Consider the following 115343-nt stretch of genomic DNA (forward strand, 5'->3'; position numbering starts at 1 on the left):
AGATGATCCCGTAGTCGTAGGCGTGGCGGCGGTAGACGACGCTCGGACGGCCGGACTCCTTGTCCTGGAACAGGTAGAAGTCGTGGCCGACGAGTTCCATCTCGAACAGCGCGTCGTCGATGGTCATCGGTTCCGCCGGGTGCACCTTCTCCCGGGCGATGTGCCACGGCTGCTGGTCGTACTCATCCTCCTCGACCCGCTCCGCGACGGCCGTGCCGGCGCGGGCGCCGTCACCGGGCGCGGTCAGCGGGGCGGCGACCAGATCCGCGACCGGCAGGCCGGCGGTGGCTTCGGCGACGGAGATCGGCGCGTGCCGACCACGGTGTACGCGGCGACGGTCGGCCGCACGGCGCAGCCGGGTGTCGAGCTTCGCGATCGCCGCGTCGAGCGCGCTGTAGAAGTCGTTCGTGCAGGCCTCGGCCCGGATCACCGGGCCCCGGGAAACGCAGGTGATCTCCACCCGCTGGCAGTGGTCGGCTTGGCGCGGATTGCGCTCGTGAAACAGCTCGACATCGACACGAATGAGTTTGTGGTCGTAGCGTTCGATCTTTGCGAGTTTCTCGGCTACGTGCACCCGGTAATGGTCCGGCACTTCGACGTTACGGCCCTTGACCACGATGTCCACGTGACCTCCCTTGTTCGGACGGTCTTCGATCCGGTTACCCGGTCGCGCGCCCTGGGGAGCCCCGCTGGCGTCGACCGGTCAGTGCGGCTACGCCTCCTTTCACCGCCGGAGGCGGGTGGAACGACCTCCTACCCCCGACAGCGAAACGCTAACTCCTGTTCGCCCGGCAGTCACCCCATGTTGCCGAGACCGCCCATAATTTTCCGCAGCTCGTACACCAACGGGTGAAACGGAAACACGGTCGGTTACAAATGGAGTCGTTTCTCGGTTGCCGCGAGCACCACGGCGACAGTCGGTGCCCGCCCGGTCGCCGCCAGCACCCGCGACGCCGCGGCCAGGGTGACCCCGGTGGTGACGATGTCGTCCAGCAGCACCACGACCGGTGCGCCGCCCCTGCCGGAGGCACCGGAGCGGGGCTGGAAAGCCGCCTCGGCCGCCGCCGCCCGACCGGCGCTGTCCAGCGTCACCGAGTCGGGTCGGGGCAGCGCGCGCAGCGGCCGGTCCACCCGGACCGGCCAGCCGCCCCGGCTCAGACGGGCCGCGCAGTGCCGGGCCAGCCGGTCGAGGTGGTCGCCGTAGCGGGCGCGGGCCGCCGCCGCGGTGTCCGGCACCGGCACCAGCGCCACCGGACGTGCCCGGCCGACCGCCGCCGCGACGGCCTCGGCCAGGAGCGCCCCGAGCGGTCGGGCCAGCCCGTGCCGACCGTGCTCCTTGTACGCCAGCAGAGCCTCCCGCAGCGGGCCCGCGTACGGGCCGAGGGCGACGCAGGGCGGCAGGCCCGGCGGGGCGGGGGTGGGACGGACGGGCCGGGGGCGCAGCGCGTCCAGAGCTGTCACGCAGGTCGGGCAGACCCCGTGCCGGAGGCCCGGCCGGCGCTGCCGGCAGCCCGCGCAGTCGGCGGGCAGTACCAGATCGGCGAGATCCGCCCAGAGCCCGCGCACGACGTCAGTAGAGGAAGAACGGGGCCGACGGGTTGCTCGGTCGGACTCCGGCCGGCGGCGGGGTGATGTCCCGCACCCGCTCGGGTCCGATCCGTTCGAACGGGCCGCTGCGGTAGGCAACCCCGTTCGCCTCGTACATGTACGCCCCGCTGGACAGCGGCAGAGTGCGGTTCGTCGGATACGCCGTCAGGTGGTTGACCTTGGCGCCCACGTCGGTCCTCAGCGGCGTCTCCAGGGCACCGTCCACGCTGATCTCGTAGATCGCCGGCTGACCGGCCGACCCGGCCACCACCAGCCGGTCCTCACTGCCCCAGTCGACCGCGGTGAGGCCGGTCAGCGAGGTGACCAGTGGCCGGGGCGGGCCGATGGAGACGCCACCGCCGTCCAGGTTGACCGCCGCGACGTAGAGCCGGCCGTCGGCGATCAACGCGACCCGCTGGCCGTCCAGAGCGGCGGCCACCGCGGTGACCCCGGCGGAGGGCAGGTTGAGGGGCAGTTGGTACATCCGGGCGGTCTCGTCGAAGCGGTAGAGCCGACCGTCGGCTACCACCAGACCCTGGGCGGGACGGGAGTCGACGGTGCGCAGCCAGACCGGGCGGCTGATCGAGGCGTACTCGGGCGCGTTCCGGTTGAGCGCGGAGATCGGAACGGAACCGGCGCCCACGGCGAGTCGCTGCCGGTTCTTGCCGCCGCTCACCACCGTCGCGGCGAGGATCCTGCCGTGGTCCCGCGCGAGGGCGGCCGAGACGATGTTGCGGTTGACCTCGGGCGCCAACGGCACGGCGCCGCTGGGCTCGCCGGCGAAGTCGAGCGGGCGGATCGCGCCCTCGTACACGCCGAACCGCTGCGGACCCTCGGTGATCGGGTAGAGCGAATGGGACACCCGGCGCTCGTGCAGATCCTGCACCGGCTGCGAGTTGTTGCGGATCTTCAGCTCCAGTTCGCCCTTCAGGTCACCGAGGGACCAGGCGAGCTGCGTGATCAGTTGGTCGATCCGGCTCTTGTCGTCACCGGACATGTCCAGGTTGACTTCCCACCGGTCGTTCGCACCGGTAGCATTGTTGATCAGCTCGGTCTGGTCGGGCAGCCCGACGACGCCGGGTCGCAACCACTCGGACGGCCCGCCGACCAGCCACTTCACCACCTCGTTGACCCGGCGTTCGTCCGGCACCGCGAACGGCAGGTAGCGCTGGTCGGGCACCAGCCGGGTGCGGTCGGAGTTCCAGAAGTAGATCGACTCGTCCTGGTAGTACAGCTGGAGTGCGACGTCGCTGAGCAGCAGCGCGTTCGGCGGGTCCAGGACGTACAGGCCGGCGCGCTCGTCGTTGCCCGTGCCGCCGAGCGCCCCGCTGCGCAGCCGGAACTCGTACGCCGTCTCGGTCGCCACCGGCGGGGCCAGCGTGCCGTTGGTCCGCAGCACGCCGATCTGCTGGACCGTGATCTTCACGGTGGTGGTCGAGTCGCTGTTGAGGGTGAAGATCGTCTCCCGCAGCCGGACCACGGTCAGCGCGACCTCGCTGCCCTTCTTCTCCTGCAACCGGGACCGGTGCTCCGGCGCCACGAAGTTCTTGACCCGCTCGTAGGCCCGGTCCGGCTCACCGGCGGCAGCGGACAGGAAGTTACGCACGAACGCGTCGTTGGCGCTGCCGCTGGCCGTACGCGACGGCGGCTCGCTGCGCCGACCGTTGACCGCGCCGGCCTCCGCCGCGGTGCCGCCCTTGCCGTCGACCCGGACGTCGGACGCCTCCGGGATCCCGCACCCGGCACTCAGCAGGAACACCACACCCAGTGCCCCCAGCGCGCGGCGACTCCTCATGAGCGCACCTCCGCCCGCTGCCCGTCCCCGGCCGGTGCCGGGCTGATCGCCAGCGCCCCGCCGGTGCCGGGGCCGATGGCCAGCGGACCGCCGTCCCGGGGGCCGCCGAACGGCAGCGCGGCGTCGGCGGGCACCAGCCGCAGCGGCGACGTGGTCAGCCGGTCACCGGCGCGGGCCGGCAGGGTGAGCCGGAACTGTGCGCCCTGCCCGGGCGCACCCCACGCCTCCAGCCAGCCGCCGTGCAGCCGGGCGTCCTCCAGGCTGATCGACAGGCCCAGGCCGGTGCCGCCGGTCTGCCGGGCCCGGGACGGGTCCGCCCGCCAGAACCGGTTGAACACCAACTTCTCCTCGCCCACCTTGAGCCCCACCCCGTGATCCCGGACGGTGATCGCCACGGCGGTCTCGTCGATGCCGAGGGTGATCAGCACCGGCCGGGCCTCACCGTGCTCGACGGCGTTGCCGACCAGGTTGCGCAGCACGCGCTCGACCCGGCGCGGGTCCACCTCGGCGATCACCGGCGTGCTCGGCAGGTCCAGCTCGATCGGGACGCCCACCCGCTCGGCCAGGCCGGACAACCGGTCGACCACCCGGTGCACCACCGGCACCAGGTCCGTGGGCTCGGCGTCCAGCATGGCGAAGCCCGCGTCGAACCGGCTGATCTCCAACAGGTCGGTGAGCAGTTCCTCGAACCTGTCCAGCTCGGCCTGGAGCAGCTCGGCGCTGCGGGCCACCGCCGGGTCGAACTCGTCACGCTCGGCGAAGATCAGGTCGGCGGCCATCCGGACCGTGGTCAGCGGGGTCCGCAGCTCGTGCGAGACGTCGGAGGTGAACCGGCGCTGCAACCGGGACATCTCCTCCAGGCGCAGGATCTGCCGTTGCAGGTTGGTGGCCATCTGGTTGAACGAGGCGGCGAGCAGCGCCAGGTCGTCCTCGCCGTTGACCACCATCCGCTGGTCGAGCAGACCGGCGGAGAGCCTCTGGGCGGTGCGCGCGGCGACCCGGACCGGGTTGACCACCAGCCGGGTGACCAGGGCCGCCAGCAGCCCGAGCAGGATCACCAGGGCCACGCCGGTGGCCACCACGGTTGCTCGGGCGTCGGCGGCGGTGACGTCCTGCCGGGTCAGCGGCACCAGGTAGTAGAGCTCGATCTGGCCGAAGCGGGTGGGCACCGGCGAGCCGTAGACGAGGTACTTCGTCGACTCCCCGGTGAGCCGTCCGGTGCGGATCTGGCTGGCCACCTTGCCGCCGGCGACCGCGGCCCGCAGCTCCGGGCTGATCAGCGGCCGGACGTTCGCCGCGGGCGCGGTGCGGGTCTGGATGACGTTGGGGTAGCCGTCGGCGGTGATCGCGACCACCACACCACTGGTCTGCTGGGGGTCACCACCGGCCAGGTAGTTGACCGTGCCCTCGATGGTCTCCTGGAGCTGCGCCTCCTGCGGCTGGCCGTAGAGGGAGACCTGCTTGGCCGCGTAGTCGGCGCCGCTGTTCACGCGCATCCGGACGTCGGTGCGGGCGTTGTCCAGCAGGATCGTCGTGATCTTGTCAGCGATCAGGAACGCGAAGCCGCCGACCAGCAGGCTGGAGGCGACCAGCGTGATGGTCACCACCCGCACCTGGAGCGAGCGACGCCAGGTCTGGTGCACCCGGGCCACCACCCGGGCGGCCCGCCCACTCAGCGCGCGCCAGAGCTCCCAGCCGGCGCGGGACCGGCGGGCAGCAGCGGCGGCCGAGGGGTGCGGCGGCGGGGAGGTCGACACAGTGCGACCAGGCTATCCGGTCCCCGCCTTGTAGCCCACGCCCCGCACGGTGAGGATGATTTCGGGGCGCTCCGGGTCCGGCTCGATCTTGGCGCGCAGCCGCTGCACGTGCACGTTGACCAGCCGGGTGTCGGCCGCGTGCCGATAGCCCCAGACCTGCTCCAGCAGCACCTCACGGGTGAAGACCTGACGCGGCTTGCGGGCGAGCGCGACCAACAGGTCGAACTCCAGCGGAGTCAGCTTCACCTCCTCGTCGTTGCGGCTGACCGTGTGCGCCGGGACGTCGATGGTGATCTGGTTGTCGGGCGGCCCGATGGTCAGCATCTCCGGAGCCACGTCCTCGCCCCGGCGCAGCCGGGCCCGCATCCGGGCCACCAGCTCCTTGGGCTTGAACGGCTTGACCACGTAGTCGTCGGCACCGGACTCCAGGCCGAGGACCACGTCGACGGTGTCGCTCTTGGCGGTCAGCATGACGATCGGCACGCCGGACTCGGCCCGGATCGACCGGGCCACGTCGATACCGCTCATCCCGGGCAGCATCAGGTCGAGGAGGACGATATCGGGACGACTGTCGCGAAACGCCGCCAGGGCTCGCTCACCGTCGGCCACGAACGACGGCAGGAAGCCTTCGCTGCGCAGCACGATGCCGAGCATCTCGGCGAGGGCGGGGTCGTCGTCGACCACCAGTACCCGGGCTCTCATGGGATTAATATTGCATCCCCATTCAGTTCGGTGGGACCGGCGTCACCGGCACGGTTGGTGCCGCCGGCAAGTGTCATCTCCCGGCCCGTGGCGGCGGCGCCACGTGGTGCGGGGCCCGGCGCGCGGATGGATCCCCCGGCCGGGCTACCACCATGATCCCCCTTCGGCGCCACCGCGCGCCACCGCCACTCGGGCCGGTCGCGCTGTCGCGATGCGGACGGGGTCAGCCGAAGAGCGTCCGCCCCCAGTGGTCACCGCCGTCGCGCACCCCGGGCGGGCAGGCGAACAGACCGCTGGAGACATGCCGCAGGTATTCGTTCATCACGTCGTGCCGGGCCAACTGGGTCTGGATCGGCACGAACTGCCGGCGCGGATCCCGCTGGTAGGCGATGAAGAAGAGGCCCGCGTCGAGCCGGCCGAGGCCGTCCGAGCCGTCGACGAAGTTGTAGCCGCGGCGCAGCAGGTGGGCGCCGTTGTTCCGGCTGGGGTGGGCGAGCGTGACGTGGGCGTGCTCGGCGATCACCGGCTGCCCGTCGGCACCACGCGCGGCGAAGTCCGGCTCGTCGAACTCGTCCGTTCTGCCCAGCGGCGCACCGCTGCCCTTGGTCCGACCGACGATCTCCTCCTGCTCGACGAGCGAGGTCCGGTCCCAGGTCTCCACGAGCATCCGGATCTTGCGGGTGACCAGGTACGAGCCGCCGGCCATCCAGTCCGGCCCGTCGCCCGGCTGCACCCACAACTGGTCGCGGAGCAGGTCGGTGTCCTCGGCCTTCAGGTTGGCCGTGCCGTCCTTGAAGCCGAACAGGTTGCGCGCCGTGGCCTGGTCCCGGGAGGTCGACGAGGTACGGCCGAAGCCGAGCTGCGACCAGCGGACGCTCACCACGCCCATGCCGAGCCGGGCCAGGTTGCGGATCGCGTGCACCGCCACCTGCGGGTCGTTGGCACACGCCTGCACGCAGAGGTCGCCGCCGGAGAGCTGTGGCTGCAACGCGTCACCGGGGAACTTCGGCAGCTCGGCCAGGGCCGCGGGGCGCCGGTCGGCGATGCCGAACCGGTCCCGGCCGTCGGCGTCGCGGAACAGCGTCGGCCCGAAGCCGATGGTCAGGGTGAGCTGCGACGGGGGCAGGCCGAGGGCCTCGCCGGTGTCGTCCGGCGGAGCCTCGGGCATCCCGCCGACCGCGCCGAGCACGCCGGCGTCGCGCCCGGCGGTCATCCGCGCGGCGGCGGCCGTCCACTCCTGGAGCAGCTCGACCAGCCGGGCCCGGTCCTTGGTGATCACGTCGAAGGCGACGAAGTGCAGCCGATCCTGGGCCGGGGTGACGATGCCGGCCTGGTGCTCGCCGTGGAACGGCACGGCCCCAGCCGGGTGGTCGCTGGCCGCGGCCGGGTCACGGGACCCGCTGATCAGCGCGCCCGCACCGGCGGCCACCCCGGCGACTCCGGCCACCCCGGCGCCGGCGAGCGTGATCGCTCGCCGGCGGGTCAACCTGCTCCCGCTCATCGACTCGACTCTCCCTGACGTCCGGTCACCGGGCGACGACCGCGGCGACCTTACTGATCGGCTCGGCGAGGGCGTTGATGCCGTCGGACAGCTCCTTGAGCTCGGCCTTGCTCAGGGCGGTGTGCAGCTTCCACCCGTCGCCGTCGCGGTGCTTGCCGAGCAGCGCCTCGACGTTGGTGAACTCGGTGTCCAGTTGCTTCACCAGCTCCGGCGAGCGCTGCTCCAGCGCCGGCCGGAGGGCGGACACGGCGGCCTTGGACCCTTCCAGGTTGGCGGCGAAGTCCCACAGGTCGGTGTGCGAGTAGCGGTCCTCCTCGCCGGTGATCTTGCCGCTGGCGACCTCGTCGAGCAGTTCCTTGGCGCCGTTGGCGAGCTGGAGCGGCGAGAGCTTCTCGGCGTTGGCCTTGGCCACGATCTCCTTCACGTCGACCAGCAGCCGGTCGGCGATCGGGCCGTCCTTGCTGATGTCGCCGGACTGCCAGAGGTCCTTCTCGATCCGGTGGAAGCCGGTGAACTCCATCCCCTCCTCGATGACCTCCTCGCGGCCGTCGATCTTGGGGTCGAGGTCGCCGAAGATCTCGGCCACCGGCTCGATCCGCTCCCAGTAGGTCCGGGCCACCGGGAAGAGCGCCTTGGCCTTCGCCACGTCGCCGGCCTTGACCGCGGCCACGAACTCCTCGGTCTTCTCCAGCAGCGCGCCGGTCTGGCTCTTGACGTAACGCTGGTAGTTGTCCGTGGCCCCGGCCAGCGCGGCGTCGGCGGTCAGCGGCTCGGCCGACCCGCTGACCTTGAGCGCGCCGCGGATGCCCTTGCCGCTCATTCCCGGCTTGCAGGCCGTCTCGTACGTGCCGGCCGGCAGCTCCACGTGCAGCTCACGGCTCAGCCCGGGGGCGATGTTCTCCACCTCGCCCATCACGCGGTCGCCGGAGGCGTACACGTAGAACTCGGTCACCTTCGCGCCCGAGTTGGTGATCTTGAAGGTGGCGGTTCCCGCACCGAGGTCGGTGGTGCCGACGTCGCAGGCGGTGTCACTGGCCTTGACCACGATCGGGCCGCCGGCGGTGGCCGAATCACCCTTCTCGGAGTCGGAGCAGGCGGCGACACCGGTCGTGGCCAGCACGCCGGCAGCGGCCAGCGCGAAGAATCGGGTGGTACGCATCTGAGCTGTCTCTCCTCGTGGGGTCAGGCACGCTGCGGCGTGGTCGCCGCCTCGGCCTCGGCGCCGGTGTCGGCCCCGCGCTCGGTGACGGTGGTGGGGGTGGTCGCGGTGTCGGTCGCGCCGGTCGTCGGGGCCGCCTCGCTCGCGGGCGCGGCCGCCGTCGCGACGGGTGCCGGCTTACGCCGGGCCGGGCGCAGGAAGAGCAGGAGAACCGGCACGGCGTACCCGACCCAGGCGATCGTCTCCAGCACGGTGGGTGCGGGGGTCACGTTGAACATGCCGGCGAGCAGTGCGGCGTACCAGGTGCTCGGGTCCAGCGTCGTGGTGATGTCGAAGGCCAGGTCGTTCAGGCCGGGCAGGACGCCGGCCTCCTGGAAGTCGTGCACGCCGTACTTGAGGATGCCGGCGGCGACCAGGATCAGCAGCGCGCCGGTCCAGGTGAAGAACTTGCTGAGGTTGATCCGCAGGGCGCTGGCGTAGAGCAGGCCGCCGATCACCACGGCGGTGGCGATGCCGCCGATCAGCGCGAGCAACGGCCCGCTGTCGCCGGCCGCGCCCTGGGCGGCGGAGTAGAAGATCAGCGTGGTCTCCAGGCCCTCCCGGATCACGGCGAGGAAGGCCATCCCGGCGACCGCGAGGGACCCGACGGCCAGCGCCTCGGTGAGCTTGCCGCGCAGCTCGCCGGCGATGGTGCGGGCCGCCCGGCGCATCCAGAAGATCATCCAGGTGACGAAGACAACGGCGGCGACCGAGGTGATCGCCTCGAACAGCTCGCGGTCCTCGGAGCGGGCCAGCAGCGAGGTCGAGGTGTACTCGATCAGCCAGCCGAAGAGCACCGACAGCGCGACGGCCAGGCCGACCCCCGCCCAGACCTGAGGCAACCGGTCCCGGCGCTGCGACTTCACCAGGAAGGCGACGAGGATGCTGACCACCAGGGTCGCTTCCAGGCCCTCCCGCAGACCGATCAGGTAGGTGGCGAACATCCGGGCTCCGAGATCAATAGGTACGCCTCAGCTTACTTAGGGCAGCCATACCTTCCTCCTGTTCAGAGGGCCCGTCAAGTTGTTCACGACAAGCTCACCTCGCCCGCGAGCGACCGCGACCGCCCGACGATCAGCGGGCTGCCGTCCGACTGTGGAAGGATCCCCGCCGTGAGGGGATTCCTGCCGTGGCTGACGGTGCTGGCCGTGGTGCTGCTGCTCAGCGCGCTGCGCCTGCGGGCACTGGCCACCGTCGTGTCGCTCGGCTGGCTGGTCTGGTGCCTGTGGACGTGGTTCCGCCCCGCCCGCCGCCGTTCCCGTCCGGACTGACCGGGCTCGGAGCGGTCCGGAAACGACGAACCGGGCCGGCTGCGAACAGCCGACCCGGTGCGTGAAGCGTCGATCAGTAGCGGTAGTGGTCCGGCTTGAACGGACCCTCGGTGGAGACGCCCAGGTAGGCCGCCTGCTCCTTGGTCAGCGTGCTCAGCTTCGCGCCGAGCGCGCCCAGGTGCAGCCGGGCGACCTTCTCGTCCAGGTGCTTGGGCAGCACGTAGACGCCGATCGGGTACTCCTCGGTCTTGGTGAACAGCTCGATCTGGGCGATCGTCTGGTTGGCGAACGAGTTCGACATCACGAAGCTCGGGTGCCCGGTCGCGTTGCCCAGGTTCAGCAGGCGGCCCTCGGAGAGCACGATGATGGCGTGCCCGTCGGCGAAGCGCCACAGGTCGACCTGCGGCTTGATGTTGACCCGCTCGACGTCCGAGCGCTTGGCCAGACCGGCCATGTCGATCTCGTTGTCGAAGTGGCCGATGTTGCCGACGATGGCCTGGTGCTTCATCCGGGCCATGTGCTCGTTGGTGATGACGTTGAAGCAGCCGGTGGCGGTGATGAAGATGTCCGCCTGCTCGACCACGTCGTCCAGGGTGGCCACCTGGTAGCCGTCCATCGCGGCCTGCAGCGCGCAGATCGGGTCCACCTCGGTCACCACGACCCGGGCGCCCTGGCCGCGCAGCGACTCGGCGCAGCCCTTGCCCACGTCGCCGTAGCCCATCACGACGGCCATCTTGCCGCCGATCAGCACGTCGGTGGCCCGGTTGATGCCGTCGATCAGCGAGTGCCGGCAGCCGTACTTGTTGTCGAACTTGCTCTTGGTCACCGAGTCGTTGACGTTGATGGCCGGGAAGAGCAGCGTGCCGGCGCGGTGCATCTCGTAGAGCCGGTGCACGCCGGTGGTGGTCTCCTCGGTGACGCCCTTGATGCCGGAGGAGATCCGCGTCCAGCGCTGACCGTCCTCGGCGAGCGAGCGGTGCAGCAGTTCGAGGATGACCGCGTACTCCTCGGAGTCGGCGGACTCGACCGGCGGCACGGCCCCGGCCTTCTCGAACTCGGCACCCTTGTGCACCAGCAGGGTGGCGTCGCCGCCGTCGTCGAGGATCATGTTCGGGCCCTGCCCGTCCGGCCAGGTGAGCACCTGCTCGGTGCACCACCAGTACTCCGGCAGGGTCTCGCCCTTCCAGGCGTAGACGGGGACGCCGGCCGGGGCCTCGGGGGTGCCGTCCGGGCCGACGACGATCGCCGCGGCGGCGTGGTCCTGGGTGGAGAAGATGTTGCAGGACGCCCAGCGGACCTGAGCGCCGAGGGCGACCAGCGTCTCGATCAGGACGGCGGTCTGGATGGTCATGTGCAGCGAGCCGGTGATCCGCGCGCCGGCGAGCGGCTGTGCCTCGGCGAACTCCCGGCGGATCGACATCAGGCCGGGCATCTCGTGCTCGGCGAGCTGGATCTCCTTGCGCCCGAACTCGGCGAGCGACAGATCCGCCACCTTGAAGTCGCCCTCGGCGAGGGTGCTCGGCCGAGCCTCGGACGGCGTACCGCTGGGAGACGCCGGGAGGGTGCTGGTCATGAAAGCTCCTGTCGAACGATGTCTGCGCCGACTCTCCACCTTACGCGCGCCAGGGACGGCCGGCCGGGGACGGTCGGCGGACAGCGCACGGGGCGGTCGGTGGTGGACGGAAAATCCGCCCACGTCCCGCCCGCCCCGTGCATCCCCCCGGTTTGGTTCCCCGCACGTTGTCGGACCGTCGTCGCGATAACGCTGCGTACTCATAGAGTCACACTCAGCCAGAGGCGAGTCAAGCTATTCCGGGAAAGTCGGACTTGTGTCGTCGGGGCGAGCGACCGTCAGCGCAGCCCAGCGGTTGCCACGTACGCCTCACCGTTGCCGCTGACCCGCAGCGACTCGCCCGCCGCGGTCCCGATCGCCGCCTGGCCGGAGGCCAGCGTCAGCGCCCCGGCCCCGTCGTCCACGGCGATCGGGCCCACGGCACAGAGCACGACGCGAGGTCCCGGGAGCGACAGCGTGACCGAGGGCACCGCCGAACCGACCCGCACCCGGTGCAGCGCGAAGTCGTCCACCGGCACCGGCCAACACTCCACCCCCGGCGCAACCTGCTCCGCGGCCCGCACCGGATCGGCGAGCACCTCGAAGCGCAGCACCCGCATCAACTCGTCGACGTCCACCCGCTTCGGGGTCAGCCCGCCACGCAGCACGTTGTCACTGGCCGCCATGATCTCCACGCCGCAACCGCTCAGATAGGCGTGCAGGTTGCCGGCCGGCATCCAGATGGCCTCCCCGGGCGCCAGCCGCAGGTGGTGCAGCAGCAGCGCGACCAGCACGCCCGGGTCGCCCGGGTACGCGAGGGCCAGCCGGCGGGCCAACTCCGCGTCCGGGCCGTCCGTCGACGCCGCGACCACGGAACTCAGCAGATCGTCGCGCTCCGCGAACGGCCAGCCGAGCAGCGTCCGCACCGCCGTACGCAGCCCCGCCGGCCCCGTCCGCAACGCGGCGACCACCGGCGCCAACGCCGGTACGCCGAACGCGTCGAGCGCCTCGGCCGACACCACCGGGTCCCGGAAGCCGCACAGCGCCTCGAACGGCGTGAGCGCCACCAGCAACTCCGGCTTGTGGTACGGATCAGAGTAGTTGCGCTCCCCCGGCGGCCGTCCGGTGTCCGCCTCGTAGCCCGCCCGGGCCTGCTCGGCGTCCGGGTGGGCCTGGAGGCTCAGCGGAGCCTCTGCGGCGAGCACCTTCAGCAGGAACGGCAGCCGGCTGCCGAACCGATCCGAGACCCGCTGGCCGAGCCACTGCCCCGGCTCGTCGCGCACCAGGTCACAGAGGCTGACCCGGAGGCCGGCCCGCTCGACGCTGGCCGGTGCGCCCGGGTGGGCACCCAACCACAGCTCCGCCTCGGGGCCGGCGCTGGGCACCGGTCGCCCCTGCAACATGGCGATCGCCGAGCGGGACCCCCAGGCGTAGTCCCGGATCGGTCCGTACAGCAGTTCCACCGGTCAGCCCCCGGGCCGCCCGGCCGCCTCACCCGACGCGTCCTGCGGTTGCGGTACGGCGGTGCCGGCGACGGCGCCGGTGCCGGCCTCGGCGGCGGCGGCGCTGTAGATGTCGGGCTCCAGGTAGATCACCCGGGCGGTCGGCACCGCCGCGCGGATCCGCGCCTCCGCGGCGTTGATGCCCCGGGCCAGGTCCTCGGCGCTCTCGCAGGCCGGCACCGCGATCTTCGCGGCCACCATCAGCTCCTCCGGCCCCAGGTAGAGCGTCTTCATGTGGATGATCCGCTCGACCTCCGGGCCGTCGGTGATGGCCCGCTCGATGGCGTCCACGTCGTGCTGCTCAGCACCCTCACCGAGCAGCAGGCTCTTCGTCTCGATGGCCAGCACGATCGCGATGGTCACCAGCAGGATGCCGATCATGGCGGTGCCGGCGGCGTCCCACTCGCCGTTGCCGGTGATCAGCGTCATGGTGACGCCGAACAGCGCGAACACCAGACCGACCAGCGCGCCGAAGTCCTCCAGCAGCACCACCGGCAGCTCCGGTGCCTTGGCCCGGCGGATGAAGTGCACCCAGGACTGGTTGCCGCGGATGTGGTTGGACTCCTTGATGGCCGTCCGGAAGGAGAACGACTCCATGATGATCGCCGACACCAGCACGACCACCGGCACCCAGTGCCATTCGGTGATCCCGTGTGGATGCGCCCACTTGTGGTACGCCTCGTACAGGGCGAACAGGCCACCGACGCTGAACAGCACGATCGACACGATGAACGCGTAGATGTAGCGCTCCCGGCCGTACCCGAACGGGTGTTGCGGGGTCGCCTCGCGCTTCGCCCGCTTGCCACCGAGCAGCAGCAGACCCTGGTTGCCGGAGTCGGCGACCGAGTGGATCGCCTCGGCCAGCATCGACGACGAGCCGGTCAGGATGAACGCGACGAACTTGGTGACGGCGATGCCGATGTTGGCCAGCAGTGCCGCGACGATCGCCTTGGTTCCACCGTTGGCGCTCACGCCGTCGCTCCGCTCCGCCGCGCGGCACCGCCCGGCTTGACGGTGTTCCGCCGCGCACTAGGTCCGTTCACTGGTTCGACAGCTCCTTCATCTCGGTGATGGCTGGTACCGCCATCGGGTCCAGCCCATGAGCCAGGGCAAGGTAGATCGAGGCGAAATCGGGTACGGCGATCAGCGAGGCCAGCCGCTCCAGCGCGGAGCCACCCTCGGCGGTCACCACGTCGCATCGCACGCCGCGGCGCTCGGCGAGGGTCTGCACGGCGTCCGCGCGGCGCTCCTCGACCGCCAGCGGCTCGTCCGTGTCGTCCTCGGCGTTGAGCCCACCGTCGCGCAGCAGCACGAGCCGCAGCCGGGTGCCCTCACCGTCGTCCTCCGCCGGGTCGGCGAAGATGTCCCGCTCCCCCTCGGCCAACCCACCGAAGACGCCGTCGAGCAGGCCGACCCGGCCCCGGCCGGCCTCCCCGAGCGCACCGGTGACCACCGGGTAGCGGGCGTTGGCCGACAGGGTGTCGCCGAAACGGCGGGCCGCCACGGTCGCCAGCGGGGACGAGCCCCAGACGATCGGGATCGACCCGGCCAGGCCCAGGGCCAGTGACTTCGCCGGGTTCACGAAGGACTCCGCGGCGGACCGGCAGCGGTCGGCGTCCGCGTCGAGCCGGGCCGCGGTCTCCGCGAGGTCCGCCTCGTTGACCTTCACCAGCCCGAGAGAACGGGCGGCGAGCAGCACCGGCACGGTCAGCGCCCAGAGGCTCGCCCGCGCCGGTGCGCGCCGGGGCACCGGGATGAACGGCGCCCGGGCCCGCTCGGCGACCGACTGCAACTGCGAGTCGGGGGCACCCACCGCGACCAGCCGGGCGCCCCGCCGGTGCGCCGCCTCGGCGGCGCCGAGCGCCTCCGGGCTGCGACCGGACGCGCTCACCGCGATCACCACGTCGGCCGCGCCCACCCAACCGGGTACGCCCGCGCTGCGGTGCGCGATGACCGGGACCGGGCAGCGTGGCCCGGCCACCGTGGCCAGCACGTCGCCGGTACGCCCGGCGGTGCCGATGCCGGCGATCACGACGGCCCGGGGCCGCCCGTCGTCGGCGAGCACGGCGAGGTTCGCCTCGGCGGCCAGGGCGGCCGTCTCGCGGACCTGCGCGCCGGCCGAGGCGGTGTGCCGGAGCATGCCGCCCGGGTCGTGCTCGGCCAGGGCGTCCGGGTTGTCGAGCAGGGCTTCGTCGGCGTCACGACGTCCGCTGACACCGGCCGTACCGTCGATCATGAGGACTGCCCGGGGCCGCCGCGTGCCTCGTCGAGGAGCAGCACCGGCACGTCGTCACGGACCTCGAAGATCCGGCCGCACTGCGTGCAGGTGAGCGTCTGCCCCTCGGCGTCGTAGCTGAGCGGGGCGTGGTGCGTGTCCGGACAGGCGAGAATCTCGAGCAACTGCGGATCCAGGGCCATGGCACGGCTCCTTCCACGTGTGCGGCTTCACCGGCGGCGGTGCCGACCGGCGCAGGCGATCTTATCGGCGAACCCGGCCGAGCACCTCGTCACGGAGCGAGATCATCCGCTCGCGGGTGGGCGCCTCGACGTTGAGCCGCAGCAGCGGCTCGGTGTTGGAGGCGCGCAGGTTGAACCACGCGCCGTCGGGGAAACGCAGGGTGAGACCGTCCATCTCGTCGGCCGTCGCGTCGGGGTACGCGGCCCGCACCTCGGCGACCGCCGCCGCCTGGTCGACGACCGTCGAGTTGATCTCACCGGAGGCGACGTAGCGCTCGTACTCGCCGGCCAGGACGGACAGTGGCAGCGACTGCTCCCCGAGCGCGGCGAGCGTGTGCATCGCGGCCAGCATTCCGGTGTCGGCGAACCAGAAGTCCCGGAAGTAGTAGTGCGCGGAGTGCTCGCCGCCGAAGACGGCGTTGGTGCGCGCCATCTCCGCCTTGATGAAGGAGTGCCCGACCCGGGCGACCACCGGCTCCCCACCGTGCTCGCGGATGATCTCCGGCACGGCGCTGGAGGTGATCAGGCCGTGGATCACCGTGGAGCCGGGGTGCTTGGCCAGCTCACGCGCGGCGACCAGGGCGGTGATCGCCGACGGTGACACCGGCTCACCGCGCTCGTCCACCACGAAGCACCGGTCGGCGTCGCCGTCGAAGGCCAGCCCGATGTCGGCCCCGTGCTCGACCACGGCACGCTGCAGGTCGACCAGGTTCGCAGGATCCAGCGGGTTGGCCTCGTGGTTGGGGAAGGTGCCGTCCAGTTCGAAGTAGAGCGGGACGATCTCCAGCGGCAGCGCCGACAGGGCGGCGTCACCCAGCACGGTGGGAACGGTGAAGCCACCCATTCCGTTGCCGGCGTCGACCACCACCTTCAGCGGCCGGATGCCGGAGAGGTCGACCAGCTTGCGCAGGTAGGCGGCATAGTCGGGCAGCAGGTCCCGTCGCTGTGCCGGGCGGGTCGGCTCACCGGCCGGACGGGACGCGCCCGAATCCAGCAGCGCCTGAGCCCGCTTCCGGATCTCGGCCAGCCCGCTGTCCTGGCCGATCGGCCGCGCACCGGAGCGGCACATCTTGATGCCGTTGTACTGGGCCGGGTTGTGACTGGCCGTGAACATGGCACCGGGCAGGTCGAGTGAACCGGAGGCGAAGTAGAGCAGATCGGTGGAGGCGAGCCCGATCTCGATCACCGAGCGCCCCTCGGCCCGTACGCCGGTGGCGAAGGCGGCGGCCAACCCGGGCGAAGTGGCCCGCATGTCGTACCCGACGACGACCGCGTCGCCCGGCTCGTCGGTGGTGTTGAGCAGCTGGGTGAATGCGGCTCCGAGCGCCTCGGCGACCCGCTCGTCCCACTGGTCCGGCACCGTCCCTCGGACGTCGTACGCCTTCACGATCTGGGACAGATCAGACACTGGTTCCGCTCCTTGGCCGCAGGTTCCACCGAACCTGAGCGTATCGGAGGGCCGAGGTCCCTCCCCGCTCAGCCGGGGAGCCGGGGCATGAACACAGTGTGGTCGCCGCCGTCGGCGGGCGGGTCCTTGGGCAGCGGCCCGGCCCCCGGACCGCCCGGCATCGGCTGCGTCGCGTCGGGCGTCGGGGCGGCACCGGCCGGCCGCGCCCCGTAGACCCCGCCCGTCGCCGGCCGGGGAGCGGGCACGGTGCCGTAGAGGTCGGGTTGCGGCTGCTGGCCGTACACGCCGCCGGTCTGGCCGGGCACGGCCGGCGACCCACCGCCGGAGCGGTAGGTGGTGCCACCGGGGTTACCCGGCAGCGGCCCCGGGGTGCCGTCGGTCGGCGTCCGGTCCTGCCGCGAGCGACGGAACAGCAGCACGATGAGCAGCAGCCCGACGGCCACCATCGCGATGCCGAAGAACATCACCGGTGAGCCGCCACCGGACTCGGCAGCGGCGGCCGTGGTGTCGGGCGCGCCGGAGACGCCCAGCGCGGCCGGGTTCACCGCCTCGACGGGCGCGGCCTCGCTCGGCGTGGGCGACGGCTTCTTCGACGGCGTCGGGGTGGGTGACGCGGAGACCCGGCCGCCCACCACCCTCGCCGCGTCGGAACCCCGACCCAACTCCTGGCCGGCCGCGCTGGCGGCCGCCCCGACCACCGCGAGCCGACCGCCCGGAGCACCCGCGGCGAAGGACACCCGGTACCGCACGGTGATGCCCTTGCCCTTGCACAACGTCGGCTTCGCCGGTGAGGTCTGCGCGGTCGCCACGCTGCCGTCACCGCCGGTAACGGGCACCGGGAACCACGTTCCACCAGCGTTGACCTGCACCGTCACCTGATCCGGCTGCAGGCCCTCAAGCCGCAGACCCAGGGCGGTACGCAGCAGGACGCACCCGTCGGAGCGCTTGCGCACCGCGACGTTCACCCCCTGCGCCGAGCCACCCGCGGTGAAGCTGCTGGCCGAACCCACCCGGACCGAGTCGTCGTCGGCCAGTGCCGGTGACGCACCGAGCAGCACCAGGCCGCCCACCAGACCGCAGACCGCCGCGAGTCGCGCCGCGCGCCGACGTACCGTCATGATCACCTCGCCGTTCCTCCCCGGGTGGGGTCCGCGGGTCAGGCTACTACCGGCCCACCCCCACCCCTGGTCATAGAGCGGCCCGGATGTGTGCGCCGTTACGGTTTGCGGCCCAGCTCGCGGACCTGCCGGGGGTGCCCGGCACCGGGCTGGCATGCACCGGCCAGGGCGTCCCGACAGAGCCGGTCGGCGGTACGGGTGGTCTCCGGCAGGCGGTAGCGCGGGGTCAGCGCGAGCACCTGCGCCGTGGCGTTCTCCAGGCTCATCCGGTGCCCGACGCTCACGAACACCGGCTTGACTCCGTCCCGGGTCCGCAGCACCCGGCCGACGACCTCGCCGCCGTCACGCAGCGGTGACCAGGCGCCCCGACCGGCGGGCGGCGGCACCCACTCGCCGACCAGCGGCGTCTTCCCCACCCCGATCGCGGGCAGCCCGGTGACCACGCCGAGGTGACAGGCGAGCCCGTACCGACGCGGATGGGCCAGCCCGTGCCCGTCGCAGACCAGCAGGTCCGGGCGGGTCGTGAGACGGTCCAGCGCGGCGAGCAACGCGGGCAGCTCCCGGAAGGCGAACAGCCCCGGAACGTAGCCAAATGCGGGCCGGCCCACGCTGACCGCGGAATCCACCACGGCCAACGTCCGGGCGTCCAACACGGTCACGGCCGCCGCGAGGAGGTCACCGCCCTGCGCGTACGCGACGTCCAGGCCAGCCACCGTCGTGGGCGCCGTCGGCCCCGGCCCGACAAGGTCCACCAGCGGCCGCAACTCCTCCTGTACGGCCACCGCCTCCGCCACCGTGCCGGGCCCTGCTCCTGCCACGGGCGCGGGCCCGGGCGGCGGCCATGATCGACTCGGCATCGGCGATATCGGGCTATCAGACGGCCCTGGATGCCCCGATGTCACCGACCTCGAGTCGATCACCCTCGGCGCTCGCTGTCGGCGCCCCTATTGTCTGGTCCGTCCTGCGTAGACGGCACGACCGGCCCAGTGTCGGTGGAGTGGGCGTCGCCATCCGGACCGCCGTCGGCGCCGTCAGCACCCGGGCCGCCGGCCCGGTTCCCGGTCGCGCCGAAGGCGAGCGCGAACACCAGACCGAGGGCGATGCCGAAGGCGACTCCACCCGAGGAGCCGAACAAAGGGATGCCGATCGCCAGGCCGACCAGGATCCCGACCGGCCACGCCCAGGCCGTAGACCTGCTGCTGCCCGTCTCGGATCGCGCCATGCCCCCGATGTTATTCGGACCCTGCCGGCAACCGCCCGTGTCCGAAGGCTCTCGCCCTCCGGCCTGTACTTACGGCGAGCAGCTGGTAGGCGTTTAGCCCGCGGCCAGGCCAGGATCCGCACCTGGATCCCCGGCGGCCCGTAGTTGTTCCTCGAACATCACGAACGTCCGCCGGCGGATCCCCCGGACAAGAGCCCGCTCTTTCGTCGTCAGGTGGCGACCTTCGGCGTCTGCCAGGTCCTGGAGCGACCGCACTGTCTCGTAGAGAGCAAAGATCGGCCCATCCCCAGTGAGGTAGTGGGCGCGGAATGCCTCAACCTCCTGCACGAAGTCTTCGGCGGTACGGCGAAATATTTCACCTCCGACGCCCAGCGTGATTTCCACGAAGAGGTCGTTCTTCTCCTGCCACCCGCCGGTGTCAATGAGCACCCGCCATACGCGGGCGCCACCGTCGGGAGTCTCCACGATCTTTACTGGCGACTGGTAGTAGAGGTAGTAAGAGGGCAGCACAAGCCCCGGCATTTCGACCATCAGGACTGCTCCTCGTACGTCGACTGCAATGCCTGCCAGAACAGGCGTTGCTCCCGGAGGCGGATGCCGTTCGTGATCGCTCGCTCACGTGCCGTCAAGGCTCGGTGCTCCGCTTGGGCAACGGCATCCACATCGCGTCGCACCTCATAGAGCACATGTTCCCAAACTGCGACGGCGTCGAGCGCAGCCAGATGCAGGCGGAACTCAGCCAGGTGGCCATTTCGCATCCGCAACACGAGCTGAACGTCCCGGTAGCCACTGCTCATCGGGGATACGAAGCGGTCCTCAAACCTCACAATCACGACGCCTGGATGATCGCGTAGCCGGGCGAGGGCAGCATAGAGATCATCAAGACGACGAAATTCGACCTTCGCCCCGGCAATGTCGAGCAACTTGGACGCATCACCCTGATGCTTGCTCATCTTGTCCTCGGCCCGGCCGCGGTCCTTTGGCTTGGACCGCCAGCCGGGCTCGCCCACACGAAGATCACCGACCTGCGCAAGGGAGACTGCTAGCTGGTTCAGTTCGGCCTGTGCCACAACCGCCGCCGAGTAGAGATCATCAAGGTAGCGCCGCTGATAAGCCCCGTCAGCAAGGCGGCGACCGTCGAACCCGGCCTGGGCGACGGGGCCCCGGCGCACCTGAATACTGGCGCTGATGCGTCGCTGATCCTCGGTGAGGGGTGTCGGATCCGGCTGAGGCACGGGCCGAGCATCCGCCGCATCCAGCCCTGCGGCCTCCTGCTGGGCGACGTCGTTGAGCACCTCGCCAAGGACGTCGATTGCCTGCTGATGACTCGCCAGGTGGTGCAAGGTGAGTGGACGGGCGGTCAGCGAGTTAAAAAGCTCCGGCGTGGTCAGGATCATCCGCGCCAGTTCCGGCTGCTGTACCAATTGCCGTACCAGGGTTGCGGCGAGGTCCGGCTCAGCCGGCGGCGGCTCCCGCTCGGCGCGGTCCAGCATGTCGCGAACCCGGGCGTCGGCGAACAGTCGCGCCACATCCCGGGCCGCCGCCTCGTCGAGGTCGGGCACGAGACGGCGGAGGGTCGGCGCATCCACCGTCGACGCGAACTCGCCGGGGCTGACCCCGGCGGCGAAGACCTCATCCAACCCGGCACTACTCAGGAGGACCGCCCGGGTCGGGTCGGTTTCCGTCGGCGCCTGGTTCCCATCCGCCCGGCGAGGGGATGGCACCACTCCGGTAGGTGTGTCCGCCTCCGCTGCGCCAGGGCCGTCCAGGAGCAGGTACATCCGGTTGATGTACGGTTCGCCGTGGCCGCCGTCGTCGAGTGCCGGCGGGTGCTCCGGCAGGTCGGGACGCTCGCTGAACCGCCCTCGCGGTAGCCCGCCGAGCGGCATCGGCCGGCCGTTCCCATCGAGCACCAGCGCGTCGATGCCGACCACGTGGGGATACAGCGGGCGGTCCCGGACGAGGCCGGTCTGCGGGTCGACGTAGAGCACGGTGCCGTTCTGGTTGAGTGCCACCCAGGCGTGCGAGCCGCCGTTGGGCCATTCGGTGATCAGGAACGCGTAGCTGCCGTGGCCTCCCAGCAGCAGTTGGTCGCGCAGGTTGGCGTAACCCCGGTCGGCGGTCCGCCGTGTCTGCGCGGGGTCCGACGGTTGGCCGGTGGGCGGTGCGAGGAGTTGTTGGAAGCGGCCGCCGGTCGCGTCCTCCACCCGGCCCGGGCCGCCCGCCTCGCCTCGGATCGGGCGCCGGATGTCACCGTCCAGGTAGCCGTCGAAGGTGCGCGGCGCGGACACCCGTGGTCGCCCGTGCACCCACGTCTCGAACAACGACAGGGTGCAGTCCAGGCAGTTGATGCCCCGGGTGGCGTCGGCCTCGGGACCACCGTCGTTCAGGAGCCGGAACCAGTCGCCTCGGCGAGGGTCGGCGGTGCGGACGATGCTGCCGTCGGGCTCGCGGGGCATCTGCCGTTCGACGTCCACCTGGTGCAGGGCCAGCGGCGGGCGCAGCCCACCGGGCTGCCCGTACGGCCGGGAGTCGTCGATGGGCGGGGGCACGTCGTCGCCGGTGAGTCGGGACCGGCCGACGGACTCCACCGCGCCGAGGGCGAGGGCGCCCACGTCCTTGTTGGCCTGCCGGAACGCCGCGTCGCCGATGTCCACGACCGAAGGCGCCCTGGCGCCGGCCAGCACCGCGTCGGCCAGGTCACGGAATTCGGCGTACGCCCGCATCTCGTCGTTCGCGGTCCGCTGCCAGCCGTCGGCCCACCGCGGGTGACCGGTGTGGCGGAGTTGCCAGGCGTAGTTGGCGTACTCGGCGGCCCTGCGGTCGTGCTCGGCGGCCAGGGCACGCAGTCGGCTGGCCTCCGCCTGTCGGCGGCTGGCCTCGAACTCGGTCCGTCGCGACTCGTAGTAGCCCTGGTAGAGCCGCCGCTCGGCGGCTTCCGCCTCGGCCCTCCACAGGGCCGCGTACCAGTCACTGCTCTCGATGTCGAGCTCTGCGGGTGCTGCTACGTCGGCCGGGACCGATGCCCGGCCGCGAGCGGGATGGGCGGGTACGCGCGCCAGGGCAGGTGCCTCCCGTATCGGGAGGTGCGATGCCGCCAGCGGGCCGGTCGACATGACCGGCGGTGCTGCACCGGCGGTGGCCGTCGGGGTGGCACCGGTGGACGTGATCGGGGTGCTCGTGGTGCCAGCCGACGGGTACCACGCGGAGGGACCGTTGCCACCGGAGGCGAGCGCACCCGCGGTGGAGGCGTGTGACGGAGGCGCGACGCTGGTGGCTGTCCCGCCGGTCTGATCGAGGGTGCCGGCGACGGGCGCGGCCACCGAGGAGAGTGTGGGGTCGGCGGCGATCAGGGGCGCTGCGACCGACCGGTCCGCAGTGGGCTGCCCAAGTCGGTCCGGAGAGGCCACAGCGGTCTCGGCCGGGGTCGCGGAACGGCTCGGCCCGTCGTCGACGCTCGGCGATCCGGCGATGGTGGACGCCGATGACCCGTTCAGGTCCGACACGGCGGGCGCTGTCAGGCCGGCCTCGTACGACCCGATGGCTCCCACCTCACCGCGCGGCACCCGACCGTCCGGCGAGGACGTACTGACATCGGCCTCGCCGACCGCCGCCTGCGACGCAGCCACCGTGGCAATGTCCTCAGGTGAGGCCAACGCGGGCGCGAGTGAGGCAGACGAGGCCGCAGCCACGGGTGCTGCGGGAGCCGGCGCGGAGAAGTCGACCGGTGCCAGGGATGGGCCGGCGAGGGAGGCTCCGGCGAGGGCGTTGGCCTGCGCGTCGAGCCGGGCGTGCAACGCGTGGTCGGCCTGCCCGGTCGCCGAGCCGGTGGCACCGGACGCGGCGGCCCGCGCCGCGTCCTCCACCGAGGTCAGGCCACGGCCGGTGGCGAGGCTGGCGGCGTTCTCGGCCAGCACCTCGCTGGTCATTTCCCGGCCCAGGTGCTCACCGACCCGGGCCGCGCGCCCCGTCGCGTGGCGGCCCAGGCCGGCCAGTGGCGCAACCGCCCCGCCCGCGAGCCCGCCGACCGCCGACGCGCCGAGGTCGGCCAGGTCCACACCGTGCGCCCGCCCGGTGGAGTTCTGGTACGCCTGGGTCGCCAGGGTGACGCCGGCTTCCTCGGCCGCCTCCTCCAGCCCTTCCCGGGTGGCTCGCTTGGCGAACCCACGCACGCCGCCCCGCGTGACCTCCTTGGCGGCCCGTTCGCCAGCCTCCTTGAGCCCGTGCCTGAGGGACTTGCTGGCAAGCTGCCCCATCAGCCGCTTGAAGATCTGCTGGATCAACAGCCGGGTCGCGGTGATCGCCGCGCCGGCGGCCGGAGAGGCGGCACCGGCGGTGAGCACCGCCGCCACCGCGACTGCGAGCAGCTCGACGACCAGGATGCCCAGCTCGATCCAGACTTCCAGCTTGGCGCCCTCGATGTCGCAGCCGCACTCCTCGACCAGACGGCCCAGGTCGGCGGTGACCGCGAGCAGGACCGGCAGCGGGGCGTCGCCGCCCTCGGCGAGCCCCCGCCAGGCCGCCTCGAACGCCGCGTCGACCGACCCGACGCCGCCGTATCCGCTGCGGACCTCGGCGGCGGCCGCGGCGGCGTCGGCGTGCGGGCCGGCGAGCACGGCGGCGACGGAGTACCACTGGTCGGCGACATCCCAGACGGCCCGCTCGTTCCCCTCCGGCCACTGCACGCCGACCGCCCAGTCGAGGGCCTCGTAGACCCAGCCGGGCACGTCCCAGGGTGCGTAGTCCAGTGGGTGCGGAATCGGGCTCGGCAGCACACTCATCGGGGTCGGCTCGCCGTCAGCGCTGGTCGGCGGCCCGGTCGAACCGGGCGGCGCTCGCAGCGTCGGTGTGCACGCTGGCGTCGACCGCGCGCACCACGTCGGTGCCCAGCTCGGTGACCCGATGCCCAATGCCCGTCCAGGCCCGCAGCACGGTCTGCTCGAACCCGCGGTAGCTCCGCTCGAACGCGGCGCCGATGTCGTCGCGGCCCCACGGCCGGGCGCCGCTGGCGGCCTCGATCTCGCCGCCCTCCGTCGCCCGTCGGGCCGTTACCGCCTCGCCTGCCAGGGCCAGGTCGGCGCCGCCCCGGCGGGCCCGGGACGGATCGAGCCAGAGCTGCCCGTCGGTCATGCCGGCCCCTCGCGCCGCCCGAGCACCGCGTCGGCCCGGCCGAGCAGCGCGCCGTAGTCGCCGGTGCGCAGGAACTCCACCGAACCGGAGCCGGCCGGCATGCTCTCGGCGACCAGCGCGCGGGTGGCCTCGGTGGCGGCGGCCGTGGCGCCGCGGACCGTCTCGGTGATCTTCCGGCTCAGCGCCTCGGCGTCCCGGTCGCGGTAGACGGCCGGGTCCAGTTCGACGGCGATCAGCTCACCCCGGGCACCCACCGTGGCGGTCACCTGCCCATCGGCCGATCGCCGGGTCACCCGCACCTCGGCGAGCCGCGCCTGGAGACTGTCCAAACCGGACCTGAGCTGCTGGTACTGGCCGTAGACGTCGTCGAATCGGGCTCGTAGCTCGCGATTGGCGTCCCGGTCCACGCGTTCGCTCACCCGCCGCTCCTCCCGTCACCGTCGGTAGGGCGAACCATACCGGGTGCCACCGACCCGCGTGGTCCGGTAGTTTCTGGGCGTGATCGACCGTCAACAAGCCGAGCAGCTCGCGGCCGTCTGGGCTCACCGGGATTCACAGCGCCTCGGCCACGAGTGCACCCCGACGGTCGACGAGTTCGACCTCGGCTACGTCATCACATCCATCGTGCCGACCGAGGTACGGACAGTGCCCGGTGACCTGCCGACGACCGTCATCGACAAGCAGTCCGGCAGAGTCACCACCTGGCCCCGGGTGCCGAGCACCGTCGTGGCGGACATGTACCGACGCAGCCAGCCCACCGGGCCCACCGCCGCGCGCACCGTCGACCAGTCGAGCTTGCTGGTCCGGGAGATCCATCGGGCCGCCACCCCGAACACCACCGCGCATCTGACCATCGACGGTCGCATCTGGACGGCCCAGGGCACGAAGGGCGACGTCCCGCTGAACCACCACCCGCTCATCCGCGCCTACCTGGATGAGCTGCCGCCTGGCGAGCTGGTTCGCGGCGGCGAGGGTCATGCCGAGCTGATCGTGGTTTCCGACGTGCTGCACGAGTACGACCACCGACGGGCGACCGAGGGCATCGCGCCGATGGGTCGGGCCGAGGCCGCGGCACTGTTGGACGGCGCCCGGTTCGAGATCTTCCGGATCCGCGAGCCGGGTGATCCGGCAGGTGGCCCCGCCGAGCGGCCCTGCGACTCGTGCATCAACTTCCTGGTACGCGCCAACGTTCTGCCCGAGTCAGCTCGGGCGTACACCGAAACCTGGTACCCGCCGACGGAGCCCGACCCTGATCCCGGCCGCTTCCCGCCGGACGTGGCCAATGCGCTGGTGGCGGCCGGTTGGCGGCCCCACCTCGGGGACCAGCTCATGGCCGCCGCGGCCGTACGGGACGTGACCGCCGTGCCGGGCCGGGCTCACCGCCACGAGGTCTTTCCCGCCGTCACGGAGACGCTGACCGCGTTTCCCAGCCTGGTCGGTGCCCGCCGCGGCCCGGGCGAGCAGGTGTGGATCTCCCGCTTCGACATCCGCCCGCACACCATCGCGCACACCGCGGACACGCTCGCCGACTTCGGTGCGGTGCTCGGCGTGCGGCTCTTCCCGATCGGCACCGAGCAGCAGGACAGTATCCTCGCGGTGGACGAGCGCGGCCGGATCTTCGCGCTCGATCAGGCCGGCGAGTGGTTCCTGGGCGACACCATCGACGCCGCGCTGACCACCCTGCTGCTCGGTCGTGCGCCGGCAAGGGTGCGCGCCGACGGCACCTGGCAGGCCGGCTAGAGCGCGAGCCCGGTGAGGACCATGACCCTCGGCTCGGTGTAGTCGTCCATGGCGCTGCGCAGCCCTTCCCGGCCGACGCCGCTGCCCTTGACCCCGCCGTACGGCATCTGGTCGGCCCGGTACGACGGCACGTCGCCGACGATCACCCCGCCCACCTCCAGCGACCGCGCGGCGGCGAAGGCCACGTCGAGGCGCCGGGTGAACACGCCCGCCTGCAACCCGTACACCGAATCGTTGACCGCGGTGAACGCGGCCTGGTCGTCGGCGACCGGGGCGACCACCAGCACCGGCCCGAACACCTCCTCGGCGACGACCTTGGCGTCCGCCGGCACACCGGTCAGGACGGTTGGCGGGTAGGTCGCGCCGTCCCGGGGGCCGCCCACCTCGACGGTGGCGCCGGCCGCGACCGCCTCGCCCACCCACGTCTCGACCCGCCGGGCCGCGTCCTCGGACACCATCGGTCCCACGTCCGTCGACTCCGCGGCGGGGTCACCGGTACGCAGTGCGCGCACCGCGGCCGCCAGCCGGGGCAGGAAGTCCGCGAAGAGCGTGTGGTGCACGTACACCCGTTGGACCGCGATGCACGACTGCCCGGCCTGGTAGTTGGCGAACGTGGCGATCCGCTGCGCGGCGAAGGTCAGATCCTCGTCCGAGGTCCAGTCCGCGCAGATCACCGCCGCCGCGTTGCCGCCCAACTCCAGCGTCACGTGCTTCTCCGGCACCTGCCGGCGGATGGCCGTGCCGACCGGCCCGGACCCGGTGAACGACACCACCGGTAGGCGGGGGTCGGTGACCAGCTCGGCGGCGCGGGAGTTCGGTACCGGCAGGACCGAGAACATGCCAGCCGGCAGCTCGGTCTCGGCCAGCAGCTCGCCGAGCAGCAGGGCCGACAGTGGGGTCGCCGGGGCCGGCTTGACGATGATGGGCGCGCCGACCGCGATGGCCGGTGCCACCTTGTGCGCGACCAGGTTGAGCGGGAAGTTGAACGGCGCGATGCCGAGCACCGGCCCCTTCGGCACCCGCCGGACCAGCGCGATCCGACCGCTGGCGGCCGGGTCGGTGTCGAGTCGTTGCAGCTCCCCGGAGAAACGCCGGGCCTCCTCGGCGGCCCACCGGAAGGTGGACACCGCCCGCCCGACCTCGGCTCGGGCCCACTTCACCGGCTTGCCGTTCTCGGCGGTTATCAGCTCCGCGACCTCCTCGGCGCGTTCGGCCAGCCGTCGGGACACGTGGTCCAGGGCCGCCGCCCGGGCGTGCGCGGGCAGGGCCGCGGCCTGCGCGGCCACCCCGGCCGCCGCGGCGACGGCGGCCTCGACCTGGTCGGCCGTGGCGAGGGTGGTACGCCCCACCGGGCGACCGTCGTACGGGTGGTGGACGGTCAGCTCGCCCTCGCCGTGGGCGGGGCGGGAGGCGACGAAGAAGGCTGCGGGCTCCACGCCGAGCAGCGTAGACGAGGAACCAGCCGACGGAAACAGTCGCCGTAACCCTTGTCTGCCGCGAATTCAGTAGCCAAGATGGCAGGCAGATTGCGATAACCGCCGCAGAATCGCACCCCCGGCCCCCTTCGGAGAGATCCCGTCATGAGTGACCAGCAGCAGCTGCGCAACTTCGTCAACGGCTCCTACGTCGAACCGGCCGACGGCGGCTACGCCGACCTGATCGACCCCTGCACGGGCGAGGTGTTCGCCCAGGCCCCGGTCTCCGGCGCCGCCGACGTGGACGCGGCGATGACCGCCGCCGCGACCGCGTTCGAGAGCTGGCGGGAGGTGACGCCGGCCGAGCGGCAGCGGGCGATGCTCAAGCTCGCCGACGCCGTGGAGGCCCGGGCGGCCGAGCTGGTCGACGCCGAGGTCCGCAACACCGGCAAGCCACGCCAGCTCACCGCCGAGGAGGAGCTGCCGCCGGCGGTGGACCAGTTCCGCTTCTTCGCCGGCGCCGCCCGGCTGTTGGAGGGGCGTTCCGCCGGTGAGTACATGGCGGGGCACACCTCGTACGTGCGGCGTGAGCCGATCGGCGTCTGCGCCCAGGTCACCCCGTGGAACTACCCGCTCATGATGGCCGTCTGGAAGATCGCCCCGGCGCTCGCCGCCGGCAACACGGTGGTGCTGAAGCCCTCCGACACCACGCCGGTGTCGACGCTGCTGCTCGCCGAGATCGCCGCCGAGTTCTTCCCGCCGGGTGTGTTCAACGTGGTCTGCGGTGACCGGGACACCGGTCGTACCCTCGTCTCGCACCCGACCCCGCAGCTGGTGTCGATCACCGGCTCGACCCGCGCGGGCATGGAGGTCGCCGCCGCGGCGGCCCCCGACCTGAAGCGGACCCACCTGGAGCTGGGCGGCAAGGCCCCGGTGGTCATCTTCGACGACGCGGACGTCGCGGCGGCGGCCGAGGCCATCGCGCTGGGCGGCTACTTCAACGCCGGGCAGGACTGCACGGCGGCCACCCGCGTGCTGGCCGGCCCGGGCATCCACGACGACTTCGTGGCGGCGCTCGCCGAGCAGGCCCGCAACACGAAGACCGGCGCCCCGGACGACGCCGACGTGCTCTACGGCCCGCTGAACAACGCCAACCAGCTCGCCAGGGTCAGCGGCTTCGTCGACCGGCTGCCGGACCACGCGGCGATCCAGAGCGGCGGGTCCCGGCAGGGTGAACGCGGCTACTTCTACTCCCCCACCGTGGTCTCCGGGTTGCGCCAGGCCGACGAGATCATCCAGGACGAGGTGTTCGGGCCGGTCATCACCGTGCAGCGCTTCTCCGACGAGGACGAGGCTGTGCGCTGGGCCAACGGCGTCGACTACGGCCTCTCGGCGTCGGTCTGGACGAAGGACCACGGCCGGGCGATGCGGATGACCCGGCGGCTGGACTTCGGCTGCGTCTGGGTGAACACCCACATCCCGTTCGTCTCGGAGATGCCGCACGGCGGGTTCAAGCACTCCGGGCACGGCAAGGACCTGTCGGTCTACAGCCTGGAGGACTACACCCGCATCAAGCACGTCATGCACAACATCGAGGGCTGACCCATGGCCACCTCTGACGAGCTGCACAAGCGGCGTGGTGGTGCCGTCGCGCGGGGCGTCGGCAGCGTCATCGCGTCCTACGTGGACAGTGCTGGTGGCGGAACGATCACCGACGTGGACGGCCGGGAGTGGATCGACTTCGCCGCCGGCATCGCGGTGACCAGCGTCGGCAACTCGGCACCGAAGGTGGTCGAGGCGGTACGGGCGCAGGTCGAACGGTTCACGCACACCTGCTTCATGGTCGCACCGTACGAGTCGTACGTGGCGGTGTGCGAGCAGCTCAACGCGCTGACGCCGGGTGGGTTCGAGAAGCGTTCGGCGCTGTTCAACTCCGGCGCGGAGGCGGTGGAGAACGCCGTCAAGATCGCCCGGCACGCCACGGGACGGCCGGCGGTGGTGGTCTTCGACCACGCGTACCACGGCCGGACCAACCTGACCATGGCGTTGACCGCGAAGAACATGCCGTACAAGCACCGGTTCGGGCCGTTCGCCGGGGAGATCTACCGGGTGCCGATGTCGTACCCGCTGCGCGACGGCGGCCTGTCCGGCGCGGAGGCGGCCGCGCGGGCCGTCGAGATGATCGAGAAGCAGGTCGGCGCGGAGAACGTCGCCGCGTTGTTGATCGAGCCGATCCAGGGTGAGGGCGGTTTCGTGGTGCCCGCTCCGGGCTTCCTGCCGGCGCTGCGGGACTGGGCCACGGCAGCCGGCGTGGTCTTCGTCGCCGACGAGATCCAGACCGGCTTCTGCCGTACCGGGGACTGGTTCGCCTGCCAGCACGAGGGCGTCGAACCCGACCTGATCACCCTGGCCAAGGGCATCGCCGGCGGCCTGCCGCTGGCGGCGGTGACCGGCCGGGCCGAGTTGATGGACGCGGTGCACGTCGGCGGGCTCGGCGGCACCTACGGCGGCAACCCGATCGCCTGCGCCGCCGCTCTGGCCACCATCGAGACCATGCACGAGCTGGACCTGGCCGACGCGGCCCGCCGGATCGAGGCCGTGCTGGCCCCCCGGCTACGGGCCGTCGCCGAGCGGGACCCCCGGATCGCCGAGGTACGCGGGCGGGGCGCGATGCTCGCCGTGGAGCTGGTGCAGCCCGGCACGCTCATCCCCGATCCGATCAGCACCGCGGCGGTCTCGGCCGCCTGTCACGCCGCCGGCCTGCTCACCCTGACCTGCGGCACGTACGGCAACGTGCTGCGCTTCCTGCCCCCGCTGGTCATCTCCGACGCGCACCTCACCCGGGGCGCCGACATCCTCGACGCCGCCTTCGGCTGAGCGGAGGAAGGGCGCCTCCTGATGCGTCAGAAGGTGCCCTTCCCGAGCGTCACCGTCAGCGCAGCACCTCGACGGTGTTGCGGCGGACCAGGTTCTTGCCCGGCTCGCGGATCTGGTCCATCGCGGCCGAGTTGAGCAGCACGCAACTGCCCGACGGGCCGGTCACCGTCACCGTGGTCACCCGGTTGTTGTCCAGGTTGGTCACCCGCAGCCGGGTACCCACCGGGAACTGGCCGCTGGTCGCCGCCGGCGCCGCATCCTCGGCGAAGAAGGTGATCGCGCCCGAGCAGGCCGAGCGGGGCGCCGGGCCGGACGCGCCGGGCGACGCGGCGCCGGGACGCACCGTGCCGGCGGCCGGAGGCGCGGCGGGCGGCGCGACCTCACCGTCGAGCCGCTCCACCACGTTACGGCGGATCACGTTCTTGCCCGGCTCCCGCACCAGCTCCATGGCTGCGGCGTTGAGCAGCACGCAACTGCCCGACGGGCCGGTCACCGTCACCGTGGCCGCCCGGTTGTTGTCCAGATTGGTCACCCGCAGCCGGGTCCCCACCGGGAACCGGTCGCTGGTCGCCGCCGGCGCACCGCCCTCCGCCGAGAAGGTGACCGAGCCCGAGCAGGCGGACTGGGCCGCCGGTGCGGTTCCGGCGAACCCGAAGCCGGTCCCCACCGCCACGCCCCCCGCGGCGAGCACCGCCACGGTCGCCGCCAGCACGTGCTTGCGCTGCACCCTCATCGCCGTCACTCCCGTCCTCGGTGGTGTCCTTCACCGCCTGGTACGGACGGGAGCGCCCTACCGTTCAGCCGACACGGGCACCGATCGCCGTCGCGGCCGGTTCACCGGGTGCATCGCGCTCCGGTACAGGAGACCCGGTGGTTGGCGATCGAGGGTGAGCTGCGTCACGATGGGGGTCGAGGAGGTCGCCCGATGGCTGACCCGTGGCTCGCCCTGGAGTTCGGCGTCGATCCGGCGGAGCGGATCGCGCAGGTCGGTGCCGCCCACGAGGCGTTCCTCACCGCCGGCTCCGCGCCGCACCGGGTGCGGGAGGTGGTGCGCCGCTCGTGGGAACGGTCCGCCCGGCTCGACCCGGAGGCCACGCCGCCGGTCGACCTCACCGACGACGCGCTGGCGGCGTACCGGGCCGCGCACCCGCTGGCCCGGGTGCTGCCGCTCTTCCGGGACCTGCTCGGTGGCATCGCCCAGGACGGGGCACACCTGATGGCGGTCTGCGACGCGTACGGGCGGCTGCTCTGGGTGGAGGGACATCCGGGGGTGCTGCGGCACGCCGAGCGGATGAACTTCGTCCCCGGCGCCCGCTGGGACGAGACACACGCCGGCACGAACGCCCCGGGCACCGCCCTGGCCGTCGACCACAGCGTGCAGATCTTCGCCACCGAACACTTCAGCCGGCCGGTGCAGCGCTGGACGTGCGCCGCCGCACCGATCCACGACCCGGTCACCGGCCGGCTGCTCGGCGCGGTCGACATCACCGGCGGCGACCACCTAGCCAACCCGCACAGCCTGGCGCTCGTCCGGGCCACCGCCCGGGCCGCCGAGGCGCAGCTCGCCGCCGACCGGCCGGTGGAACCGGGCGTCGCCTCCGTGACGGCGCTCGGCCGCGACGAGGTGGAGCTGCGGGTCGACGGAAAGCTCATCCGGCTCGGCCGACGGCACAGCGAGCTGCTGGTGCTGCTGCTGCACCACCCGGAGGGGCGTACCGGCGAACAGCTCGGCCTCGACCTGTACGGCGACGACCGACTGCACCCGGTGACCCTGCGCGCCGAGTTGTCCCGGCTGCGCCGGGTGCTCGGCCCCGACCTGCTCGACTCGCGCCCGTACCGGCTGCGCGGCACCGTCCGGGCCGACTTCACCACCGTCGCCGAACGGCTCGACCAGGGCGATCCGGCGGGAGCGCTCGACGCGTACCCCGGGCCGTTGCTGCCCGGCTCGGACGCGCCGGGAGTGACGCGACTGCGCCGGCTGATCGACGGGCAGATCCGCGCGGCCGTGCTGGCCGCCGCGGACCCGGCGCTGCTCGCGGCCTGGACCGCCACGCCCGCCGGCGCCGACGACCTGACCGCGTGGCAGGCCCTGGCGCGGGCGTTGCCGGTGGGCGCGCCGCGCCGGCCGCTCGCCCTCGCCCGCATCGACCAGCTCGCCGGGGAGTACGACCTGCCGCGCGCAACGTCGCTGCAACGTCGCTGAAACTACCGTCGCCGCCGACACCCGCACAACGACGGCGGAGGTAACCATGACGCGCTACGACGCGCCCACCCACTGGCAGTCGCGGTACGACCACTTCATCGGCGGCGAGTACGTCAAGCCGCACGGCGGCGACTACTTCGAGAACCCCACCCCGGTCACCGGGCAGACCTTCACGGAGGTGGCCCGGGGCACCGCACCGGACGTGGAGAAGGCCCTGGACGCCGCGCACGGCGCCGCCGACGCGTGGGGGCGCACCTCGGTGGCCGAACGCGCGCTGATCCTCAACCGGATCGCCGACCGGATGCAGGAGAACCTGGAATCGCTGGCGATCGCCGAGACCTGGGAGAACGGCAAGCCGATCCGCGAGACGCTGGCCGCCGACATCCCGCTCGCCATCGACCACTTCCGCTACTTCGCCGGGGCGATCCGCGCCCAGGAGGGCTCGCTCGGCGAGCTCGACGACGACACCGTGGCGTACCACTTCCACGAGCCGCTCGGCGTGGTCGGGCAGATCATCCCGTGGAACTTCCCGATCCTGATGGCGACCTGGAAGCTGGCGCCCGCGCTGGCCGCCGGCAACGCCGTGGTGCTCAAGCCGGCCGAGCAGACCCCGGCGTCCATCCACTACTGGCTGTCGCTGGTGGCGGACCTGCTGCCGCCGGGCGTGCTCAACATCGTCAACGGTTTCGGCGTGGAGGCCGGCAAGCCGCTGGCGTCCTCGTCGCGGGTCGCCAAGGTGGCGTTCACCGGCGAGACCACCACCGGGCGGCTGATCATGCAGTACGCCAGCGAGAACATCAAACCGGTCACCCTGGAGCTGGGCGGCAAGAGCCCGAACATCTTCTTCGACGATGTCAGCGCGTCCCGGGACGACTTCTTCGACAAGGCGCTCGAAGGCTTCACCATGTTCGCCCTCAACCAGGGCGAGGTCTGCACCTGCCCGTCGCGGGCGCTCATCCAGCAGGGCCACTACAGCGACTTCCTCGCCGCAGCGGTCTCCCGCACCGAGCAGATCGTGCAGGGGCACCCGCTGGACAGCGACACGATGATCGGGGCGCAGGCATCCAACGACCAGCTGGAGAAGATCCTGTCCTATCTGGACATCGGCCGGCAGGAGGGCGCCCGCGTGCTCACCGGAGGATCGCGGGCCGACCTGGGCGGCGAGCTGTCCGGTGGGTACTACGTCGAGCCGACCATCTTCGAGGGCGACAACTCGATGCGGGTCTTCCAGGAGGAGATCTTCGGGCCGGTGGTCTCGGTGACGTCCTTCGCCGACCTCGACGACGCCGTGAAGACCGCCAACGACACGCTGTACGGGCTGGGCGCGGGCGTGTGGACCCGGGACATGAACACCGCGTACCGGGCCGGGCGCGCCATCCAGGCCGGACGGGTGTGGACCAACTGCTACCACGCGTACCCGGCGCACGCCGCCTTCGGCGGGTACAAGCAGTCCGGCATCGGCCGGGAGAACCACAAGGTGATGCTGGAGCACTACCAGCAGACCAAGAACCTGCTGGTCAGCTACTCCACCCAGAAGCTCGGCTTCTTCTGATGACCGTCGTCTCCGTCACCCCCGCCGCGGCCGAACTGATCCGGTCGCTGCGGGGGCGGCACGGGCCGCTGATGTTCCACCAGTCCGGCGGCTGCTGCGACGGCAGCGCCCCGATGTGCTACCCGGCGGGCGAGTTCCGCACCGGCTCGTCCGACGTGCTGCTCGCCTCGCTGACGGTCGACGGGGTGCCGGAGCCGGTCGGGTTCTGGATGTCGAAGTCCCAGTGGGAGCTGTGGAAGCACACCCGCCTGACCGTCGACGTGGTCCCCGGCAGGGGCAGCGGCTTCTCCCTGGAGGCACCCGACGGCGTCCGCTTCCTCATCCGCTCCCACCTCGCCGCCTGACGCCGACCCCGCCCCGCCCCCCGCCCCCCACACCGTCGATCTTGCACTTCGTGTCGCTCATATGTCTGGGTTGCGGTAATTGTCGGGGCAGGAAGTGCATGATCAACGGGGTGGGGTAGGGGGTAGGGGTTAGGCAAGGGCGGCGCGGATGGTGGTGGTGATGTAGGTGGGGCGCTGGTAGAGGTCACGGTCGGTGAAGTAGCGCATGCGCCAGCCATTCGCGTCGAGCCAGTTGACTCGTTCCCGGTCGCACCGAAGGCGGTCACGGTCCAAGTGGGAGGATCCGTCGTACTCGATGCCGACGCGGCGCTCGCGGTAGCCCAGGTCGAGCCGATAGAGACGGATACCGTGGCGGTCGTACACCGATATTTGCGGTTCCGGCGGTGGCAGCCGGCCGTCTATCAGCACCAGTCGGAGCTGGCTTTCCTGCCGGCACTCCGCGCGCCCGTCGGCCAACGGCACAAGCTCGCGTACCTGCCGGACGCCGCGTAGCGCGCGGTGGATCGACACCTCCTCCAGGAGGGCCTCCTGCGTCACCGAACGCGTCCGCAGCGCCGCGTCGAGCACCGGCAGCGCATCCATCCGCCGGACGGTGCGGGCCAGATCCACCGCACAGCGGGCAGCCGGGACACAGGGAACGCCACCGACGAAGACCGGGAGTACGGGAAGGATCGAGTGGTGTACGACCACCCCGGGAAGCCGGGGCTTCGGTATCGAGGCGGGCAACTGGATGTGGATCACGTCCTCACGTAGCACGCCGAAGCCGTGCCGACGCGCGGCGCTCTGCCTGGTCAGCATGGCCTCACCGGGCAGGCGAAGCAGCAGGGCTCGTAGCTCGTCCCCGTCGCCGCACGGCTGGTCGGCGTAAACACCGCGGCGCACCCGCACCAATTCCTCGTGAGCGAGTCGGGTACGAATTCGCCGCACCGTCAGGGCACGCATCAGCGCATCCGTGCGCCACATCCGGGTAGCCATCACGCAAGTCTGAAGACTCCCGCCGCACCCCAGAACCTCCAACCAAGCCCCCCTGTGGACAACCTCCCCCCTGTGAACAACCCCCACAACCCGCCAGTATCTGCTAACCCCTCCCCCCACCCCGCGATCTTGCACTTACTGCCGCCGTATTGACCGAAACGCTCCGAATGCCCCGGCACAAACTGCAAGATCGACGGCGGGAGCGAGCGGAGGGCGGGGCGGGGGCGGCGCGGGATCAGTCGCAGCCGTAGCCGTCGTTGTCGCGGTCCAGGTCGTAGATGTCGTTGCCGGTGACTTTGACGACCCCGCTGACGTAGGCCGGGCCGTTGCCGCTGCCGCCGGCGCAGTCGACGTCGCTGGCGACCGGGACGCAGGGGCTGTAGTTCGGGTCGCACTTCGCCTGCGGTTTCTTGGTGCCGACCGCGACGACCTCGGTGACCGGCTGTTTCGTCACCACGGACTTGACCAGCGTCTTGCTCGTCGGCACCCCGTTGGTGGTGGTCACCTGGTAGGTCAGCGTCTTCACGCCGTCCACGCCACTTGTGCGAACCACCCGCTTGCCCTCGGCCAGCGACGAGTCCTTGACGGTACGCACACCGTGTCGGACGACGGCCCGCTCCGTCACGGTCGTCACCCGTACGACCGGCGAGGGCGCGGCACTGGACGGGGTCGGAGACGCGGCGGCTGAGGTGGTCGACGCCACCGAGGGTGCGGCGACCGGCGACGCGGCTTCCTCCGTCGGCTCGGCGGGTGCCGCGAGGATGGGTTGCTGCGCCTGCTCGGCCGCCGTTCCGGTCCGGGTCGGCTCCGGCTCGCCCACCATCGCGCCGACGATGGCGCTACCGGCGCAGCAGAGCAGCAGGAAGGACAGGGCCACCGAACCGAGGATCACGGCGGCGCGGCGACCCGGGCTGGCCCGACGGAACCAGTTCGGGCCGGCGGGCGGCTGGGGCTTCGGACCGTACGAAGGCGGGCGCCCGGGACCGGGCGGTGGTTGCATCGTCACGGCGATGAGTGTCGTCGTAAACACGGCGTGCAATATCCACCGTCGCGCCCGTCACCTGCGCCGTTCGCTCCGGGCGGGATGATCGGTGGGCAGGCATCTCGCGACCGACCGTGCCGGACCAGCGCCGAGTCGACAGCTTCGGCAACCCCTCGGTCCGGTCGGGCAGGACCGATCGTTTGGCCCCAGGTACGGATCAAAGTCGCAATACCGGCGTGACACCTGATCCTGGGGGCGGTGTGCCGGGAGTTGCGAGGCATCTCCGCCGACGTGTCGGGTTGCCGTCAACACCCCGGTCAGCGGGCGTCCAGGAGGGGCTGGTGAGGGTTCCACGGTGGACCACCGGCGGCATCGCGGCGGCGACGGGCGATCGCCGAGAGCGCCTCCAGGACCACCCGGTTCCCCAGGTACGCGGTGATGTCGGCGTGGTCGTACGGCGGGGCGACCTCGACGACGTCCACCCCCACCACGGGCAACTCGTAGCAGACGCGACGGACCGCGTCGAGCAGTTGCCGCGAGGTCAGGCCGCCCGGCTCGGGAGTGCCGGTGCCGGGTGCCATTCCGGGGTCGACCACGTCCACGTCGACGGAGAGGAACACCCCCTCGCACTCGTCGACCGCGATGGCGAACGCCTCGGTGAGGCACGTGTCGAGCCCTCGGGCGACCAACTCGGTCATCTCGTAGGACCGCATCCGCTGCTCGGCCATCCACGACAGGATGTCCGGGCCCGGCCAGTAGCCACGCAACCCGATCTGGAGGAACCGGTCGCCGCGTACCGCGCCGGACTCGATGAGCCGGCGCATCGGCTGGCCGTGCCCGTGCAGCGAGCCGAACTCGATCTCGCCGGTGTCGGCGTGCGCGTCGAAGTGCACCAGCGAGACCCGGCCGTGCCCGTGCTGCCGGGCCACGCCGGTCGCGTCCGGCAGCGCGATGGAGTGGTCGCCGCCGAGCACCACCGGGATGGCGCCCGCGGACGACGCGGCGTACACCGCGGCCTCCAGGGCGGCCAGGGAGCGTTCGATGTCGCCGGAGAACATCTCGACGTCACCGGCGTCGTACACCCGCAGGTCGCGGAGCGCGTCGACGCGCAGCGCGAGCGACGGGCGGGAGCCGTCGTGGGCCATGTAGCACGCCTTGCGGATCGCCGACGGCCCGAACCGGGTGCCGGGTCGGTGGGAGGTGCCGCCGTCGAAGGGCGCCCCGATGATCACGACGTCCGCGTCGGCGTACGACGCCCGGTCGTCGAGGTCGCACCGGTCCACACCGAGGAAGGTGACGTCCGGCCCGTACATGGCTCCGTAGCGACTCATCGCTCCTCCATTCCCCAGGGCGAGCCGTAGCCGGCCAGCAGGTCGAGGAACGGCACCGGAGGTAGTGCCTCCGGGCCGAGCACCCCGACGCCGGACCAGGCGCCGCTGGCCAGCAGTTCCAGCGCCACCACCGGGTTCACCGCCGTCTGCCAGACCACCGCCTGGTGGCCGTACTCCCGCATGGACCACTCGTTGTCGACCACGTGATACAGGTACACCTCCCGGGGCTGCCCGTCGAGGCCCAGTCCACGCACCCAGGTGCCGGCGCAGGTCTTGCCGCGCATCCGGTCGCCGAGGGTGGCCGGGTCGGGCAGGCAGGCCGCGACCACGTCGCGAGGGGACACCTCCACGCCGCGCACCCGGACCGGCGAGACAGCGTCCAGGCCGAGCTTGTGCAGCGTCCGGAGCACGTCGATGAACTCGTCGCCGAGGCCGTACTTGAAGGTGACCCGGCGGGCCTTGACCCAGCGCGGGATGAGCAGCACCTCCTCGTGCTCGACGTTGACGCACTCGACCGGCCCGATCCCCTCCGGGAAGTGGAAGACCTCCGGCTCACTGAACGGCTCGGTGGTGTACCAGCCGCGGTCCCTCTCCCAGACCACCGGCGGGTTGAGGCACTCCTCGATCGTGGTCCAGATGGAGAACGACGGCGCGAAGTCGTAGCCGTCGACGGTGAGGTTCGCGCCGTCCCGTACGCCGATCTCGTCGATCTCGCTGAACAGCTCGTCTGCGGCGTACCGGGCGAACACGTCGGACAGGCCGGGTTCGACGCCCATGCCACACAGCGCCAGCCGTCCCGACCCGGACCACGCGTCGGAGCGGGCGAACTGTTCGTCGCCGAGCAGCACGCCGGTCTCGGCGTACGGGCGGGACGGGTGCGGGTGCGACAGCGACATCGCCATGTCGAGGTAGTCGGCACCGGCCTCGAACGCGCCGTCGAAGATCGGCATGACGAAGCGCGGGTCGACCGCGTTGAGCACGTGGGTGATCCGGTGCTCCCGGCACAGCGCGGCGACCGCGTCGGCCGACGAGGCGTCCACCCGGGCGGCGACGAAGCGGTCACCCCGCCCGGCGACCGCCCGCTCGGCGCGGCCCAGGTCGTGGTCGGCGACCACCATGGTGTCGAAGAAGGACCGTCGGGCGGCGATGGCTACGGCGGCGGAGCCGACGCCACCGGCGCCGACGAGCAGGACACGCATCAGGAATCAAACCCCAAACCGAGACGATCGAGAGTACGGAGCCAGAGGTCGCGCCGGCCCTCGCGCGCGTCGGCGCGGGCCAGAGACCAGCGGGTGAGATTGATGCCGATCGCGCGGACGGGTTCCGGCGGGAACGGCAGTGGCTTGCTGCGGACCAGGTCGAGCCGGGTCAGCGGGGTGTCCCCGCCGGCCAGCAGGTCGAGCAGCACCCGGGCGGAGAAGCGGGTGGCACCCACGCCGAGGCCGGTGTAGCCGGCCGCGTACGCCAGTCGGCCGCCGTACGCGGTGCCGAAGAACGGGCAGAACCGGGTGCAGGTGTCGATGACGCCACCCCAGCGGTGGCTGAAACGCACGTCGGCGAGCTGCGGGAACGTGGTGAAGAAGTGGGCGGCGAGGGTGGTGAAGGTGGCCGGGTTCTGCTCCAGCTCGGGCGCGACCCGGTTGCCGTAGTGGTAGACCGCGTCGTAGCCGCCGAAGAGGATCCGCCCGTCGGCGGTGATCCGGTAGTAGTGGAACTGGTTGCCGGTGTCGGCCAGCCCCTGCCGGTTGCGCCAGCCGATCGCGTCCCGTTGCGCCGGGGTGAGCGGTTCGGTCATCAGCACGTGGTCGTAGACCGGCACCACGTACGCCCGCAGTCGACGCAGCAGTGGCGGGAAGGCGTTGGTCGCCAGCACCACCCGTGGCGCCCGCACCGACCCGGGGGCGGCGTCCGGCCCGCCGGCCGTCCGCGCGAGCAACGCGGCGCCGTCGGGGCGCAGCCCGGTGACCCGGGTGTGCTCGTGCATCCGTACACCGAGGTCGAGGCAGGCGCGGCGCAGCCCCCACGCGAGCTTCGCCGGGTTCAGCATGGCCACCCGGTCGGCGTCGAACATCCCGCCCAGGTACGTCGGTGAGTTGACCTCGCCCCGCACCTCGTCGCGGTCGAGCAGCCGCACGTGGTGGCCGTACCGGCGGGCCAGTTCCGCGTCGGCCGCGAGCCCGGCCAGCTGGTACGGCTCGACCGCGACGGCGAGTTCGCCGGTGCGCTCGAAGTCGCAGTCGATGCCGAATTCGGCGACCGTGGCGGCGATGGCGTCCAGGTTCTCCCGGCCGAGGCGTTCCAGCTCAGCGACCTCGCCGGGGAACCGGTCGACGCCGTTGGCCAGGCCGTGGGTGAGCGAGGCGGCGCAGAACCCACCGTTGCGCCCCGACGCCGCCCAGCCGCAGGTGCCCGCGTCGACCAGCAGCACGTCCCGCTCGGGGTCGGCCTGCTTGGCCAGCAGGGCGGCCCAGAGCCCGCCGTACCCGCCGCCGATCACCAGCAGGTCGGCGTGCTGCGGGCCGGCGAGTGGCGGCAACGGGTCGGTTCGGTTCGGACGGTCGAGCCAGTACGGCACGGGCGCCGCGTCGGCCAGCGCCCGGCCGGTATGCGGAAGGGTCATGACGGCCGACGCGCCGGGCTGCTTTGCGCCGGGCCGGCCAGCAGGTTGGCGCGTCGGGCCCGCCGGCCGCGCAACGAGCTGAGCCCGACCAGCAGCAGCGCGATCGCGAACATCGCGGTGCCGATGACGTTGACCTGCGGTGGGATGCCCCGCTGGGCAGCGCCCCAGACGTACATCGGGAACGTGACGGTGGTGCCGGCGTTGAAGTTCGTGATGATGAAGTCGTCGAAGCTCAGCGAGAAGGCGAGCAGCGCGGCGGCCACGATCCCGGGCAGCACCAGCGGCAGGGTGATCCGCCGGAACGTCTGCCACTCGCTGGCGTACAGGTCCATGGCGGCCTCCTCCAACCGCCGGTCCATCCCGGCGAGCCGCGCCTTCACGGTGACCACCACGAACGAGACGCAGAACATCACGTGCGCGATGACGATCGTCCAGAAGCCCAGCGGCACCCCGGCGGAGACGAAGAGCGCCAGCAGCGAGGTGCCCATCACCAACTCCGGAGTGGCCATCGGCAGGAAGATCAGCACGTTGATGCCGGACCGGCCGCGGAAGCGGTGCCGGACCAGCGCGAACGCCATCAGGGTGCCGAGCACCGTGGCGACGACGGTGGCGATGAAACCGATCTGCACACTCCGGACGACCGCGTCGCACATGTCGGAGGTGGCGCACGGCTGACGCCAGTTGTCCAGGGTGAACTCGTTGAAGTCGTACGACAGCCGGCTCGACGGGCGGTTGAACGACAACCCCGCCACCACCAGGATCGGCAGCGCCAGGTAGCCGAGCACCAGTAGCGCCACGATCATCACCCAGCGGTCGGCCAACCAGCGGGAAACCCTCACAGCACCTCCTCCGTGCCGGCCCTGCGCAGGTAGCCGAAGACCACCGCGAGGATCGCCGCCATCAGCAGGAACGACAGCGCGGCGCCCTGCGGGTAGTCCAGCCGGACCAGGAACGCCGAGTCGATGACGTTGCCGATCATGTACTCGTTCGGCGTGCCGAGCAGCTCGGCGTTGATGTAGTCGCCGCTGGCCGGAATGAAGAACAGCAGCGTGCCGGCGATCAGGCCGGGCATGGACAGCGGCAGGGTCACCCGGCGGAACGCCTCAACCGGGCTGGCGTACAGGTCGCTGGCCGCCTCCAGCAGCCGGTAGTCCAGCCGTTCCAGGCTCGCGTACAGCGGCAGCACCAGGAACGGCAAGAAGTTGTACGTCAGGCCCAGCACCACCGCGAACGGGGTGGCCAGCAGCCGACCGTCCGGAGCGAGCAGGTGCACGTCACGCAGCAGACCGACCAGCGCGCCGTTGTCCGACAGGATGGTCTTCCAGGCCAGTGTGCGCACCAGGAAGCTGGTGAACATCGGCGCGACCACGCAGACCAGCAGCAGGTTCTTCCACCGGCCGGCCTTCTGCGCGATCGCGTAGGCCAGCGGGTAGCCCAGCAGCAGCGCCAGCACCAGGGCCACTCCGGCGTAGCCGAACGAGCGCAGGAACTGCGGCCAGTACGCCTGCAACACGTCGGGGTAGTTGCCGAACGCCCACGTCATCGCGTAGCCGGTGGAGAGCGAGCCGCTGGGGTCGTACAGGCTGGCCGATCCGAGCTGCACCAGCGGCACGCCGAAGAAGACCAGCAGCCAGGCCGCGCCGGGCAGCAGCAGCAGGTACGGCAGCAGGCGGTACCGCCCGGACCGGGCTGCCGGCGGCGCGGGCGGCGGCTGCCCCGACCCGGTGGGCACCTGGGCCAGGAGGGTCACGACGACGCACCCACCGGCTCGTCGAGCACCGGCGAGGTCCGGTCGCTGTCGGCGACGTCCCGGGGCAGCAGGAACGCGTGCCGCGGATCCCAGTACGCCACCGCCTCGCTGCCCACCGGCACCTGCGCCACCGCACCGCTGTTGGCCGCGAAGACCGACAGTTCGGTGCCCCAGCCGGTGCGCAGGAGGTACTGGGTGCTGACTCCGACGTAGGAGGCGTCGGTGACAACCCCGGTGACGTGCTGGTGGCCGGCGGGCACCTGGTCGGCGGAGCCGACCAGGTGGAGCTTCTCGGGGCGTACCCCCAGGTGGACCGCGCCCCGGTCGGCCCGGGCGCGGCCGGCGGGCACCGAGAAGCGCCCGCCGTGCGCCGTCACCGCGACCTCGCCCCCGGCGGTGCCGGCGGCCTCGCCGGCGAGCAGGTTGGACTGGCCGAGGAAGTTCGCCACGAACGCGGTGGCCGGGAACTCGTAGATGTCGGCCGGAGCGCCGAGCTGCTCGATCCGGCCGGCGTTCATCACCGCGACGGTGTCGGCCATGGTCATGGCCTCCTCCTGGTCGTGCGTGACGTGCACGAAGGTGATGCCCACCTCGGTCTGGATCCGCTTCAGCTCGATCTGCATCTGCCGACGCAGCTTCAAATCGAGCGCGCCCAGCGGCTCGTCGAGCAGCAGCACCTGCGGCCGGTTGATCAGCGCACGGGCCAGCGCGACCCGTTGCTGCTGGCCGCCGGAGAGCTGGGCGGGCCGGCGGTTGCCGTAACCGTCGAGCTGCACCAGCGACAGCATCCGCAGGACCTCGTCGTCGACCGAGCGGATGCCACGCCGCCGCAGGCCGAAGGCGACGTTCTCGAAGATGTTCAGGTGGGGGAAGAGCGCGTAACTCTGGAAGACGGTGTTGACCGGGCGCTTGTACGGCCGCAGCCGGGCGATGTCCCGGTCGCCGAGCAGCACCTGGCCGCTGGTCGGCTCCTCCAGGCCGGCGATCATCCGCAGCGTGGTGGTCTTGCCGCAGCCGGACGCGCCGAGCAGGGCGAAGAACGAGCCCTGCGGGATGGTCAGACTGAGGTCGTCGACCGCGGTGAAGATGCCGAACCGCTTGGTGAGGTTGGCCAGGCGCAGGTCGCCGGCGGGTGTCTCGGCCATCCCCGTCACGCTCCGATGACCTGCTGGAACTTGCCCTCGTACTCCTTCTCCTGCTTCTCGTCCAGGGCCATGAACACCTTGGACTTCGACAGGAGCGCGTCGTCCGGGAAGATCAGCGGGTTGGCCGCCAGCTCGGGGTCGATCTTCTCCATCTCGGCCTGGGCACCCTTGACCGGGCAGATGTAGTTGACGTACGCGGCGAGCGTCGCCGCGACGGCCGGCTCGTAGTAGTAGTTGATCAGCGCTTCGGCGTTGCCCTTGTGGGTGGCCTTGTTGGGGACCATCATGTTGTCGCTGAACAGCATCACGCCGGAGTCGGGCGCGACGAACCGCACCTTCTCGTTCTCACTGGAGAGCTGGATGACGTCCCCGGACCAGCCGATGCACGCGGCGATGTCGCCCTTGGCCAGGTCGGGTGCGTAGTCGTTGCCGGTGAACTTGCGGATCTGCCCCGAGTCGACGGCCTTCTTGAGCTTGTTGAGCGCGTCGTCGAACTGGGCGGCGGTGAAGTTGGCCGGGTCGTGCCCGTTGGACCCGAGCAGCAGGCCCATGGTGTCGCGCATCTCGCTCAGCGCCGTCACCTTGCCCTTGAGGTCCGGGCGCGTGAGCAGCTCGTCGACGGTGCGCAGCTCCTTGGTGACGCTGCCGTTGTACGCCAACCCGGCGAGGCCGGACTGCCACGGGATGGAGATCCGGTTCTCGCTGTCGAACGAGCGGTTGAGCAGCGACGGGAGCAGGTTGGCCTGGACGTTCGGGATCTTCGCCGGGTCGAGCTTCTGGATCCAGCCGAGCCGGATCATCCGGGCCGCCATCCAGTCGGTCAGCACGATGATGTCCCGGTCGGTGCTCTGGCAGGCCGCGAGCTGGTTCTGCACCTTGCCGAAGAACTCGTTGTTGTCGTTGATGTCCTCGGTGTACGTGACCTGGATGCCGGTCTTGGCGATGAAAGCGTCCAGACTGGGCCTCTTGGACTCGTCCTTCTCGTCCACGTCCATGTACTGCGGCCAGTTGGAGAAGGCAAGCTTCTTCTCGGTGCCGGAAAGGTCTTCACTGACGCAGCCGGCCTCGGTCTGCTGGGCACCCTTGGTGCCACAGCCGGCCAGGCTGCCGCCAGCGGCGAGCAACGCGGCCGAACCGAGGGTGCCGGTGAGCAGTCCACGCCGGGTGAGGGGCCGGAGGGGAGTACGCATGACGACTCCTATGGGGTCATCGTCGGCGGCGGGACGGGGGTGGCGCGCCGGCGGGGAGGTCAGGTGCCATGGACGACTGATCCTGACATGAGGTGACCTCCCTTACAAGGGATTCCGTTGCGGGAATAGCGATGGACGACGAAATACGCCAGACTGCGTGGGGACACACGCGCGACATCACGATTCGGGACATGGGGAGCGCACGATGACGAACCGGCAGCACGAGAACGGCAACGGCGGCCGACGCGTCGCTGTCCGTGAAGGTGCCAATCACGCTCTGCTGGACGATGTGGCCAAGCAGATCATCGAACAGCTCCAGGAGGACGGCCGCCGGCCGTACGCCACCATCGGCAAGGCCGTCGGGCTCTCCGAGGCGGCGGTCCGTCAGCGGGTGCAGCGGCTGCTCGACTCGGGCGTGATGCAGATCGTCGCCGTGACCGATCCGCTCCAGCTCGGCTTTCCCCGGCAGGCCATGATCGGCCTGCGCACCGACGGGGACCTGGAGGCGGTGGCCGACCGGCTCGCCGAACTGGAGGAGGTCGACTACGTGGTGATCACCGCGGGGTCGTTCGACCTGCTGACGGAGGTGGTCTGCCGCAACGACGACCACCTGCTGGAGATCCTGCAACGGCTGCGCGCCGTGCCCGGGGTGCTCTCCACCGAGGCGTTCGTCTACCTCAAGCTGCGCAAGCAGACCTACACCTGGGGTACGGCCTGACGCTCACACCTTGATCCACTCGACGTCCAGGATGTCGCGGTGTCCGGTAGTCCCGACGCCCCGACTTCAAGGAACCTGAATGGATCAGCGCGGGTTCTGGCGGAGGGCGCCCACGAAGGAGGCCCAGGCCGCCGTCGCGAAGGTCAGAGTGCCGCCGTCGCGGTCCTTGCTGTCCCGCACCAGCACCCGACCGGGCAGGTTGTCGGCCACCTCGACACATGCTCCGCCGTTGTTGCTGCTGCGGGTAGCGGTGCGCCAGCGGGCGTCGGTCATGTCCATGTCTCGGCCACTTCCCTGATCAGCTCGGTCGAGCGTCGCTGGGGCAGCGCCTCGCCTGTGACGCTCTCCCACCTGCGACCCAGGTTAGCGATGTCGATGGGATCGGTCACCACCTGACCACGGAGCTGGTTGTCGAGATACGCCAGCTCCGTCCCGTCGGGCAGGCGGCCCAGCACGAAAGGCCCGGCCAGGCCGGTGTGCCACGGACTTTCAGCCGGGATCACCCGGACCTGCACGTGCTCCCACTCGGCGAGGGCCATCAAACGGGCCAACTGTCCGGCCATGACGGCGCGTCCGCCGACCAGCCGGCGCAGCACCACCTCGTCGATCACCGCCACGAGCTGCGGTGGGACGTCGCGGCAGAGGACCGCCTGCCGGTCCAGCCGGCCGGCCACAATCTGGTCCACCTCGGACGGTGCGAGCAAACCACCCGTGTTCAGCACGGCCCGGGCGTACCCCTCGGTCTGGAGAAGGCCCGGGACGAGCAGCGGCTCGTACCACCGGATGGCGGTGGCGTCCTGTTCGAGTTCGGCCCAGGGGCGGAACCACGGCAGGTCGCGGCGACGGAACGGCTCGGGCCAGAGGTCCGCGGCGTCCCGGCTCAGGACGTGGGCCACTGCAATTCGGGTACGCGGATGCGGGATGCGCCCCGACGCGAGCCACCGCGCCGCCGTCTTCGGGTCGACGCGAACCTTCTCGGCCAACGACTCGACGGTCTCCCCCGCCTCGGCCATCGCCACCCGCAACGCCTCGTTCGCCACCGGATCCTCCTGCCGCCGGGTGCACCCTGCGGCGCACGATAGCCACGGTGGGTAGCCGTGTCCGCCGTCTACCGGCGTGTTGCGGTGAGACGTGTTGGCGCGCGTCCAGGACGCTCCACGAACGCCCCGAAGGCGTCCCGGCCAGTCCCGAGTAGTTGATCCACTCGACATCGCCGAGATCGCGGTATCAACCGCACCGGGACACCCGGGTCGCCGTCCTGCGTTCGATCACCATGCGCAACCACACCCACCCGTCGCCTCCGCCGCCGCCTTTGCTCTGCTTCAACGCACGCAACGCCCGGTGTCCGCATACCGGACGCGTGGCGTTGCGCCCGGTGAAGCAGAGCAAAGGGCGCGAACCAGAGCCCCGAGCCGCACGCCCGTGGTGCGAATTCCGTTGCGGAGACCTCTGCCACTCGCTGATTCCGTTGCGCGCGGGCCAGCAGGCCACCGATACCACTTGCTTCGGAGCCCGAGACTGTGCGATAACCGTGGGCAGAGCGGCCGGCGTCACCCCTTGGACCGGCCCGTTACCGATGGGGCTGACATGGCCAACGCCACCGACCACCTCTGGATGCACTTCACCCGGATGGCGAGCTACTCCGCCGGCGAGGTGCCGACCATCGTGCGCGGCGAAGGCGCGTACGTGTGGGACGCGCAGGGCCGTCGCTACCTGGACGGGCTCGCCGGGCTCTTCGTCGTCAACGCCGGCCACGGCCGCACCGAGCTGGCCGAGGCGGCCGCGAAGCAGGCCGGTGAGCTGGCGTACTTCCCGCTCTGGTCGTACGCCCACCCCAAGGCCGTCGAGCTGGCCGAGAAGATCGCCACGCTCACCCCCGGCGACCTGAACCGGGTCTTCTTCACCACCGGCGGCTCCGAGGCCGTCGAGGCGGCGTGGAAGCTGGCCCGGGCCTACTTCAAGCGCACCGGCCAGCCCAACAAGTACAAGGTGATCAGCCGGTACATCGCCTACCACGGCACCTCGATGGGCGCGCTGTCGATCACCGGCCTGCCCGGCATCAAGAGCGACTTCGAGCCGCTGGTCCCCGGTGCGATCAAGGTGCCGAACACCAACTTCTACCGGGCGCCGGAGCACGGCGACGACGCCGAGGCGTTCGGCCGCTGGGCCGCCGACGAGATCGGCCGGGCCATCGAGCGGGAGGGGCCGGACACCGTCGCCGCGGTCTTCCTGGAGCCGGTGCAGAACTCCGGCGGCTGCTTCCCACCCCCGCCCGGCTACTTCGAGCGGGTCCGGGAGATCTGCGACGCGTACGACGTGCTGCTCGTCTCCGACGAGGTCATCTGCTCCTGGGGGCGGCTCGGCGAATACTTCGGCGCGGTGCGCTACGGCTACCAGCCGGACATCATCACCACCGCCAAGGGCATCACCTCCGGCTACGCCCCGCTCGGCGCGATGATCGCCAGCGACCGGCTGATGGAGCCGTTCCTGACCGAGACCGGCATGTTCGCCCACGGGGTGACCTTCGGCGGCCACCCGGTCTCCTGCGCGGTGGCCCTGGCCAACCTGGAGGTCTTCGCCCGCGAGGACCTGGTCGGGCACGTACGGGCCAACGAGGACGCCTTCCGGTCCACCCTGGAGAAGCTCCACGACCTGCCGATCGTCGGCGACGTTCGCGGCGACGGCTACTTCTACGGCATCGAACTGGTCAAGGACAAGACGACCCGGGAGACCTTCGACGAGGCCGAGTCGGAGCGGCTGCTGCGGGGCTTCCTCTCCACGGCGCTGTTCCAGGCCGGGCTCTACTGCCGGGCCGACGACCGGGGCGACCCCGTCGTGCAGCTCGCCCCGCCGCTGATCGCCGAGCAGCAGCACTTCGACGAGATCGAGCAGATCCTGCGCACGGTGCTCACCGAGGCATGGGCGCGACTCTGAACGGTGACGACGCCGGGGACTACCGGGAGCTGTCGTACTGGCTGTCGACAGTGGACGAGCCGCTGACACCGCGACCGGCACTGCCCGGCGACACGGACGCCGACGTGGTGATCGTGGGTGCCGGCTACACCGGGCTGTGGACCGCGTACCACCTGGCGCGGGCCGAGCCTGGGCTCCGGGTCGTCGTTCTGGAGAAGGAGATCGCCGGGTACGGGGCGTCCGGCCGCAACGGCGGCTGGTGCTCGGCGCTCTTCCCCACCTCCCTAACCGGGTTGGCCCGCCGACACGGCCGGGACTCGGCGGTCGCCATGCAACGGGCGCTGCACGACACGGTCCGGGAGGTGGGCCGGGTCGTCGCAGCCGAGGGCATCGACTGCGACTGGGCCGACGGCGGCACCGTCACCCTGGCGCGTACCGGCCCGCAGCTCGCCCGGGCGCGGGCCGCCGTGGACGAGGCCCGCGCGTTCGGCTTCGGCCCGGAGCACCTGGCGTTCCTCGACGCCGGCGAGGCCGCCGCCCGTTGCGCCGCCGAGGGGGTACGCGGTGGGACGTACACCCCGCACTGCGCGGCCGTGCACCCGGCGAAGCTGGTCCGTGGTCTCGCCAGGTCGGTGGAACGTCTCGGGGTGACCATCCACGAGCGCACCCCGGTCGTCTCGATCCGGGCCGGCGCGGCGGTCACCGCGAGCGGCACGGTACGGGCACCGGTGGTGGTCCGGGCGACCGAGGGGTACACGCCCATGCTGCCCGGTCAGCGGCGCGCCGTGGCACCGGTGTACTCGCTCATGGTGGCCACGGAGCCGCTGCCGGCGGAGACCTGGGCACGGATCGGGCTGGCCCGGCGGGAGACGTTCTCCGACCACCGACACGTGATCATCTATGGGCAGCGGACCGTCGACGGCCGGCTGGCGTTCGGCGGGCGCGGTGCTCCGTACCATTTCGGGTCCCGTGTCTCCCCCGACCACGACCGGGAGCCGCGGGTCTTCGCGGCGCTGCGGCGGACACTCGGGGAGCTCTTCCCGGTGCTCGGCCCGGACGTGCCGGTGACGCACACCTGGGGCGGCCCGCTGGGTGTGGCCCGGGACTGGGCGGCCTCGGTCGGCTTCGACCGGGCCAACGGGCTGGCCTGGGCAGGTGGCTACGTCGGGGACGGGGTGGGCTCCAGCAACCTCGCCGGCCGCACCCTGGCCGACCTGATCCGCGGCGAGCACACCGAGCTGACCACCCTGCCCTGGGTGAACCACCGCTCACCCCGCTGGGAGCCGGAACCCCTGCGCTGGCTGGCGGTGAACGCCGGCCTCCGGGTCATGGCCTCCGCCGACGGAGCCGAAGCCCGCACCAACCGCCCGTCCCGCCGAGCAGCAACCTTCTCCCGCCTCCTGGGCAACTAACCCCACCCCCGCCCCACCCGGTTGATCATGAAGTTACTGCCCCTCGCCTCGGCGAGTCGTGGCAATAACTTCATGATCAACGGGAGGGCCGGGTTCGGCGCCCCGTGGGGGGTGTGGGGTGGGTTAGTGGTTGGGGGGGATTACGCGGAGGTGGCCTCGCCGGCCGGTGGAGTGGGACTGGTCGGGGTGGGACCGGTCGTGGGGGTCCTCGGGTGGGCGGGGGGCCGGGCGGGCGGCCTCACGGACCGCCTCGGCCAGCGCGACCAGGTCGTCCGTGGTCGGCGGCGGCGGCTCGAACTCGCCCTCGTGCCGGACCACGTCCCAGCCCCGCGGCGCGGTCAGGCTGCGGGCGTGCGGCTCACACAGGTCGTAGGTGTGCGGCTCGGCGAAGGCCGCCAGGGGACCCACCACCGCTGTCGACTCGTTGTAGACATAGGTCAATGTGGCGACCGCTTGCCGGGGGCAGCCGTTACGGGAGCAGCGCCGTGGTGACCTCACGTGCGGCAGGGTATCTCCATTACCGGGTCCGGCGCATCGCTTCGCGTTGCGACACGCCCGTCGTGGTGATCACAGTTGACCGTCCTGGGCGCGCCGCGCCACGGGAGCGGCGCTGCCGCTGGCCAGCCCGGCGCGGGCGCTACCCTTTGCCTCATGACGAGCCCGGAACACCGCCGCCCCGGCTCCGGCCGGCGTGGGCACCGCGACCGGCACGGCCGCGGCCTGCGCGGGCGGCTGGTGCCGGCCACCGTGCCGCTGGCGCGGACCAAGGCGGAGGTCTTCGACGACCTGGTCCTGGACACCGTCGAGACGCTGGAGCGCCGCTTCGCCAAAGAGCTGGCCGGCGTCGAGTTCGCGGTCGAGGACGTGCCGCCGGACCTGAACGTCTACGACTCCGACGTGCTGGAGGACGGCGAGGTCCCGCTGGCGCGGCTGCTGCCCGGCCGCCCCGGGCGGCAGGAGGTGCCGCCGCGGATCGTGCTGTACCGACGGCCCCTGGAATTCCGGGCGATGGACCGCGAGGACCTCGCCGACCTGGTGCATGACGTGATCATCGAACAGGTGGCGAACCTGCTCGGGGTCGACCCCGACGAGCTGGCCTGAGTCGTCCCCGCGCGGCCGAGCCGGGCGGCCCCCACCGCCCCGACCCGACACCGCTCAGGCGGCCCGCCGCTTCAACTTGCGCCGCTCCCGCTCGGAGAGCCCACCCCAGATGCCGAACCGCTCGTCGTGACCGAGAGCGTATTCGAGACATTCGGTCTTGACCTCGCAGCGCGAGCAGATCCTCTTCGCCTCGCGGGTCGAGCCGCCCTTCTCGGGAAAGAACGCCTCGGGGTCGGTCTGCGAGCACAGCGCCCGCTCCTGCCACTCCGGCGCGTTTCCGAGCAGGTCGGCCACCTCAAGCTGGCCGTCCATCAAATGCCTCCTTGTCGCGCACCGGCGTCATCGCCGCTGCAACCCCCCACGCGAAAGGCGTGCTTGTCCGTCCGGTCCCGTTTTGTTGCGTTCCGTGCGAACAACCCCATTCAAATTACACGCGTGTAATACGTGCGCCGTCAAGCCAAACTTGATAATGGAGTCGCCCTCCCGACACCTCGAACGACCCATCGGGTCGTCCAGCCTCGCAACCTGCCCTATCGATTCAGACCCCGGCCGAGTAACGCCCTCTCCGGCGAGTTGCACGACTTTTCTGCCGTGGCGCTCCCTCGGCAGTCCGCCGCCACGGCGCCGCCAGAAACATCGACCGGCCCCCTTCCACAAAGCTGATCTTGGTGGGCAACAGGTTAACGCGGCACGGCCCAGACTGCCCGTCGAGCGATGGACAGCGCTCACGCCCCGTCCACCATGTGGACGGGGCGCGAGCGGAAAACGGGTGCGGTGGAGTCAGCCCGAGGCCGCCAATCCCCTGCTCGGCCACACGAACTCAGCTATCGCTCCACCATGGACAGAAACCGTCCCGGCCGACGTGTCGTTGTCCCACCAGACGGTATAAATGCCTGCGGGCAGATCCGGGTAGACCGCACTGTGGAAGGAGCCGTCCCGGACCCGTCGCTCCCGCACCGCCGAGTGGGTCCGCCGGTCGCCGTCCCGGCTGATCTCGATTTCCCGGCCGTGCAGATCCCGGCCCGTGTGGACGATGAGAGCCCCGGTCTCGCCGCCCAGATCGAGGACGACACTCCCGGTCTCCGACGGCCCGTACGCGTGCTCGTGCATCCGCTGCTCCCCCGCGTGGTCAGGACGACGCCGGCGGGTTGTTGAACCCGTCGTACGGCGTACCCAGGTAGGGGAAGTTTCCGAGGAACGGGGCGGTCACGTCGGCGGCGCTCAACCCCGGGGTGAGCGCGGCCGCCGCCGCGTCCGGACGGAACGTCTTGTCCACCAGCGGGACGGTCAACCCGGCGATCGCCCGCAGCGCGATGCTCACCACGTCGTCGCCGACCCGCCGACCGTTCGGGAATCCGGCCAGGTCACCGCCGAGCACCCCGAACCGGTCCGGACGCGGTGTCGGCGGGATCGCCGTGTTCAGCCGGAGCATGTCGGCCTGCACGTCGCCGGTGGCGTTGGTGAAGCCGTCGATCAGCCCCGCCGGCACGCCGGTGAGCAGGATCGCCACCAGGTCGGCACGGGCCTTCTTGGCCTTGGTGAGCCTGTCCAGGTTGGGGAAGACGTCCGGGTAGAGCGCCGGCAGCAGCGCCGCCAGCTCCGGCTGCTCGACGAACTGCGCGAACCGCTTGTCCTCCGACGGTGGCAGCGAGTTCCACAGGTCCTTCTTGGACATCGGCACGATGACCTCGTTGAACAGCGGATTGCCCAACCGGGAGACCTGGGTGAACGGGCCGGTGGCGGTGTCCGCGGCGGCCCGGTCACCGAGCACCCGGACCTGCCGGCGGGACGCCGACGTCCACACCCCGATCACCGACGCGCGGTCGGCCGCGCCGTACCGGTTGGCGCGCCGGCGCACCCGGCTCAGCGGCACCTGCACCGCGATGCTGTGCACGTTCATCCGGTCGGTGGCGTTGACCGGCTCACCCTCGGCCTTGAAGATCTTCTTGCCGGCCACGTGCAACTGCTGGAACGGCCGCAGGGTGCCGAGGTCGAAGATCGACCCCAGGTCGACGAAGAAGCCGTCGGCGCGCTGCCCGGCGAAGACCCGCTCCCCGGTGGAGAGCGAGTAGGTGGCCTGGCGCACCAAGTCGGCGTACTTCGGGGTGGAGAGCGGCCCGACGTTGCACGGCGGGCAGGGCAGCTTGTGCGCCAGCCGGTGCTCCCGGCCGTCGGCCACCCGGGTCAGGCTGTAGAACTGCCGCCGGTTCCAGTTCCTGCTGTCCAGCGACTCGATCGGGCCGGTGTTGTAGAGAAAACTGTTCGGGTTGGTGATCTCGGTGGTGAATTCGAACCGGTAGGTGACATCCGGACGGCCGTCGCCGTCGTTGTCGATATGGATCTCGTAGCGCACGTCGTCACCGAACTCGAAGAAGTTCGGGCCCCCGGAGGGGAGCTGCAGGGGCACGTAGTTGGCGATCAGCGTGACCGAGTCGGGCTTGTCGGGGCTCACGAACGCGTACAGGTCGGAGCTGTCGGCGACCGGATCCTTGGCTATCTCCGGGGCTTCACGGTGGGAAGACATGACGGACCAACCTCACTGGGCGGGGACAGGGTGACGAGCGGAGTGAGCGCCGGGTCAGCGCCGGGCGGCGCGCCGCAGCTGGTCCGCCAGGCCACGGTCACGTACCTCGATGCGGGACTCGCCGACGAAGACGTCCATCGTTCCGCTGGCGGCGTCACGCAGGTGCACGACGATCGGTTCGTCGGCCCGGGCGGCCGCGCCCGGGGCGTTCTGCGCGGCTGACAGGCCCGGCACGGTGAGGGCCGCGGCGCCGAGGGTGGCGCTGGCCGCGGCGGTCAACGTCTGCCGGCGGGTCAGTCGCGGCCAGGGCCGCTTCCGCTGATCACTGGTCATGGGCAACCTTTCGGCGGCGGCGCGAACGCGCCCGCTCAGACGGACGGGTCCCGCGCCGCCTACCGACGCCGCCGGGCCCCAGGGGGACACCGGCGGCGGCCCTCGCCGCGACCGCCGCCGGCACCGCTTGGTACGGCCGGTGGCGGGAAAAGGTTCGACCTCAGGGCCGGACGTGACCGTACGCGGTCGTCCGCTTGCGGGCTGGACGTCCGGCCGCCACCGCGATGGCCCGCAACTGCTCCTCGGTCCGCGCCGAACCGTTGCCGGAGCCGGCCATCCGGGAGATGGTCTCCTCCATCAGCGTGCCGCCCAGGTCGTTGCAGCCGCCCTGGAGCATCGCCACCGTGCCCTCGTCGCCCAGCTTCACCCACGAGCACTGGATGTTGTCGATCCGGCCGTGCAGCAGCAGCCGGGACATCGCGTGCACCACCCGGTTCTCCCGCCAGGTCGGCCCGGGCCGGGCGATGCCGGCCAGGTAGATCGGGGCGTTGGTGTGCACGAACGGCAGCGCCACGAACTCGGTGAAGCCGCCGGTGCGGTCCTGCACACCGGCCAGCACCCGGAAGTGCGCCAGCCACTGCCCGGGGTGGTCGACGTGGCCGTACATCATGGTGGAGCTGGATCGGATGCCCAGCTCGTGGGCGGTGCTGACCACGTCGACCCAGGCGGCGGCCGGCAGTTTGCCCTTGGTGAGCACCCAGCGCACGTCGTCGTCGAGGATCTCCGCGGCGGTGCCCGGGATGGTGTCCAGACCGGCCTCGCGCAGCTGGGTCAGCCACTCGCGTACGGGCACGCCCGCCTTCGCCGCGGCGGTGACGATCTCCATGGGCGAGAACGCGTGCACGTGCATCTCGGGCACCCGGGCCTTGATCGCGCGAACGATGTCGGCGTAGCCGGTGACCGGCATCTTCGGGTCGATGCCGCCCTGGAGGCAGACCTCGCTGGCACCGGCCGCCCACGCCTCCTCGGCCCGGTCGGCGACCTGGTCGACGGAGAGCCGGTACGCGTCGGCGTCGCGCTCCCGCTGGGCGAAGGCGCAGAACCGGCAGCCGACGTAGCAGACGTTGCTGAAGTTGATGTTGCGGTTGACCACGTAGGTGACGTCGTCGCCGACCGCGTCCCGGCGCACGTCGTCGGCCAGCCGGCACACCTCGTCCAGCGCCGGCCCGTCCGCGGCGAACAGCGCCAGCGCCGCATCGGTGTTGCGGGGCTCCAGCAGCGCGGCCGGATCGTCGGCGGCCAGCCGCAGCCCGGCCCGCAGGTCATGGTCGCCGGCGAGGGCGGCCGGCCCGGCGGTCACCTTCGTGGCGACCTCCGCCCAGTCCCCGTAGACGCTGTCGAAGTCGCCCCGCCGGTCGTCCGTCCGACCGGTGGTGTCGATGGTGGCGTGCAGGTCGACCCGCCCGCCGAACACCTCCTCCGGCTCCTGCCAGGGGCGGCCCTGCGGCATGGCCGACTCGACCGCCAGCCCGGTGGCCGGGTCGGCCAGCGCGCTCACGTGCGGCAGCAGCCGCGGGTCGAGCCACGGGTCGCCGGCGCGCACGTACTCGGGGTAGATGGTCAGCCGCTCGCGCAGGGTGAACCCGCCCAGCTCGGTGTGCCGGGCCAGCTCCTCGATCTGCGGCCAGGGGCGTTCCGGGTTGACGTGATCCGGGGTGAGCGGGGAGACGCCACCCCAGTCGTCGATGCCGGCCCGCAGCAGCAGGCCGTACTCCCCGGCGATGAGGTTCGGCGGGGCCTGGATCCGGGCCCTCGGGCCGAGCAGCAGCCGGGCCACCGCCACCGTGGCGGCCAAGTCGTGCAGCTCCGCATCGGGCATGCCGCGCATCGCCGTGTCCGGCTTCGCGCGGAAGTTCTGCACGATCACCTCCTGGAGGTGGCCGTACTCCCGGTGGGCGCGGCGGATCGCGAAGAGCGCGTCCACCCGCTCGGCCGGGGTCTCCCCGATGCCGATCAGGATGCCGGTGGTGAACGGCACCCCCACCCGGCCGGCGTCGTCGAGCACCCGCAGCCGGACCGCCGGCTCCTTGTCGGGGGAGCCGAAGTGCGGGCCGCCCGGCTCGGACCAGAGCCGCGTCGCCGTGGTCTCCAGCATCATGCCCATGCTCGGCGCGACCGGCTTGAGTCGTTGCAGCTCCGACCAGGACAGCACGCCGGGGTTGAGGTGCGGCAGCAGGCCGGCCTCCTCCAGCACCGCGACCGCGCAGGCGCGCAGGTAGTCCAGGGTGGAGTCGTAGCCGCGCTCGTCCAGCCACGTCCGGGCCGCCGGCCAACGCTCCTCCGGCCGGTCACCGAGGGTGAACAGGGCTTCCTTGCAGCCCTGGGCGGCGCCGGCCCGGGCGATGGCCAGCACCTCGTCGCGGTCCAGGAAGGGCGCCGGCAGCCGGTGCGGCACGGTGGCGAACGTGCAGTAGTGGCAGCGGTCCCGGCAGAGCCGGGTCAGCGGGATGAACACCTTCTTCGAGTACGTGACCACGCCCGGCCGGCCGGCCTCGCGCAGCCCGGCGTCACGGATCCCACCGGCGACCCGGAGCAGCTCGTCGAGCGCCTCACCGCGGGCGGAGAGCAGCGCGGTCGCCTCGTCGACGTCCAGCGCCCGACCGGTCGCGGCCCGGCCCAGGGCCCGCCGCACACTCGCCTCGCTCGGACCGGAGTGGGTGCGATCAACCATTCGCTCAGCCTATGCGTTGCGCCGGTCGGCCCCACCGGTCCCGGCCCGCAGGGTGGGAAAGGGCACGCCGGTCCTCTTGATGGTCGGTGGTCCGGCGGACCCGCCGACGACCACCGACCATCAAGAGAGCGGCCGGAGCCGGATCAGCGTGGCTGTTCCGGGTGCTCGCCCGGGTTGATCCGCTGGGTACGGTCGCCGTCGGAGTCACCGGGGCGGGCGATGGCCTGGGTCGGGTCGGCGGACTGACGCGGGATGGCCTGGGTCGGGTCGGCCGACGGCGGCTGCCCGAACGGCGGCGCGGCCGGCGCGGGCGGTGCCGACTGCGGCGCGGGGTTGGCCGGCGGCGCGGACTGCGGGAACGGCGGCGACGACTGCGGGAACGGCGGCGCGGACTGCGGGGCCGGCTGGAACGGCGGCGAGGGCTGGCCGTACTGGCCGGGGTACTGCGCCGGCGGGTAGCCGCCGGGCTGACCGGGTGCCGGCCATCCGCCCGCCGGCTGGCCGCCGGGCTGCCCCGGAGCGGGCCAGCCACCCTGCTGCGGCCATCCCGGCTGCGGCTGGCCGTAGACGCCGGGCTGGGGCTTGGGCCGCGGAACGTAGTAGAGGGCACGCCAGAGCGTGTAGACCACCCAGGCGGCGACCGCGAAGATCATCAGCCAGGCGAACCGGCTGAGCACGCCGAGCAGCGCGTCCAGCACCTCGGCCTCGGCCAGCCGACCCACCGTCCAGATCAGCATGGTCAGCGCGCCGAGCAGCGCGCTGACCGCGTACTCACCGAGGGCCACCTGCGTGATCAGCTTCGCCTTCGGCAGCACCGGCGAGATGTGGGTGGCCAGCAGCACCGCCAGCAGCGGCAGAGCCACCGCCTCCACCCCGACGAACGCGAAGAAGGTGCTACCCGCGCGGCCGGTGAAGTCGCTGTAGTCGTTCGGGCTGAGCAGCCGCAGCAGGCCCACGAAGAGGAACACGGCGTTGGCGCCGAGCAGCGCGAGCGCAGCCAGTTCGCGTAGTGGCTTGGTCAGCTGACGGGCCTGCGTCGCGTCGGTGGACGCGGGCTCGGCGGGGCTGGTCACGAGCTCCCCCTCGGGGCATGGACGGACAGGGCGCACGTGAGCCTAGTCTCCCGGGCCACCGGCGGACCGGAGGCGTCACGTGCGCGAGGATGGTCGACATGCGCATCGTGGTACTGGCCGGCGGCATCGGTGGCGCCCGGTTCCTGCTCGGCGTCCGGGCGTACGCCCGCGAGGTCGGCGCCGAGGTGACCGCCATCGTCAACGTCGGCGACGATCTGTGGCTGCACGGGTTGAAGATCTGCCCCGACCTGGACAGCGTCATGTACACCCTCGGCGGCGGCGCCGACCCCGACCGGGGCTGGGGCCGGGTCGGGGAGAGCTGGACGGTCAAGGAGGAGCTGGCCGCGTACGGGGCGGAGCCGACCTGGTTCGGCCTCGGCGACAAGGACATCGCCACCCACCTGGTGCGCAGCACCATGCTCAACGCCGGTTACCCGCTGCACGCGGTCACTGAGGCACTGGCGACCCGCTGGGAGCCGGGCGTACGCCTGCTGCCGGCGACCGACGACCGGCTGGAGACCCACGCTGTCGTGAGCGGGAGGAGTGAGCTTGCGAGCCCCGCACCCGCGAACAGCGCTGGCACTGTCGACGGCGAGGGCCAGCGGGCGATCCACTTCCAGGAGTGGTGGGTGCGCCACCGGGCCGACATCCCCACCCACCGCTTCATCTTCGTCGGGGCGGAGACGGCGAAGCCCGCCCCGGGAGTGCTGGACGCGATCGGCACGGCGGACCTGGTGCTGATCGCGCCGAGCAACCCGGTGGTGAGCGTCGCGCCGGTGCTGGCCGTGCCGGGCCTGCGTGAGGCCGTGGTCGACGGACCCGCCCCGGTGGTGGGCCTCTCGCCGATCATCGGCGGCGCCCCGGTGCGGGGAATGGCCGACCGCTGCCTCGCCGTGCTCGGTGTCGAGTGCAGCGCGGCCGGCGTGGGTCGGCTCTACGGTGGCCGGGCCGACGGCGGGCTGCTGAACGGCTGGCTCGTCGACGAGGAGGACGCGGGCACGCTGGTGCCGGAGGTGACGGTCCGCGCGGTGCCGTTGCGGATGACCGACGAGGCGGCGACGGCGGCGATGGTCCGCGCCGCGGTGGAGTTGACGTGAGGCTGGAAATCCTGCCGGTGCTGGGCATCGGCCACGTGACCGAGGGCGACGACCTGGCGGCGCTGATCGCCAACGCGGCGCCCTGGCTGCGCGACGGCGATGTGCTGGTGGTCACCAGCAAGATCGTGTCCAAGGCCGAGGGGCGGCTGGTCGACGTACCGGCGGACGGACCCGAGCGGCTCACCGCCCGGGACGAGGTGCTGGCGGCGGAGACCGCCCGGGTGGTGGCCAGCCGGGGGCCGACCCGGATCGTGCAGACCCACCACGGTTTCGTGATGGCCTCCGCCGGGATCGACGCGTCGAACGTGGACAAGACCCGGCTGGTGCTGCTGCCGGTGGACCCGGACGCCTCGGCCCGGGCGCTGCGCGCCGCCCTTCAGGAGCGATTCGACCTGGACGTCGCCGTGATCGTCAGCGACACCATGGGTCGGCCCTGGCGCAACGGGCTCACCGACGTGGCGCTCGGAGTGGCCGGGATGCCGGCCATCCGCGACCACCGGGGCGAGGTGGATCCGTACGGCAACGAGTTGCAGCTGACCCAGATGGCCGTGGTGGACGAGTTGGCCGGCGCCGGCGAGCTGATCAAGGGCAAGTGCGACCAGGTCCCGGTCGCGGTGGTGCGGGGCTACCTCTCCGCCACCCGCCCGGACGACTCCGGCGGCGCCCGTGCGCTGGTCCGCGATGCCGCACAGGATCTCTTCTCCCTCGGTACGGCCGAGGCGCGGGCCGCCGGACTGGCCGACGCCGTCACCCTGGCCGACGCCCCCGGCCAGACCCCAGCCGATCTCGCCGCCGTCCGCCGGGCGATCGACGCGGTGGCCGGGGCGGTCGCCCCCGGCACGGTCTTCACCCTGGTCGAGGACGCGGAGGTACGCGCCGGTCTGATCGCCCAGGTGCCCGGCTGGCCGGGCGACGCCACCGCCCTGGTGCTCGGCTCGGCACCGGCCCCGGTCGACCCGATGGACCTGGTCCGCCTCGGTGCCGACCTGCACCGGCTGCGGGTCGCCCTGACCGCCGAGGGCGTCGGGTCGGTCCTGCTCCCCCCGCCCGCCGGCAGCCCCGCCAGCGCCGCGCTCGCCCTGTAGGCGACCGGCCGGGTCAGGCGTCCAGCATGGCCCGGCCGAGCGGGGTCAACGTGTGCAGCACGGTGTTGCGGTCCCGGTGACTCACGAGCAGGCCGGCGTTGCGCAACACGGTGGCGTGCTGGCTGGCCGCCGCCGGTGAGATGTTGAGCCGGCGCGCCACCTCGCCGGTGGTGCAGCCGTCGTCGCTGGCCTGCAACACGGCCGCCCTGGTGCGGCCGAGCAGCGCGGCGAGAGAGTCGCGGACGGCACCCGACACCGCCGGTGCGCTGCCGTCGGCCGGCACCAGCCCACCCAGCCGGTCCACCTGGTAGACGAGTACCGGGGGCAGCGCCGGGTCGAGCAGGGCGACCGGGGTGCCCGCGCAGAAGAACGACGGCACCAGCAGCAGCCCTCGACCGTCCAGGTGCAGCTCGCGGCTGTGCGGGTAGTCCCGGACCTCCAGCACTCCACCGTCCCAGCGCATCGCCGGTCGGAGGCTGGTCAGCAGCCCCTCCACGCCGCCGTCGAGCAACGCCCGGGCACGGCGGGTCCGGTCGGCCTCCACCGCGGACTGGATCCGGGACCAGTACGGGCTGATCGCCAGCGACTGGTACTGCTCCATCGACGCGGCGAGGTGACGCAGCGTCGACACGTCGCCCCGGGCCAGCGCGGCGGCCGAGGATGGCAGCGGGGTCTCGGCGGCCAGCACGGTCAGGTCGCGGTGCAGCAGCTCCGTGGGGGTGCTGCGGACGGCGTCCAGCCCGGCCTCGAAGCCGTCCACGCTGGCGTACGGGGTGAGGAAGTCGGGGAAGTAGCCGCGCGGCGGGCTCAGCGCGAAGAGCAGCCGGAGCTGGTCGGAGGCGGCGTCCTGGCGCAGCTCCCGGGACACGGTGCGCCGCCAGTTCGACGTCAGCGGGTCGCGATTGCCGCCCCGCAGGACGTGCAGGCTGAGGACCAACTCCCAGACCGGGTCCGCCGCCGGCGCCACCCGGGTCCGGAGGATGTCCTCGCCGGAAAAGTGGATCTTCAGCATGGAGGGCTCCCGTGTCTCCGGCAGAGGGATGCCGGGCGACCGTTCGACTCTACCTGGCCGGCACTTATCTCCATCTTTAAGCCTGAGCTGAAAAACCTCGACGTCCCACGGGACGGTTCGGCATGCTTCCAGTGCCCGAGCACGGTGCCGGTGCGTCACGTACGCATCCGGTGCCGGGGCACCGGGGCCGGGGAGGACCGGTGATCGGGCGGCACCACGAGGGTCTGCGGCCCTTGCTCCGCAGAGGTGCCGTCCGGTCATCCCGTCGTCGCACCATGACGCTCCCCGCTCAGCCGACCCAGAGCGCGACCCGGTGGTCCTCGTCGGTGACGTAGAAGACCCGCCCGTCCAGCTCGGCCAACCCCTCCACGTGGTGGAACGGCGCCAGGTCCGCCACCGGTTCCCCGGCGAGCAGGTGCCCGCCCGGGTCCGCGACGCCCGACTCGCCCGCCGCCAGCCGGAACCGGACGTGCCGCGAGGTGACGTCACCCCCGCCCGGATGGTCGTCGAGCAGCACCGAGCCCTTGTCCAACGCGTCGATCGAGCCGATCACCGCGGCGTACCCGCCATCGGCTGTCGGGGTGATCGCCCGGAAGCCGGTCAGCTCACCCGGCGGGGTCACCCCGGTCACCGCGTACGCCCGCAGCGCCCGCGGCCACGCCGGCTCCGCCGCGAACATGCCCGGCACGTCGGCCACCTCCACCAGGATCGGCTCACCGGCCACGGTGACCGGGAAGCGCAGCCCGAGCAGCACCGTGCCGGCCGGTGTGAAGGCCGCCGCCTCCACGTTCAGCGGCAGGTCGTCCGGGGTCAGCCGGCTCACCCAGCTCTTCGCCCGGGCGGTGCCCCGGGCGAGGGTCTCCACGATGAACCGGTCCCGCACCCGCTCCCCCGGCGGCAACGGGGTCAGCGGCGCCACGGCCAGCGCGTCGTTCACCGCCCGGTGCAGCCGGAACCGGTTGCGCACCACCTGCACCGGCAGGAGCCCCGCCGCCGCGTCGTCCTCCCGGAACCGGGCCACGAAGGCACGTCGGGGGCGCAGCGGGCCGGCTTTGGAGCCGAAGTGGGAACCGAAGACGTACACCCAGCCGTCGTGGTGGGCGAGCGCCTCACCATCCTCGGTCCGGCCGTTCTCCGCGCCCGCGTCGGCCGCGACGTGCCGGGCCGTCCACTCGCCGTCGTCCAACTCCAGCAGCAGGGCCAGGCAGTGCTCGACCGGCCCCTCGTCCAGCACCGTCCAGAAACCCCGCCGGGCACCGTACGCGCGCAGCAACGCCGCCGACCGCACCTCCAACAGGTCGCTGGCCTCGTTGCCGCCCACCACGAATTCGACGAGTCGCAGGGTCACCGCGCCAGCGTACGGATCGGGCGCTCGTACAGTGACGGGGTGCCCGACACCGCGCTCACCGGACCCGCCGCCCACCCCGTCGACTACACGGAGCTGCACGCCGACGCCACCGCGCTGCTCGACGGCTGGCGACCCACCAGCCCAGCCGCCGCCGAGGCCCGGGACCGGACCCTCGCGCTGCTCGCCGCCGGGCCGGTCGCGATGAGCCGCCCCCACCGCCCCGGCCACGTGACCGCCAGCGCGCTGGTGCTGGACCACACCGGCTCGCGGGTGCTCCTCTGCCTGCACGGCAAGTTCGGGCGCTGGGTGCAGCTCGGCGGGCACTGCGAGCCCACCGACCGCACCCTGGTCGGCGCGGCGCTGCGCGAGGCCACCGAGGAGTCCGGGATCGCCGGCCTGCGCATCGACCCGGTGCCGATCGACGTGGACATCCACCCGGTGGGCTGCCAGGGCGGCTCCCTGCACCACGACGTCCGGTTCGCCGTGCTCGCCCCGCCCGGCGCCGTGGAGCAGGTCAGCGACGAGGCCGAGGCGCTGGGCTGGTTCCCGCCGGACCGGCTGCCCGAGCCGCTGGCCGGCGGGACCGTGCAACTGGTCGCGCCGGCCCTCGCGGCCCTCAGACGTAGCCCTCTTCGCCCCGCTCCTTGAGCTCGTCGACCAGGGCCTTGACGTCCTGGGCCCGGTCGCGCGGGCAGACCAGCACCGCGTCCGGGGTGTCCACCACGATCAGGTCACGCACCCCGAGAACGGCGACCAGTCGGCCGGACTGGGGCACCACCACCAGGTTGGCGCTGTCCCGCAGCAGCACACCCGGCTTGGCGCCGGCGCCGAGCACCACGTTGCCCGCCTCGTCGGCCGGCAGCACCTCGCCGAGGGTGTGGAAGTCGCCGACATCGTTCCAACCGAAGTCGCCCGGCACGGTCGCCACCCGACCGGCGGTGGCCGCGCCCTCCATCACCGCGTAGTCGACGGAGATCTTCGGCAGGGTCGGCCAGACCGTACCGAGCACGTCGTCCTGCTCCGGGGTGCCCCAGGCGGCGGCGATCGCGGTGACCCCTGCGTGCAGGGCCGGCTGCTGGCGGGCCAGTTCGGCGAGGAACACGTCCACCCGCCAGACGAACATGCTCGCGTTCCACAGGTGCCGGCCGGAACGGACGTACGCCTCGGCGACCTCGGCGGCCGGCTTCTCCTTGAACTCCGCCACCGGACGCCACGGCGAGCCCTCGGTCGGGTCGCCGGTCTCCAGGTAGCCGTAGCCGGTCTCCGGGCGGGTCGGGGTGATTCCGACCGTCATCAACATGCCCTGCTCGGCGCCGCGGACCGCCTCCCGGACCGTCCGCACCCAGCTCTCCGGGTCGCCGATCAGGTGGTCGGCGGCGAAGCTGCCCATCACCGCCTCCCGGTCGCGCAGCGAGATCACCGCGGCGGCCAGCGCGATCGCCGCGCAGGAGTCCCGGGGCGAGGGCTCGACCAGGATGTTCTCCTCCGGCAGCCCGGTGAGCTGCCGGGCCACCGCCGCGACGTGCGCGGCACCCGTGACCACAAGGGTGCGATCCGGTGTGGCCAGCGGCGCGAGCCGTTCCACGGTCGCCTGGAGCAGCGAAGCGTTGGAACCGGTCAGCGGATGGAGGAACTTGGGGTGGCCGGCGCGGGACAACGGCCACAACCTCGTGCCGCTGCCACCTGCCGGGATGACCGCATAGAGCATCCGCACATCATGCCCGACGGACCCGGGCCGGGTGGGCGGGTCCGTCGCCGGCCGCCCGGCCGGTCAGGAGCGGGCGCGACTCCAGGCGGCGATGTGGACCTCGGCGCTGGACTCCCAGGTGAACTCCTTGGCCCGGTCGAAACCGGCCTTCGCCAGCGACAACCGGCGCTGCTCGTCGTCCAGCAGGGCGGCCAGGTCGGTGCCGATCTGTTCCGCGTCCTCCGAGGTGTACGCGACCGCGTCACCGCCCACCTCGGGCAGCGAGAGCCGGGGCGTGGTCAGCACCGGGGCGGCGCAGGCCATCGCCTCCAGGATCGGCAGCCCGAACCCCTCGCCGTAGGAGGGATAGGCGGCGACCAGGGCACCGCCGAGGAAGCCGGGCAGGTCGCCGTAGCGCAGGTAGCCGGGCCGCAGCAGTCGCAGGTGGGAGGGGACCTCCGCCACCGCGCGGTCGATGTCGTCGTCGTGCCCCTGCCCGCCGGCGATCACCAGCGCGGGCGGGTCGACCCGGTCGGCCACCGCCCGGGCCCAGCCACGGATCAGGTTCGGCACGTTCTTGCGGGGCTCCTTGGCCCCGAGGAAGGCCACGTAGCTGCTGTTGCCCAGGCCCAACCGGGCGCGCACGCGGGCCTTCTCCTCCTCGCTGGGCGCGTGGAAGGCGGCGTGGTCGACGCCGTGGTAGGCCACGTCGATCCGCGTCGGGTCGGCGTCGAGGAGTCGGATCAGCTCGTCCCGGGTGGCCTTGCTGGGCACGATCACCCGGTCGGCGCGGCGCAGCGAGGTCTTGATGGCGCTGCGGAAGAACGTCCGGCGGGACTTGTCGTAATGCTCCGGCTCGGTGAAGAACGTCGCGTCGTGCACGGTGACCGTCACCGGACACCCCGCCCGCAGCGGGCAGGTGTAGAAGGGCGAGTGCAGCACGTGCGCGCCGACCTGCTGGGCGAGCAGCGGCAGCCCGGTCTGCTCCCAGGCGAGCCGCGCCGGGCGGTGCGCCACGGCGGCCGGGGCCGGGATGATCTCCGCGCCGGGCAGCATCCGGCTGTAACGCTCCAGGTCGGTGCGGAGGCTGACCACCGCCAGCTCCACCCCCGACCCGCACACCTTGCCGAGGGCGCCGAGCAGGCCATCGACGTATCGACCGACACCACCACGGTCGGCGGGGACACTCGTGGCGTCGATGAGCACGCGGGGCGGGCGACCGGCGGTCACGGGGCGACTCCTTGCACTGGCGGGTCTGTGGGGAACAACACTCCGGGGGCCAAGCCTACGCCGGAGCACGGGGCCGACGCTGACTGCGACCCGACGGTACGCCGACTTGTCATCGTCTTCGAGTACGGGCCACAGGGGCGTATCGTTCGCGCCGATGGCCGACAACATTGCCCGGGTGTTCGCCGACGCGATCGCGACCGACCCGACCCGACCGTTGCTGACCTGGTACGACGATGCCAGCGGCGACCGCACAGAGCTTTCCGGCGCCACACTGGCGAACTGGGTGGCGAAGACCGCCAACCTCCTCGTCGACGAGGTCGGCCTCGCACCGGGCACCCCCGCCGGGGTGCTGCTGCCGGCGCACTGGCAGACCGCCGCGGTGCTGCTGGGCTGCTGGTCGGCCAAGCTGACCGTGATCGACACGCCGGGAGAGGTGGACGTGCTCTTCGCCTCGGCCGACCGGATCGACGAGGCGCAGTCCTGGTCCGCCGACGAGCGGTACGCCCTCGGGCTGGCCCCGCTCGCCTTACCGCTACGGCAGGTGCCACCCGGGTTCGCCGACTACGTGGTCGAGGTGCGTCGGCACGGCGACCACTTCACCCCGCAGCCCGGGCCGGGTCCCGCCGACGCTCCCCTGCTGGGCCGCGCCGAGGCCCGCGCCGCCGAGCTGGGCATCGAGGCCGGCGCTCGCGTCCTCATCGACGCGGACCGGTACCCCGACCCGGTGGACTGGCTGCTGGCCCCGCTGACCCGGGCCGCCACCGTGGTGCTCTGCGCCAACCTCGACCCGACCCGCCTGGCCACCCGCCGGACCACGGAAAAGGCCACTCACACCCTCCCGTGACCCACCCGCCGTGCCCGGGTTGGGCGCCGGGCGACGTGGAGGGTCTGTGGGTGTCGTCGCGTCCTTTGCTCTGCTTCAACGCACGCACCACTGAGTGACCCAGACTGTTGCGTCGGTTGAAGCAGAGCAAAGGGCCCGTACCGGGGCATGGCCCGAGCGCCGCCGCACCGGGGTACGTGAGCGAGTGAGCCGCCACGCAGGAGCTTCAGGCGGGGGTGTTGTCGGTGGCCCGGCGTTGGGCGAAGGCGGCGAAGGCCGTCAGGGACTCGGGGTTGACCAGGGCGCCCTTCGCCGCGGCCGAGTCGACCGGGGTGCCGGTGAGGATCTTCTTGACCGGGACCTCCAGCTTCTTCGCCGAGAGGGTGCGGGGCACCGCGCGTACCTGGTGGATCTCGTCGGGCACGTGCCGGGGTGAGAGCGCGGTACGCAGCTCGCGGCAGATCTTCGCGCGCATCGGGTCGTCCAGCTCCAGGCCCTCGGCGAGCACCACGAAGAGCAGCAGCTCGCCGGCGCCGCCCTCGTCGTCCTCCAGGTGCACCACGACGGAGTCGACCACCTCGTCCAGCCCCTCCACGACGGAGTAGAACTCGGCGGTGCCCAGGCGCACCCCGCCACGGTTGAGGGTGGCGTCCGACCGCCCGGTGATCACGCAACCGCCCCGGTCGTTGATGGTGATCCAGTCACCGTGCCGCCAGACGCCCGGGTAGACGTCGAAGTACGCCTCCCGGTAGCGGGTGCCGTCGGGGTCGTTCCAGAAGCCCACCGGCATGCTCGGCATCGGCTCGGTGATCACCAGCTCGCCCAGCTCGCCGATCACCGGCGTCCCGTCGGCGGAGCGGGCCTCCACCTTCGCGCCCAACGCCCGGCAGGTGATCTCACCGGCGTACACCGGCAGCAGCGGCACCCCGCCGACGAAGCCGGTGCAGACGTCGGTGCCACCGGAGAGCGACTGGAGCTGGAGCTGCGTGCCGACGGTCTCGTACACCCAGGTGAAGCCCTCGGCGGGCAACGGCGCACCGGTGGAGCCGACGCCGCGCAGCGCGGACAGGTCGGCGAGCTCGCGGGGCACCAGGCCGGCCTTGCGGCAGGCCAGCAGGAACGGGGCCGAGGTGCCGAAGTACGTGGTGCCGGTCTCCGCCGCCAGCCGCCACAACCCACCGAGGTCGGGGTGGCCCGGGTTGCCGTCGAAGAGCACGATGGTCGCGCCCACCGCCGGGCCGGAGACGAGGAAGTTCCACATCATCCAGCCGGTGGTGGTGAACCAGAAGAACCGGTCGGCCGACCCCAGGTCGTGGTGCAGGGCGAGCATCTTCAGGTGCTCCAGCAGGATGCCGCCGTGGCCGTGCACGATCGGCTTGGGCAGCCCGGTGGTGCCGGAGGAGTAGAGCACGTAGAGCGGGTGGTCGAACGGCACCGGAGTGAACGCCAGCGGCTCCTCGGTGGGTGCGGCCAGGTCGGCCCAGCCCAGCGCGCCGTCGGGCAGGGCGCCCACCGGGTCCAGGTAGCCGATGCTGACGGTGTGCCGCAGCGACGGCAGGGCGGCCCGGATGGCGGCGACCTCCGCGCGCCGGTCCACCGGCTTGTCGCCGTACCGGTAGCCGTCCACGGCGACCAGCACGGTCGGCTCGATCTGCTGCCAACGGTCGGTGACACTGCGGGTGCCGAACTCGGGCGCGCACGACGAGAAGATCGCGCCCAGGCTGGCGGTGGCCAGCAGCAGGACGTACGTCTCCGGGATGTTCGGGGCGTACGCCGCGACCCGGTCACCGGCGGTGACGCCGAGCCGGCGCAGCCCGGCCGCCACCCGGCGGACCTGCTCGCGCAGCTCGCCGGCGGTCAGCGTGACCGGTGCCCGGGTCTGCCCGTGCGCGATCACCACCGGGTCGTCGTCGGCCCGTCCGGGCATCCGCAGGACGTTCTCGGCGTAGTTGAGCGTCGCTCCGGGGAACCAGCGGGCGCCGGGCATCCCCCGCTCGGCCAGCGTGGCGGTCGGCGGGGTGTGCGACACGACCTCGAAGTGGTCCCAGATCGAGCGCCAGAACGCGTCCAGGTCGGTGACCGACCAGCGCCACAGCGCGTCGTAGTCGGCGAAGTCCAGCCCGCGGTGCTCCCGAAGCCAGCGCAGGTAGCCGCCGATCCGGGACCGGTCGCGTACGTCCGCCGGCGGCGTCCACAGCACGTCACCCACTGCTCCACCCTCCCCTGGCCCGGCACGACACTGTGAATGGGCCGTGGCGCCATCTTGCCCTACCTCGAAGCGCCATTCTGCGCACCGGGTCCGGCCACCGACGCGTGCCCGTCCCACACTCCACCCCACCCACCCATGTGGGAAGCGGCGAAGGACACCTCAGCCGGCGCGGTGCGCCTGGATCGCGCGGCGGCGCGCGAGACGGTGCGCGCGACGGATCTCCGCCTCCCGGTACCGGCGCTCGTCCTCCGGCGTCTCCGGCAGCACCGGGCGGACCATCCGGGGCGCCCCGCCCACGTCAACCCCGACGAAGACCAGGTACGCGGTGGCCACCCGGACCGGCGCGTCCTCGGCCGAGTCCCACCGCTCGGCGACCACCCGCACACCCACCTCCATCGAGGTCTGCCCGGTCCAGTTCACCTGGGCGTGCGCGTGCACCAGGTCGCCGACCCGGACCGCCACGGAGAAGACGATCTCGTCGATCGCGGCGGTCACCGCGGTCCCGCCGCTGTGCCGCGCGGCGGCGGCACCCGCCACGTCATCGACGAACTTCATCAGGACGCCGCCGTGCACGGTGCCGTAGAGGTTCACGTCGACGGCGGTCATGATCTTGCTCAGGGTGACCCGCGAGTACGACGTCGGCTTGCCGTTCGGAGCGGCGGAGGGGTGCTCGGTCATGCCGGAAACGGTACGGTGCGCGGATGCGACATCTCTGGAGCTTCCTCGCCGGGCTGGTGGTGGCGCCCATCACCTGGGTGCTGGTCACACTCGGGCAGGACGGGTCGAGCCGGACGGTCGACCGCTGGGTGGAGATCGGCACCTTCAACACGGCCAATCTGATCGAACCGGCCGTGTACCTCGGTGTCGGTGGCATCCTGCTGGGCCTGCTCGGCACACTGCGCGTCTCGCCGCTGGGTCCGTTGGTGGCCGGGCTGCTGCTGGCCATCCCGTACGTCGGGATGTTCGTGGCGCCCTTCGAGGTGCGGGACGCGGTCCCGCAGGGGTGGAAGGTGTTCGGCGACCCGCTGCCACTGCGGCTGCCGCTGGAGAACGGCACGCTCTTCCTGATCGGCCTGCTGATGATGATGGCGACGTTCAGCGTGCAGCGCTGGCGACCCTGGCCGAGCCCGGCGACCCAGCAGGCCGCCGTGCCGACGCCGGCTCCGGCCGACGGTCCCCGCAACGACGACTTCACGCTGACCGACTGGCCTCCGCACGAGCCCGCGGAGCGGGACACCACCCCGCCGACCCTGGGTTACCCGGGCGACCCGACGCCGACCGAGCCGCTACCCCGCCGGGTGGGCGGCGAGTCGCCGTGGTCCGCCCCGCCGCGTGGTCAGTCACAGCCGGAGGGCACCACCGAAACCCGTTGATCGTCGGGCGGGCCGGGTGACCGGCCCGCCCCCTACCCTCGCGGCGATCTAGTGCAGGGCGACGGCCAGGTCCCCTTCGACGGCGCCGAGGGCGGCGCGGGGCACGACGAGGAGCATGACCAGAGTCGCCGCGGCCATGCCGCCCGCGATCACGATCGCCATCGGAACACTCCCGGTGCCGAACAGGCCGGCCAGTGGCGCCGACAACGCGCCGACGCCGAACTGCACGGCCCCGAGCAGCGCCGCGGCCGTCCCGCTGGCCTCGCTGTGCCGGGTCATCGCCAGCGCCGGCGCGTTCGGCAGGGCGAGACCCGCCGCGGCCAGCACCAGCCACAGCGACGCGAGCAGCGTGCCCAGCCCACCGAAGCCGGTCGCGGCGAACATGACCAGCAGCAGCCCGGCCGCCGTCCCACCGATCAGGGCGCTGATCAGGATCTGCTGCGGGGTGTACCGGCGCAGCAGCCGGACATTGAACTGGGTGGCGGCGATCAGGCCGACCGCACCCGCCCCGAAGGCCAGGCCGAACTCCTGCTCGTCGAGGCCGTACTGGTCCTGGAGCACGAAGGACGACCCCGAGACGTACGCGAACAGCGCGGCCATCGCCAGCCCGGCGACCAGCACGAGACCGACGAAGGCCCGGTCGTTGAGCAGCCAGCGGTAGTCGCGCAGGGTCGCTCCCACCCCGCCGTGGCGACGACGCGCGACCGGGAGGGTCTCCGGCAACCGCAGCGCGGCGACGACGATCAGCAGCGCCCCCAGCACCGCCAGCGCCGCGAAGACGCCCCGCCACTCGGTCCAGCGCAGCAGGCCGCTGCCCAGTGTCGGCGCGAGGATCGGGGCCAGCCCCATGACCAGCATCAGCCGGGAGAAGATCCGGGCGAAGGCGGCGCCGCTGAACAGGTCGCGTACGACGGCCGTGGCGACCACGGTGGCGGCCGCGACGCCGAGTCCCTGCATGACGCGCAGCACGCCGAGCACGGCGATGTTGGGTGCGAAGACGCACAGCACGGAGGCCACGATGTGCGCGGCCAGCCCGGCCAGCAGGGGCACCCGTCGACCGACCACGTCGGAGAGCGGCCCGATCAGCAGCTGGCCCAGCGCGAGGCCGAGCAGCGTGCCCGTGAGCGTCAACTGCACGGCGGTCTCGGTGGTGTGCAGGCCCGTCGTGATGGCGGGCAGCGCCGGCAGGTACATGTCGATGGTCAGCGGCCCGATCGCGATCATCGCGCCCAGCACGAGCACGAGTTGCGCCCGTTGACGGTTGGTCATCAGGTCGCCGGGCAGCGCCTCCTGCTCGGCGGCGGAGGGGTCGCTGGTGCCGGTGCCGGTCTTCTCCACCAACTGCTTCATCATCTCGATCTCTCTGCGGGGCCTGACAGACGTCGTTGGGCGTGCCCGACGTTGGGCAGCGGGGGGAACGAGCGAGCGTGGTGGCGGTCGATGGGGCTCTGTGATTCTGTCTTCCCCCAACGTCGCAGAGCCCTGTGACATGGCGACTGTGTGGGGACTCACGTGCACACGACGACCGCCCCACCGCCGGTCGGCGGTGGGGCGGTCGGGCTCGATCAGGTGGTGGTCAGACGATGCCGCTGAGCAACTGCCGGGCCATGACGATCCGCTGCACCTGGTTGGTGCCCTCGTAGATCTGGGTGATCTTGGCGTCCCGCATCATCCGCTCGACCGGGTAGTCCCGCGTGTAGCCGTAGCCACCGAGCAGCTGCACCGCGTCGGTGGTGATCTCCATGGCGGCGTCGGAGGCGAAGCACTTGGCCGCCGCGCCGAAGTAGGTCAGATCCGCGTCGCCGCGCTCCGACCTGCCGGCCGCCGCGTACGTGAGCTGCCGGGCCGCCTCCAGCTTCATGCCCATGTCGGCGAGCATGAACTGCACGCCCTGGAACTCGGCGACCGCCTTGCCGAACTGCCGGCGCTCGGCCACGTACCCCTTGGCGTAGTCGAGCGCGCCCTGCGCGATCCCGACGGCCTGGGCGGCGATGGTGACCCGGGTGTGGTCCAGGGTCTTCATCGCGGTGGCGAAACCGGTGCCCTCCGCGCCGATGATCCGGTCCGCCGGGATCCGCACGTTGTCCAGGTAGACCTCGCGGGTGGGCGAGCCCTTGATGCCGAGCTTCTTCTCCGGGGCGCCGAAGCTCACCCCGGCGTCGGACTTCTCGACCACGAAGGCGGAGATGCCCCGCGACCGGGCGGTCGGGTCGGTGACCGCGAAGACGGTGTAGAACTCGGAGACGCCCGCGTTGGTGATCCAGCGCTTCACGCCGTTGAGCACCCAGTGATCCCCGTCACGTACCGCGCGGGTCGTCATCGACGCCGCGTCGCTGCCCGCCTCCGGCTCGGAGAGGCAGTACGAGAACATCGCGTCGCCGGCCGCGACCGGCGTGAGGTAGCGACGCTTGAGCTCCTCGGAACCGGACAACAGCAGCGGCATCGTGCCGAGCTTGTTGACCGCCGGGATCAGCGAGGAGGAGGCGCAGGCCCGGGCCACCTCCTCGATCACGATGGCGGTGGCCAGCGCGTCCGCGCCCGCGCCGCCGTACTCCTCGGGGATGTGCGGCGCGTGGAAGTCAGCCGCCCGCAGCGCGTCGTAGGACGCCTTCGGAAACTCACCGGTCTCGTCGGCCTCGGTGGCGTGCGGGGCCACCTTCGCCGTGCAGACCTCGCGCACCGCCTCCCGGATCGCCTCGTGCTCCTCGGGCAACCGGTAGACGTCGAACGACTCCCCTGCGGCCATGTCGGCCCCTCCCCTTCACCGCTATCATGCGCAGTCTGTGGCGTCTCCTGACCGCCGACCGCGCAGACTGAAGACTAGCGACTGCAGTTCAGGTGATGTTACCGGCGCGTAGGTACACGCATGACGGAGCACCCACGCCGCTGGGCGATGATGGAAGAAGACAACTGAGCCACCCTCCGGTGCCCGGCCAGGCGCCGCAGCAAAATGCGACGCGACGAAGCGCCGCCAGTGCGAGCGGAGAAGACAGGCGTGACGATCCCCTATCCCACCATCCAGCCGACCCCCGCCATCGCCGCGGTGACGCCGCCCTCGGGTGCGCCTCGGCCGCGGGTGACGTTCCTGGGGACCGGTTACCTCGGTGCGACGTACGCCATCTGCTACGCCGAGCTGGGGTACGAGGTGCTCGGGTTCGACGTCGACGCTGACAAGATCGCGATGCTCAACGCCGGTCAGGTGCCGATCCACGAGCCCGGCCTGGACGAGCTGCTCAAGCGCAACCTGGCCGCCGGCCGCCTGCGCTTCAGCACCGACATCGCCGAGACCGCCGATTTCGGCGACGTCCACTTCATCTGCGTCGGCACCCCCCAGCGCGCCGACGGGATGGGCGCCGACCTGTCGTACGTCGAGGCGTCGGTGACCAGCCTGGCGCAACACCTCAGCCGCAAGGCGCTGATCGTCGGCAAGTCGACCGTGCCGGTGGGCACCGCCGAGTGGGTGGAGCAGCTCGTCGGCAAGCACACCCCCAACGACCTGGGCGTCGAGGTGGCGTGGAGCCCCGAGTTCCTCCAGGAGGGCTTCGCCGTCGACGACGTGCTGCGCCCCAACCGGATCGTGGTCGGCGTGAAGAGCGAGTGGGCCAACGGCATGCTCTACGCCGCGCACAAGGGCGTCTTCGACCTGGCCGCCACCGAGGACCGCGAGGTGCCCCTGGTGGTCACCGACTTCGCCACCGCCGAGCTGGTCAAGGTCGCCGCGAACGCCTTCCTGGCCACCAAGATCTCCTTCATCAACGCGATGGCCGAGGTCTGCGAGGCCTCCGGCGGCGACGTGACCCAGCTCGCCCGGGCGATCGGCTACGACCCCCGCATCGGCAACCGGTTCCTCCAGGCCGGTCTCGGCTTCGGCGGCGCCTGCCTGCCCAAGGACATCCGCGCCTTCCAGGCCCGGGCGCAGGAGCTGGGCGCCGGCGAGGCGCTGCGCTTCCTGCACGAGGTCGACCTGATCAACCTGCGCCGCCGGACCCGGGTGCTCCAGCTCGCCGCCGACCTGCTCGGCCGTCGCTCCGGGCCGGCCGGCCCGGACTTCTCCGGCACCCGGATCGCCGTGCTGGGCGCCACCTTCAAGCCCAACACCGACGACGTCCGCGACGCCCCGGCGCTCGCCGTCGCCGCGCTGCTGCAGAAGGCCGGCGCCGACGTGCACGTGTACGACCCGCAGGGCACCGAGAACGCCCGGCGCGCCGTACCCGAGCTGACCTACGAGGAAGGCATCAACGAGGCGGTCACGGGCGCCGACCTGGTCTGCGTCCTCACCGAGTGGGCCGACTTCCGCAACGCCGACCCGGTCGCCCTCGGCGAGCTGGTCGCCGGCCGCAAGGTCGTCGACGGCCGCAACTGCCTCGACTCGGCACTGTGGACCCAGGCCGGCTGGGAGTACCGGGGCATGGGCCGCCCCTGACGGATCCGACCCCACCGGCCGGTCGCGGAGCAGCCCTCCGTGGCCGGCCGGTGTCGTTGTTTGCCCCGGACCCGCCGACAAGTGTCGTAATCCGCGCCAGCTTTGGGCATGCTGCGACAGTGGATGTCCACAGTGCGGGTGGAGGGGTGTCGTGGCGACCTTTCAGTGCTCCTCGTGCGGCCGGGAGATCAAGCCGGCCGTCCGCTGCCCGCACTGCGGGGCGGATCAGCCTCAGTGGGTCGAGCACCTGGCGGACATCGAGCGCTCGATCGCGGAGATGAAGGCGCGCGACGCCGCCATCGCCCGCGAACAGCGGCAGATCGCCGCCAAGATGCAGGCCGCGCTCTTCCAGCGCGACATCCTCGCGCACGCCGGTGAGGAACGACTCAAGCAGGCCACCCGGCCACGCCGGGTCCTGCGCCGTCGTCCCGGCCGCCGGCCACCGACCGCCACCACCGGCGCACCGCCCCGGGTGCCCCGCCAGAACACCCCGCCCGCCCCGGAGGACCCTCCGCCGCCCCCGCCCCGGCCGTCCTGGCTGGACGCCGACGACCCGGAGCACCCGCCGGAGGCGTCCTCCCGTGAGGTGCAGAACATCCCCCTCGGGCTCGGCGCGCTGCTGCTCGGCGTGGCCGCGGTGGTCTTCGCCGCCGTGGCGACCAGCTCGATGGACGCGCTGGCCCGGCTCGGCATCCTGGTCCTCGCCACCGTCCTGATGCTGCTCGCCCCACCGGCGCTGGCCCGACGCGGGCTGACCTCGACCGCCGAGACGATCTCCGCGGTCGGCCTGCTGCTGGTGCCGCTGGCTGGAAACGCCCTCTGGGCCGTCGACCGGATCGGCAACGGCGGCGCCTCCGGCGCGGTATTCGCCGGGGTGATCTTCGCGGTCACCGCCGCCGTCGCGTTCGGGTACGCCCGCTGGACGGGTCTGCGCACACCCCGGTTCGCCACCGTGCTGGCCGCGCAGCCGGTCCTGCCGCTGCTCGCGTACGAGCGGATCACCGGGCCGGCCGGTTGGGCCGTGGTGCTGACCCTGGTCGCCCTCGTCGACCTGTGGCTGACCCGCACCGGAGTGGCCCTGGAGCGGCCCGTCCGGCAGGACCTGCCGGAGCCCGGCACACCCCCGGCACCCCGCCAACGCAGCGCCGAGAGCCGACCCGAGGCCGACCCGGAGGAGGCCGCCGAGGTGGTCGACGCCGGCACCGGGACCGCCGACACCAGACCGGTCCGCCCGGTGCCCGGCCTGCGCGAGCTGATCTGGGCGCTGCACGCGGTGGCCGTCGCCGTCGCCCTGGCGTACGCGGTCACCGCCCTGCTCCGGGCCCAGACCGTGCCGGCGGCGACCGGCGCCGGAGCCGTGCTGCTGCTGGCCGCCGCGGTCGGGCTGGCCGGCGCCCTGGTGCTGCGCCGTCCCCCACTGCCCGACGTCGCGGCCGGCATCTTCACCCTGGCCGTGATCGGCGCACTCGGCCGGATCGCCTCGGTCGCCCTGCCCGGCCGGTCGTTGCTGCTGATCGCGGCGGTCATCACGGTGACCGGGCTGGCGGTACGCGCGGTCCCCGAGGCCGCCCGGCGCGGCCCGCAGGTCGCCTCGGCGGTGGCGCTCACCGTCAGCGGGCTGGTGGTCGCCGGGGGCGCACTGCGTGCCGGGGTGGCCCCGGTCCGGGCGGCACTGCCCGCCTGGGGGGCCGACCTCGACCGCTACCAGGCCGAGCTGGCCGCCGCGGTCGGCCCCACCACCTGGCAGCTCGCCGCCGCCGCGTTCCTGCTCACCATCGCCGCGGTGCTGGCCCTGCCGCCGGAGATCCGCCGCGAGTTCGCGGTCGCCGGGGCGGCGCTGACCGCGCTGGCCGTCCCGGCCTCGTTCGGTCTCGGCTGGGCGGTGGCACCCTGGCCGATGGTGCTCACCGCGGTCGGCATCGGCGTGATCGGCCTCTCCGCGCGGACCAGCCGGGCCGCGCTGGCGCACGGCGTCGGGGCGGCCGTGGTGGGCCTGTTCGGTGCGGGTGCCAGCCTGGTCGGCCCGACGCTCACCGCCGCCGTCCTGCTCACCCTCTTCGCGGCCGGCGCGCTGGTCGCGCTGGCACCCCGGGTCCGGATCGCCTCCGCCGCCTCCGACACGGTCACCGCGTGGGCCGCCGGGGGCGCCGCCTTCGCGCTGCCCGGGGCGGTCGCCGCGTTCGTGGCCGCCACCGTGCCGACCGACCCGACCCCCACCCCGACCAGCCTCCGCGAGGTGACCGTCCCGGTGCTGGCGGCGAGCTTCCTCGCCGTCTGCGTGACCCTCGGCTACGCCGCCGTGGTGCAGGTCTCCCAGCGGCGCATCCCGGCACCGCTGTCGGTCGGCACCGGTCTGGGCGCGCTGGTGGTCACCGCCGCCGCCTTCGGCGCACCCGGGGCGACCGTCGCGGACGCCTGGGTCGGCGCACTGCTGCTGGTCGCCGCGGTGCTGCTCTTCCTGGCCCCCTCGATCGACGCCGGGCGCCGCTCCGACCTCACCCTCGACGGCTCCGACCTCGCCGCCGCAGCGGTGACCACGGCCCTGATCGCCACGCTGGTCCGGATCGCCGCGGTGCTCACCCCGGGCGGGCAGTTGGCGGTGGCGGCCGGCCTGGTGCTGGTCGTCGCCGTGGGTGCCCGCGCCATGCCCGAGGAGTGGCGGCGCGGGCCGATCCTCGGCATCACCGTCGGCGGCCTCCTGATCGGCGTGCTCGCCGGCTGGACGGCGCTGCGCGGCGGGCTGGGCGTGCTGGCCACCCCCGGCCCGATCTGGGACGGCGACCTGACCGGCTGGCCGGCCGCGCCCACCGGAGGCGCCACCTGGCAGGCCCCGATCGCGCTGGCGCTGCTGGCCGTCGCCGCCGGCATCCTGCTCCCGCCGCCCTGGCGGTGGGACGTGTCCGGCGCCGCCGTGGTGCTCGCCACGATCGGCGCACCGGCCGCGTTCGACCTGCCCTGGTGGTCGCCGGTCCTGATCGGCGGGATGGTCGCCACCGTCTTCGGGATGGCCGCGGTCGCCACGGAGGAGGCCCGGGCCGGGCTGTCGCGGGCCACCGTGGCCGGGGTGGTGGCGCTGCACGCGGCCGGCGCCGGCCTGGTCCGACCCTGGACCACCGCGCTGGCGCTGGGCAGCATCGCGCTGATCGGCGTGGTGGTGGCCACGCTGGCCCGCGTACTGGCGGGGCCACAGGTGACCGACATCGAGACCGAGGGGATGCCACCACACCTGGCACAGATCGGCGGAGCGGCGGCCGGCGCCGCGCTGCTCGCCCTCCCCGGCTCGGTGGCGGCACTGGCCGCCGAGTTCCAGCACTCGGCCCAGGTGGTGCTGACCGCCGCCCTGGCCGCGTCCAGCCTCGGCCTGGCCGCCGTGGCGGCGGTCCGCCGGCAGGTGCCGCAGTACCTGCCCTGGGTCAGCGTGGCCGTGGTCGGCGGGGCCACCATCAGCGCGCTCGCCGCCATCCCCACCAACCTCGCCGCCGGGGTCTACGCGGCCGCCGCCGCGCTGCTCGGCGTACTCGCCGAGCTGATCCGGGCCGCCACCGTGCCGCCGACCGGCTCGGCCCAACCGGTACGCCGCTGGGCGGTGCTGCTCAGCGGCGCCATGCGTCGTCTGCCGGACGACCCGGACCGGCGGCGGTGGCGGGTCAGCCCGTCCGCCGGCGCACTGGCCGCGGCGGCCCTGCCGACCGCCCTGGCGCTCGCCTCGATCGCACCCGCCCTGGTCACCGCACTGGTCGAGCCGCACCGCACGTTGACCCGCATCTGGCAGGGACCGCCACCAGAGCTGCTCACCCCACCCCCGGACGTGGTCGACCCGACCCACGTGCTGACCGCGCTGCTGCTCACCGCGACCGCGGCGCTGGCCGCCACCGGCTTCAGCGGCGGCCGACGGTCCCGCGCCGTTCCGGTGGTGCTGCCCGGCGCCGCCGTCACGCTGCTGATCGCGCCCATCGCGCTGGGCAGGGGCTGGCCGGCGAGCACCGTCGCCGCGCTCTCCGTCTTCACCATCGCGATGCTCGGCCTCGCGCTGACCCCGCCGCCGCCGCTGGTCGAGCCGGCCCGCTCGCTACGGCTGGCCCGGGTGCTGGTGTTCGTCATCGGTTTGGCGGCCGGCAGCGCCGGGCTGGCCGGCAGCCTCGCCACGCGGGACATGACCCTGTTCACCCTCGGCAGCGCGGTCGGCGTGGGTGCCGTGGCCGCGCTCTACGGCACCACCCAGCGGGCGCGCATCCTCGGCTGGCTCTTCGCGTCGCTGATGGCGCAGCTCTTCGTGCTCACCGCCGGTCTGGTCGCCGGCCTGGCCGCCGTCTGGTCCGCGTTCGGGGTGCTCGCGGTCGGGGCGGCCCTACAGGTGTTCGCCGCGACCCTGCCCCGCCTGCGACGGCCCGAAGCACAACGTGAGGCCTCGACCGTGGAGTGGAGCGGGTACGCGGCGGCACTGATCGCCCTCGCCCTCGCCTTCGACTCGCCCCGGCACATCGCCGCCCTGCTGGCCGCCTGGGGCGCGGTCCTCGGCGTGGCGGCGACCCGACCCGGTCGGCGGCCGGTAGAGCGCCGGATCCTCTTCTGGGCGGTGGTGGTCTGCGAGATCACCGCCTGGTGGATCCTCATGCGGGTCGCCGACGTGGCGCTGCCCGAGGCGTACACCCTGCCGTTCGCCGCACTGGCCCTGCTCGTCGGGGTCCTCGAGCTGCGGCACCGGCCGGACATGAGCAGCTGGGTGGCGTACGGGCCGGCGCTGGTCGCCGCGTTCGTGCCGACCCTGGCCATCGTGCTGGCCACCGAATCCAGCACGCTGCGGCAGATGCTGCTGCTGCTCGGCGCGGTGGCGGTGCTGATCTTCGGCTCGTCCAGCCGACAGCAGGCACCGGTGATCGTCGGCGCGTCGGTCACCGCCATCGCCGCGATCCACGCGCTGTTCAGCCTCGGCCCGTGGCTGGCGCTGATCCCGGTCGGCATCCTGCTGCTGATCCTCGGCGCCAGCAACGAACGCCGCCGCCGCGCCCAGGAACGCCTCCAGACCGCGCTACGCGGCATGAGATGAAGCGGAGGGTCGTGGGGCGTGGGTGGGTGGGCACGGTGAGGGTGCCGGGTTCGTGCGGTGGCTGCGGTGAGGGGGCCGGGTTCGTACGTCGGCTGCGGTGAGGGGGCCGGGTTCGTGCGGTGGCTGCGGTGCCGGTTTAGCGCAGGGTGGCCTGGAGGGCGGCGTCCTTGGTGGTGATGAGCTGTTCCAGGTCCTGCTGGTACGTCGCCATCCGGGCGCGCAGGTGCTCGTCGGCGACCCCGAGGATGCGCACGGCCAGCAGGCCGGCGTTGCGGGCGTTGCCGATCGACACGGTGGCCACCGGGATCCCGGCCGGCATCTGCACGATGGACAGCAGCGAATCCATGCCGTCAAGGTGCTTCAGCGGCACCGGCACGCCGATCACCGGCAGCGGGGTCACCGAGGCGACCATGCCCGGCAGGGCGGCCGCACCGCCGGCACCCGCGATGATGACCTTGAGGCCCCGTTCGGCGGCGTCGCGACCGTAGTCGATCATCGCGATCGGGGTGCGGTGCGCCGAGATCACGCGGACCTCGTACGGCACCCCGAAGTCGTCCAGCACCTCGGCGGCGGCCCGCATCGTCGGCCAGTCCGAGTCGCTGCCCATGATCAGCCCGACGGTGGTCACCGCGGTCCCCTCTTCGTTCGCGACCGCGGGGCTCACTCGTGCCCCTCGCGCAGCCAGCGGGCGGCACGCGCGGCACGCGCCCGTACGTCGTCCAGGTCGTCCCCGAGCACCGTGACGTGCCCGATCTTGCGGCCGGGTCGCACCTGCTTGCCGTAGAGGTGCACCTTCGCCCCCGGTTCGGCGGCGAACAGGTGGTGCAGCCGCTCGTCGATCGACATCCCGCCCGGCTCGCCGCCAAGGACGTTCGCCATGACCACGACCGGGGCGGCCAGCGCGGTGTCGCCCATCGGGTAGTCCAGGACCGCCCGCAGGTGCTGCTCGAACTGGGAGGTTCGGGACCCCTCGATGGTCCAGTGCCCGGAGTTGTGCGGTCGCATCGCCAGCTCGTTGACCACGATCGCCGGGCGGCCGGCCGCGTCACGCACCTCGAAGAGTTCCACGGCGAGCAGGCCGATCACGCCGAGCGCGGTGGCCAGGTCGATGGCGAGCTGCTGGGCGGCGACCGCCAGCTCCTCGTCCAGGCCGGGCGCCGGGGCGAGCACCTCCACGTTGATGCCGTCCCGCTGCACCGTCTCGACCACCGGGTACGCGGCCACCTGACCGAACGGCGAGCGGGCCACCTGCACGGCCAGCTCCCGGAGCAGCGGCACCCGCTCCTCGACGATCAGCCGCGTGCCGCCGGCGAGCAGCGTCTGTGCCAGCTCGGCGGCCTGGGTGGCGTCGTCGACCGGCCAGACTCCCCGGCCGTCGTAGCCGCCCCGGGCCGCCTTGAGCACCACCGGCCAGCCGACCTGCTCCCCGAAGCCGACCAGGTCGGCAGGCTCGCCGACCGGCCGCCACGCCGGGTTGGGCGCGCCCAGCTCGGTCAGGCGTTCCCGCATGACCTGCTTGTCCTGGGCGTGCAGCAGGGCGTCCGCCGGCGGGTACAGGGTGACGCCTTCGGCCGCCAGCGTGCGGATGTGCTCGGTGGGCACGTGCTCGTGGTCGAAGGTGACCACGTCGCAGCCCTTGGCGAAGGTGCGCAGGGCGGCGAGGTCGGTGTGGTCGCCGTACTGGACGTCGGCGGCGACCAGTGCCGCGCCGTCGTCGGGGGCGGCTGCGAGCACACGCAGTGACTGGCCGAGGGCGATCGCGGCCTGGTGAGTCATCCGGGCCAGCTGGCCGCCGCCCACCATTCCGACAACGGGCAGACCGGTACGGGAATCCATAGCGCGGCCAGCCTATCCGGGCCGCCGACACGGCCACCGGGAGGGCCTGGGCTCTGCCGCCGCCCCGTCCGGAGGGTGCCGGTGCGCCGCCCCGAGGCGGGTGCGGGCACCCTCCCGGGCACTACACCGGGCAACCGTCCCGGTCGACCGGCGGGGCGCTCAGCCGAGCTCGGCGACCAGTTCCTCGACCGAGGTGACCGGGCGCTGGCAGACGAAGCCCCGGCAGACGTACGCGGCGGGCCGGCCGTCGACCAGCGGCCGGTCGGCGAGCAGCGGCACACCGGGTTGGTCCGGGCGCCCGGCCACGACCACCGCCCCGGGCGGGGCGTGCCGACGGGCAGCCGACACCAGCGGGTCGCCGGCCGGGTCGTCGGTCGCCACGGCGATCTCGTACGGCCCGGAGAGCAACGCCTCGCCGACCGTGGCCGCGTACCCGGTGAACCGGGCGTGCCGCCCGACGATCGGCGCGACGGTGCCGAGCGCCGTCTCGGCGGCCTCCCGGTAGCGCGTCTCCCCGGTCAGCGCCGCGTACGCCACCAGCCCGGCGACCAGCGCGGACCGGCCGGACGGGGTGGCGTTGTCGGTCGGGTCGGCCGGGCGGGTGACCAGCCGCTCCGCGTCGTCGGCGGTGTCGTAGAAGGCGCCGCCCGGTGCCGCGAAGTGCTCCAGCGCGGTGTCCAGCAGCCCGCCGGCCAGGGTGAGCCAGCGGCCCTCGCCGGTGAGCTGGTGCAGGGCACAGAACGCCTCGGCCACGCTGCCGTAGTCCTCCAGCACGCCCGCCGGCGCACCGACCACACCGCCCCGGGAGACCCGACGCAGCCGGCCGTCCACCAGGTGCACCGAGGCCAGGTGCTCGGCGGTGTCGCGCATCGCGCCGTCGGCGACGATGACGACGCCCTCCATCAGGTTGGCGTCCTCGTCCTGCGGCGACGCGTACAGCGCGGCGACCTGCTGGAACTCGGCGATGGCGGTGATCGCCAGCCCGTTCCAGGCCGCCACCACCTTGTCGTCACGGGCCGGCTGGGGACGAGAGTCCCGGGCGGCGAGCAGCCGTCCCACCACCTGTTGCCAGCGGACCCGGATCTCGGGTGCCACGTCGTCGACGTCCCGGGCGAGCCGCAGCACGCTCATGCCGTGCTCGAAGGTGCCCTCCTTGGTCACGGCGAACAGGTCGGCGGCCCAGCGGCCGTCCTCCTCGCCCAGCACCTCGACGAGCTGGGCCGGCGTCCAGGCGTAGGTGAGCCCCTCGACGCCCTCCGTGTCGGCGTCCAGCGCGGACGCGAACCCGTCCCCGGGCCGGTGCAGCTCGTCGGCGAGGAACCTGGCGGTGTCCCGGGCCACCCGACGGGCCAGCGGGTCGCCGGTCAGCCGCCAGAGCTGGGTGTAGACCCGGAGCAGCAGGGCGTTGTCGTAGAGCATCTTCTCGAAGTGCGGCACCGTCCAGTGCGCGTCCACCGAGTACCGCGCGAAACCGCCGGCGAGCTGGTCGTAGATGCCGCCACGGGCCATCGCCTCGGCCGTGTGCCGGACGATCTCCAGGCTGCGCGGGTCACCGGTGCGCTGGTGGTGGCGCAGCAGGAAGAGCAGGTTCATGTGCGGCGGGAACTTCGGAGCGCCACCGAACCCGCCGTTCGTCGCGTCGTACTCGCTGGCCAGAGTGGCGGCCGCGGTGTCGAGCAGCGGGGCGTCCAGCGGCGCGCTCGGGCCGCCCACGGCCTGGGCGCCGCCGATCGCCTCGACCACCGCGCTGCCCTGGCGCAGCACCTCCTCGCGCTGGTCCCGCCAGGCGGTGGCGACCGACTGGAGCAACCGGACGAAGTTGGCCCGCGGGAAGTAGGTGCCGCAGAAGAACGGGGTGCCGTCCGGGGTGGCGAAGACGGTCATCGGCCAGCCGCCCTGACCGGTCATCGCCTGCGTGGCGGTCATGTAGACCGCGTCGACGTCCGGACGCTCCTCGCGGTCCACCTTGATCGACACGAAGTCGTCGTTCAGCAGGGCGCCGACGTGCTCGTTCTCGAACGACTCGTGCGCCATCACGTGGCACCAGTGACACGCGGCGTAACCGACCGAGATGAGCACCGGCACGTCCCGCCGCTTCGCCTCGGCGAACGCCTCGTCGCACCAGGGCCACCAGTCGACGGGGTTGTCGGCGTGCTGGAGCAGGTACGGACTGGTGGCGGTGGCGAGTCGGTTCACCCGACGACCATAGCCAGCCCCGGCGCGAACCGCGCGGGCTCCGCCCGGACGGTCAACTGCCCGGTACCGCCAGGCTCCCCACAGTTCACGTCCGTCCATTTAGATCTGTGCATGTCCGGGGTGGCCGACGCCACCCCCGTCGACCAGGAGGCACCACATGCGCAGAACGCCGGCCCTGCTCGCCCTCACCGCCACCGCGCTGGCCGCGGTCCTGTTCGGCCCCACAACGGCCCGGGCCGCCGCGGACCCCAACCTGAAGATGTCCGCGAGCACCGGTGTCGGCACGCACAACGCGTACGAGAAGGGCACCTACACCTACCTGGCGCAGGCGCTGGACGCCCGACCCGGGCTGATCGAGCTGGACGTCTGGCCGGACGTGCTCACCCGGCAGTGGCGGGTCAGCCACAGCAACCCGTTGGGCAACGACAACAACTGCGTGGCCGCCACCAGCGCCGCCCAGCTCTACACCGGCACCCGCAACCGGAACCTGGAGCACTGCCTGGACAACATCCGGCTCTGGTCGGCGGCCCACCCGGACGCGGGGCCGCTGATCCTGAAGTTGGAGCTGAAGACGGGGTTCAGCAGCCGGACCGGACAGGGGCCGGTGGAACTGGACGCCCTGCTCGCCGCCCGGCTCGGTGATCGCGTGTTCACCCCGGCCCAGTTGCGCGGCGGTCACGCCAGCCTGGACGCGGCCGCCCGCGCCGACGCATGGCCGAGCCGGGCCCAGCTGGCCGGCAAGGTGATCGTCGAGCTGATCCCCGGCACGGTGGAGGAGGGCAACCCGACCGACGTGCTCTGGACCGACGTCGAGTACGCCCGCCACCTCGCCGGGCTGGCGGCGGCCGGCACTCTGGACCGGGCCCGGGCGTTCCCCGCGGTGCACCGGGCGCAGGCCGGCGACCCCCGCTCGCGCTACGCCGATGCCGCGCTGCGGCCGTGGTTCGTGCTCTTCGACGGCGATGCCACCGCCTACCTGACGGGCGGCATCGACACCGCCTGGTACGCCGCGAACCGCTATCTCCTGGTGATGACCGACGCGCAGAACGTCCCGCCGGCGGTGCCGTCTACGGACCCGGACGCCGCCCACGCCCGCGTCGCCGAGCTGGCCGCCCACCACGCCACCATCGCCTCCGCCGACTGGGCGGCCCTGCCGACGGTCGTTCCCACCGTGCTACCGCGCGGCTGACCAACCCCCTACCCGGCGGGCCACGCCGCCGGTCACCGACGGGAGCATCCGGCCCGGGCCTCGCGGCCCGGGCCGGACCCGGCTCAGCCCTTGCTCAGCGGGACCGTGGCGGAGTCGGCGTCGCTGACGAAGACGTCGTACGTGGTGTCGTAGGAGCTGGCGTTGGCGGACACCTCAACGTCACCCCGCCGGAACGGGGTGGCGCTGAACGAGGGTGTCGCCGACGTCCAGGCGATCGGCTCGCCGGGCGTGCACGCCACCTCCGCCCGGACCAGGCCCACCGCGCGCTGCCCGTGCCGCGCCTGCGCGACCTGACCCTCCACGTAGACCGTGGCCGGCGCGGCGCAGGTCACCGTGCCGTGCACCGTCACCTCGTCGGTCCGGGTGTCGATCGTGCCCGTGGTGGCCACCTCCACGCCGACGGCGAGCACCGGCGGCGCCGGCGGGTTGGCGACGTGCACCTCACCGCGGGCGGAGCCCGTGCTGTAGTTGCAGCGCTGCTCGAACGTGGCGTCGAACCGCTCCAGGTAGCCGTACGGGCCCCAGGAGATGTCGGTGACCGTGAAGGAGCCGGTCTGCCCGTACGGGCAGATCCTGTCGTTGCCGCTCAGGGCGATGCCGGGGAGCGGGCTTTCGTAGAGGTACTCGGTCGCGCCGGTGTAGGTGCCCACGGTCAGCGGCTGACCGACCGGCGCGCTCAGGTCGATCGTCCACGGGCCGGCGGGCGGGTCGAAGACCTGGACGGTGAGGTGGTTGGCCGTGCCCCAGACGTTGAAGCCGTCCCCGTCCGCCGTGGCGAACGAGTAGCTCCGGCCCTCGGTGACCGGGTCGTCCGCGTCACCGGTGACCACCAGCGAGGCGGACTGTGGCGCCTTCGCCTGCGCCGGGGTGGCGACGGCCAGCGCGCCGATCGCCACGGTGGTCAGCGTGAGGGCTGTGGCGAGGAGGGAACGTTTCCGGGAGAGTCGCATGCTGCCCCTTCGACAGGTGAACATGGCCCGCCGGGGAGATCGACACATCTGGCCCAGCTCAATCGACTCTAGGAGGTCGGCGGACGATTGACCGCCCCGTCCGAAACCGATCAGCGGGTCGCCCCGGTCGTCACGAGGCGCCGTCGGCGCGGAGCCGGAAGACGTTCGATTCGGCCGAGTCACGCAGCGACCCGAGCACCGCGCCGATCTTGTCGGCCGGCATCGGCTTGAAGAAGTGGTAGCCCTGCGCGGAGGTGCAGCCCAGCTCCGCGAGGGCGATCCGCTGCTCGGCGGTCTCCACCCCCTCGGCCACCACGCGCAGCCCCAGCTCGTGCGCGAGGCCCACGGTGGTCCGTACGATCGCCGCCGCCTCCGGCGAGTCGGCCATCCGGATCACGAACGAGCGGTCCACCTTCAACTCGTCCACGGCGATCCGGGTGAGGAACGTCAGCGAGGAGAAGCCGGTGCCGAAGTCGTCGACCGCGAGCTGCACGCCCATCGACCGGAGCGTCGCCAGCACCTCGTCGATGACCTCCAGCTCGCTCATCACCACCGTCTCGGTGATCTCCAGGACCAGCCGGTGCGGTGGCACCTGGTGCCGGCGCAGCGCGTCGCCGATCTCCGCCGGCAGCCGCGGGTCGAGCAGGCTGCGCGCCGACAGGTTGACCGAGATCGGGACGTCCAGCCCCTCCCGGGCCCAGCCGGCGGCCACGCCGAGGGCCTTGTCCAGCACGTAACGCGTGAACGCGCCGAGCTGCTCGCTGTTCTCCACGGGGCGGATGAAGTCGGCGGGGCCCAGCCAGCCACGGCGGGGGTGCCGCCAGCGGATCAGCGCCTCCACCCCGGTTGCCGCGCCGGTGGCCAGGTCGACCGCCGGCTGCAACGCCAGGACCAGCTGGTCGTCGACCTCCAGCGCCTCGCGCAGCTCGGCCAGCAGGGCGAGCTGATCGGTGCTGGCCGCGTCCCGGGCGCCGTCGTACGCGGCGACGCTGCCGCCGCCCTCCTTGGCCTGGTACATCGCGATGTCGGCCCGGCGCAGCAGCTCGGTCAGGTCGGCGGTGCCGGCGTCGGCCACCACCACCCCGACGGAGACCTCGATGGACATGCGGACGCCCGCCACCTCGGTCGGCGCGGCGAGCCGCTCGGCGATCTCGCGGGCCTGGCGCAGCGCGTGGGCCATCGGGGCGGCCCGGTCACCGAGCACCGGGACGGAGGTGAGCAGCAGCGCGAACTCGTCGCCACCGAGCCGGCCGAGCAGGTCACCGGGGCGGGCCAACGCGCTGAGCCGGTTCGCCGTCAACCGCAGCAGCTGGTCGCCGGCGGCGTGCCCGAGGGTGTCGTTGACTTCCTTGAACTGGTTGATGTCCAGCAGCAGCAGCGCCACCGGGTGATCGTGCGCGAGCTGCCGCAGCGACTGATCGCCCTTGCCGAGCATGGCGGCCCGGTTGGCCAGCCCGGTGAGCGGATCGTGCACCGCCTCGTACGACGAGCGGGCGGTGACCAGACGCAGCTCGCGGTGGGTCGCGGCGTCGTGCAGCGCGGCCGCGAGCGCGTCGCCGAACGCGGCCACGGCGTCGCGTTCCCTGGTGGCGGGCGGAGCGGAGCGGGGGAACCGGACCCGCAGCTGACCGACCGGCGCGGCGCCCACCGACAGTGGACGGATCAGCTCGTGCTCATCGGACTCCGACGGAAGCGGCGGGTCGATTTCGCGGTCGACGAGCTGGCCACCGGCGTCACCCCGGTAGCGCTGCCACCGACCGTCGGCCCGGGCCACGTCGACGTCCACCAGCTCGGCGTTGAACAGCGTCAGCGCGCCGGTCACCGCCGCGCTGGCCACGCCCCGCTCGTCGAGCTGGTTGAGGGCCGCGGTGGCCTCGGCGAACGCCCGCCACGTCCGGCGTTCCTGGTCGGCCCGCAACCGGTAGCGGTAGGTCTGCTGGAGCAGCCACAGCAGCGGCGGGAGCAGCAGCAACCACCGCGGGTCGAGCTCCAGCAGCGTGACCACCACCAGCCCGACCGCCAGGTTGCCCACGAACATCAGCAGCTTGCCGCGCAGGGCGGCGAGCAGGGGCGGCCCGATCGGTACGCCGTGCCGCAGGCCCAGCGTCACCCCACCCAGCCAGGCGGTCACCAGGAGGTAGGTCACCGAACCGGCGATCACGGCCATCGCCAGCATCGGCGTGGGCGCGGCCAGCAGTGGCTGCCCGAGCGCGCTGGTCACGGACACGGCCAGTGCCGACGCGGAGGCCAGCGACGCGGCGATCCGGACGATCTCCAGCACCGGGCGGCGGTCGTTGTGCAGGGAGAGAACCGTCCAGGCCAGCCCGGCGCCGAGCAGGGTGGCCGCCGGCAGCCAGCCGGCGGGCGCCAGGTAGAGGCAGATGATCAGAGCCGCCTCACCCCAGGTGATGCTGACCATGCCGGCGCCGGAGCGGAACCGCAGTCGGGCGAACTGGGCGACGGCGAGGACGGCGACGGCGATGCCGAAGCGGGCCGGACCGCCGAGCGGGTCGTCGGCGGGCAGCCCATCCGGCAGGGTCAACCCGACCCCGGCGGCGATCAGAGCGGTCAGTGTCACCGCGGCGGTGAGCACGAGCAGCCGGGAAGGCGTGCCGCGCACCCCGAGCCGGTCGAACGAGTCGCCGGCGGGGCCGGAGGTCATGGACCTCCTCCGTCAGCCGACCGACCGACGGCGCGGCGGGCAGCCGGTGCTGTGACGATCATCGGCGCCCCCTTCCGCGCACGGCTCGGGGACTTTTGGTCCCCCCGGCGGAAGGCTAAGCCAAACCGGGTGGTCGCAACAGGGGTCGACCACCCGGTTCGGCGTGAATCATGCGCGGACTACCCGTTCCGGTGCTGCTGGTGCCCGTTGGGAGCGGGCGTGGATGAATCGCGCCCTCCGGTCCCGTCTGTCGGATCGGCGACTGCCACGTCGGCCCTGGTCGGGTCGGTCGGGGAGGCCTGCTGCGGGAACCGGTCGGGCAGCCGGCGCAGCCGGGCGTTCATGTTGCGGATCAGCAGGATGGTCGCGGTAGCCAGCAGCAGGATGAGGAAGAGGCCCATCGGCCCGGCCAGGCCACCCGTGCGGGTGTCCCCGAAGTTGTTCTCCGCGAGCACCTCGGCAGCGGTCAGCATGGTGTTCCTCCGATGTGCGGTTGGTTACCAGCGTAGCGCTGGGCGGAATCAGCGCGCGTGCGCCGTCTCCCGCACGCCCGCGAAGAGGTCGGACTCGGGCAACGGGCTGTCCACCATCGAACGGGCCAGCTCGAAGTCCTCGGTCGGCCAGGCCCGCTGCTGGAGCTCCATCGGAACGTGGAACCAGAAACCGTCCGGGTCGACCTGGGTGGCGTGGGCGCGCAGCGCGTCGTCGCGGACCGAGAAGTAGTCGGCGCACTCCACCCGGGTGGTGATCCGGGGGCCCTTGTCCGGCCGGTCCTCCCAGCGCTTGAGCCACTCCTCGTAGGGCGACTCGAGGCCGGCGGCGAGCATGCCCTCGTGCAGGGCCGTGATCTTGGCCTTGGAGAAGCCGATGTCGTAGTAGAGCTTCAGCGGCTGCCACGGGGCACCCAGCTCCGGGTAGCGCTCCGGGTCGCCAGCGGCCTCGAAGGCGGCCACGCTCACCTTGTGGCACATGATGTGGTCGGGGTGCGGGTAACCGCCCTCCTCGTCGTACGTGGTCACGACGTGCGGACGGAACTCGCGCATCAGCCGCACCAGCGGCCCGGCCGCCACCTCGACGTCCTGGAGGGCGAAGCAGCCCTCGGGCAGCGGGGGCAGCGGGTCGCCCTCGGGCAGCCCCGAGTCGACGAAGCCGAGCCAGGCCTGCTCGACGCCGAGGATCGCCCGGGCGGCGTCCATCTCGGCGCGTCGGATCTCGCCGATGTTGGCCCACACGTCGGGACGGTCGAGCTTGGGGTTGAGCACACTGCCGCGCTCCCCGCCGGTGCACGTCACGACCAGGACGTCCACCCCCTGGGCGACGTATTTGGCCATGGTCGCGGCACCCTTGCTCGACTCGTCGTCGGGGTGCGCGTGCACGGCCATGAGACGCAGTTGCTCTGCCAACGTCGGCGCTCCTCGTCTGTGCCGGACGGGTGGACCCCGACCGGGCTCGACCGGCTGACCTGCCGGGACCCTCCCCACCCCGTCGCCGGTCGGCGCCACGGGGGCCCGACCTGCCATTCCTGCCGGCGAGCCGGGCTGGGAGGATGGACTCTGTCATTCTTGCCGATGCCGCCGACAACAACGCCAGGAGATACCCGCCGGTGACCGAGACGCACGCCACAATTTCCCCGGGCGCTCCGGTTTTTCCGGCCGGCCGCTACGGTCGCCGCCGAGCGCCCGGCGGCGGCCGCCGCCGCACGCTGCTGGCCGCGCTGGTGCTGCTGGCCCTGGTGGCGGCGCTGAGCCTGATCTCGGTCCGGCTCTACCAGCAGTACGGCGACCCGGCGTACGACGCCCAGGTGATCACCTACACCGACATCACGGACAGTCAGGTGCTGGTCGACTTCCGGGTGACCGTGCCGCCGGGCGGATCGGCGGTCTGCGTGCTGCGCGCCCGGGACCGCGCCGGCGCCGAGGTGGCCCGCGAGGAGGTCACGGTGACCGCCGGGCCGGGCGACCGGCACGTCACCACCCGGCACCGCCTGGCCACCACCGCACGCCCGTTCATCGGCGAGGTGCTGCGCTGCCGGCCCCCGGCCTGACCAGCCGAGAGAGCGCCTCGGCAGCCCGCCGGAGGGGTCCCCGGCGGGCCCTTGCCGGCGGTGTCGAAAGCGCACACCAGCGGTGATCGCCGACACGCTGTGTCGTACCGCACTGGTAGTTTGGTAGTTCACCTGTCAGCCAGCCACGCACAACTGAGGAGACCGCCTGTGTCCACTGGCAACGAGGCGCCCGCCACCTGGCTGTCCCAGGACGCGTACGACCGCCTCCAGGCCGAGCTCGACGAGCACATCGCCAACCGCCCGGCGATCGCTGCGGAGATCAACGCGCGGCGCGAGGAGGGCGACCTGCGTGAGAACGGCGGCTACCACGCCGCCCGCGAGGAGCAGGGCAAGGCCGAGGGACGCATCCGCTACCTGCAGGAGCTGCTGCGCACTGCCAAGGTCGGCGAGGCGCCGACGACGGACGCGGTGTCGCCCGGCATGGTGGTGACGATCTACTTCGACGACGACACCGAGGACACCGAGACCTTCCTGCTCGGCTCCCGGGAGATCGCGTCCACGACCGAGCTGACCGTCTACAGCCCCGAGTCGGCGCTCGGCAAGGCGATCCTGGGCGGTCGGCCCGGGCAGACCTGCACCTACACGGCGCCGAGCGGCGCCGACATCAAGGTGACCGTGGTCAGCTTCGAGCCGTTCTCCGGCTGACCCTCCCCCAGGGCACGGTCCGCCGAGGCGTACCGCCGTCGGGGTGTGGCACCCAGTGGTGTCACGCCTCGGCGGCGAAGACCACCTGGTAACCGCTGGCCCGCAGCGCGCTGATCAGCGTGTCGGAGTGCTCCACTCCCCGGGTCTCCACCGACAGCGCCACCTCCACCTCGCCGAGGCTCAGGTGCGGGTTGGCCCGCTGGTGCTCCACGTCCACCACGTTGGCCCGGTGCTCGGCGATCTGGCTGAGCAGCGAGGCGAGCTGGCCCGGCCGGTCCGAGCAGCGCACCGTCACCCGCAGGTAGCGACCCGCGGCGGCCAGACCGTGCTCGATCACCCGCAGCAGGAGCAGCGGGTCGATGTTGCCGCCGGAGAGCACCGCGACGACCGGGGCCTCCACCTCCACCACACCGGCCAGCAGCGCGGCCACGCCGACCGCGCCGGCCGGCTCGACCACCTGCTTGCCCCGCTCCAGCAGCATCAGCAGGGCCCGGGAGATGTCCTCCTCGGAGACCGTGACGATCTCGTCGACCAGCTTGCGGACGTGGTTGAAGGTGATCTCGCCGGGCCGGCCCACCGCGATGCCGTCCGCGATGGTGGAGAAGGCGGGCAGCCGCACCGGTTCCCCGGCCACCAGTGAGGGCGGGAAGGCCGCCGCGCCGGACGCCTGCACACCGATGATGCGGATGTCCGGTCGGAGCGCCTTGGCGGCCACCGCCATGCCCGAGATCAGACCGCCGCCACCCACGCCGGTGATGATGGTCCGCACGTCCGGGCACTGTTCGAGGATCTCCAGCGCCACGGTGCCCTGGCCGGCGATCACGTCCGGGTGGTCGAACGGGTGGATCAGCACCGCCCCGGTGCGCTCGGCGTACGTCTGCGCGGCCACCAGCGCCTCGTCGACCGTGTTGCCGGCCAGCTCGACCTGCGCGCCGTACCCCTTGGTGGCGGCCACCTTCGGCAGCGGCGCGTTGACCGGCATGAAGACCGTGGCGTGCGTGCCGACCAGCCCGGCGGCCAGCGCCACGCCCTGCGCGTGGTTGCCCGCGCTCGCCGCGACCACGCCGCGCTCCCGCTCGGCCGCCGACAGCCGGGAGATCCGCACGTACGCGCCGCGCACCTTGTACGAGCCGGCCCGCTGCACGTTCTCGCACTTCAGCCACGTCGGCCCGCCGAGTGCCGCACTCAGCGGCCGGGAGGGCTCCAGCGGGGTGGTCCGGATGACTCCGGCGAGTAGCTCCCGCGCGGCCCGCACGTCGTCGAGACCGACCAGTTCCGTCATGCCCCGATCGTGCCACCCGGCCCGGTCGCCCCCTGCGGCGACACCGGGGTCGTCGCGGGCACCGCGCTCGGCGCGGGTCCGGCCGGCACCGGCGCGCCCGGGGCGGGGAACGTCGGCAGGTCCTGTGCCGCCGGCCAGCCCTGGCCAGCCGGCCAGACAGGAGGGGGGGTCGGCCAGGCCGGTGCGGCGCGGGCGATACGTGCCGTCTGCTCCGTGGAGATCCGCTGGATCAGCACGATCAGCGCCACCGCGGCGACCACGCAGGCCACCGCGGGCACCGAGTAGCGCAGCAGGGAGTCGCGGTAGTAGTCGATGTGCGCCTGGTAAGCGGCGTCGGTGAAGGGGGTCTCCGGCAGCTTGTCGTACGCCTGGCTGTCGAGGCGGCTGACGATCCGCTCACCGATGCTGAACACCAGCCAGGCGGTCCACCAGACGAAGACCAGACCCGGGGTGCGTCGCCGCCAGAGACTGTCGCGCGCCACGTTGCCCACCACGCGGGCCGGGACGACGAAGCTCGCGAACGGCACCAGCCAGCCGGCGATCGCCCAGCCGGCCCCGAGCGACGGCAGGGCACCCGGGAACGCGTCGGTGTTCTTCCGCGCCCGCCAGGTCCAGATGATCACCAGTACGGCGGCGATCAGGTACGCCACCACCATCGGCAGCGCCACCACGACGGTGACGATCAGCGCGCCGAGCAGCAGATCCGGGTCACGGTCGGCCAGGGCCTGCTGGCCCATCACCATCCCCAGCAGCGGGGCGAGCGCCATCACCAGGAAGAGCACAGCGGTCGCGCCGACCGCGATGCTGGCGGCCAGGCCGATGCCGCGTACGGAGTAGGTCGGCAGCCCTGGCGTGACGGCGGGCTGGCCCAGCGGCGTGTGGCAGCGCGGGCAGTCGTTGTGCTCGGGGGACGTGGGGTCCCCGCAGGTCTGGCAGCGCATTGGTGTCCCCCGGTCCGCGCGACGATGCGCGCACACCGTAGACGATCATGCAGCGGCCGGCGACCCCGTTCCGACCCGGGGATAGCCGGGGGCGTGCCGCGACCACGGGGCGGCCATCTCGAACTGACCGGCCACGCCGAGCAGCAGCAGCTCCGAGCCGGGCGGACCGACGAGCTGCACGGCGACCGGAAGCCCGTCGGGTCGGCGGCCCACCGGCACCACGATCGCCGGCAGACCGGCGATGTTCCACGGCGCCGCGTACGGGGCGTACCGGATGTTGGCTGTCATGTTCGCCCGCCAGGACCGGTCGGACCAGCGTGCGGCCTCCGGCGGCGCGCTGGCCAGCGCGGGCGTCAGCAGCAGGTCGACGGAGTGGTCGGTGAAGAAACCGATCGACCGCTCCCGCCAGGCGGCCCGGTCGGCCTCCCGGACGTAGCCGCGGCGCTGCGCCCACTCGCCCAGTGCGACGTGCCGCCGGCTACGCCGTTGCAGGTCGCGCCGGTTCAGCCCGGCGGCCCGGACGTCCATGGCGGCGGCGGCGAACCAGGTGGCGATGCCCTGGAGGCCGAGCGCGGTGGGGTAGACCGGATCGGCCGGCACGGTGTCGTGCCCGGCGGCGGCGAGCAGCCGCCCGGCGGCGGCGACGGCGTCCCGGTTGGGCGCGTCCGGGGAGACACCGCGCACCGGGGAGCGCAGCGAGACGCCCACCCGTAGCCGCTGCGGCGGGACCAGCTTCTCCGGCCGCCGACCGGCGAGCACCGAGAAGCCGACGGCAGCGTCGGCCACCGTGCTGGTCAACATGCCGTGCTCGGTCAGGCCGAACCAGTCGTCCGCGCCGAGCTGGCAGGGGACCACGCCCCGGCCGGGCTTGAGCCCGACCAGGCCGCAGCAGGCCGCCGGGATCCGGATCGAGCCGAGGCCGTCGTTGCCGTGGGCGATCGGCACCAGCCCGGCGGCCACCGCGGCGGCCGCGCCGCCGGAGGAGCCGCCGGGGGTACGCGTGCTGTCCCACGGGTTGCGGGTCACCCCGCTGTCGTCGTCGGTGAGCCCCCACAGACCCAGCTCGGGCATGCGGGTCACCCCGAGGATCACCGCGCCGGCGCCGCGCAGCCGTCGGACCACCTCGTGATCGGCCTCGGCGATGCCGGTGCGTACGGCCGCCGACCCGTTCCAGGTGGGCAGGCCGGCGACCGGCGTGTTCTCCTTCACCGCCACCGGCACCCCGGCCAGCGGGAGGTTCGCCAGGTCCTCCTGTTCGTCGACCTTCTCCGCCTCGGTGATCGCCTCGCCGCCGCGTACGGCGCGGAACGCGGCCAGCTCGCCGTCGGTCCGGGCGATGTATTCGAGGTGGTCGGCGACGACCTGTGTGGCCGAGACATCGCCCCGGCGTACGCCCCGGGCGATCTGCTTGGCGGTCGCCCCGACCCAGGTCGCCATGATGTCCTGCACGGCCATCCTCCCCAGCGGTCAGCCCAGTGCCTGCTCCAGATCGGCGAGCAGGTCGTCGACCGTCTCGATGCCGACAGACAGTCGCACGAGATCGCCGGGAACTTCAAGCGGCGAGCCGGCAGCACTTGCGTGTGTCATCCGGCCCGGGTGCTCGATCAGGGACTCCACCCCGCCCAGCGACTCCGCGAGAACGAAGAGCTTCGTCCGGTTGCAGATCTCCACCGCGTGGTCCTCGCCGCCGGCCGCGCGGAAGGAGATCATGCCGCCGAAGCGGCGCATCTGCTTGGCGGCCACCTCGTGACCAGGGTGGGAGGGCAGCCCGGGGTAGATCACCTGGGCCACCTTGGCGTGCCCGTCCAGGTACGCGGCGAGCCGCTCGGCGTTGTCGCAGTGCCGGTCCATCCGTACCCCGAGGGTCTTGATGCCCCGCAGCGTGAGCCAGGCGTCGAACGGGCCGTTGATCGCGCCCATCGCGTTCTGGTGGTAGCGCAACTCCTCGCCGAGCGAGGCGTCGGCGACGACCAGCGCGCCGCCCACCACGTCGGAGTGGCCGCCGATGTACTTGGTGGTGGAGTGCACGACCACGTCCGCGCCGTGCGCGATCGGTTGCTGCAGGTACGGCGAGGCGAAGGTGTTGTCGACCACCAGCAGTGCGCCGGCCTCGTGCGCGACGCCGGCCAGGGCGGCGATGTCGGCGATGCCGAGCAGCGGGTTCGTCGGCGTCTCCACCCAGACGATCTTCGTACGCCCGGGCTGCACGGCTGCCCGGATCGCGGCCGGGTCGGAGACCTTGGCCGGGGTGAACTCCAGGCCCCAGCGCTGGGCGACCCGGGCGAAGAGCCGGTACGTGCCGCCGTACGCGTCGTCGGGGATGACCACGTGGTCACCCGGCTGGCAGACGGCCCTCAGCAGGGTGTCCTCGGCGGCCAGACCGCTGGCGAAGGCGAGCCCGACCGGCCCGCCCTCCAGCGCGGCCAGGCACTCCTGGAGCGCGTCACGGGTCGGGTTGCCGGAGCGGCTGTACTCGTAGCCGAGCCGGGGCGCCCCGACGGCGTCCTGGGCGTACGTGCTGGTCTGGTAGATCGGTGGGATCACCGCGCCGGTGCGGGCCTCGGGGTCCTGACCGGCGTGGATGGCGAGCGTCTCGAAGCCGTGGTTCATTCTGGTCAGGCTAGTGCCCCGCTCGACGATTCGCGGCGGTGCCGGGCAGCAGGCATAGCCTGGGCCGATGAGCGGGTGCGTCTTCTGTGCGATCGTGGCCGGCGAGGTGCCGGCGTTCCGGGTGGCCGACGAGCCGGACGGGGTGGCCTTCCTGGACACCCGACCGGTCTTCCCGGGGCACCTGCTGGTGGTGCCCCGGCCTCACGTGGTGACCCTGGCCGAGTTGCCGGCCGACCTGCTGCCGGGCTACTTCGCGCTGGTCCAGCGGCTGGCCGTCGCCGTGGAGGCCGGTCTGGGGGCCGGTGGGACGTTCGTGGCGATGAACAACAAGGTGTCCCAGTCGGTGCCGCACCTGCACACCCATGTGGTGCCCCGCACCAAGGGGGACGGGCTGCGCGGGTTCTTCTGGCCGCGTAGCCGCTACGCCAGCGACCAGGACGCCCGGGACCTCGCGGTACGGGTCGCCGACGCGCTGGCGCCCCCGCCGACCGCCTGACTCCTGGTGAGGCGGGTAAGGAACCAGTGCCCGCCGGCGTTGCATGCGGCAGAGGTACGAGAGGAGTTCCACCGTGTTCCTTCGCCAGTCCAAGGCTGAGCTGCCCACCCCCGACCAGGCCCTGCCGGGCCGCCTGATCGCGATGCCGGTCGCCGACCGTCACGAGGTGCTGGGCACCCCGCTGAAGGGCCCCTACCCGGAGGGCCTCCAGGTCGCCGTCTTCGGTATGGGCTGCTTCTGGGGCGCCGAGCGGCTGTTCTGGACGCTGCCCGGGGTGTTCACCACCTCTGCCGGCTACGCGGGTGGCATCACCCGGAACCCCACGTACGAGGAGACGTGTTCCGGCCGTACGGGGCACGCCGAGGTCGTCCAGGTGGTCTACGACCCGAGCAAGATCACTTACGAGGACCTGTTGAAGGTCTTCTGGGAGAACCACGACCCGACCCAGGGCATGCGCCAGGGCAACGACGTGGGCACCCAGTACCGGTCGGCGATCTACACCACCACCGACGAGCAGCGGGCCATCGCGGAGTCGTCCCGGGACGCGTTCCAGCCGATCGTGTCGCGGGCCGGCAAGGGTGAGATCACCACGGAGATCGCCCCGCTCGGCAGCTACTACTTCGCCGAGGACTACCACCAGCAGTACCTGGCCCCGACAAAGAACCCGAACGGCTACTGCAACCACGGCCCGAACGGGCTGAGCTGCCCGGTCGGTGTGGCCCGTACCGCCGGCTGACGACATCCCACCCGCACCACCTCGATGCCCGGCCGCCGGAAGGCGGCCGGGCATTCCCGTCCGGCCATGTGATCGAAATCCGTTGCCGAGCCCCGCGGGGACTGGATAGCGTGGCGGTACACGTGAAAGGAGGTGGTCCAGACTTGTATAGCAATCGGACTCGTGAGGTGGCTGTCCGCTAGCCGCTGTCCTCGACAGTGAACGGTCCACCGCCAGGTGGGCACAAGCAACAACGTCGAGACCGTGTGGCAGCGGTGCGGCGAATCCAAGGCAGCCACCCGACCCCCGGGGCGCCGGCCCAGTCCAGCCGGCCCGCGCGCAAGCGTGGAGAACCCCGGGGGTCGCTTTATCCACCGGCAGGGCCGGCCGGTCAGCTCAGCCGGAGGGAAGCACCGTGTCGATGCGCGAGCTGGTGGTGCTCGGGACGGCCAGCCAGGCCCCGACCCGGCAGCGCAACCACAACGGGTACGTGCTGCGCTGGGACGACGAGGTGATCCTCTTCGACCCCGGTGAGGGCACCCAGCGCCAGTTCCTGCACACCACGGTCACCGCCAGCGACCTGACCCGGATCTGCGTCACCCACTTCCACGGCGACCACTGCCTCGGCCTGCCCGGCACCATCCAGCGGCTCTCCCTGGACCGGGTGCCGCACCCGGTCGCCGTGCACTTCCCGGCCGGCGGCGCCGAATACTTCGCCCGCCTGCGGCACGCCACCTCCTTCTACGAGACCGCCGAGTTGCGGGTCGAACCGATCGAGGCCGACGGGCAGCGGATCAGCCTGGGCTGCGGCACGCTGGAGGCCCGCCGGCTGCGGCACCCCATCGAGACGTACGGCTACCGCCTGGTCGAGCCGGACGGCTGGCGGATGCTTTCGGAGATGCTGGCCGTGTACGGCATCGCCGGGCCGGCCGTCGGCGAGCTGATCCGGGCCGGGCACCTGGATTTCGACGGGCGGCGCGTCACCCGGGACGAGGTCAGCGCGCCCCGACCGGGGCAGCGGTTCGCCTTCGTGATGGACACCGGCCTCTGCGACGGCGTGTACGCCCTCGCCGAGCACGCCGACCTCCTGGTCATCGAGTCGACCTTCCTGGAGTCGGAGGCCGCCCTCGCCGCCGAGGTCGGCCACCTGACCGCGGGGCAGGCGGCCCGGGTGGCGACCGAGTCCGGGGTACGCCGGCTGGTGCTCACCCACTTCTCCCAGCGGTACGGCGACCCGCGCCGCTTCCACGACGAGGCGCGTGCCCACTTCGACGGCGACCTGATCATCGCCGAGGACCTGACCACCGTGCAGGTCCCGCCCCGCCGGGTAGCCTCGGCCGGGTGACCGTCACGCTCCGCCCCGCAACCGGTGACGACCTGATGGGCGTGGGTGCCCTGCACCAGCGGTCCCGGGTCGCCGCGTACTCGTCGTTCCTTCCGCCGGAGGCGCTGGCGGACCCCACACCGGAGGCGATGGGCCGGTACTGGACCGAGCGGTGGCGCTGGGAGCGGGACACCCACCGGCTGACCGTGGCCGAGCGCGCGGGGACGCTGGTCGGGTTCAGCTATCTCGGCCCGGACGACGAGGACGACCCGGCGACCGGGCTGCTCAACGCGATCCACCTGGACCCGGCCGAGCAGGGCCGGGGCGTCGGCCGCACGCTCATGGTCGACGCGCTGGACGCCATGCGTGCCCGGGGCTGGCAGCGTGCGGCGCTCTGGGTGCTCCGGGACAACGCCCACGGCCGTGCCTTCTACGAGCGCGGCGGCTGGACCCCCACCGGCGCGGAACGGGACGAGCACCTCGGCCCCACCACCGTCCCCCAACTCCGCTATACCCGTCCCCTGACCGGGTGAGCGTCGAGCCGTACCGGGGTCCTCGTCACCACGACGTCGGCTGATGTTCGCTGTCGGCGGATCGGGGCATGCCGGGGCGACGGGCGGCGTTGCCGGCTGCATGGACACCGATCACACCAGGTCCGACCCGGCCGAGGAAGCCGCGCTGGACGCGTACTCCCGGGTGGTCACGACCGTGGCGGCCCGGGTGCTGCCCAGCGTGGCCGCCCTGTCGGTGCGGACCCCGCGCGGGGCCGGCGCCGGCTCCGCCGTCACCGTGGGCACCGACGGCCTGCTGCTGACCAGCGCACACGTGGTCCAGGGCGCTGCCGGCGGCTCGGCGGCGTTCGCCGACGGCACCGAGACTCCGTTCCGGGTCGTCGGCACCGACCCGCTCTCCGACCTCGCCGTGCTGCGGGTCGACGAGACCACCGTGCCACCGGTGGAGCTGGGCGACGCCGACGCGCTACGGATCGGGCAGTTGGTCGTGGCCGTCGGCAACCCGATGGGGCTGGCCGGTTCCGTCACCGCCGGCGTGGTCTCCGGGCTCGGCCGCTCCCTGCCCGCCCGGGACGGGCGGGTCACCCGACTCATCGAGGATGTCATCCAGACCGACGCCGCCCTCAACCCGGGCAACTCCGGCGGCGCGCTGGCCGACTCCGCCGGACGGGTGATCGGCGTGAACACCGCCGTCGCCGGCTACGGGCTGGGCCTGGCGGTGCCGATCAACGCCACCACCCGGCAGATCATCGCCGAGCTGACCGACGCAGGCCGGGTCCGCCGCGCCTGGCTGGGCGTGGCCGGCGTACCCGTGCCACTGCCGCCGGAGGTGACGGCGCGTACCGGCCAGCGACGTGGGCTGCGCGTGGTGGAGGTGGTGCCGGGCAGCCCGGCCGGCATGGCCGGGATCTACCTGGGCGACATCATCCTCAACGCCGGCGGGCGTCCGGTGGTCGACGGCCAGGGCTTGCAGCGGTTGATGCTCGGCCCCGCCATCGGCACCCGCCTGCCGGTCACGGTTCTCCGCAAGGGCGCCTTCGTCGACGTCGTGGCGGTCCCCACCGAACTCACCCGCTGACCCCACGCCCACCTCTCCCCGCCCCGAAGCCGGGGCGGGGAGAGGGCGGAGGGTGGGTCAGCGGGCGCCGAGGTGGGCCAGAAGGTCCTGGCGGGTGAGGACGCCCTTGGGCTTGCCGTCGACGAGGACCAGCGCGGCGTCGGACTTCTCCAGCAGGCCGACGGCCTCGCTGACCGGCTGACCGCCACCGATCATCGGCAGCGGGTCACCCATGTGCCGCTCGATGGTGTCGTGCAGGTGGGCCTGGCCGGTGAAGAGCGCGTCGAGCAGGTCGCGCTCGGCGATGGAGCCGGCCACCTCGCCGGTCACCACCGGCGGCTCGGCCTTGAGCACCGGGAGCTGCGAGACCCCGTACTCCCGCATGTAGTCGATGGCGTCCCGGACCGTCTCGGTCGGGTGCACGTGCACCAGCTCGGGCAGCCCGCCCGGCTTGCCGGACAGCGCGTCGGCCACCGTCGGCTCGGTGCCCGAGTTGTCGAGGAAGCCGTACCGGGCCATCCACGAGTCGTTGAAGATCTTCGAGAGGTAGCCCCGGCCACCGTCGGGCAGCAGCACGACCACCACGTCGTCCGGGCCGGCACGGCGGGCCACCTCCAGTGCGGCGACCACCGCCATCCCGCAGGAGCCACCGACCAGCAGCCCTTCCTCGCGGGCCAGCCGCCGGGTCATCTCGAAGGACGCCTTGTCGGAGACCTCGACGATCTCGTCGGCCACACCCTGGTCGTACGTCTCCGGCCAGAAGTCCTCGCCGACGCCCTCCACCAGGTACGGCCGGCCGGTGCCGCCGGAGTAGACCGAGCCCTCCGGGTCGGCCCCGACGACCCGCACCCGACCGTCGGAGGCCTCCTTGAGGTACCGGCCGATGCCGGAGATGGTGCCGCCGGTGCCGACGCCCGCCACGAAGTGGGTGATCCCGCCCTCGGTCTGCTTCCACAGCTCAGGGCCGGTCGTCTCGTAGTGCGAGCGCGGGTTGGCCGGGTTGCTGTACTGGTTGGGCTTCCAGGCGCCGGGAATCTCCCGGGTCAGGCGGTCGGAGACGTTGTAGTACGAGCGCGGGTCCTCCGGCGCGACCGCGGTCGGGCAGACCACCACCTCGGCGCCGTACGCCCGGAGCACGTCCTGCTTGTCCTGGCTGACCTTGTCGGGGCAGACGAAGACACACTTGTAGCCCTTGAGCTGGGCCACCAGGGCCAGCCCGACGCCGGTGTTGCCACTGGTCGGCTCGACGATGGTGCCGCCGGGCTTGAGCAGGCCGGCGGCCTCGGCGTCCTCCACCATCCGCAGCGCGATGCGGTCCTTGACCGACCCGCCCGGGTTGACGTACTCGACCTTGGCGAGCACGGTGGCCTGGATGCCCTCGGTGACGTTACGCAGACGTACCAGCGGGGTGTTGCCGATCATGTCGACGACGTTGTCGTAGTACTGCACGGTGTGCCCTTCGTTGCGGCGCCGGCGACGGCGGCCGGGCAGACGTTTCCTCGCCGCCCAGGGTACGTGCCGTCAGGGCACCAGCCCCCCGGGGATGACCGAGCTGCGTCGCGCCTCCCACTCCAGGAAGCGGTCGGTCTCGGCGAGCACGCTGCCGGCCAACCAGGTGATCATGACGGCGTCGTCGGCCAGCCCGAAGATCGCCAGTGGGATCTCCGGGAGCAGGTCGATGGGCGAGACGATGTACGCCGTCGCCGCGGTCATCAGGGCCAGCCGGAGGCCACCGTCGTACTGCCCCTTGCTGGTGGCCCGGATCATCCGGGGCAGCGCCGCCAACCGGGCACCCAGCGAGGGCCCGCCCCGCGCCCCTGCCGCCAGTGCCCGCGCCAGCGCCGTGAATGCCGCGCTGCGCTTCAGTGTCTTCCCCATCGTCGCGCTCCTCTCCGCCGGATCATGGTGGCGGGTCGGCGCAAGTCGGCCGGCCTCCTCCGGACAGGTACCCCGTCGCGTCGGTTTCCAGGCACCCGCGAGCCGTCACGACGACAGCGGCGTGTCGGACCGGCGCGATAATCTCGCGGTATGGGGGTGGCTGGTTCCGTCGTACCCGTTGGTCCGCGTTGGCGACACGCCTGGCGGGTCGCCCGCCTGGCGGCCATCGGGACGGGTGCCACCGCGGCGGCCGTGATCGCGACCGGCGGGGTGCTGCTGGGGCAGGCCCGCCAGGCGCGGCGCACCATCCCGATGGCCGAGGCGCCTCCACCGCGCTGCGACGGGGTGTACGGCGGGAAGTTCCCCGGCCCCGCGCTCACCGTGGTCGTGCTCGGCGACTCGTCGGCCGCCGGCTACGGGGTGCACCGTCGGCGGGAGACGCCCGGCGCGCTGCTCGCCACCGGCCTGTCCCGACGGCTGCACCGGCCGGTCCGGCTGCACCGCTTCGCGGTGGTCGGGGCCATCTCGGCCGCGCTGCGGCACCAGGTGGAGGCCGCGCTGGACTGCCAGCCCGACATCGCGGTGATCCTCATCGGTGGAAACGACATCACCAACCGCACCCCGCAGGGGCTGGCCGTGCGCTACCTGGTCGAGGCGGTCCGCACGCTGCGCGACGCCGGCTGCGAGGTGGTCGTGGGCACCTGCCCCGACCTGGGCGCGATCCGCCCGATCCAGCCCCCGCTGCGCTGGCTGGCGCACCGGTGGAGCCGGCAGCTCGCCGCCGCCCAGACGGTGGCCGTCGTCGAGGCCGGCGGCTGGACGGTCTCCCTCGGCGACCTGCTCGGCCCTCGGTTCGCCGCCGAACCGACCCGGATGTTCGCCTGGGACCGGTTCCATCCCTCCGCCGAGGGGTACGCGGTTGCCGCCGCCGCACTGCTGCCGACGATGCTCTCCGCGCTCGGAGCGGGGCAGGAACGACGGGTCACACCGGTGCCGGGCGAGGGCGTACGGTCGCTGCCGGAGGCCGCGCAGGAGGCGGCCCGGCACGCCGGCACGGAGGTCAGCGGCACCCAGGTCCGGGGCCGCGACCGGGGGCCGGCCGGCCGGTGGGCGCAGCTGCGTCGCCGGGCGTTCTTCGGTGTCGGCGCGGTGCCGCAGCGCGGCTCCGCGGCGGACACTTCGACAGTGGAGGGACTGGCATGAACGAGCGCAGCGAGCGGGATGTGACCGCCGGCCTCCCGGGCCGACTGGGTCGGGCGGCGGCGCTCTCGCTGCTCGCCGGCACCGTGGGCGGCGCCGCCGTCCTGGCCGGTGAGGCGTTCGTCGCCCGGCACCGGCGCTACGCCCAACCGGAGCTGGGGCTGGCCCTGCGGGCCACGATCGGTCGAGCCGGCGCACCACCGTTGCGGCTGGTGCTGCTGGGCGACTCGTCTGCGCTGGGGGTGGGCGTCGACCGGCTCGACGACACCATCGGCGGGCAGTTGGCCAACCTGCTCGCCGAGGGTCCCACCGGCCGGCGGGTGCACCTGTCCAGCGTCGGCGTCTCCGGGTCCCGCTCGACCGACCTGTCCACCCAGGTCGCGCGGGCACTGCTCGGCGAGCGGCCCGACGTGGCGCTGATCCTGATCGGTGCGAACGACGCCACCGAACTGCGCCGGCCCGCCGAGGCGGCGGCGTACCTCGCCGCGGCGGTGCACCGGATGCGGGAGGCGCGGGTCGAGGTGGTGGTCGGCACCTGCCCGGATCTCGGTGCCGTGCGGGCGATCGCGCCTCCGCTGCGCCAGCTGGTCGGCTGGTCCGGGCGTCGGGTGGCCCGCGCGCAGACCACGGCCGTGCTGGACGCCGGCGGGACGGTGGTCGACCTCGCCACCGAGACGGGTCCGGTCTTCCGGGCCGACGCGGGGACGCTCTGCCACGACGGCTTCCACCCGTCCGCCGACGGCTACCGGGTGTGGGCCCACGCCCTGCTCCCCGCCGTCGCGGCGGCGGCGGCGGTCGCCTCCCGGCGATAGACGGGGTGACATTTCCCGCCGGGCCTGCTTCTTCCGCGCCAAGTTACCGACGCGTTAACGTTGGTTCATGCCGATTGAGTCGTCCCGCGACGCCGTCATCGTCGCCACCGCCCGCTCCCCCATCGGCCGGGCGCACAAGGGGTCCCTGCGCGACGTCCGCTCCGACGACCTCGCCGCGACCATCGTCCAGGCCGCCCTGGACAAGATCCCCCAGCTCGATCCGACCACCATCGACGACCTCTACCTCGGGTGCGGCCTGCCCGGCGGCGAGCAGGGCTTCAACATGGGCCGCGTGGTGGCCACCCTGCTCGGGCTGGACACCGTGCCCGGTGCCACGCTGACCCGCTACTGCGCCTCCTCGTTGCAGACCACCCGGATGGCCATGCACGCGATCCGCGCCGGCGAGGGCGACGTGTTCGTCTCCGCCGGTGTGGAGATGGTCTCCCGGTACGCCCGGGGCAGCTCCGACGGGCTGCCGCCCGACGCGCAGGCGCTGGTCGGCGGTGGCTGGGAGAACCCGCGCTTCGCGGCTGCCGGCGAGCGGTCGAAGCGCCGCGCCCAGGGCGGCGCCGAGGTGTGGACCGACCCGCGCGACTCCGGCGAGCTGCCGGACATCTACCTGACCATGGGGCAGACCGCCGAGAACCTGGCCCAGGTGTACGACGTCACCCGTGCCGACATGGACGAGTTCGGCGTCCGCAGCCAGAACCTCGCCGAGAAGGCCATCGCCGACGGCTTCTGGGCCCGGGAGATCACCCCGGTCACCACGCCCGACGGCAAGGCGGTGAGCACCGACGACGGCCCGCGTGCCGGCGTCACCCTCGACGCGGTCGCCGGCCTGAAGCCGGTGTTCCGTCCGGACGGCCGCATCACCGCCGGCAACTGCTGCCCGCTCAACGACGGCGCCGCCGCCGTCGTGGTGATGAGCGCCCAGCGGGCCGAGGAGCTGGGGCTGACCCCGCTGGCCCGGATCGTCTCCACCGGCGTGACCGCCCTGTCGCCGGAGATCATGGGTCTCGGCCCGGTCGAGGCGTCCCGGCAGGCGCTGCGGCGCGCCGGCATGACCATCGACGACGTCGACCTGGTCGAGATCAACGAGGCCTTCGCCGCGCAGGTCATCCCCTCCTACCGGCAGCTGGGCATCCCGGAGGAGAAGCTGAACGTGATGGGCGGCGCCATCGCGGTCGGCCACCCGTTCGGCATGACCGGCGCCCGCATCACCGGCACCCTGCTCAACGCGCTGGAGTGGCACGACAAGACCATCGGCCTGGAGACCATGTGCGTCGGCGGCGGCCAGGGCATGGCCATGGTGCTGGAGCGGCTCAGCTGAGTCGACGTCAGAGCGCGCTGCGGGTCGCCGTCACCTCGGCGGCGGCCCGTGCCAGCACCTCGGCGTCCGCTCCGGCGGCGAGCAGGTCCGCCGTCACCACCCGCACCTGATCGGGCAGGGCCAGGTCGTTGTCCAGCCGGGGCACCACCCGGCGGGGTTCCCCCTCGGCGTCGGCGGCCAGGTTGGCGATCTCCTGCACCAGCCGGTGCACCAGGTCGGCGCGGGACACGTTGCCGGTGGTCGCGACCGCCGCCCAACGCGGCTGCTGCCAGTGCCCGACCTGACGGACCAGCAACCGCACGGCCTGATCCAACTCCGCTGCGCTCATCGCCGCCGAGTCTACGGCCGGCACTGCGCACGCCGTGTCGGGCCGGTCAGCGGCGCAGGTAGCTGAGCAGCCGCAGCAACTGCCAGTAGAGGAAGACCAGCCCGGTGAGCAGGCCGAACGCGCTCAGCCACGCGTACCGGCGGGGTCGGCCGTCGCGCACCGAGCGCTCGACGAGGTCGAAGTCGAGGATGAAGCTGAACGCACCGGCGATGATGGCCACCACCGAGAAGGCGTACGGCAGCCAGCCGACCTCCCCGCTGACGCTGTACACCGCCAGCCCGGGCCGCCCGGAGATCAGGTACGACACGAGATTGACCACGCTGAGCACGGCGATGCCGAGCAGCGTGCCGATCACCAGACGGGCCAGCCGGGGCGTCGCCCGGATCACCCGCGCCCGGTAGAGCGCCGCCATCCCGAGGAAGACGCCGAAGGTGCCGGCCACCGCCTGCACCACGATGCCCGGATAGACCTGCTCGAAGGTGCGGCTCGCCACCCCCAGCAGCAGGCCCTGGAGCACGGCGTAGCCGACGATCGGCACCGGGTTGGTGATGCCGCGCAGCGAGATGACCAGGACCAGCGCGATCGAGGCGAGCGCGCTGCCGGCCAGCGCGGCGGGCAGCCAGGCCGCCTGGGGCACCACCGCCCAGGACACGGCCGCGGCCGCGCCGGTGATGAGCAGCAACCCGACGGTACGCACCACCACGTCGTCGACGCTCATCGGCTCGACGTCGCGGGCGCCGAGCACCCGGGCCTCCACCCGGCTGGTCTCGTCCAGCCGGTTGAGCACCGGGTTGTTGCTGCGCACCGCCGCCTCCTTCTCCCGCGTACCCCTCGCAGTCACTCTGCCCCGGGCGGGCCGGCGGCGGCGGGGAAACGGCACGGCCGGCGCAGACGACGGCGCCCGCCACCGCGGAAGCGGGGCGGGCGCCGGTCAGTAGCGCGGACGAGGTCAGTCGTCGCCCTGGAAGTAGCTCAGCAGTCGCAGGATCTCGATGTAGAGCCACACCAGGCTGACCAGGATGCCGAAGGCGGCCGTCCAGGAGTAGCGCTGCGGCAGGCCCATCCGGACGCCGTCCTCGATCTCCTTGAAGCTGAGCACGAAGCTCAGCGACGCGACCACGATGCAGACCAGGCTGAAGCCGATGGCCAGCGGGCTGCCGTCGCGCAGGCCGGTGTTGACGCCGAACAGGGCCAGCACCAGGTTGATCAGCATGACCGCGAAGAGACCGGTCATCACCGCGATCATGCCCTTGACGAAGGCCGGGGTGGCCCGGATGACCTTCGCCCGGTAGAGCATCGCCATCAGGAAGAAGATGCCGAAGCTGGCCGCGGCGGCTTGGAGCACGATGCCGTCGAACGCCGACTCGAACGCCTTGCTGACCATGCCGACGAAGACACCCTCGACGACCGCGTACGTGATGACCAGCGCCGGGTTGGCCATCCGGGAGAACGAGATGATCAGGCCGAGCACCAGACCGACGACCGCCGCGCCGATCCAGGCGGCACCGACCAGCGCGTCGGGCACGAGCACCCAGGCGGCCGCGGCGGAGATGCCGAGGATGCCGAGCAGGGCGACGGTCTTGACCACGACGTCGTCGACGGTCATGGGCGCCACGGTGGGCGGCGCGGCCGGGTAGCCGGCCTGGGACGGGTACTGCTGGGGAATACCGGGCTGTCCGTACGGCCCGGTCGGGGCGTACCCGGCGGAACGCTCCCGCTCGGCCGCCTGGCCGAGCCGGGCGAGCACCGGGTTCGAGGTCTTCACTGTCTGGCCTCCCTCAGGGGGTCGTTTGCACGTGAACGTGCCCTCCAAGAGTAAACGGCCGGAACAACTCCTGGTGATCACGAATGAGAATGGGCCACGCTGGCTGGTGCCCGGGGCGGGGGTCGAACCCGCACGCCTTGCGGCAGCCGCTTTTAAGGCGGCCGTGTCTGCCGTTCCACCACCCGGGCGGGTGGCACCGGCGCGCCGACACGCACGGTGCAGTGTCACCGTAGCCGGTCGATGGTGACCCGGCGTACCCCGTGGGCCGGGCCGCACTAGGGTCGATGGCGTGAGCAGCGCAGCCCCCACGGCCCCCGACGCCGCCCCTGAGCAGGCATTCCGCCGCTCCGATCAGATCAACCGCCGAGCCTGGGCCGTCCGGCTTCTGGCCGCCGTCCGCCGGCACCGGGCGGACCTGCTGGTCGCCCTGTTCTTCACTCTGCTGGCCGGCTGGCTGACCCACGGGCTGTGGCCCGACCCGGCCGGCCGGGTCATGGCGCTCAATCCCGAGGACCAGGCCCTCTACGAGTGGTTCCTGGCGGTCGACGCGCGAGCACTGCTCGGTGACTTCAGCCTGCTCACCGACCGGCTCAACGCCCCCGACGGGGTCAACCTGATGGCCAACACCACGGTCATCGCGCTCGGCATCGTCTGCGCACCGGTCACCCTGTTGCTCGGCGCACCGGTCACCTTCGCGCTGCTGGCCGCCGTCAACCTGGCCGGCACCGCCGTCGCCTGGTATCTGCTGTTCCGCCGGGCGCTGCGTGCCCGCCGGCTCGCCGCCGCACTCGGCGGAGGGCTCTGCGGTTTCGGCCCGGGCATGATCTCGCAGACCAACAGCCACCTGCACATGACCGCCCAGTGGCTGGTGCCGGTGATCGTCTGGCTGGTCGTCCGACTGCTGCGGGCGTCCGACCCGGGGCCCACGTCGCCGACCAGCCCGAACGGGACCGGGCTGGACCGCCGCCGGATGTTCAGCTCGGCCGCCGGGCTGGCCGCCGCGGTCACCGCGCAGGTCTTCATCGGCGAGGAGGTGCTCTTCCTCGCCGCCGTCACACTGCTGGTGATGGCGATCAGCTACGGCGTGGCCGACCGGGACCTGGCCCGACGGGCGCTGCCCGGCTTCGCCGCCGGGCTGGCGGTCGCCGCCGGGCTCGCACTGCTGGTGCTCGGGTACCCGCTGTGGTTCCAGTTCGCCGGGCCGCAGGGCGTCGCCGACGGGATGTTCAGCCCGGCCTACTTCTCGGCCGACCTGAGCAGCTGGTGGACGGTCTCGCCGTTGTCGGTGGCCGGGAGCGACGAGTCCGCCCGGCTGACCACCGGCCCGGCCGAGTACAACACCTTCCTGGGCTGGCCGCTGCTGCTGGTCGCGGCGGTGTGCGCGATCTGGGCGGGACGGCGCCGGCTGGTGTTCGCCTGCGTCGCGGCCGCGCTGGTGATGGGCGCGCTCTCGCTCGGCCCGGAGGTGGTGCTCGGCGGCACCAGGACGGCGCTGCCCGGCCCGTACGCCCTGCTGGCCGGGCTGCCGGTGGTGGACGGCGCGCTGCCGATGCGGTTCGGTCTGGCGCTGCTCCCGATCGTCGCGACGCTGCTGGTGCTGGCCGTCGACCGGGCACTCGGGAGCACCGGTCGGGCCCGACGGCTGGTGCCGGCGGCCGTCGCCGTGGCCCTGCTGCCGATCATCCCCACCCCCCTGCCGACCGCCGACCGACCCGCCGTGCCGGAATTCATCACCGGCGGGCACTGGCGGCAGTGCGTCCGCCCCGGCGGGGTGCTGGTCCCCGTGCCGCTGCCCACGCCGAAGGAGCCGTGGCCGATGCGCTGGGCGGCCGCCGCCAACGCCGGGTTCGGCCTTCCCGAGGGTTTCTTCATCGGCCCGTACGGCCGGGGCGGCACCGCGGCGATGGGCACGTTCAAGCAGCCCACCTCGGCCCTGCTGGCCGACGTGGCGCGGCGCGGCGACCAGCCGGCCATCGGCGACGAGCAGCGCCGGCAGGCCGCCCGGGACGCCGACTTCTGGGGCGCTTCCTGTGTGGCGCTGGCCGACGACGCGCCGCACGCGGACAGCCTGCGCGCCACCCTGGAGCAGCTCTACGGCCCCGCCACCCGGATCGCGGACGCCTGGATCTGGCGGGTCTGACCCGCACGCCGAACAGGGCCCCTCGCGGCACCGGGGTCGGTGCGGCGGGGGCCCTGCTCGTCGATCGGGTCAGACGCGGGGGGCGCCGACCGGCTGGGACGCCTCCACGAACTCCTCGCGCGGGTCGTGCAGCTGGCCCAGGGCGACCACCTCGCGCTTGAGGAAGAACGCCAGCGACCAGTCCACCACCACCCGGACCTTGCGGTTGAACGACGGGATCCGGCTCATGTGGTACGTGCGGTGCATGAACCAGGCCGGCCAGCCGGTCATCTTGATGCCGTACACCTGGGCGACGCCCTTGTGCAGGCCGAGGCTGGCCACGCTGCCGACGTGCTTGTGCTTGTAGTTGACCGGCTCGCGGCCCCGGATCACCGCCGCGATGTTGTCGGCCATGCGGGCGGCCTGGCGGACCGCGTGCTGCGCGCTCGGCGAGCAGAAGTTGCCCGGCTCCTTGGTCAGGTCCGGCACGGCGGCGCAGTCGCCGGCGCTCCACGCGCCCTCGACCACCCGGTCACCGTCGACCACCTGGAGGGTGGGCAGGCAGGTGACGCGCCGCCGGTCGTCGCGCGGGAAGTCCGTGGCGTCCAGCATCGGCGACGGCTTCACACCGGCCGTCCAGACGATCGTGTCGGAGCGGAAGGTGTCGCCGTCGGAGAGCTTGACCACCCCGTCGACGCAGGACTCCAGACGGGTGTCCAGCCGGATGTCCATGTTGCGCTTGAGCAGCTGCTGCACCGTGTAGGCACCCATGTCCCGATCCACCTCGGGCAGCACCCGCTGGGTGGCCTCGACCAGCACCCAGCGCATGTCCTCCGGCTTCAGCTCCGGGTAGTAGCGCAGGGCGTCGCGGGCCATGTCCTCCATCTCGGCGAGCGCCTCGATGCCGGCGTAGCCACCGCCGACGAACGTGAAGGTCAACGCCGACCGGCGCACCTCCGGGTCCGGGGTGACGGCCGCGACGTCCAGCCGGTCCAACACGTGGTTGCGGAGGTAGATCGCCTCGCCGATGGTCTTGAACCCGATGCCCTGCTCATGCAGGCCGGGGATCGGCAGCGTCCGGGACACCGAACCGGGGGCCACGATCACGTGGTCGTACGTGATCTCCCGGGCCGGACCGATGATCGGCTGGACGGTGGCCACCTTGCGATCGTGCTCGATCCGCGTGACCGTGCCCGCCACCACCTTGCACCGGCGCAACTCCCGCCGCAGCGGCACCACGGAGTGCCGCGGGGAGATGTTGCCCGCCGCCGCCTCAGGCAGGAACGGCTGGTAGGTCATGTGCGGCTGGGGGTCAACCACCATGACCTCAGCCTCACGGGAGCTGAGCTTCTTCGACAGGCGCAGGGCAGCGTAGAGACCGACGTGCCCGGCACCCACCACAAGGATCCGCTTCGGATTCACGTCATCTATCTTTCCCCGGCCGGCTCAGGTAATCCCGCTCGCGCCCCCCATCTGTGACGGAGCACAACCCCTGTGACCTGCGTAACCCCGCTGTCCCGCCGGTCTACCTGCGTCGCAGCAGCCAGCCCAGCAACGCGGCGGTCCCCACCGCCACCAGCAGCCCCAGCACGGTGACCCACTGGTGGCCGGTCTCGCCGCCCAGCCCGGCGACCTGCAACAGCAGCACCCCCAGCACCGCGGTACCCAGCAGCACCGCGGCCGCCCGCAACAACCAGCGGGTGATCAGCTCCGGGTCGACCACCCCGTCGTACGGCAGCAGCGCCGCCAGCGCACACAGGGTGTGCGCCAGGTAGAGCAGGGCGGCGAGGGCGAGCAGCCGCCACAGCGCCACGGGCCGGCCGTACCCGTCGGTGGCGAGCAGCCAACCACCGACCGTGACCAGCGCCGCGAAGGTCGGCCAGACCCGGCGCGGGCCCACGGCGGGCAGCAACGCGGCCACCGCCATGAAGAGGAGCGGCCGGCCGGTCAGCACCTCGGCGGGGAACGCCAGCGCGAACCCGGCCAGCACGGTGACGAAGATCCCGGCCCGGACCAGGAGCGGGGCGGGGCTCACCCGGGCGAGGGCGTCCTGAGCCGCCCGGACCCGGACGGCGACGGTGTCGATCATGTCTGCCCGCCCTCGTCGTTCGCGTCTCTCACCGGCCACCGACCCTCGGGGCCGTGGCCAACCGGGCAACGTCGCGCAGCACCTGGTCGAGGCTGCCGGCGCCGGCCCACCGCACCACCGGCACGCCGTGCTCACGGAGCTGCCCGATCATGGTCTCCCGGTCCAGCCGCCACAGCCGGTACGCCACCTCGGCCCACCCCCGGTCCTTCGGCGGCGTCAGGTCGGTCGGCAGCGTGTCGACCGCCACCACGAAACGCCCGGCGCGGGCCAACCGGGCCAGCATCTGCGCCGACCGCTCGTCCAGCAGCGGGGTGAGCACCACCACCAGCGCGTCCGAGGAGAGCTGCTGCGGGCCGAACACCTGGTCGTACGGCTCGTGGGGGGAGGAGTCGGCGCGCACGTCGAGCAGCCACTCCAGCACCGTCAGGTACTGCCGGCGGCCGGCGGCCGGGCGCAGCCGGCGGGCTGCCGGGCCGTACTCCAGCAGCGAGACCCGGTCGCCGCGGTGCAGGTAGTGCTCGGCGATCGCGGCGGTGGCCCGCACGGTGGTGTCCAGCACCGAGGCGGCGCCACCCACCCCGCCGGAGCGGCCGGCCTCGGCGAGCACGTCGAGCAGCACCACCACCTCCGCGTCCCGGTCGGAGAGGGTCGCCGCCACGTGCAGCTGCCGGGCGCGCAGCGAGACCCGCCAGTCGATGCGACGCAGCCGGTCGCCGGGGGCGAAGATCCGGACACCGGCCAACTCGCCGCCCTCGCCCGGCCGGCGCGAGTGGTGCGCCCCGACCAGACCGGCGGCCCGGGGCATCGCCTCCACCGCCTCGAACGGTTCGGTACGCGGATAGACCCGCACCCCGACCGGCTCCGTGATCACCGCCCGGGAGACGAGCAGGCCACCCGCCGTGGCGACCCGGGCACCGGCCGGGCCGACGGGATGCCGGCCCCAGCGCAGTGCACGGCCGGCCAGTTCCAGGTCGACCGCCGCGGCGGTCGGCACCGAGGTCACGAACGGCCGGTCGGCCACGGATCGGCCGCCGCCGCCGACTGCCGGTGTCACACGGCCGGCCGGCGCCGCACCGGTTGCCGGAGTCGCACCGGTTGCCGGAGTGTCGCCGTCGCGTGCGAAGCCAGCCCGTTCGATCCGCAGCCACGGCGAGACCCGGGACCGCAGCACCACCAGGTCGTAGTCGACCGTATCCGGGTTGCCGACGCTCACCGCCGCCGTCACCTCGCCGCCCTCGACCAGCGGCCCGTCGTCACCGGGCGTGATCCAGACCTGCGGCAACGCGGTGGGCCGACGACGCAGCGCGTACGCGGTGCCCAGCGCGAACGGGGCCGCCAGCACGATCAGGTCGACCCGGCCCAGCAGCACCCCCGCCACCAGCAGCAGGCCCGCGAGCAGCACCGCCCGGCCGAGCGCCCAGGTGGGCGCCCAGCCGGCGGCCGGCTCGGGCTCCGGCTCGACGGGTCGCGGCACGGTCGGTCCGGTCATCAGTGCCGGGGCCCGCCGGCGGCGTAGCTGGGCAGCGCGCCGCTGGCCGGCGCGGGAGTCGCCTCCAGTACCTCGCCGACCACGAACGCCGGGTCGACCCGGCGCAGCCACATCTCGGGGCGCAGGGTGATCCGGTGGGCCAGCGCGGGCGCCGCCACCTCCTTGACGTCCTCCGGCACCACGTAGTCCCGGCCGCCGAACACCGCGCGTACGCGGGCCAGCAGCAGCAGCGCCAACGAGCCACGCGGCGACGCGCCGACCAGCACCGACGGGTGCTCCCTGGTGGCCGCGGTGAGGGACACGATGTAGCGGCCGATCGAGTCCTCCACCACCACGTCCTCCAGGGCGGCCTGCATCGCCCGCAGGGTGGACGCGTCGACCACCGGCTTGATGTCCGCCTCCTCGCGGCGGCGGCTCATCCGGCGGCGCAGCACCTCCCACTCCTCGTCGTGCTGCGGGTAGCCGAACGAGACCCGGAGCAGGAACCGGTCCAGCTGCGCCTCGGGCAGCGGGTAGGTGCCCTCGTACTCGATGGGGTTGGCGGTGGCCAGCACGTGGAACGGCTCGTCCAGCTTGTACGTCACCCCCTCCACCGAGACCTGCTTCTCCTGCATCGCCTCCAGCAGCGCGGACTGGGTCTTCGGCGGCGTCCGGTTGATCTCGTCGGCGAGGAGCAGGTTGGTGAACACCGGGCCGGCCCGGAAGGTGAAGTCGCCGTTGCGCTGGTCGTAGAGGAACGAGCCGGTGACGTCGGCGGGGAGCAGGTCGGGGGTGAACTGCAGGCGGCGGAAGTCCAGACCGAGCGCCTGGGCGAAGGAGCGCGCGGTGAGCGTCTTGCCCAGCCCGGGCAGGTCCTCCAGCAGCACGTGCCCACCGGCCAGGATGCCGGCGAGGACCAGCTCCAACGCGTCCCGCTTGCCGACCACGACGGTGCCGACCGCGTCCAGGACCGCCCGCGCCAGGTGGCCGACCTCGGCGGCGGGCATGCTCCGGTCCACGTCGTTCATCAGATCTTCTCCAGTTCGGCGACGATCGCCGCGACGTCGCGCGGCGACGGGGGGCGGCGGGAGGGGGTGGCGAGGAAGCGCCAGAGCTGGTCACCGAGCAGTGCCCGGGCTCGGATCGGGTCGGAGTCGCGGGTGAGGCCGTGCCGCTGTCGCAACCGCTCGTCGGCCAACTCGCCGAGGCGCGGCAGGATCCGCTCGGTGAACCGCTCGCGGTTGCCCGACGACCAGTCCAGTGGCCGCTCCCAGCCGTTGATCGCCGCGCGGAGGGCGTCCCGGCTGCCCCAGTTGTAGCTGCCGTCCTCCTCACCCGTGGTGACCCGGGCGGCGGGCGGCGGTGGAGGTGGCGGCGCGAGCAGGGCGGTCACCCGGCGCACCGCCAGCACGGCGAGCACCCCGGCGACCAGCACGGGCAACGAGACCTTCAGACCGATCGCGCGGAGGCCGACGAGCAGCACCACGACGACGGCGGCGGCGATCGCGAGCGAGCGCAGCGCGGGGCCCACTCGGGAGCCGCGCGCCCGCGGACCTTCCGGCGCCGGCTCCTCCTCGAAGGCGAGCAGGTCGTCGATGCTGGTGCTGCTCACGAGAGCACCTGCGGGTCGGGAGCCACCGCGGCCAGTTCGTGGCGCAACCGGCGCAGCGCGGCACGGGCCTGGTCGCGGGTGCGCTCGTCGACCGGGCGGGTGGCGTACCGGGCCTCGCGGTAGACGTGCGCGAACTCCGCCAGCACCTCGGTGCTGACGATCGCCGGCACACCGGCCGACGGGTCGCCGCGCAGCAGCCGGCTGACCAGGTCGGTGGGGGTGTCCCCGGCCCGCCGCGGTACACCGGCGGCACCGGCGGCCTCCTCCAGGCGCACCCAGCAGGCGATCACCGCCACCCGGGGATCGGTGGCCTGGTCGTCGAGTTCCACCAGCCCGGCGTCGAGGGCTGCGACGACCTCCCGGGCGGTGCCCTCGGCCGTACGCCGGGACCACTGTGCGGGCAGCGAACGGGTGGCCCGGCGGCGGCGGAGACCCCGCAGCAGAATCCAGCCGAGGTAGCCGAGCGCCGCGAGGATGGCCAGCCCGAGCAGCACCATCGCCACCGTCGCGATCCACTGCGGGATGTGCGCCTGGGTAGCCTCGCCGGCGTCGCGCGGCTCGACCGGGATCGAGGGCGGCGGCTCGGCGGTCGGGTACTCGGGAACCCAGGGGACCTGCTCCACCGGCGGGATCCGGCTGGCCCCGATCGACGAGTGCGCGGCGGCGAGCGTGGCCCCGACGAGCAGAGCGGCGACCGCGCCCACCGGCCACCAGCGGCGGAGCAGGCCGAGCGCCGGGCGCAACACCCCCGCCTCGGCGACGGGGGACGGCGCGGGCGGGCGCGTTCCGTCCGTCATCGCCACCACCCCACGCGGTCTCAGTCCACTCCGGCCAGCTGCTTGGCCCGACCGAAGACGTCGTCCAGCATCGCTGGTGTCAGCCGCCCGGTGAAGGTGTTCTGCTGGCTGACGTGGTAGCAGCCGAGCAGTTCCGGTGCGGCCGTGCCGGACCAGTGTGCCCCATGGCCGAACGCCGGTCGCGGGCTGGGCGGGCGCTGCCCGTACACCTGGTGTAGCACCGGCCACCACGCTGCCCACGCGAACGCACCCAGCGCGACCACGACGCGCAGGGTGGGCCGGATCAGCGTGACCTCCCGGTGCAGCCAGGGCGCGCAGGTGTCCCGTTCCTCGGGTGTGGGCTTGTTGTCCGGCGGGGCGCACCGGACGGCCGCGAAGATACGGGTGTCGCGCAGGGCCAGCCCGTCGTCGGCGGCGACGCTGGTCGGCTGGTTGGCGAGGCCGGCCCGGTGCAGGGCGGCGAAGAGCACGTCACCGGAACGGTCACCGGTGAAGATCCGGCCGGTGCGGTTGCCGCCGTGCGCGGCGGGCGCCAACCCGAGGATGGCGATCCGCGCGTCGGCGGTGCCGAGGCCCGGGACCGGGCGACCCCAGTACTCCTGGTCCCGGAAGGCGGCCCGGCGGGTGCGGGCCACCTCCTCCCGCCACCGGACCAGCCGGGGGCAGGCGAAACAGTCGCTCACCGCGGCGTCGAGGTCCGGCAGGTCGGTCGCCCGCGCGGCGCGGGCGACCACCTGCTGCGGGGTACGGGGCTCAGCCAAGCTTGGCCCGGAAGAGTTCCAGGGTGCGTGCCCAGGCGCTGGCGGCGGCGCGCTGGTCGAACGCCTCGGGCCGGTCGTCGTTGAAGAACGCGTGCGAGGTGCCCGGGTAGTCGTAGAGGTGGCAGGTGCCACCGGCCTCCTCGATGGCCCGGCGGGCGGTCTGCACGCCCTCGGCGGTCGAGGTGCCGTCCTCTTCGGAGCAGTGGATGACGGCGGCCTTGCCGGCGTAGTCGACCCAGTCGGGGCGCATCGACTCCCACGGCAGCACGGGGTAGAAGCC

Annotated in this window: 102 protein-coding genes, 1 tRNA gene and 1 pseudogene (1 of these 104 running past the window's edge); 30 read left to right on the plus strand and 74 right to left on the minus strand. The window is 72.6% G+C overall.

All coding sequences use genetic code 11. The annotated features are described in order from the left end of the window. From hpf to efeU, 8 genes are all read right to left on the minus strand, one after another. A partial coding sequence (gene hpf, locus ACTWLT_RS05545) for a ribosome hibernation-promoting factor, HPF/YfiA family (protein WP_445317408.1) occupies positions 1–625 on the minus strand: 625 nt, incomplete at its 3' end. Positions 626–870: 245 nt separating this feature from the next. Further along, positions 871–1566, minus strand: coding sequence for a ComF family protein (locus ACTWLT_RS05550; protein WP_445317409.1), 696 nt, complete (start codon positions 1564–1566; stop codon positions 871–873). Positions 1567–1570: 4 nt separating this feature from the next. Beyond that, positions 1571–3382 carry an LpqB family beta-propeller domain-containing protein gene (locus tag ACTWLT_RS05555; RefSeq protein ID WP_445317410.1) on the minus strand — a complete coding sequence of 604 codons (1812 nt, stop codon included), beginning with the start codon at positions 3380–3382 and terminating at the stop codon, positions 1571–1573. Beyond that, positions 3379–5139, minus strand: coding sequence for an MtrAB system histidine kinase MtrB (mtrB, locus tag ACTWLT_RS05560; RefSeq protein ID WP_445317411.1), 1761 nt, complete (start codon positions 5137–5139; stop codon positions 3379–3381). Before mtrB ends, ACTWLT_RS05555 begins: the two co-directional genes overlap by 4 nt. A gap of 12 nt (positions 5140–5151) precedes the next feature. Beyond that, positions 5152–5841, minus strand: coding sequence for an MtrAB system response regulator MtrA (gene mtrA / locus ACTWLT_RS05565; RefSeq protein ID WP_030331519.1), 690 nt, complete (start codon positions 5839–5841; stop codon positions 5152–5154). A gap of 223 nt (positions 5842–6064) precedes the next feature. Next, a complete protein-coding gene (efeB, locus tag ACTWLT_RS05570) occupies positions 6065–7342 on the minus strand; it encodes an iron uptake transporter deferrochelatase/peroxidase subunit (RefSeq protein ID WP_445317412.1) in 1278 nt (425 codons plus the stop codon). A gap of 25 nt (positions 7343–7367) precedes the next feature. Continuing rightward, a complete protein-coding gene (efeO, locus tag ACTWLT_RS05575) occupies positions 7368–8501 on the minus strand; it encodes an iron uptake system protein EfeO (RefSeq protein WP_252419233.1) in 1134 nt (377 codons plus the stop codon). Between the two features lie 23 nt (positions 8502–8524). Then, positions 8525–9484, minus strand: coding sequence for an iron uptake transporter permease EfeU (gene efeU / locus ACTWLT_RS05580; protein WP_445317413.1), 960 nt, complete (start codon positions 9482–9484; stop codon positions 8525–8527). A gap of 168 nt (positions 9485–9652) precedes the next feature. On the opposite strand from efeU, the gene ACTWLT_RS05585 reads away from it, so the two are divergent. Further along, positions 9653–9811 (plus strand): hypothetical protein, encoded by a 159-nt coding sequence (locus tag ACTWLT_RS05585; RefSeq protein WP_252419235.1) that lies wholly within the window; start codon positions 9653–9655, stop codon positions 9809–9811. A gap of 73 nt (positions 9812–9884) precedes the next feature. On the opposite strand, the gene ahcY is transcribed toward ACTWLT_RS05585, so the two are convergent. From ahcY to ACTWLT_RS05650, 13 genes are all read right to left on the minus strand, one after another. Next, on the minus strand, positions 9885–11384 hold the full coding sequence (gene ahcY / locus ACTWLT_RS05590) for an adenosylhomocysteinase (protein WP_252419236.1): 1500 nt from the start codon (positions 11382–11384) through the stop codon (positions 9885–9887). Between the two features lie 278 nt (positions 11385–11662). Next, complete coding sequence (gene manA, locus ACTWLT_RS05595) at positions 11663–12826, minus strand: mannose-6-phosphate isomerase, class I (protein ID WP_445317414.1); 1164 nt, start codon at positions 12824–12826, stop codon at positions 11663–11665. A gap of 3 nt (positions 12827–12829) precedes the next feature. Further along, positions 12830–13837 (minus strand): cation diffusion facilitator family transporter, encoded by a 1008-nt coding sequence (locus tag ACTWLT_RS05600; RefSeq protein ID WP_252419238.1) that lies wholly within the window; start codon positions 13835–13837, stop codon positions 12830–12832. A gap of 67 nt (positions 13838–13904) precedes the next feature. Next, positions 13905–15101, minus strand: coding sequence for an SIS domain-containing protein (locus ACTWLT_RS05605; RefSeq protein WP_252419239.1), 1197 nt, complete (start codon positions 15099–15101; stop codon positions 13905–13907). Beyond that, positions 15098–15283 carry a Trm112 family protein gene (locus tag ACTWLT_RS05610; RefSeq protein ID WP_252419240.1) on the minus strand — a complete coding sequence of 62 codons (186 nt, stop codon included), beginning with the start codon at positions 15281–15283 and terminating at the stop codon, positions 15098–15100. The genes ACTWLT_RS05605 and ACTWLT_RS05610 overlap by 4 nt, the downstream gene beginning before the upstream one ends. A gap of 61 nt (positions 15284–15344) precedes the next feature. Continuing rightward, a complete protein-coding gene (locus ACTWLT_RS05615; RefSeq protein WP_445317415.1) occupies positions 15345–16730 on the minus strand; it encodes a phosphomannomutase/phosphoglucomutase in 1386 nt (461 codons plus the stop codon). A gap of 68 nt (positions 16731–16798) precedes the next feature. Continuing rightward, positions 16799–17848 (minus strand): hypothetical protein, encoded by a 1050-nt coding sequence (locus tag ACTWLT_RS05620; protein WP_445317416.1) that lies wholly within the window; start codon positions 17846–17848, stop codon positions 16799–16801. Positions 17849–17946: 98 nt separating this feature from the next. Beyond that, a complete protein-coding gene (gene nfi / locus ACTWLT_RS05625) occupies positions 17947–18705 on the minus strand; it encodes a deoxyribonuclease V (protein ID WP_445317417.1) in 759 nt (252 codons plus the stop codon). Positions 18706–18764: 59 nt separating this feature from the next. Next, a complete protein-coding gene (locus tag ACTWLT_RS05630) occupies positions 18765–19070 on the minus strand; it encodes a hypothetical protein (RefSeq protein ID WP_445317418.1) in 306 nt (101 codons plus the stop codon). A 93-nt stretch (positions 19071–19163) separates the two neighbouring features. After that, on the minus strand, positions 19164–19601 hold the full coding sequence (locus ACTWLT_RS05635) for a hypothetical protein (protein ID WP_445317419.1): 438 nt from the start codon (positions 19599–19601) through the stop codon (positions 19164–19166). After that, entirely contained in the window at positions 19601–23851 is a 4251-nt protein-coding gene (locus ACTWLT_RS05640) for a toxin glutamine deamidase domain-containing protein (protein WP_445317420.1), read from the minus strand. The genes ACTWLT_RS05635 and ACTWLT_RS05640 overlap by 1 nt, the downstream gene beginning before the upstream one ends. 16 nt (positions 23852–23867) lie before the next feature. Then, positions 23868–24200 (minus strand): hypothetical protein, encoded by a 333-nt coding sequence (locus ACTWLT_RS05645; protein WP_445317421.1) that lies wholly within the window; start codon positions 24198–24200, stop codon positions 23868–23870. Next, positions 24197–24619 carry a YbaB/EbfC family nucleoid-associated protein gene (locus ACTWLT_RS05650; RefSeq protein WP_445317422.1) on the minus strand — a complete coding sequence of 141 codons (423 nt, stop codon included), beginning with the start codon at positions 24617–24619 and terminating at the stop codon, positions 24197–24199. The genes ACTWLT_RS05645 and ACTWLT_RS05650 overlap by 4 nt, the downstream gene beginning before the upstream one ends. Before the next feature lie 79 nt (positions 24620–24698). Between ACTWLT_RS05650 and ACTWLT_RS05655 the strand changes: the two genes are divergently transcribed. After that, positions 24699–25940, plus strand: coding sequence for an SUKH-3 domain-containing protein (locus ACTWLT_RS05655; protein ID WP_445317423.1), 1242 nt, complete (start codon positions 24699–24701; stop codon positions 25938–25940). Here the strand turns inward: ACTWLT_RS05655 and ACTWLT_RS05660 are convergent. Continuing rightward, a complete protein-coding gene (locus ACTWLT_RS05660; RefSeq protein ID WP_445317424.1) occupies positions 25937–27376 on the minus strand; it encodes an aldehyde dehydrogenase family protein in 1440 nt (479 codons plus the stop codon). The two genes, ACTWLT_RS05655 and ACTWLT_RS05660, sit on opposite strands and share 4 nt — an antisense overlap. Positions 27377–27520: 144 nt before the next feature. On the opposite strand from ACTWLT_RS05660, the gene ACTWLT_RS05665 reads away from it, so the two are divergent. Together ACTWLT_RS05665 and gabT are read left to right on the plus strand one after the other, a co-directional pair. Beyond that, complete coding sequence (locus tag ACTWLT_RS05665) at positions 27521–28957, plus strand: gamma-aminobutyraldehyde dehydrogenase (RefSeq protein ID WP_445317425.1); 1437 nt, start codon at positions 27521–27523, stop codon at positions 28955–28957. Positions 28958–28960: 3 nt separating this feature from the next. Beyond that, positions 28961–30232 carry a 4-aminobutyrate--2-oxoglutarate transaminase gene (gene gabT, locus ACTWLT_RS05670; protein ID WP_445317426.1) on the plus strand — a complete coding sequence of 424 codons (1272 nt, stop codon included), beginning with the start codon at positions 28961–28963 and terminating at the stop codon, positions 30230–30232. A gap of 55 nt (positions 30233–30287) precedes the next feature. Here the strand turns inward: gabT and ACTWLT_RS05675 are convergent, their stop codons facing one another. Further along, positions 30288–30965, minus strand: a complete 678-nt coding sequence (locus tag ACTWLT_RS05675; RefSeq protein ID WP_445317427.1) for an RlpA-like double-psi beta-barrel domain-containing protein — start codon at positions 30963–30965, stop codon at positions 30288–30290. 192 nt (positions 30966–31157) lie between these two features. Between ACTWLT_RS05675 and ACTWLT_RS05680 the strand changes: the two genes are divergently transcribed. The 3 genes from ACTWLT_RS05680 to ACTWLT_RS05690 are packed head-to-tail and all read left to right on the plus strand — an operon-like array spanning position 31158 to position 34331. After that, positions 31158–32435 carry a GAF domain-containing protein gene (locus tag ACTWLT_RS05680; protein WP_445317428.1) on the plus strand — a complete coding sequence of 426 codons (1278 nt, stop codon included), beginning with the start codon at positions 31158–31160 and terminating at the stop codon, positions 32433–32435. Between the two features lie 46 nt (positions 32436–32481). After that, positions 32482–33987, plus strand: coding sequence for an aldehyde dehydrogenase (adh, locus tag ACTWLT_RS05685; protein ID WP_445317429.1), 1506 nt, complete (start codon positions 32482–32484; stop codon positions 33985–33987). Further along, positions 33987–34331, plus strand: a complete 345-nt coding sequence (locus ACTWLT_RS05690; RefSeq protein WP_374559232.1) for a DUF779 domain-containing protein — start codon at positions 33987–33989, stop codon at positions 34329–34331. The genes adh and ACTWLT_RS05690 overlap by 1 nt, the downstream gene beginning before the upstream one ends. A 129-nt stretch (positions 34332–34460) precedes the next feature. Here ACTWLT_RS05690 and ACTWLT_RS05695 read toward each other — a convergent pair whose 3' ends face one another. From ACTWLT_RS05695 to ACTWLT_RS05735, 9 genes are all read right to left on the minus strand, one after another. Further along, complete coding sequence (locus ACTWLT_RS05695) at positions 34461–35306, minus strand: DUF559 domain-containing protein (protein ID WP_445317430.1); 846 nt, start codon at positions 35304–35306, stop codon at positions 34461–34463. A 235-nt stretch (positions 35307–35541) separates the two neighbouring features. Next, a complete protein-coding gene (locus tag ACTWLT_RS05700; protein ID WP_445317431.1) occupies positions 35542–36183 on the minus strand; it encodes a G5 domain-containing protein in 642 nt (213 codons plus the stop codon). A gap of 422 nt (positions 36184–36605) precedes the next feature. Beyond that, entirely contained in the window at positions 36606–37619 is a 1014-nt protein-coding gene (gene speB, locus ACTWLT_RS05705) for an agmatinase (RefSeq protein WP_445317432.1), read from the minus strand. Further along, positions 37616–38818 carry a saccharopine dehydrogenase family protein gene (locus ACTWLT_RS05710; protein ID WP_445317433.1) on the minus strand — a complete coding sequence of 401 codons (1203 nt, stop codon included), beginning with the start codon at positions 38816–38818 and terminating at the stop codon, positions 37616–37618. Before ACTWLT_RS05710 ends, speB begins: the two co-directional genes overlap by 4 nt. After that, positions 38818–40239 carry an NAD(P)/FAD-dependent oxidoreductase gene (locus tag ACTWLT_RS05715; RefSeq protein WP_445317434.1) on the minus strand — a complete coding sequence of 474 codons (1422 nt, stop codon included), beginning with the start codon at positions 40237–40239 and terminating at the stop codon, positions 38818–38820. The genes ACTWLT_RS05710 and ACTWLT_RS05715 overlap by 1 nt, the downstream gene beginning before the upstream one ends. Then, on the minus strand, positions 40236–41078 hold the full coding sequence (locus ACTWLT_RS05720) for an ABC transporter permease (RefSeq protein WP_445317435.1): 843 nt from the start codon (positions 41076–41078) through the stop codon (positions 40236–40238). The genes ACTWLT_RS05715 and ACTWLT_RS05720 overlap by 4 nt, the downstream gene beginning before the upstream one ends. Continuing rightward, on the minus strand, positions 41075–41989 hold the full coding sequence (locus ACTWLT_RS05725; RefSeq protein WP_445317436.1) for an ABC transporter permease: 915 nt from the start codon (positions 41987–41989) through the stop codon (positions 41075–41077). The genes ACTWLT_RS05720 and ACTWLT_RS05725 overlap by 4 nt, the downstream gene beginning before the upstream one ends. Continuing rightward, positions 41986–43134: an ABC transporter ATP-binding protein gene (locus ACTWLT_RS05730; RefSeq protein WP_445317437.1), complete on the minus strand. Its 1149-nt coding sequence runs from the start codon at positions 43132–43134 to the stop codon at positions 41986–41988. Before ACTWLT_RS05730 ends, ACTWLT_RS05725 begins: the two co-directional genes overlap by 4 nt. Before the next feature lie 5 nt (positions 43135–43139). Beyond that, positions 43140–44324: a polyamine ABC transporter substrate-binding protein gene (locus tag ACTWLT_RS05735; protein ID WP_445317438.1), complete on the minus strand. Its 1185-nt coding sequence runs from the start codon at positions 44322–44324 to the stop codon at positions 43140–43142. Positions 44325–44529: 205 nt separating this feature from the next. Between ACTWLT_RS05735 and ACTWLT_RS05740 the strand changes: the two genes are divergently transcribed. Further along, positions 44530–45042, plus strand: a complete 513-nt coding sequence (locus ACTWLT_RS05740; protein ID WP_252419270.1) for an Lrp/AsnC family transcriptional regulator — start codon at positions 44530–44532, stop codon at positions 45040–45042. Positions 45043–45126: 84 nt separating this feature from the next. Here ACTWLT_RS05740 and ACTWLT_RS05745 read toward each other — a convergent pair whose 3' ends face one another. Then, the gene (locus ACTWLT_RS05745; RefSeq protein ID WP_445317439.1) at positions 45127–45321 is read right to left on the minus strand and encodes a DUF397 domain-containing protein; all 195 of its coding nucleotides are present in this window, start codon (positions 45319–45321) and stop codon (positions 45127–45129) included. Further along, positions 45312–46055, minus strand: a complete 744-nt coding sequence (locus ACTWLT_RS05750) for a Scr1 family TA system antitoxin-like transcriptional regulator (RefSeq protein ID WP_445317638.1) — start codon at positions 46053–46055, stop codon at positions 45312–45314. The genes ACTWLT_RS05745 and ACTWLT_RS05750 overlap by 10 nt, the downstream gene beginning before the upstream one ends. A 574-nt stretch (positions 46056–46629) precedes the next feature. On the opposite strand from ACTWLT_RS05750, the gene ACTWLT_RS05755 reads away from it, so the two are divergent. After that, positions 46630–47976, plus strand: coding sequence for an aspartate aminotransferase family protein (locus ACTWLT_RS05755; protein ID WP_252419273.1), 1347 nt, complete (start codon positions 46630–46632; stop codon positions 47974–47976). Continuing rightward, positions 47961–49367, plus strand: a complete 1407-nt coding sequence (locus ACTWLT_RS05760) for an NAD(P)/FAD-dependent oxidoreductase (protein WP_445317440.1) — start codon at positions 47961–47963, stop codon at positions 49365–49367. Before ACTWLT_RS05755 ends, ACTWLT_RS05760 begins: the two co-directional genes overlap by 16 nt. Before the next feature lie 123 nt (positions 49368–49490). On the opposite strand, the gene ACTWLT_RS05765 is transcribed toward ACTWLT_RS05760, so the two are convergent. Then, positions 49491–49865, minus strand: a complete 375-nt coding sequence (locus ACTWLT_RS05765) for a DUF3499 domain-containing protein (RefSeq protein WP_089017640.1) — start codon at positions 49863–49865, stop codon at positions 49491–49493. Between the two features lie 153 nt (positions 49866–50018). On the opposite strand from ACTWLT_RS05765, the gene ACTWLT_RS05770 reads away from it, so the two are divergent. Then, a complete protein-coding gene (locus ACTWLT_RS05770; RefSeq protein ID WP_252419275.1) occupies positions 50019–50468 on the plus strand; it encodes a metallopeptidase family protein in 450 nt (149 codons plus the stop codon). Positions 50469–50522: 54 nt separating this feature from the next. Here ACTWLT_RS05770 and ACTWLT_RS05775 read toward each other — a convergent pair whose 3' ends face one another. The 6 genes from ACTWLT_RS05775 to ACTWLT_RS05800 form a co-directional block, all read right to left on the minus strand. Next, on the minus strand, positions 50523–50780 hold the full coding sequence (locus tag ACTWLT_RS05775; protein ID WP_007455784.1) for a WhiB family transcriptional regulator: 258 nt from the start codon (positions 50778–50780) through the stop codon (positions 50523–50525). 468 nt (positions 50781–51248) lie between these two features. After that, positions 51249–51578, minus strand: coding sequence for a phospholipase (locus ACTWLT_RS05780; protein ID WP_445317441.1), 330 nt, complete (start codon positions 51576–51578; stop codon positions 51249–51251). A gap of 19 nt (positions 51579–51597) precedes the next feature. Continuing rightward, a complete protein-coding gene (locus ACTWLT_RS05785; RefSeq protein WP_445317442.1) occupies positions 51598–52992 on the minus strand; it encodes a DUF4331 domain-containing protein in 1395 nt (464 codons plus the stop codon). Positions 52993–53046: 54 nt separating this feature from the next. Then, positions 53047–53325, minus strand: a complete 279-nt coding sequence (locus ACTWLT_RS05790) for a hypothetical protein (protein WP_252419278.1) — start codon at positions 53323–53325, stop codon at positions 53047–53049. A gap of 160 nt (positions 53326–53485) precedes the next feature. Continuing rightward, complete coding sequence (locus tag ACTWLT_RS05795; RefSeq protein ID WP_445317443.1) at positions 53486–55996, minus strand: bifunctional FO biosynthesis protein CofGH; 2511 nt, start codon at positions 55994–55996, stop codon at positions 53486–53488. Between the two features lie 143 nt (positions 55997–56139). Beyond that, the gene (locus ACTWLT_RS05800; RefSeq protein WP_445317444.1) at positions 56140–57069 is read right to left on the minus strand and encodes a hypothetical protein; all 930 of its coding nucleotides are present in this window, start codon (positions 57067–57069) and stop codon (positions 56140–56142) included. 98 nt (positions 57070–57167) lie between these two features. Here ACTWLT_RS05800 and cofD point away from each other — a divergent pair, with 98 nt between their 5' ends. Then, positions 57168–58166 (plus strand): 2-phospho-L-lactate transferase, encoded by a 999-nt coding sequence (gene cofD / locus ACTWLT_RS05805; protein ID WP_445317445.1) that lies wholly within the window; start codon positions 57168–57170, stop codon positions 58164–58166. After that, entirely contained in the window at positions 58163–59251 is a 1089-nt protein-coding gene (locus tag ACTWLT_RS05810) for a coenzyme F420-0:L-glutamate ligase (protein WP_445317446.1), read from the plus strand. The genes cofD and ACTWLT_RS05810 overlap by 4 nt, the downstream gene beginning before the upstream one ends. Positions 59252–59264: 13 nt before the next feature. On the opposite strand, the gene ACTWLT_RS05815 is transcribed toward ACTWLT_RS05810, so the two are convergent. Both ACTWLT_RS05815 and ACTWLT_RS05820 read right to left on the minus strand, forming a co-directional pair. Continuing rightward, entirely contained in the window at positions 59265–60263 is a 999-nt protein-coding gene (locus ACTWLT_RS05815) for a winged helix-turn-helix domain-containing protein (protein ID WP_445317447.1), read from the minus strand. Between the two features lie 289 nt (positions 60264–60552). Next, on the minus strand, positions 60553–61611 hold the full coding sequence (locus tag ACTWLT_RS05820; RefSeq protein WP_445317448.1) for a hypothetical protein: 1059 nt from the start codon (positions 61609–61611) through the stop codon (positions 60553–60555). Between the two features lie 39 nt (positions 61612–61650). Here ACTWLT_RS05820 and ACTWLT_RS05825 point away from each other — a divergent pair, with 39 nt between their 5' ends. Beyond that, a complete protein-coding gene (locus ACTWLT_RS05825; protein WP_252419285.1) occupies positions 61651–62259 on the plus strand; it encodes an NUDIX hydrolase in 609 nt (202 codons plus the stop codon). On the opposite strand, the gene ACTWLT_RS05830 is transcribed toward ACTWLT_RS05825, so the two are convergent. Together ACTWLT_RS05830 and ACTWLT_RS05835 are read right to left on the minus strand one after the other, a co-directional pair. Then, positions 62228–63319 carry a mannose-1-phosphate guanylyltransferase gene (locus ACTWLT_RS05830; protein ID WP_445317449.1) on the minus strand — a complete coding sequence of 364 codons (1092 nt, stop codon included), beginning with the start codon at positions 63317–63319 and terminating at the stop codon, positions 62228–62230. The genes ACTWLT_RS05825 and ACTWLT_RS05830 overlap by 32 nt on opposite strands. Before the next feature lie 63 nt (positions 63320–63382). Continuing rightward, a complete protein-coding gene (locus ACTWLT_RS05835; RefSeq protein WP_252419287.1) occupies positions 63383–64528 on the minus strand; it encodes a glycosyltransferase family 4 protein in 1146 nt (381 codons plus the stop codon). 154 nt (positions 64529–64682) lie between these two features. Between ACTWLT_RS05835 and ACTWLT_RS05840 the strand changes: the two genes are divergently transcribed. Next, positions 64683–65372, plus strand: a complete 690-nt coding sequence (locus ACTWLT_RS05840) for a TIGR03089 family protein (protein WP_445317450.1) — start codon at positions 64683–64685, stop codon at positions 65370–65372. Between the two features lie 205 nt (positions 65373–65577). Here the strand turns inward: ACTWLT_RS05840 and ACTWLT_RS05845 are convergent, their stop codons facing one another. Then, positions 65578–67560, minus strand: coding sequence for an acetoacetate--CoA ligase (locus tag ACTWLT_RS05845; RefSeq protein ID WP_445317451.1), 1983 nt, complete (start codon positions 67558–67560; stop codon positions 65578–65580). A gap of 159 nt (positions 67561–67719) precedes the next feature. Beyond that, positions 67720–68238, minus strand: a complete 519-nt coding sequence (locus ACTWLT_RS05850) for an acyl-CoA thioesterase (RefSeq protein ID WP_445317452.1) — start codon at positions 68236–68238, stop codon at positions 67720–67722. 23 nt (positions 68239–68261) lie between these two features. Between ACTWLT_RS05850 and ACTWLT_RS05855 the strand changes: the two genes are divergently transcribed. Beyond that, the gene (locus ACTWLT_RS05855) at positions 68262–68933 is read left to right on the plus strand and encodes a hypothetical protein (RefSeq protein ID WP_445317453.1); all 672 of its coding nucleotides are present in this window, start codon (positions 68262–68264) and stop codon (positions 68931–68933) included. 48 nt (positions 68934–68981) lie between these two features. Here the strand turns inward: ACTWLT_RS05855 and ACTWLT_RS05860 are convergent, their stop codons facing one another. Next, complete coding sequence (locus ACTWLT_RS05860; protein ID WP_445317454.1) at positions 68982–70286, minus strand: multidrug effflux MFS transporter; 1305 nt, start codon at positions 70284–70286, stop codon at positions 68982–68984. Between the two features lie 223 nt (positions 70287–70509). Further along, on the minus strand, positions 70510–71679 hold the full coding sequence (locus ACTWLT_RS05865) for an acyl-CoA dehydrogenase family protein (RefSeq protein WP_445317455.1): 1170 nt from the start codon (positions 71677–71679) through the stop codon (positions 70510–70512). Positions 71680–71928: 249 nt separating this feature from the next. Between ACTWLT_RS05865 and ACTWLT_RS05870 the strand changes: the two genes are divergently transcribed. Continuing rightward, on the plus strand, positions 71929–73356 hold the full coding sequence (locus ACTWLT_RS05870) for a UDP-glucose dehydrogenase family protein (protein WP_252419293.1): 1428 nt from the start codon (positions 71929–71931) through the stop codon (positions 73354–73356). Between the two features lie 151 nt (positions 73357–73507). Beyond that, a complete protein-coding gene (locus ACTWLT_RS05875; RefSeq protein WP_445317456.1) occupies positions 73508–78403 on the plus strand; it encodes an SCO7613 C-terminal domain-containing membrane protein in 4896 nt (1631 codons plus the stop codon). 136 nt (positions 78404–78539) lie between these two features. Here ACTWLT_RS05875 and purE read toward each other — a convergent pair whose 3' ends face one another. The 3 genes from purE to ACTWLT_RS05890 all read right to left on the minus strand — a co-directional run bounded on the left by purE (position 78540) and on the right by ACTWLT_RS05890 (position 82435). Then, the gene (gene purE, locus ACTWLT_RS05880) at positions 78540–79031 is read right to left on the minus strand and encodes a 5-(carboxyamino)imidazole ribonucleotide mutase (protein ID WP_445317457.1); all 492 of its coding nucleotides are present in this window, start codon (positions 79029–79031) and stop codon (positions 78540–78542) included. Between the two features lie 32 nt (positions 79032–79063). Then, a complete protein-coding gene (locus ACTWLT_RS05885) occupies positions 79064–80239 on the minus strand; it encodes a 5-(carboxyamino)imidazole ribonucleotide synthase (protein WP_445317458.1) in 1176 nt (391 codons plus the stop codon). 159 nt (positions 80240–80398) lie between these two features. After that, positions 80399–82435, minus strand: a complete 2037-nt coding sequence (locus ACTWLT_RS05890; protein WP_445317459.1) for a thioredoxin domain-containing protein — start codon at positions 82433–82435, stop codon at positions 80399–80401. Positions 82436–82592: 157 nt separating this feature from the next. On the opposite strand from ACTWLT_RS05890, the gene ACTWLT_RS05895 reads away from it, so the two are divergent. Beyond that, positions 82593–83624, plus strand: coding sequence for a phosphatidylinositol-specific phospholipase C domain-containing protein (locus tag ACTWLT_RS05895; protein WP_445317460.1), 1032 nt, complete (start codon positions 82593–82595; stop codon positions 83622–83624). An 83-nt stretch (positions 83625–83707) separates the two neighbouring features. On the opposite strand, the gene ACTWLT_RS05900 is transcribed toward ACTWLT_RS05895, so the two are convergent. The 4 genes from ACTWLT_RS05900 to mca all read right to left on the minus strand — a co-directional run bounded on the left by ACTWLT_RS05900 (position 83708) and on the right by mca (position 88660). Then, entirely contained in the window at positions 83708–84595 is an 888-nt protein-coding gene (locus ACTWLT_RS05900; protein ID WP_445317461.1) for a hypothetical protein, read from the minus strand. 130 nt (positions 84596–84725) lie between these two features. Further along, positions 84726–87257, minus strand: a complete 2532-nt coding sequence (locus tag ACTWLT_RS05905; protein WP_445317462.1) for a putative bifunctional diguanylate cyclase/phosphodiesterase — start codon at positions 87255–87257, stop codon at positions 84726–84728. 179 nt (positions 87258–87436) lie between these two features. Next, positions 87437–87730 carry a hypothetical protein gene (locus ACTWLT_RS05910; RefSeq protein ID WP_252419300.1) on the minus strand — a complete coding sequence of 98 codons (294 nt, stop codon included), beginning with the start codon at positions 87728–87730 and terminating at the stop codon, positions 87437–87439. Between the two features lie 48 nt (positions 87731–87778). After that, positions 87779–88660 (minus strand): mycothiol conjugate amidase Mca, encoded by an 882-nt coding sequence (mca, locus tag ACTWLT_RS05915; RefSeq protein WP_445317463.1) that lies wholly within the window; start codon positions 88658–88660, stop codon positions 87779–87781. A 200-nt stretch (positions 88661–88860) separates the two neighbouring features. On the opposite strand from mca, the gene ACTWLT_RS05920 reads away from it, so the two are divergent. Together ACTWLT_RS05920 and greA are read left to right on the plus strand one after the other, a co-directional pair. After that, positions 88861–89301 (plus strand): DUF4307 domain-containing protein, encoded by a 441-nt coding sequence (locus ACTWLT_RS05920; protein WP_445317639.1) that lies wholly within the window; start codon positions 88861–88863, stop codon positions 89299–89301. Positions 89302–89469: 168 nt separating this feature from the next. Beyond that, positions 89470–89967: a transcription elongation factor GreA gene (greA, locus tag ACTWLT_RS05925; protein ID WP_252419302.1), complete on the plus strand. Its 498-nt coding sequence runs from the start codon at positions 89470–89472 to the stop codon at positions 89965–89967. A gap of 61 nt (positions 89968–90028) precedes the next feature. Here the strand turns inward: greA and ilvA are convergent, their stop codons facing one another. The 4 genes from ilvA to ACTWLT_RS05945 are packed head-to-tail and all read right to left on the minus strand — an operon-like array spanning position 90029 to position 94800. Next, entirely contained in the window at positions 90029–91249 is a 1221-nt protein-coding gene (gene ilvA / locus ACTWLT_RS05930) for a threonine ammonia-lyase (RefSeq protein ID WP_445317464.1), read from the minus strand. Continuing rightward, a complete protein-coding gene (locus ACTWLT_RS05935; RefSeq protein WP_445317465.1) occupies positions 91246–92190 on the minus strand; it encodes a DUF4328 domain-containing protein in 945 nt (314 codons plus the stop codon). Before ACTWLT_RS05935 ends, ilvA begins: the two co-directional genes overlap by 4 nt. A 45-nt stretch (positions 92191–92235) precedes the next feature. After that, positions 92236–93645 carry an amidase gene (locus tag ACTWLT_RS05940; RefSeq protein WP_252419305.1) on the minus strand — a complete coding sequence of 470 codons (1410 nt, stop codon included), beginning with the start codon at positions 93643–93645 and terminating at the stop codon, positions 92236–92238. A gap of 12 nt (positions 93646–93657) precedes the next feature. Continuing rightward, positions 93658–94800 carry a cystathionine gamma-synthase gene (locus ACTWLT_RS05945; RefSeq protein ID WP_252419306.1) on the minus strand — a complete coding sequence of 381 codons (1143 nt, stop codon included), beginning with the start codon at positions 94798–94800 and terminating at the stop codon, positions 93658–93660. 67 nt (positions 94801–94867) lie between these two features. Here ACTWLT_RS05945 and ACTWLT_RS05950 point away from each other — a divergent pair, with 67 nt between their 5' ends. The 5 genes from ACTWLT_RS05950 to ACTWLT_RS05970 all read left to right on the plus strand — a co-directional run bounded on the left by ACTWLT_RS05950 (position 94868) and on the right by ACTWLT_RS05970 (position 98925). Further along, a complete protein-coding gene (locus ACTWLT_RS05950; protein WP_445317466.1) occupies positions 94868–95296 on the plus strand; it encodes an HIT family protein in 429 nt (142 codons plus the stop codon). Between the two features lie 73 nt (positions 95297–95369). Further along, positions 95370–96032: a peptide-methionine (S)-S-oxide reductase MsrA gene (gene msrA / locus ACTWLT_RS05955; RefSeq protein WP_445317467.1), complete on the plus strand. Its 663-nt coding sequence runs from the start codon at positions 95370–95372 to the stop codon at positions 96030–96032. Between the two features lie 394 nt (positions 96033–96426). Beyond that, on the plus strand, positions 96427–97356 hold the full coding sequence (locus ACTWLT_RS05960; protein ID WP_445317468.1) for a ribonuclease Z: 930 nt from the start codon (positions 96427–96429) through the stop codon (positions 97354–97356). Next, positions 97353–97868: a GNAT family N-acetyltransferase gene (locus tag ACTWLT_RS05965; RefSeq protein ID WP_445317469.1), complete on the plus strand. Its 516-nt coding sequence runs from the start codon at positions 97353–97355 to the stop codon at positions 97866–97868. The genes ACTWLT_RS05960 and ACTWLT_RS05965 overlap by 4 nt, the downstream gene beginning before the upstream one ends. 100 nt (positions 97869–97968) lie before the next feature. Then, complete coding sequence (locus ACTWLT_RS05970) at positions 97969–98925, plus strand: S1C family serine protease (RefSeq protein WP_445317470.1); 957 nt, start codon at positions 97969–97971, stop codon at positions 98923–98925. Positions 98926–98982: 57 nt separating this feature from the next. On the opposite strand, the gene ACTWLT_RS05975 is transcribed toward ACTWLT_RS05970, so the two are convergent. Together ACTWLT_RS05975 and ACTWLT_RS05980 are read right to left on the minus strand one after the other, a co-directional pair. Then, positions 98983–100353 (minus strand): cystathionine beta-synthase, encoded by a 1371-nt coding sequence (locus tag ACTWLT_RS05975; protein WP_252419312.1) that lies wholly within the window; start codon positions 100351–100353, stop codon positions 98983–98985. Between the two features lie 72 nt (positions 100354–100425). Then, complete coding sequence (locus ACTWLT_RS05980) at positions 100426–100782, minus strand: YkvA family protein (RefSeq protein WP_445317471.1); 357 nt, start codon at positions 100780–100782, stop codon at positions 100426–100428. Between the two features lie 150 nt (positions 100783–100932). Here ACTWLT_RS05980 and ACTWLT_RS05985 point away from each other — a divergent pair. The 3 genes and pseudogenes from ACTWLT_RS05985 to ACTWLT_RS05995 form a co-directional block, all read left to right on the plus strand. Further along, positions 100933–101999 (plus strand): annotated as a pseudogene (locus ACTWLT_RS05985) (SGNH/GDSL hydrolase family protein); the annotation flags it as partial. After that, entirely contained in the window at positions 101982–102794 is an 813-nt protein-coding gene (locus ACTWLT_RS05990; protein ID WP_445317640.1) for an SGNH/GDSL hydrolase family protein, read from the plus strand. The pseudogene ACTWLT_RS05985 and the gene ACTWLT_RS05990, both read left to right, overlap by 18 nt. A gap of 67 nt (positions 102795–102861) precedes the next feature. After that, a complete protein-coding gene (locus tag ACTWLT_RS05995; RefSeq protein WP_445317472.1) occupies positions 102862–104124 on the plus strand; it encodes an acetyl-CoA C-acetyltransferase in 1263 nt (420 codons plus the stop codon). A 7-nt stretch (positions 104125–104131) separates the two neighbouring features. On the opposite strand, the gene ACTWLT_RS06000 is transcribed toward ACTWLT_RS05995, so the two are convergent. The 4 genes from ACTWLT_RS06000 to ACTWLT_RS06015 all read right to left on the minus strand — a co-directional run bounded on the left by ACTWLT_RS06000 (position 104132) and on the right by ACTWLT_RS06015 (position 106405). Further along, on the minus strand, positions 104132–104452 hold the full coding sequence (locus ACTWLT_RS06000; RefSeq protein WP_445317473.1) for a hypothetical protein: 321 nt from the start codon (positions 104450–104452) through the stop codon (positions 104132–104134). 46 nt (positions 104453–104498) lie between these two features. Next, positions 104499–105257, minus strand: coding sequence for a Bax inhibitor-1/YccA family protein (locus ACTWLT_RS06005; protein ID WP_252419316.1), 759 nt, complete (start codon positions 105255–105257; stop codon positions 104499–104501). A 144-nt stretch (positions 105258–105401) separates the two neighbouring features. Then, on the minus strand, positions 105402–106217 hold the full coding sequence (locus tag ACTWLT_RS06010; protein ID WP_252419317.1) for a Bax inhibitor-1/YccA family protein: 816 nt from the start codon (positions 106215–106217) through the stop codon (positions 105402–105404). A gap of 104 nt (positions 106218–106321) precedes the next feature. Continuing rightward, positions 106322–106405 (minus strand) — tRNA-Leu (locus ACTWLT_RS06015). 101 nt (positions 106406–106506) lie between these two features. Between ACTWLT_RS06015 and ACTWLT_RS06020 the strand changes: the two genes are divergently transcribed. Beyond that, a complete protein-coding gene (locus ACTWLT_RS06020) occupies positions 106507–108357 on the plus strand; it encodes a hypothetical protein (protein ID WP_252419318.1) in 1851 nt (616 codons plus the stop codon). Between the two features lie 69 nt (positions 108358–108426). Here ACTWLT_RS06020 and ACTWLT_RS06025 read toward each other — a convergent pair whose 3' ends face one another. The 8 genes from ACTWLT_RS06025 to ACTWLT_RS06060 all read right to left on the minus strand — a co-directional run. Further along, a complete protein-coding gene (locus ACTWLT_RS06025; protein WP_252419319.1) occupies positions 108427–109758 on the minus strand; it encodes an NAD(P)/FAD-dependent oxidoreductase in 1332 nt (443 codons plus the stop codon). 103 nt (positions 109759–109861) lie between these two features. Then, positions 109862–110425: a hypothetical protein gene (locus tag ACTWLT_RS06030; RefSeq protein ID WP_252419320.1), complete on the minus strand. Its 564-nt coding sequence runs from the start codon at positions 110423–110425 to the stop codon at positions 109862–109864. Positions 110426–110453: 28 nt separating this feature from the next. Continuing rightward, the gene (locus ACTWLT_RS06035) at positions 110454–111914 is read right to left on the minus strand and encodes a DUF58 domain-containing protein (protein WP_445317474.1); all 1461 of its coding nucleotides are present in this window, start codon (positions 111912–111914) and stop codon (positions 110454–110456) included. After that, complete coding sequence (locus ACTWLT_RS06040) at positions 111914–112921, minus strand: AAA family ATPase (RefSeq protein ID WP_252419322.1); 1008 nt, start codon at positions 112919–112921, stop codon at positions 111914–111916. The genes ACTWLT_RS06035 and ACTWLT_RS06040 overlap by 1 nt, the downstream gene beginning before the upstream one ends. Beyond that, positions 112921–113505 (minus strand): hypothetical protein, encoded by a 585-nt coding sequence (locus ACTWLT_RS06045; RefSeq protein WP_445317475.1) that lies wholly within the window; start codon positions 113503–113505, stop codon positions 112921–112923. Before ACTWLT_RS06045 ends, ACTWLT_RS06040 begins: the two co-directional genes overlap by 1 nt. Further along, positions 113502–114302, minus strand: a complete 801-nt coding sequence (locus tag ACTWLT_RS06050; RefSeq protein ID WP_445317476.1) for a DUF4129 domain-containing protein — start codon at positions 114300–114302, stop codon at positions 113502–113504. The genes ACTWLT_RS06045 and ACTWLT_RS06050 overlap by 4 nt, the downstream gene beginning before the upstream one ends. Positions 114303–114322: 20 nt before the next feature. Continuing rightward, a complete protein-coding gene (locus ACTWLT_RS06055; RefSeq protein WP_445317477.1) occupies positions 114323–115063 on the minus strand; it encodes a uracil-DNA glycosylase in 741 nt (246 codons plus the stop codon). Further along, positions 115056–115343, minus strand: partial view of a dienelactone hydrolase family protein gene (locus tag ACTWLT_RS06060; protein WP_445317478.1) — the 3' end only. It continues 399 nt past the right edge of the window; the window shows 288 of its 687 coding nt (coding positions 400–687); its start codon lies beyond the right edge, outside the window — the gene reads right to left on this strand; it ends in the stop codon at positions 115056–115058. Before ACTWLT_RS06060 ends, ACTWLT_RS06055 begins: the two co-directional genes overlap by 8 nt.

It is taken from the genome of Micromonospora yongxingensis (assembly GCF_052601155.1).

Bases quoted from the DNA above. Each gene is read 5' to 3' on its own strand.
- ACTWLT_RS05555 (WP_445317410.1), bottom strand. From the start codon at position 3,382: ATGAGGAGTCGCCGCGCGCTGGGGGCACTGGGTGTGGTGTTCCTGCTG.
- mtrA (WP_030331519.1), bottom strand. From the start codon at position 5,841: ATGAGAGCCCGGGTACTGGTGGTCGACGACGACCCCGCCCTCGCCGAG.
- efeB (WP_445317412.1), bottom strand. From the start codon at position 7,342: ATGAGCGGGAGCAGGTTGACCCGCCGGCGAGCGATCACGCTCGCCGGC.
- efeO (WP_252419233.1), bottom strand. From the start codon at position 8,501: ATGCGTACCACCCGATTCTTCGCGCTGGCCGCTGCCGGCGTGCTGGCC.
- efeU (WP_445317413.1), bottom strand. From the start codon at position 9,484: ATGTTCGCCACCTACCTGATCGGTCTGCGGGAGGGCCTGGAAGCGACC.
- ahcY (WP_252419236.1), bottom strand. From the start codon at position 11,384: ATGACCAGCACCCTCCCGGCGTCTCCCAGCGGTACGCCGTCCGAGGCT.
- ACTWLT_RS05605 (WP_252419239.1), bottom strand. From the start codon at position 15,101: ATGATCGACGGTACGGCCGGTGTCAGCGGACGTCGTGACGCCGACGAA.
- ACTWLT_RS05610 (WP_252419240.1), bottom strand. From the start codon at position 15,283: ATGGCCCTGGATCCGCAGTTGCTCGAGATTCTCGCCTGTCCGGACACG.
- ACTWLT_RS05620 (WP_445317416.1), bottom strand. From the start codon at position 17,848: ATGACGGTACGTCGGCGCGCGGCGCGACTCGCGGCGGTCTGCGGTCTG.
- nfi (WP_445317417.1), bottom strand. From the start codon at position 18,705: ATGCCGAGTCGATCATGGCCGCCGCCCGGGCCCGCGCCCGTGGCAGGA.
- ACTWLT_RS05630 (WP_445317418.1), bottom strand. From the start codon at position 19,070: ATGGCGCGATCCGAGACGGGCAGCAGCAGGTCTACGGCCTGGGCGTGG.
- ACTWLT_RS05635 (WP_445317419.1), bottom strand. From the start codon at position 19,601: ATGGTCGAAATGCCGGGGCTTGTGCTGCCCTCTTACTACCTCTACTAC.
- ACTWLT_RS05640 (WP_445317420.1), bottom strand. From the start codon at position 23,851: ATGAGTGTGCTGCCGAGCCCGATTCCGCACCCACTGGACTACGCACCC.
- ACTWLT_RS05645 (WP_445317421.1), bottom strand. From the start codon at position 24,200: ATGACCGACGGGCAGCTCTGGCTCGATCCGTCCCGGGCCCGCCGGGGC.
- ACTWLT_RS05665 (WP_445317425.1), top strand. From the start codon at position 27,521: ATGAGTGACCAGCAGCAGCTGCGCAACTTCGTCAACGGCTCCTACGTC.
- gabT (WP_445317426.1), top strand. From the start codon at position 28,961: ATGGCCACCTCTGACGAGCTGCACAAGCGGCGTGGTGGTGCCGTCGCG.
- ACTWLT_RS05675 (WP_445317427.1), bottom strand. From the start codon at position 30,965: ATGAGGGTGCAGCGCAAGCACGTGCTGGCGGCGACCGTGGCGGTGCTC.
- ACTWLT_RS05680 (WP_445317428.1), top strand. From the start codon at position 31,158: ATGGCTGACCCGTGGCTCGCCCTGGAGTTCGGCGTCGATCCGGCGGAG.
- adh (WP_445317429.1), top strand. From the start codon at position 32,482: ATGACGCGCTACGACGCGCCCACCCACTGGCAGTCGCGGTACGACCAC.
- ACTWLT_RS05690 (WP_374559232.1), top strand. From the start codon at position 33,987: ATGACCGTCGTCTCCGTCACCCCCGCCGCGGCCGAACTGATCCGGTCG.
- ACTWLT_RS05695 (WP_445317430.1), bottom strand. From the start codon at position 35,306: ATGGCTACCCGGATGTGGCGCACGGATGCGCTGATGCGTGCCCTGACG.
- speB (WP_445317432.1), bottom strand. From the start codon at position 37,619: ATGAGTCGCTACGGAGCCATGTACGGGCCGGACGTCACCTTCCTCGGT.
- ACTWLT_RS05710 (WP_445317433.1), bottom strand. From the start codon at position 38,818: ATGCGTGTCCTGCTCGTCGGCGCCGGTGGCGTCGGCTCCGCCGCCGTA.
- ACTWLT_RS05715 (WP_445317434.1), bottom strand. From the start codon at position 40,239: ATGACCCTTCCGCATACCGGCCGGGCGCTGGCCGACGCGGCGCCCGTG.
- ACTWLT_RS05730 (WP_445317437.1), bottom strand. From the start codon at position 43,134: ATGGCCGAGACACCCGCCGGCGACCTGCGCCTGGCCAACCTCACCAAG.
- ACTWLT_RS05735 (WP_445317438.1), bottom strand. From the start codon at position 44,324: ATGCGTACTCCCCTCCGGCCCCTCACCCGGCGTGGACTGCTCACCGGC.
- ACTWLT_RS05740 (WP_252419270.1), top strand. From the start codon at position 44,530: ATGACGAACCGGCAGCACGAGAACGGCAACGGCGGCCGACGCGTCGCT.
- ACTWLT_RS05745 (WP_445317439.1), bottom strand. From the start codon at position 45,321: ATGGACATGACCGACGCCCGCTGGCGCACCGCTACCCGCAGCAGCAAC.
- ACTWLT_RS05750 (WP_445317638.1), bottom strand. From the start codon at position 46,055: ATGGCCGAGGCGGGGGAGACCGTCGAGTCGTTGGCCGAGAAGGTTCGC.
- ACTWLT_RS05755 (WP_252419273.1), top strand. From the start codon at position 46,630: ATGGCCAACGCCACCGACCACCTCTGGATGCACTTCACCCGGATGGCG.
- ACTWLT_RS05760 (WP_445317440.1), top strand. From the start codon at position 47,961: ATGGGCGCGACTCTGAACGGTGACGACGCCGGGGACTACCGGGAGCTG.
- ACTWLT_RS05770 (WP_252419275.1), top strand. From the start codon at position 50,019: ATGACGAGCCCGGAACACCGCCGCCCCGGCTCCGGCCGGCGTGGGCAC.
- ACTWLT_RS05775 (WP_007455784.1), bottom strand. From the start codon at position 50,780: ATGGACGGCCAGCTTGAGGTGGCCGACCTGCTCGGAAACGCGCCGGAG.
- ACTWLT_RS05780 (WP_445317441.1), bottom strand. From the start codon at position 51,578: ATGCACGAGCACGCGTACGGGCCGTCGGAGACCGGGAGTGTCGTCCTC.
- ACTWLT_RS05785 (WP_445317442.1), bottom strand. From the start codon at position 52,992: ATGTCTTCCCACCGTGAAGCCCCGGAGATAGCCAAGGATCCGGTCGCC.
- ACTWLT_RS05790 (WP_252419278.1), bottom strand. From the start codon at position 53,325: ATGACCAGTGATCAGCGGAAGCGGCCCTGGCCGCGACTGACCCGCCGG.
- ACTWLT_RS05795 (WP_445317443.1), bottom strand. From the start codon at position 55,996: ATGGTTGATCGCACCCACTCCGGTCCGAGCGAGGCGAGTGTGCGGCGG.
- cofD (WP_445317445.1), top strand. From the start codon at position 57,168: ATGCGCATCGTGGTACTGGCCGGCGGCATCGGTGGCGCCCGGTTCCTG.
- ACTWLT_RS05815 (WP_445317447.1), bottom strand. From the start codon at position 60,263: ATGCTGAAGATCCACTTTTCCGGCGAGGACATCCTCCGGACCCGGGTG.
- ACTWLT_RS05830 (WP_445317449.1), bottom strand. From the start codon at position 63,319: ATGCTCTATGCGGTCATCCCGGCAGGTGGCAGCGGCACGAGGTTGTGG.
- ACTWLT_RS05840 (WP_445317450.1), top strand. From the start codon at position 64,683: ATGGCCGACAACATTGCCCGGGTGTTCGCCGACGCGATCGCGACCGAC.
- ACTWLT_RS05850 (WP_445317452.1), bottom strand. From the start codon at position 68,238: ATGACCGAGCACCCCTCCGCCGCTCCGAACGGCAAGCCGACGTCGTAC.
- ACTWLT_RS05855 (WP_445317453.1), top strand. From the start codon at position 68,262: ATGCGACATCTCTGGAGCTTCCTCGCCGGGCTGGTGGTGGCGCCCATC.
- ACTWLT_RS05860 (WP_445317454.1), bottom strand. From the start codon at position 70,286: ATGATGAAGCAGTTGGTGGAGAAGACCGGCACCGGCACCAGCGACCCC.
- ACTWLT_RS05865 (WP_445317455.1), bottom strand. From the start codon at position 71,679: ATGGCCGCAGGGGAGTCGTTCGACGTCTACCGGTTGCCCGAGGAGCAC.
- ACTWLT_RS05885 (WP_445317458.1), bottom strand. From the start codon at position 80,239: ATGGATTCCCGTACCGGTCTGCCCGTTGTCGGAATGGTGGGCGGCGGC.
- ACTWLT_RS05895 (WP_445317460.1), top strand. From the start codon at position 82,593: ATGCGCAGAACGCCGGCCCTGCTCGCCCTCACCGCCACCGCGCTGGCC.
- ACTWLT_RS05900 (WP_445317461.1), bottom strand. From the start codon at position 84,595: ATGCGACTCTCCCGGAAACGTTCCCTCCTCGCCACAGCCCTCACGCTG.
- ACTWLT_RS05905 (WP_445317462.1), bottom strand. From the start codon at position 87,257: ATGACCTCCGGCCCCGCCGGCGACTCGTTCGACCGGCTCGGGGTGCGC.
- ACTWLT_RS05910 (WP_252419300.1), bottom strand. From the start codon at position 87,730: ATGCTGACCGCTGCCGAGGTGCTCGCGGAGAACAACTTCGGGGACACC.
- ilvA (WP_445317464.1), bottom strand. From the start codon at position 91,249: ATGACGGAACTGGTCGGTCTCGACGACGTGCGGGCCGCGCGGGAGCTA.
- ACTWLT_RS05935 (WP_445317465.1), bottom strand. From the start codon at position 92,190: ATGCGCTGCCAGACCTGCGGGGACCCCACGTCCCCCGAGCACAACGAC.
- ACTWLT_RS05940 (WP_252419305.1), bottom strand. From the start codon at position 93,645: ATGGCCGTGCAGGACATCATGGCGACCTGGGTCGGGGCGACCGCCAAG.
- ACTWLT_RS05945 (WP_252419306.1), bottom strand. From the start codon at position 94,800: ATGAACCACGGCTTCGAGACGCTCGCCATCCACGCCGGTCAGGACCCC.
- ACTWLT_RS05950 (WP_445317466.1), top strand. From the start codon at position 94,868: ATGAGCGGGTGCGTCTTCTGTGCGATCGTGGCCGGCGAGGTGCCGGCG.
- ACTWLT_RS05970 (WP_445317470.1), top strand. From the start codon at position 97,969: ATGGACACCGATCACACCAGGTCCGACCCGGCCGAGGAAGCCGCGCTG.
- ACTWLT_RS05980 (WP_445317471.1), bottom strand. From the start codon at position 100,782: ATGGGGAAGACACTGAAGCGCAGCGCGGCATTCACGGCGCTGGCGCGG.
- ACTWLT_RS05990 (WP_445317640.1), top strand. From the start codon at position 101,982: ATGAACGAGCGCAGCGAGCGGGATGTGACCGCCGGCCTCCCGGGCCGA.
- ACTWLT_RS05995 (WP_445317472.1), top strand. From the start codon at position 102,862: ATGCCGATTGAGTCGTCCCGCGACGCCGTCATCGTCGCCACCGCCCGC.
- ACTWLT_RS06000 (WP_445317473.1), bottom strand. From the start codon at position 104,452: ATGAGCGCAGCGGAGTTGGATCAGGCCGTGCGGTTGCTGGTCCGTCAG.
- ACTWLT_RS06030 (WP_252419320.1), bottom strand. From the start codon at position 110,425: ATGATCGACACCGTCGCCGTCCGGGTCCGGGCGGCTCAGGACGCCCTC.
- ACTWLT_RS06035 (WP_445317474.1), bottom strand. From the start codon at position 111,914: ATGACCGGACCGACCGTGCCGCGACCCGTCGAGCCGGAGCCCGAGCCG.
- ACTWLT_RS06040 (WP_252419322.1), bottom strand. From the start codon at position 112,921: ATGAACGACGTGGACCGGAGCATGCCCGCCGCCGAGGTCGGCCACCTG.
- ACTWLT_RS06050 (WP_445317476.1), bottom strand. From the start codon at position 114,302: ATGACGGACGGAACGCGCCCGCCCGCGCCGTCCCCCGTCGCCGAGGCG.